Annotated in this window: 102 protein-coding genes and 3 tRNA genes (1 of these 105 running past the window's edge); 51 read left to right on the forward strand and 54 right to left on the reverse strand. The window is 64.0% G+C overall.

Annotation, left to right across the window (positions count from 1 at the left end; genetic code table 11):
- From AX756_RS15850 to AX756_RS15870, 5 genes are all read right to left on the reverse strand, one after another.
- Window positions 1-1,698, reverse strand: a 1,698-nt coding sequence (locus AX756_RS15850; protein ID WP_197431085.1) for a PriCT-2 domain-containing protein, incomplete at its 3' end; no start/stop codon positions are given.
- 264 nt (window positions 1,699-1,962) lie between these two features.
- Entirely contained in the window at window positions 1,963-2,244 is a 282-nt protein-coding gene (locus tag AX756_RS15855) for a hypothetical protein (protein ID WP_068313635.1), read from the reverse strand.
- Window positions 2,245-2,326: 82 nt separating this feature from the next.
- The gene (locus AX756_RS15860; RefSeq protein ID WP_068313638.1) at window positions 2,327-2,683 is read right to left on the reverse strand and encodes a hypothetical protein; all 357 of its coding nucleotides are present in this window, start codon (window positions 2,681-2,683) and stop codon (window positions 2,327-2,329) included.
- Window positions 2,684-2,773: 90 nt separating this feature from the next.
- Entirely contained in the window at window positions 2,774-3,151 is a 378-nt protein-coding gene (locus AX756_RS15865) for a hypothetical protein (RefSeq protein ID WP_068313641.1), read from the reverse strand.
- Window positions 3,148-4,173: a tyrosine-type recombinase/integrase gene (locus tag AX756_RS15870; protein ID WP_082739141.1), complete on the reverse strand. Its 1,026-nt coding sequence runs from the start codon at window positions 4,171-4,173 to the stop codon at window positions 3,148-3,150. Before AX756_RS15870 ends, AX756_RS15865 begins: the two co-directional genes overlap by 4 nt.
- Before the next feature lie 96 nt (window positions 4,174-4,269).
- Here AX756_RS15870 and dusA point away from each other — a divergent pair, with 96 nt between their 5' ends.
- On the forward strand, window positions 4,270-5,277 hold the full coding sequence (gene dusA, locus AX756_RS15875) for a tRNA dihydrouridine(20/20a) synthase DusA (protein WP_082739142.1): 1,008 nt from the start codon (window positions 4,270-4,272) through the stop codon (window positions 5,275-5,277).
- Window positions 5,278-5,406: 129 nt separating this feature from the next.
- Here dusA and AX756_RS15880 read toward each other — a convergent pair whose 3' ends face one another.
- The 3 genes from AX756_RS15880 to ccmI are packed head-to-tail and all read right to left on the reverse strand — an operon-like array spanning window position 5,407 to window position 7,635.
- Complete coding sequence (locus AX756_RS15880) at window positions 5,407-5,640, reverse strand: DUF1289 domain-containing protein (protein ID WP_068313650.1); 234 nt, start codon at window positions 5,638-5,640, stop codon at window positions 5,407-5,409.
- A complete protein-coding gene (gene ruvX / locus AX756_RS15885; protein WP_068313653.1) occupies window positions 5,637-6,113 on the reverse strand; it encodes a Holliday junction resolvase RuvX in 477 nt (158 codons plus the stop codon). Before ruvX ends, AX756_RS15880 begins: the two co-directional genes overlap by 4 nt.
- 4 nt (window positions 6,114-6,117) lie before the next feature.
- Entirely contained in the window at window positions 6,118-7,635 is a 1,518-nt protein-coding gene (gene ccmI, locus AX756_RS15890; protein ID WP_068313655.1) for a c-type cytochrome biogenesis protein CcmI, read from the reverse strand.
- 225 nt (window positions 7,636-7,860) lie between these two features.
- On the opposite strand from ccmI, the gene AX756_RS15895 reads away from it, so the two are divergent.
- The 10 genes from AX756_RS15895 (at window position 7,861) to rarD (ending at window position 18,443) form a co-directional block, all read left to right on the forward strand.
- Entirely contained in the window at window positions 7,861-9,108 is a 1,248-nt protein-coding gene (locus AX756_RS15895; protein ID WP_068313657.1) for a sarcosine oxidase subunit beta family protein, read from the forward strand.
- On the forward strand, window positions 9,108-9,398 hold the full coding sequence (locus AX756_RS26095; RefSeq protein ID WP_068313660.1) for a hypothetical protein: 291 nt from the start codon (window positions 9,108-9,110) through the stop codon (window positions 9,396-9,398). Before AX756_RS15895 ends, AX756_RS26095 begins: the two co-directional genes overlap by 1 nt.
- 57 nt (window positions 9,399-9,455) lie before the next feature.
- On the forward strand, window positions 9,456-9,785 hold the full coding sequence (locus AX756_RS15905) for a TfoX/Sxy family protein (protein ID WP_068313662.1): 330 nt from the start codon (window positions 9,456-9,458) through the stop codon (window positions 9,783-9,785).
- A 4-nt stretch (window positions 9,786-9,789) separates the two neighbouring features.
- Window positions 9,790-10,113 carry a sarcosine oxidase subunit delta gene (locus AX756_RS15910; protein WP_068313965.1) on the forward strand — a complete coding sequence of 108 codons (324 nt, stop codon included), beginning with the start codon at window positions 9,790-9,792 and terminating at the stop codon, window positions 10,111-10,113.
- Window positions 10,110-13,118: a sarcosine oxidase subunit alpha family protein gene (locus AX756_RS15915; RefSeq protein ID WP_068313665.1), complete on the forward strand. Its 3,009-nt coding sequence runs from the start codon at window positions 10,110-10,112 to the stop codon at window positions 13,116-13,118. Before AX756_RS15910 ends, AX756_RS15915 begins: the two co-directional genes overlap by 4 nt.
- The gene (locus AX756_RS15920; RefSeq protein WP_068313667.1) at window positions 13,111-13,686 is read left to right on the forward strand and encodes a sarcosine oxidase subunit gamma; all 576 of its coding nucleotides are present in this window, start codon (window positions 13,111-13,113) and stop codon (window positions 13,684-13,686) included. Before AX756_RS15915 ends, AX756_RS15920 begins: the two co-directional genes overlap by 8 nt.
- A 136-nt stretch (window positions 13,687-13,822) precedes the next feature.
- Complete coding sequence (locus tag AX756_RS15925; RefSeq protein ID WP_156461521.1) at window positions 13,823-15,013, forward strand: hypothetical protein; 1,191 nt, start codon at window positions 13,823-13,825, stop codon at window positions 15,011-15,013.
- A 50-nt stretch (window positions 15,014-15,063) separates the two neighbouring features.
- On the forward strand, window positions 15,064-16,425 hold the full coding sequence (locus AX756_RS15930) for a GSCFA domain-containing protein (RefSeq protein WP_068313673.1): 1,362 nt from the start codon (window positions 15,064-15,066) through the stop codon (window positions 16,423-16,425).
- A 129-nt stretch (window positions 16,426-16,554) separates the two neighbouring features.
- Complete coding sequence (locus AX756_RS15935) at window positions 16,555-17,154, forward strand: superoxide dismutase (RefSeq protein ID WP_068313676.1); 600 nt, start codon at window positions 16,555-16,557, stop codon at window positions 17,152-17,154.
- 377 nt (window positions 17,155-17,531) lie between these two features.
- Window positions 17,532-18,443, forward strand: coding sequence for an EamA family transporter RarD (gene rarD, locus AX756_RS15940; protein ID WP_068313679.1), 912 nt, complete (start codon window positions 17,532-17,534; stop codon window positions 18,441-18,443).
- Here the strand turns inward: rarD and AX756_RS15945 are convergent.
- A complete protein-coding gene (locus tag AX756_RS15945; protein ID WP_068313682.1) occupies window positions 18,374-18,940 on the reverse strand; it encodes an LOG family protein in 567 nt (188 codons plus the stop codon). The two genes, rarD and AX756_RS15945, sit on opposite strands and share 70 nt — an antisense overlap.
- Before the next feature lie 107 nt (window positions 18,941-19,047).
- Between AX756_RS15945 and AX756_RS15950 the strand changes: the two genes are divergently transcribed.
- On the forward strand, window positions 19,048-20,649 hold the full coding sequence (locus AX756_RS15950) for a LysM peptidoglycan-binding domain-containing protein (RefSeq protein WP_082739143.1): 1,602 nt from the start codon (window positions 19,048-19,050) through the stop codon (window positions 20,647-20,649).
- Window positions 20,650-20,656: 7 nt separating this feature from the next.
- Here the strand turns inward: AX756_RS15950 and AX756_RS15955 are convergent, their stop codons facing one another.
- The 3 genes from AX756_RS15955 to alr are packed head-to-tail and all read right to left on the reverse strand — an operon-like array spanning window position 20,657 to window position 23,237.
- Complete coding sequence (locus AX756_RS15955) at window positions 20,657-21,403, reverse strand: ABC transporter ATP-binding protein (protein WP_068313689.1); 747 nt, start codon at window positions 21,401-21,403, stop codon at window positions 20,657-20,659.
- Complete coding sequence (locus tag AX756_RS15960) at window positions 21,400-22,176, reverse strand: MlaE family ABC transporter permease (protein WP_438938411.1); 777 nt, start codon at window positions 22,174-22,176, stop codon at window positions 21,400-21,402. Before AX756_RS15960 ends, AX756_RS15955 begins: the two co-directional genes overlap by 4 nt.
- A gap of 11 nt (window positions 22,177-22,187) precedes the next feature.
- Window positions 22,188-23,237, reverse strand: coding sequence for an alanine racemase (gene alr / locus AX756_RS15965; RefSeq protein WP_068313695.1), 1,050 nt, complete (start codon window positions 23,235-23,237; stop codon window positions 22,188-22,190).
- Window positions 23,238-23,666: 429 nt separating this feature from the next.
- On the opposite strand from alr, the gene AX756_RS15970 reads away from it, so the two are divergent.
- The gene (locus AX756_RS15970) at window positions 23,667-24,086 is read left to right on the forward strand and encodes a putative quinol monooxygenase (protein WP_231701081.1); all 420 of its coding nucleotides are present in this window, start codon (window positions 23,667-23,669) and stop codon (window positions 24,084-24,086) included.
- Between the two features lie 508 nt (window positions 24,087-24,594).
- Here the strand turns inward: AX756_RS15970 and AX756_RS15975 are convergent.
- The 3 genes from AX756_RS15975 to pyrC form a co-directional block, all read right to left on the reverse strand.
- Entirely contained in the window at window positions 24,595-26,043 is a 1,449-nt protein-coding gene (locus AX756_RS15975; RefSeq protein ID WP_156461532.1) for a replicative DNA helicase, read from the reverse strand.
- Window positions 26,044-26,330: 287 nt separating this feature from the next.
- Window positions 26,331-27,005, reverse strand: coding sequence for an orotate phosphoribosyltransferase (locus AX756_RS15980; RefSeq protein ID WP_068313700.1), 675 nt, complete (start codon window positions 27,003-27,005; stop codon window positions 26,331-26,333).
- 113 nt (window positions 27,006-27,118) lie between these two features.
- Window positions 27,119-28,162 (reverse strand): dihydroorotase, encoded by a 1,044-nt coding sequence (gene pyrC, locus AX756_RS15985; protein ID WP_068313703.1) that lies wholly within the window; start codon window positions 28,160-28,162, stop codon window positions 27,119-27,121.
- Window positions 28,163-28,349: 187 nt separating this feature from the next.
- On the opposite strand from pyrC, the gene AX756_RS15990 reads away from it, so the two are divergent.
- The 11 genes from AX756_RS15990 (at window position 28,350) to ureG (ending at window position 36,255) form a co-directional block, all read left to right on the forward strand.
- Entirely contained in the window at window positions 28,350-29,174 is an 825-nt protein-coding gene (locus tag AX756_RS15990; protein ID WP_068313706.1) for an urease accessory protein UreD, read from the forward strand.
- A gap of 8 nt (window positions 29,175-29,182) precedes the next feature.
- A complete protein-coding gene (locus AX756_RS15995; protein ID WP_068313709.1) occupies window positions 29,183-29,485 on the forward strand; it encodes an urease subunit gamma in 303 nt (100 codons plus the stop codon).
- Window positions 29,486-29,492: 7 nt separating this feature from the next.
- Entirely contained in the window at window positions 29,493-29,927 is a 435-nt protein-coding gene (locus AX756_RS16000; protein WP_068313711.1) for a hypothetical protein, read from the forward strand.
- Window positions 29,924-30,229: an urease subunit beta gene (locus AX756_RS16005; protein ID WP_068313714.1), complete on the forward strand. Its 306-nt coding sequence runs from the start codon at window positions 29,924-29,926 to the stop codon at window positions 30,227-30,229. The genes AX756_RS16000 and AX756_RS16005 overlap by 4 nt, the downstream gene beginning before the upstream one ends.
- 57 nt (window positions 30,230-30,286) lie before the next feature.
- A complete protein-coding gene (locus tag AX756_RS16010; protein WP_068313717.1) occupies window positions 30,287-30,928 on the forward strand; it encodes a hypothetical protein in 642 nt (213 codons plus the stop codon).
- 656 nt (window positions 30,929-31,584) lie between these two features.
- Window positions 31,585-33,294 (forward strand): urease subunit alpha, encoded by a 1,710-nt coding sequence (gene ureC, locus AX756_RS16015; RefSeq protein ID WP_068313719.1) that lies wholly within the window; start codon window positions 31,585-31,587, stop codon window positions 33,292-33,294.
- A 189-nt stretch (window positions 33,295-33,483) separates the two neighbouring features.
- Window positions 33,484-33,750, forward strand: coding sequence for a DUF1127 domain-containing protein (locus tag AX756_RS16020; RefSeq protein WP_068313722.1), 267 nt, complete (start codon window positions 33,484-33,486; stop codon window positions 33,748-33,750).
- A gap of 70 nt (window positions 33,751-33,820) precedes the next feature.
- Window positions 33,821-34,435 (forward strand): hypothetical protein, encoded by a 615-nt coding sequence (locus AX756_RS16025; RefSeq protein ID WP_156461523.1) that lies wholly within the window; start codon window positions 33,821-33,823, stop codon window positions 34,433-34,435.
- Window positions 34,436-34,502: 67 nt separating this feature from the next.
- Window positions 34,503-34,982: an urease accessory protein UreE gene (locus AX756_RS16030; protein WP_068313727.1), complete on the forward strand. Its 480-nt coding sequence runs from the start codon at window positions 34,503-34,505 to the stop codon at window positions 34,980-34,982.
- The gene (locus AX756_RS16035) at window positions 34,972-35,610 is read left to right on the forward strand and encodes an urease accessory protein UreF (protein ID WP_068313730.1); all 639 of its coding nucleotides are present in this window, start codon (window positions 34,972-34,974) and stop codon (window positions 35,608-35,610) included. Before AX756_RS16030 ends, AX756_RS16035 begins: the two co-directional genes overlap by 11 nt.
- Window positions 35,611-35,643: 33 nt before the next feature.
- Entirely contained in the window at window positions 35,644-36,255 is a 612-nt protein-coding gene (gene ureG, locus AX756_RS16040; protein ID WP_068313733.1) for an urease accessory protein UreG, read from the forward strand.
- 24 nt (window positions 36,256-36,279) lie between these two features.
- Here the strand turns inward: ureG and AX756_RS16045 are convergent, their stop codons facing one another.
- Both AX756_RS16045 and AX756_RS16050 read right to left on the reverse strand, forming a co-directional pair.
- Window positions 36,280-37,200 carry a hypothetical protein gene (locus AX756_RS16045; protein WP_068313736.1) on the reverse strand — a complete coding sequence of 307 codons (921 nt, stop codon included), beginning with the start codon at window positions 37,198-37,200 and terminating at the stop codon, window positions 36,280-36,282.
- A gap of 85 nt (window positions 37,201-37,285) precedes the next feature.
- Window positions 37,286-37,837 carry a hypothetical protein gene (locus tag AX756_RS16050; protein WP_068313739.1) on the reverse strand — a complete coding sequence of 184 codons (552 nt, stop codon included), beginning with the start codon at window positions 37,835-37,837 and terminating at the stop codon, window positions 37,286-37,288.
- Window positions 37,838-38,301: 464 nt separating this feature from the next.
- Here AX756_RS16050 and AX756_RS16055 point away from each other — a divergent pair, with 464 nt between their 5' ends.
- The gene (locus tag AX756_RS16055) at window positions 38,302-38,727 is read left to right on the forward strand and encodes a hypothetical protein (protein ID WP_231701082.1); all 426 of its coding nucleotides are present in this window, start codon (window positions 38,302-38,304) and stop codon (window positions 38,725-38,727) included.
- A 434-nt stretch (window positions 38,728-39,161) separates the two neighbouring features.
- Window positions 39,162-40,091, forward strand: coding sequence for an arginase (rocF, locus tag AX756_RS16060; RefSeq protein ID WP_068313742.1), 930 nt, complete (start codon window positions 39,162-39,164; stop codon window positions 40,089-40,091).
- 3 nt (window positions 40,092-40,094) lie between these two features.
- On the opposite strand, the gene AX756_RS16065 is transcribed toward rocF, so the two are convergent.
- Together AX756_RS16065 and infC are read right to left on the reverse strand one after the other, a co-directional pair.
- The gene (locus AX756_RS16065; RefSeq protein WP_068313744.1) at window positions 40,095-40,781 is read right to left on the reverse strand and encodes a DUF938 domain-containing protein; all 687 of its coding nucleotides are present in this window, start codon (window positions 40,779-40,781) and stop codon (window positions 40,095-40,097) included.
- Window positions 40,782-40,913: 132 nt separating this feature from the next.
- Window positions 40,914-41,459 carry a translation initiation factor IF-3 gene (infC, locus tag AX756_RS16070; RefSeq protein WP_068313747.1) on the reverse strand — a complete coding sequence of 182 codons (546 nt, stop codon included), beginning with the start codon at window positions 41,457-41,459 and terminating at the stop codon, window positions 40,914-40,916.
- Window positions 41,460-41,714: 255 nt separating this feature from the next.
- Between infC and AX756_RS16075 the strand changes: the two genes are divergently transcribed.
- Complete coding sequence (locus tag AX756_RS16075) at window positions 41,715-42,260, forward strand: hypothetical protein (protein ID WP_156461524.1); 546 nt, start codon at window positions 41,715-41,717, stop codon at window positions 42,258-42,260.
- Window positions 42,261-42,311: 51 nt separating this feature from the next.
- On the opposite strand, the gene AX756_RS16080 is transcribed toward AX756_RS16075, so the two are convergent.
- Window positions 42,312-44,222 (reverse strand): alpha-amylase family glycosyl hydrolase, encoded by a 1,911-nt coding sequence (locus tag AX756_RS16080; RefSeq protein ID WP_068313752.1) that lies wholly within the window; start codon window positions 44,220-44,222, stop codon window positions 42,312-42,314.
- Window positions 44,223-44,456: 234 nt separating this feature from the next.
- On the opposite strand from AX756_RS16080, the gene AX756_RS25685 reads away from it, so the two are divergent.
- Window positions 44,457-44,600 (forward strand): hypothetical protein, encoded by a 144-nt coding sequence (locus tag AX756_RS25685; RefSeq protein WP_156461525.1) that lies wholly within the window; start codon window positions 44,457-44,459, stop codon window positions 44,598-44,600.
- A gap of 66 nt (window positions 44,601-44,666) precedes the next feature.
- Here AX756_RS25685 and AX756_RS16085 read toward each other — a convergent pair whose 3' ends face one another.
- The 6 genes from AX756_RS16085 to cysG form a co-directional block, all read right to left on the reverse strand.
- Entirely contained in the window at window positions 44,667-45,527 is an 861-nt protein-coding gene (locus AX756_RS16085) for a ferredoxin--NADP reductase (RefSeq protein WP_156461526.1), read from the reverse strand.
- 67 nt (window positions 45,528-45,594) lie between these two features.
- The gene (locus AX756_RS16090; RefSeq protein WP_068313755.1) at window positions 45,595-46,008 is read right to left on the reverse strand and encodes a DUF934 domain-containing protein; all 414 of its coding nucleotides are present in this window, start codon (window positions 46,006-46,008) and stop codon (window positions 45,595-45,597) included.
- A 1-nt stretch (window position 46,009) separates the two neighbouring features.
- Window positions 46,010-46,765 (reverse strand): phosphoadenylyl-sulfate reductase, encoded by a 756-nt coding sequence (locus AX756_RS16095; RefSeq protein ID WP_068313758.1) that lies wholly within the window; start codon window positions 46,763-46,765, stop codon window positions 46,010-46,012.
- Complete coding sequence (locus AX756_RS16100) at window positions 46,755-48,419, reverse strand: nitrite/sulfite reductase (RefSeq protein WP_068313761.1); 1,665 nt, start codon at window positions 48,417-48,419, stop codon at window positions 46,755-46,757. The genes AX756_RS16095 and AX756_RS16100 overlap by 11 nt, the downstream gene beginning before the upstream one ends.
- A gap of 66 nt (window positions 48,420-48,485) precedes the next feature.
- Window positions 48,486-48,815 (reverse strand): DUF2849 domain-containing protein, encoded by a 330-nt coding sequence (locus AX756_RS16105; RefSeq protein ID WP_068313764.1) that lies wholly within the window; start codon window positions 48,813-48,815, stop codon window positions 48,486-48,488.
- Window positions 48,815-50,215, reverse strand: coding sequence for a siroheme synthase CysG (gene cysG, locus AX756_RS16110; RefSeq protein ID WP_068313767.1), 1,401 nt, complete (start codon window positions 50,213-50,215; stop codon window positions 48,815-48,817). Before cysG ends, AX756_RS16105 begins: the two co-directional genes overlap by 1 nt.
- Window positions 50,216-50,361: 146 nt before the next feature.
- On the opposite strand from cysG, the gene AX756_RS16115 reads away from it, so the two are divergent.
- Window positions 50,362-50,829 carry an Lrp/AsnC family transcriptional regulator gene (locus AX756_RS16115; RefSeq protein WP_068313770.1) on the forward strand — a complete coding sequence of 156 codons (468 nt, stop codon included), beginning with the start codon at window positions 50,362-50,364 and terminating at the stop codon, window positions 50,827-50,829.
- A gap of 107 nt (window positions 50,830-50,936) precedes the next feature.
- On the opposite strand, the gene AX756_RS16120 is transcribed toward AX756_RS16115, so the two are convergent.
- On the reverse strand, window positions 50,937-52,118 hold the full coding sequence (locus tag AX756_RS16120; protein WP_068313773.1) for a cytochrome P450: 1,182 nt from the start codon (window positions 52,116-52,118) through the stop codon (window positions 50,937-50,939).
- A 103-nt stretch (window positions 52,119-52,221) separates the two neighbouring features.
- Here AX756_RS16120 and AX756_RS16125 point away from each other — a divergent pair, with 103 nt between their 5' ends.
- From AX756_RS16125 to AX756_RS16150, 6 genes are all read left to right on the forward strand, one after another.
- Complete coding sequence (locus AX756_RS16125; RefSeq protein WP_068313776.1) at window positions 52,222-54,000, forward strand: sensor histidine kinase; 1,779 nt, start codon at window positions 52,222-52,224, stop codon at window positions 53,998-54,000.
- Window positions 53,997-55,226 carry a sigma-54-dependent transcriptional regulator gene (locus tag AX756_RS16130; protein WP_068313779.1) on the forward strand — a complete coding sequence of 410 codons (1,230 nt, stop codon included), beginning with the start codon at window positions 53,997-53,999 and terminating at the stop codon, window positions 55,224-55,226. Before AX756_RS16125 ends, AX756_RS16130 begins: the two co-directional genes overlap by 4 nt.
- 264 nt (window positions 55,227-55,490) lie before the next feature.
- Window positions 55,491-56,492: a TRAP transporter substrate-binding protein gene (locus AX756_RS16135; RefSeq protein ID WP_068313782.1), complete on the forward strand. Its 1,002-nt coding sequence runs from the start codon at window positions 55,491-55,493 to the stop codon at window positions 56,490-56,492.
- A 75-nt stretch (window positions 56,493-56,567) separates the two neighbouring features.
- Complete coding sequence (locus AX756_RS16140) at window positions 56,568-57,248, forward strand: TRAP transporter small permease (RefSeq protein WP_068313786.1); 681 nt, start codon at window positions 56,568-56,570, stop codon at window positions 57,246-57,248.
- 6 nt (window positions 57,249-57,254) lie between these two features.
- The gene (locus AX756_RS16145; RefSeq protein WP_068313788.1) at window positions 57,255-58,652 is read left to right on the forward strand and encodes a TRAP transporter large permease; all 1,398 of its coding nucleotides are present in this window, start codon (window positions 57,255-57,257) and stop codon (window positions 58,650-58,652) included.
- A 237-nt stretch (window positions 58,653-58,889) separates the two neighbouring features.
- Window positions 58,890-59,852 (forward strand): extracellular solute-binding protein, encoded by a 963-nt coding sequence (locus AX756_RS16150; protein WP_438938412.1) that lies wholly within the window; start codon window positions 58,890-58,892, stop codon window positions 59,850-59,852.
- Window positions 59,853-59,981: 129 nt separating this feature from the next.
- On the opposite strand, the gene AX756_RS16155 is transcribed toward AX756_RS16150, so the two are convergent.
- Both AX756_RS16155 and AX756_RS16160 read right to left on the reverse strand, forming a co-directional pair.
- Window positions 59,982-60,902: a sulfotransferase family protein gene (locus AX756_RS16155; RefSeq protein WP_269432959.1), complete on the reverse strand. Its 921-nt coding sequence runs from the start codon at window positions 60,900-60,902 to the stop codon at window positions 59,982-59,984.
- A gap of 242 nt (window positions 60,903-61,144) precedes the next feature.
- A complete protein-coding gene (locus tag AX756_RS16160) occupies window positions 61,145-62,833 on the reverse strand; it encodes an ABC transporter permease (RefSeq protein ID WP_082739153.1) in 1,689 nt (562 codons plus the stop codon).
- Between the two features lie 622 nt (window positions 62,834-63,455).
- Between AX756_RS16160 and AX756_RS16165 the strand changes: the two genes are divergently transcribed.
- Window positions 63,456-65,414, forward strand: coding sequence for an ankyrin repeat domain-containing protein (locus AX756_RS16165; RefSeq protein ID WP_197431086.1), 1,959 nt, complete (start codon window positions 63,456-63,458; stop codon window positions 65,412-65,414).
- A 449-nt stretch (window positions 65,415-65,863) separates the two neighbouring features.
- On the opposite strand, the gene tpiA is transcribed toward AX756_RS16165, so the two are convergent.
- From tpiA to AX756_RS16185, 4 genes are all read right to left on the reverse strand, one after another.
- Complete coding sequence (gene tpiA, locus AX756_RS16170; protein WP_068313800.1) at window positions 65,864-66,613, reverse strand: triose-phosphate isomerase; 750 nt, start codon at window positions 66,611-66,613, stop codon at window positions 65,864-65,866.
- A 104-nt stretch (window positions 66,614-66,717) separates the two neighbouring features.
- Window positions 66,718-67,566 (reverse strand): LysR family transcriptional regulator, encoded by an 849-nt coding sequence (locus AX756_RS16175; RefSeq protein WP_068313803.1) that lies wholly within the window; start codon window positions 67,564-67,566, stop codon window positions 66,718-66,720.
- A gap of 321 nt (window positions 67,567-67,887) precedes the next feature.
- Window positions 67,888-68,256, reverse strand: coding sequence for a HesB/IscA family protein (locus AX756_RS16180; protein WP_068313805.1), 369 nt, complete (start codon window positions 68,254-68,256; stop codon window positions 67,888-67,890).
- A 54-nt stretch (window positions 68,257-68,310) separates the two neighbouring features.
- Window positions 68,311-68,652, reverse strand: coding sequence for an SUF system Fe-S cluster assembly protein (locus tag AX756_RS16185; protein WP_438938409.1), 342 nt, complete (start codon window positions 68,650-68,652; stop codon window positions 68,311-68,313).
- Window positions 68,653-68,840: 188 nt separating this feature from the next.
- Here AX756_RS16185 and AX756_RS16190 point away from each other — a divergent pair, with 188 nt between their 5' ends.
- The 4 genes from AX756_RS16190 (at window position 68,841) to AX756_RS16205 (ending at window position 74,803) form a co-directional block, all read left to right on the forward strand.
- On the forward strand, window positions 68,841-70,424 hold the full coding sequence (locus AX756_RS16190; protein WP_068313808.1) for a putative bifunctional diguanylate cyclase/phosphodiesterase: 1,584 nt from the start codon (window positions 68,841-68,843) through the stop codon (window positions 70,422-70,424).
- A gap of 259 nt (window positions 70,425-70,683) precedes the next feature.
- Complete coding sequence (gene tgt, locus AX756_RS16195; RefSeq protein WP_068313810.1) at window positions 70,684-71,814, forward strand: tRNA guanosine(34) transglycosylase Tgt; 1,131 nt, start codon at window positions 70,684-70,686, stop codon at window positions 71,812-71,814.
- 353 nt (window positions 71,815-72,167) lie between these two features.
- Entirely contained in the window at window positions 72,168-74,582 is a 2,415-nt protein-coding gene (gene lon, locus AX756_RS16200) for an endopeptidase La (protein WP_068313814.1), read from the forward strand.
- A 146-nt stretch (window positions 74,583-74,728) separates the two neighbouring features.
- Window positions 74,729-74,803: transfer RNA gene (locus AX756_RS16205), tRNA-Val, on the forward strand.
- A 240-nt stretch (window positions 74,804-75,043) separates the two neighbouring features.
- Here AX756_RS16205 and AX756_RS16210 read toward each other — a convergent pair.
- The 3 genes from AX756_RS16210 to AX756_RS16225 form a co-directional block, all read right to left on the reverse strand.
- Window positions 75,044-75,895, reverse strand: a complete 852-nt coding sequence (locus AX756_RS16210) for a hypothetical protein (RefSeq protein ID WP_068313817.1) — start codon at window positions 75,893-75,895, stop codon at window positions 75,044-75,046.
- Between the two features lie 1,166 nt (window positions 75,896-77,061).
- Window positions 77,062-77,958: an RNA polymerase sigma factor RpoH gene (gene rpoH, locus AX756_RS16220; RefSeq protein ID WP_068313822.1), complete on the reverse strand. Its 897-nt coding sequence runs from the start codon at window positions 77,956-77,958 to the stop codon at window positions 77,062-77,064.
- Between the two features lie 198 nt (window positions 77,959-78,156).
- Window positions 78,157-79,224 (reverse strand): RluA family pseudouridine synthase, encoded by a 1,068-nt coding sequence (locus AX756_RS16225; protein ID WP_438938410.1) that lies wholly within the window; start codon window positions 79,222-79,224, stop codon window positions 78,157-78,159.
- Between the two features lie 107 nt (window positions 79,225-79,331).
- On the opposite strand from AX756_RS16225, the gene AX756_RS16230 reads away from it, so the two are divergent.
- From AX756_RS16230 to AX756_RS25690, 6 genes are all read left to right on the forward strand, one after another.
- On the forward strand, window positions 79,332-79,655 hold the full coding sequence (locus AX756_RS16230; protein ID WP_068313829.1) for a DUF6476 family protein: 324 nt from the start codon (window positions 79,332-79,334) through the stop codon (window positions 79,653-79,655).
- Window positions 79,656-79,763: 108 nt separating this feature from the next.
- Window positions 79,764-80,693: a polyphosphate kinase 2 gene (gene ppk2 / locus AX756_RS16235; RefSeq protein WP_082739146.1), complete on the forward strand. Its 930-nt coding sequence runs from the start codon at window positions 79,764-79,766 to the stop codon at window positions 80,691-80,693.
- An 84-nt stretch (window positions 80,694-80,777) separates the two neighbouring features.
- Window positions 80,778-81,332 (forward strand): histidine phosphatase family protein, encoded by a 555-nt coding sequence (locus tag AX756_RS16240; RefSeq protein WP_163886693.1) that lies wholly within the window; start codon window positions 80,778-80,780, stop codon window positions 81,330-81,332.
- A gap of 198 nt (window positions 81,333-81,530) precedes the next feature.
- Window positions 81,531-82,919 carry a M20/M25/M40 family metallo-hydrolase gene (locus tag AX756_RS16245; RefSeq protein ID WP_068313835.1) on the forward strand — a complete coding sequence of 463 codons (1,389 nt, stop codon included), beginning with the start codon at window positions 81,531-81,533 and terminating at the stop codon, window positions 82,917-82,919.
- Between the two features lie 114 nt (window positions 82,920-83,033).
- The gene (locus tag AX756_RS16250; protein WP_156461528.1) at window positions 83,034-83,462 is read left to right on the forward strand and encodes a hypothetical protein; all 429 of its coding nucleotides are present in this window, start codon (window positions 83,034-83,036) and stop codon (window positions 83,460-83,462) included.
- The gene (locus AX756_RS25690; protein ID WP_156461529.1) at window positions 83,459-83,824 is read left to right on the forward strand and encodes a hypothetical protein; all 366 of its coding nucleotides are present in this window, start codon (window positions 83,459-83,461) and stop codon (window positions 83,822-83,824) included. Before AX756_RS16250 ends, AX756_RS25690 begins: the two co-directional genes overlap by 4 nt.
- Here AX756_RS25690 and AX756_RS16260 read toward each other — a convergent pair.
- The 5 genes from AX756_RS16260 to ptsP form a co-directional block, all read right to left on the reverse strand.
- Window positions 83,813-83,889, reverse strand: a tRNA-Asp gene (locus AX756_RS16260). The genes AX756_RS25690 and AX756_RS16260 overlap by 12 nt on opposite strands.
- A gap of 294 nt (window positions 83,890-84,183) precedes the next feature.
- A tRNA-Asp gene (locus tag AX756_RS16265) sits at window positions 84,184-84,260 on the reverse strand.
- 530 nt (window positions 84,261-84,790) lie between these two features.
- Window positions 84,791-86,566, reverse strand: coding sequence for a PTS fructose-like transporter subunit IIB (locus tag AX756_RS16270; protein ID WP_068313845.1), 1,776 nt, complete (start codon window positions 86,564-86,566; stop codon window positions 84,791-84,793).
- Between the two features lie 26 nt (window positions 86,567-86,592).
- The gene (gene pfkB / locus AX756_RS16275) at window positions 86,593-87,549 is read right to left on the reverse strand and encodes a 1-phosphofructokinase (RefSeq protein ID WP_068313848.1); all 957 of its coding nucleotides are present in this window, start codon (window positions 87,547-87,549) and stop codon (window positions 86,593-86,595) included.
- Between the two features lie 11 nt (window positions 87,550-87,560).
- Window positions 87,561-90,035 carry a phosphoenolpyruvate--protein phosphotransferase gene (gene ptsP / locus AX756_RS16280; RefSeq protein WP_068313851.1) on the reverse strand — a complete coding sequence of 825 codons (2,475 nt, stop codon included), beginning with the start codon at window positions 90,033-90,035 and terminating at the stop codon, window positions 87,561-87,563.
- Window positions 90,036-90,114: 79 nt separating this feature from the next.
- Between ptsP and AX756_RS16285 the strand changes: the two genes are divergently transcribed.
- Window positions 90,115-91,560, forward strand: coding sequence for an ABC transporter substrate-binding protein (locus tag AX756_RS16285; RefSeq protein ID WP_231701083.1), 1,446 nt, complete (start codon window positions 90,115-90,117; stop codon window positions 91,558-91,560).
- Window positions 91,557-94,241, forward strand: a complete 2,685-nt coding sequence (locus AX756_RS16290; RefSeq protein ID WP_068313857.1) for an ATP-binding protein — start codon at window positions 91,557-91,559, stop codon at window positions 94,239-94,241. The genes AX756_RS16285 and AX756_RS16290 overlap by 4 nt, the downstream gene beginning before the upstream one ends.
- On the opposite strand, the gene AX756_RS16295 is transcribed toward AX756_RS16290, so the two are convergent.
- The 11 genes from AX756_RS16295 to purU all read right to left on the reverse strand — a co-directional run bounded on the left by AX756_RS16295 (window position 94,208) and on the right by purU (window position 105,979).
- A complete protein-coding gene (locus tag AX756_RS16295; RefSeq protein WP_068313860.1) occupies window positions 94,208-94,927 on the reverse strand; it encodes a response regulator in 720 nt (239 codons plus the stop codon). The two genes, AX756_RS16290 and AX756_RS16295, sit on opposite strands and share 34 nt — an antisense overlap.
- Window positions 94,928-95,055: 128 nt before the next feature.
- Complete coding sequence (locus AX756_RS16300) at window positions 95,056-96,054, reverse strand: hypothetical protein (protein WP_068313863.1); 999 nt, start codon at window positions 96,052-96,054, stop codon at window positions 95,056-95,058.
- Complete coding sequence (locus tag AX756_RS16305) at window positions 96,051-96,731, reverse strand: ABC transporter ATP-binding protein (protein ID WP_068313866.1); 681 nt, start codon at window positions 96,729-96,731, stop codon at window positions 96,051-96,053. Before AX756_RS16305 ends, AX756_RS16300 begins: the two co-directional genes overlap by 4 nt.
- 9 nt (window positions 96,732-96,740) lie before the next feature.
- The gene (locus AX756_RS16310; protein ID WP_068313869.1) at window positions 96,741-97,883 is read right to left on the reverse strand and encodes an ABC transporter permease; all 1,143 of its coding nucleotides are present in this window, start codon (window positions 97,881-97,883) and stop codon (window positions 96,741-96,743) included.
- Entirely contained in the window at window positions 97,880-98,209 is a 330-nt protein-coding gene (locus AX756_RS16315; RefSeq protein ID WP_068313872.1) for a hypothetical protein, read from the reverse strand. Before AX756_RS16315 ends, AX756_RS16310 begins: the two co-directional genes overlap by 4 nt.
- Window positions 98,209-98,745, reverse strand: coding sequence for a nitrous oxide reductase accessory protein NosL (locus AX756_RS16320; RefSeq protein ID WP_082739147.1), 537 nt, complete (start codon window positions 98,743-98,745; stop codon window positions 98,209-98,211). The genes AX756_RS16315 and AX756_RS16320 overlap by 1 nt, the downstream gene beginning before the upstream one ends.
- A 63-nt stretch (window positions 98,746-98,808) precedes the next feature.
- Window positions 98,809-99,411, reverse strand: a complete 603-nt coding sequence (locus AX756_RS16325; protein WP_068313875.1) for a nitrous oxide reductase accessory protein NosL — start codon at window positions 99,409-99,411, stop codon at window positions 98,809-98,811.
- 156 nt (window positions 99,412-99,567) lie between these two features.
- Window positions 99,568-99,924: a hypothetical protein gene (locus tag AX756_RS16330; protein ID WP_068313878.1), complete on the reverse strand. Its 357-nt coding sequence runs from the start codon at window positions 99,922-99,924 to the stop codon at window positions 99,568-99,570.
- Window positions 99,925-100,058: 134 nt separating this feature from the next.
- Window positions 100,059-103,427: an efflux RND transporter permease subunit gene (locus AX756_RS16335; protein WP_068313880.1), complete on the reverse strand. Its 3,369-nt coding sequence runs from the start codon at window positions 103,425-103,427 to the stop codon at window positions 100,059-100,061.
- On the reverse strand, window positions 103,427-104,917 hold the full coding sequence (locus AX756_RS16340) for an efflux RND transporter periplasmic adaptor subunit (protein ID WP_068313884.1): 1,491 nt from the start codon (window positions 104,915-104,917) through the stop codon (window positions 103,427-103,429). Before AX756_RS16340 ends, AX756_RS16335 begins: the two co-directional genes overlap by 1 nt.
- Before the next feature lie 177 nt (window positions 104,918-105,094).
- Window positions 105,095-105,979, reverse strand: coding sequence for a formyltetrahydrofolate deformylase (gene purU / locus AX756_RS16345; RefSeq protein ID WP_068313887.1), 885 nt, complete (start codon window positions 105,977-105,979; stop codon window positions 105,095-105,097).
- A 329-nt stretch (window positions 105,980-106,308) separates the two neighbouring features.
- Between purU and AX756_RS16350 the strand changes: the two genes are divergently transcribed.
- The 3 genes from AX756_RS16350 to AX756_RS16360 are packed head-to-tail and all read left to right on the forward strand — an operon-like array spanning window position 106,309 to window position 112,939.
- Window positions 106,309-109,656: a transglutaminase family protein gene (locus AX756_RS16350; protein ID WP_068313986.1), complete on the forward strand. Its 3,348-nt coding sequence runs from the start codon at window positions 106,309-106,311 to the stop codon at window positions 109,654-109,656.
- 14 nt (window positions 109,657-109,670) lie between these two features.
- A complete protein-coding gene (locus tag AX756_RS16355) occupies window positions 109,671-112,043 on the forward strand; it encodes a circularly permuted type 2 ATP-grasp protein (protein WP_068313890.1) in 2,373 nt (790 codons plus the stop codon).
- A gap of 11 nt (window positions 112,044-112,054) precedes the next feature.
- Window positions 112,055-112,939, forward strand: a complete 885-nt coding sequence (locus AX756_RS16360) for a transglutaminase family protein (RefSeq protein ID WP_068313893.1) — start codon at window positions 112,055-112,057, stop codon at window positions 112,937-112,939.
- A 152-nt stretch (window positions 112,940-113,091) separates the two neighbouring features.
- Here AX756_RS16360 and AX756_RS16365 read toward each other — a convergent pair whose 3' ends face one another.
- Both AX756_RS16365 and AX756_RS16370 read right to left on the reverse strand, forming a co-directional pair.
- Window positions 113,092-114,090, reverse strand: coding sequence for an ABC transporter ATP-binding protein (locus tag AX756_RS16365; protein WP_068313896.1), 999 nt, complete (start codon window positions 114,088-114,090; stop codon window positions 113,092-113,094).
- An 11-nt stretch (window positions 114,091-114,101) separates the two neighbouring features.
- Window positions 114,102-114,269, reverse strand: the final stretch of a protein-coding gene (locus AX756_RS16370; protein WP_170307696.1) for a Gfo/Idh/MocA family protein. Its footprint extends 852 nt past the window's final position; 168 of the gene's 1,020 nt are visible here — the last part of the coding sequence; its start codon lies off the right edge, out of view — the gene reads right to left on this strand; it ends in the stop codon at window positions 114,102-114,104.

Genomic DNA, 114,269 nt, shown 5'->3' on the forward strand with positions numbered 1-114,269 from the left:
ATGATCACCTGCGAGCGATGCGACGGTCTCTGCCGAAGTGAAGATCTTTGCGAAGAGCTGCACCGTCGATGACATCCCGAATTTCGGAGCCAGCGTTATATCGTTCTGTAGCTGCTTCAGCTCCGATTTTACCGTTTTGAACTCGTCAACCCAGAGCACCAGTGCGCGACGGAAATCTTCCGGTCCCTTGGCAAGCGGTTTGCCTTCGAATGCGGCCTCGACCTCCTTGATCGACATTTCAACAACGGCACCCAGATCCTTCATCAGCGTGAAGATCAATCCTTTGCCGAAGTCGCTACTCGCCCTCATCCAGAGATACGATTTCTTCCGATCGTCGGCGAAGCGGCACGCAACAATCCATTCCAGCAATTTGTCGAACTCGGGGAAGTGTTCGCGAAAGTCGTCGATGACCTTGTCGTCGATCGGGCCGGTCGGGAACTTCTTGTGTGTCAAAATAAACCGGGCCGTCACATCGCCCAGCTCGACCCTGCTCTCGGTCGCAAACGGGTCCACGCGCCATTCCAACCGCTCGCGTTGGTTCAGGTGTAGCAAGTCGCTCTCGATCGTGCCGCGCACGGCCTCCTTGACCGCTTTCAGCAGGATCTTGGCCTCTGCGGCAGGCAAGGCGAATTTGTCGATCGCCCCCTCCAACCCGGCCACATCAAGCGGGTTGCCGTACCTCCGACAGATGTGGGACCAGCCGTCCGACCGACCGAAGACAATCAAACTGCCTTCATTGTTCAGTATGTTCCATTTCGCCTTGTTTCCCGACCAAACGACACCGTTGATCATGGCGTCAATACGGCGGGCGTCGATGGGCGGTGTGTCGGGCACAAGGCCCGCAATCCTGACGTCCAGGAACTCGGCCATCTCGCGAGCGCGATCGGAAGGCTGCGTCAGCAGTTTGTCATCAGTGAGCGGCACAGCACCTGGCGGCAGTTGATCCCCCGAGGGAGGTGGAGGCATCATGGCGACCAGCTGACGCTGCCGGTTGCTGCGGAGCTTCTCATCGATCGCCGGTGGCAGCGTGCCTCCGTTGCCCTGCTTGCAGAGTTCGACCAGCGTTCCGAAACCCAGCTCGCCGGTTGGCCGATCGAACCCGCGATCCCATTTCTGTTCCGGCGGGACATCCGTCGCCTTCTCCGGGAACTGTTTCGCCCACCAGATGAACAACTCACGAGCATCGTCCCCGGCGATCGTCTTCAATGCCAGACCGAGACGGACATAATCATCATATCTGATCCGCCCGTCATTCGGCGTGCTGCGGACGACTTCCCATACGAGCTCCTGCGGCACCTCTCCCCAATCCGTGCTCGTCTGGCCCTCGCTCTGGCGCTGACTGCCCTTACGGGCGAGCAGGGCGTCCACGAGCGGCCGTGCCGTGGTCACCTCGACGCTGGTGTCGCCCGTGAGCTGCAGCACGGCCCCGCGGCCCCCGTTTTCGAAGAGGCCGACACCGTTGCGCTCTCCGCTGCTCTCGACGGGCCGATCGGGATCCCGCGCCATGACGAGGCGCAGCCCCGTGCCGCTGACCGAGTATTCCCAGTAGCAGCCCTCGTGCCGAAGGATCTCCGAGGCCCAGTCGCTCGCGATTCCCGTTTCCGGATCGACGCAGCCGTCCAGGTCGCCGATAACGATCGCGCTTCCGGGCCGGGCCAAGTATCCCGTGACATAAAACGTATCGGGCGCGGGCTGCATGCCCGATATGGCGTTCAGAGCATCCTGCCAGGTCATGCCGGCGCAGACCTCGACGGAGGCGACCGTACCGTCGGTCATCACGGGCCGTTTGGACCGTTTTCCTGTTTCCGGATCGATCGGGCCGACCTCGAAGATCAGCCAGTTCCGTTCCAACTTGGCATGCTGGATGGGCTTGCAGTTTTCGGGCAGATTGGTATTATATGTCACAGGTACAGACCTTTCTTAGCGCCGTCTCCCGTCTGCTCTCGGGGGCGGCGTTTCTTTTTAGTTGAACGATGCTTCTCGCAGAACTTTCGCGATCCACCTGATGTGATCCTGCGCCCGGCGATACTCCTCCGGGTGATCTCGGAGCAGATCGACCATCGCCTGGATACTCGCGTTGCGGAGCCGTTCGGCGATTTCCCTTTTCGCCTGTTTTTCGCTGATCCACTGGAGACGCTGGAGCGCCGCGATACCGCTTAGGACGGACAGCATCACATCGTGGTTGAGCGTGCCGCTGCCCGCCGACACGGCATTGAGGTTCGCGGTAGCGGTCTTTCTGGACATAGGGATCTCCTTTGTTGTCCGTGGACGCAGGTATCCAGTCACCCGGAATGGGAGTTGCTGCAGTCCTGCGATCTTGGGGTGGTTAGGTGGTGGGCTGGCCTAACAGGTCAGCATTCGAAGCCTTGCGCCGCTTGTAGGCAGCATTCTCGATGCGCTCACCCGTGATCAGGGCGGCGATGTCATCGGTGCGGTAACAGATCAGCGATCCCCATTTGAAATAGGGCGGCATTTGTCCGCGCGCACGATAGGCTTGAATTGTGGAAAGGCTGTCGCCGCGAAATTCTGCCAGCTCGTCCTCGGTGACGAGCCCGTGATCCAGCAGCATCTGGCGAACGGTGTCGGAGTAGCGAGGGCGGGGAATCGCAAGGATCAGCTTGGTAATCTGAGCCTGCAAATCAGGCGGCAGCGTAAGCTGCCTGGGCACTTGGTCGTCGGTCATATGGCAACCTCCATTCGTTGAAGTTGCCCTCCATTAATACCGTTTTTTCGAGCTTGTCACCTGAGCGAGTAACTCCGCGCAGGTGATTTCTCAAACCGAGCTGAGACGCCTTCTGACCGATGAGGAGTTGACGTTCACGCCGAGTGTCTGCTCCATGTGGTCGACCGCGTGCCGGGCTGCGGCCGACTTTGACATCTGCGGATCGTCCTCCATCAGGCTCTGCGCATACCGGACCGCAACCGCGATATACCTGTCGGCTCCGCCGCCCCGCTTTCGATCCGCCAGGGTCTTCTTGCGGGCGACAGCGGACATCCGCAGGGCGTAGCGGGCCACGTTGAGCTCATCACCTTCCCGACCGTTCGCCACGATGTTCCCCGCGTCCTGCGCGATGAGCTGTTCCTCCCAACTGCTGAAACCGAGCTTGATAGCGTGAGCTTCAAGATGGAAGCGCATAGTCTTGTCGATCATTGCAGACGCTCCAGAGCGGCATGCACATCGCCTGCGTTGAGCTGTGTGTAACGCTTGAGATGCTTCCAGTCCCGGTGGCCGCTGACGACGGCCACGAGCTGGATGGGCAGACCGGCGCGAAATAGTTCTGTAATCGCGAGATGGCGCAAGTCGTGCATATGCAGGTCATCGATCCCGAGCTCCCTGCAGGCGCGGGTAAAGACGGCGCCGACGCTGTCGGCCTTGTATGGGAACAGTCGGCCTTCACGTCGATCGCCGGCCACCTCTCGGGCGATCCGGTAGGCATCCCCCACCAGCGGCACCGTCTGGTCATTGCGTGCCTTGCGTTTCGGGTCTTTCCGCTCGCGGACGATGACGGATTTCTCATTCCATGAAATGTCCTCGATCCTGATGCGGCAGATCTCGCCCAATCTCATGGCGGATGCAGCAGCGAACCGGATGATGGTTGCGGCCGGGATCTTCTGCCGGGGGTTGGATTCGATATGTTCGATGATCCGGCGAAGCTCATCCTCGGTGGGGACACGGGTACGCTCCTGCGACCGCGTCTCGATACGGGCTGCTGTCAGGCCGCGGCGGGCCGCGGCGGCAAGATCTTCGTTCACGTCGATCTGCCGAACACGTCTTGCCCATCTGAGCACGCTGGATGCAGTAGAGAGATCACCGGCGATGGTCGCCCCGGTCACACCCTCATTCATTCGCGAGTCGATGAACTGCTGCATGACCAGGGCCGACAGGTTCCGCACCTTGGTTGCGCCGATCCGACTCTTGAGTCGCTCAAGGTTGACCCGGGTCGTGCGGCGCGTTTCCACCTGCGTCATGTAGGCGTCGATGACGTCGGAGAATGTCATGGATTTCGGGGCGGTGATCGCCCCGGCATTCGCACCGCCCGATATCGCACGCTCGACATCAACACCCCATGCCCGGGCGTCGGTCTTGCGGTCAAAGGTCTTGGCGCGGTACACCCCGTCCTTGCGGACTTGTACTCGGAACTTACCGCTGGGGAGCTTTTGAATGGATGCCATGTGCGCCTCCTGTGCGAACTATCATCAATCTTTTTTCAAGGTTGATGTAATCCGTGTGCAAAGTATGTGCAAGTTTCATGCACATTGTGCAAAATGATGAGTGCTGAAGCATTGAAATATAACGCTAAATTATCTGTCGCGCCGATGCTCGACTGGACGGATCGGCATTGCCGGTATTTTCACCGGCTGATGTCGTCCCGGGCGCTGCTCTATACCGAGATGGTCACCGCGCCGGCGCTGGTCCGGGGCGGGGCGCGGCATCTGCTGGAATACAACACGTCCGAGCATCCCGTCGCGGTGCAACTGGGCGGGTCGGATCCGACCGAACTGGCGCAGGCGGCGCGGATGGCCGAGGACGCGGGATATGACGAGGTGAATCTCAACGTCGGGTGCCCGTCTGACCGGGTTCAGTCCGGTTTCTTCGGGGCGGTGCTGATGGAGCGCCCGGGGCTGGTGGCCGATTGCGTGGCCGAGATGGCGGCAATGGTGCGGGTGCCGGTGACGGTGAAATGCCGGATCGGGGTCGATGAACAGGAGCCGCGCGATGTGCTTCCGGATTTCCTCGAACAGATCCGGGCCGCCGGTGTGCGGCGGGTCACGATCCATGCGCGCAAGGCCTGGCTGCAAGGACTGAGCCCGAAGGAGAACCGGGATATTCCGCCGCTGGATTATCCGCTTGTGCACGAGATGAAACGCGCCTTTCCGGATCTGCATATTTCGATCAATGGCGGCATTGCCTCGCTGGAGGCTGCGCAGGCGCAGCTGGCCGAGGGGCTGGATGGCGTGATGATCGGGCGCGCGGCCTATCATCAGCCGGCGGATATTCTGCTGGAGTCGGATGAACAGGTTTTTGGCGAGGCGGCGCGGGTTTCAAGCGCGGTGGAGGTGGCCGAGCGGATGCGCCCCTATATCGCCCGGCATCTTGAGGCAGGTGGACGGTTGCACCAGGTAACGCGCCATATGCTGGGGCTGTTCGCGGGCAAGCCCGGGGCGCGCGGCTGGCGGCGGACCTTGAGTGAGGGCGCGAGCCGCAGCGGGGCCGGGCTCGAGGTGCTGGATGCGGCGCTGGACTGCGTTACCACCGTTCAGGTGGAAGAGGGCTGAGGGGGCTTCCCTCCCGTCGAGCGCGCATCGCAGATGCGCTCTTCCTGTCGGGCGTGGCCGCGCGCTGCGCGCGCGGCGGTCGGGATCGTCAGTTCGGCAGGAAGACCATTGGCACGGTGAGGGGAGAGGTCAGGATTTCTGGCGTGCAGCCCTGCCGCCACGCCGCTTTTTCAGAAGGCCAGCGCGGGAAGGAAGCTCTTCCATCAATGCGCGCCGGGCCTCGGGGGACAGCCGGCTCCAGCCGGATATCTCGTCGATGCTGCGGTAGCAGCCGGCGCAGATCCTGACCTCGGGGTGGATCACGCAGATCTTGTTGCAGGGCGACTCGATCTCGTCGCGTGTCCAGATATCGTCGTCCTTCATGCTTCGCTCTCCAGGTGCCCGAGCCTGTCCAGCACGCCTTGCAGGATAAACCCGGCGGCGACATGGTCGATCACCTCTGCGCGACGTTTGCGGGACGTATCCGCCTCCAGCAGCGCACGTTCGGCGGCCACGGTAGAAAGCCGCTCGTCCCAAAAGGTGATGGGAAGGTCCGTCAACCGCTCGAGGTTGCGGGCGAAGGCGCGGGTGGACTGACAGCGGGGGCCTTCGCTTCCGTCCATGTTGCGCGGCAGGCCGAGCACGATCCCGCAGGCCTCGCGAGAGGCAATGAGTTTCAGCATTTTCTCGGCATCGACGCCGAATTTCTTGCGCCGGATCGTCTCGACCGGCGTGGCCGTGCTGAGCAGACGGTCGGAAATGGCGACGCCGATGGTCGCCGTTCCAAGGTCCAGCCCGGCGATAGGCCGGCCCCGTTTGAGCGTGGCGGCAAAGTCTTCGATCTCTTCGCAGATCATGGTGCTATTCTTCCAGCCCGATGGCGATAGCGGCTTCGCGCACGATGGCCAGGTGTTCAGGGTCCTCAAAGCGCTCTTGCGCCTCGCCCCAGATCGCGGCGGCCCAGTCGCGTTCGCCCAGCACGCCCAGCGAGGAAATCATGCGCGCCCAGTCCTGCGGCGGGCCACCTTCGGTCGCCAGACGGTCGCCGAGCTGTTCGACCATGCCGCGGATCATTTCCCGGCGATCCTCGGAGGTCATCTCGGCGGCGGCGGCCACGTCTTCGGCGGAGGGGCCGCGTTCCTCCGGGGCGCCATCGGCCACGCCGGCGGAGACCGCCGCTTCGCGGATCGGGACGAGGTCTTCGGAGGCGGAGAAGGTCTGCTGCGCCTCGGCCCAGATCGCGGCGGCCTGATTGCGGTTGCCGAGCACGCCGTGGGCGCGGATCAGCTTGGCCCAGTCGGAGGGGGGGCCACCTTCCTCGGCCATGCGCGCGCCGAGTTGCTCGACCATGGACTGGATCATTTCCTGACGTTCCTGCGGCGACATGTCGGCGGCGGCGGCCATGTCCTCGGCGGTCGGTCCGCCCGAAAGTCCGGCCATGGGTGCTGTCGGCGGCAGCGTGTAGTGGATGCCGGCCAGCGCGGCCACGCCTTCCAGACGGGCACGGATGATCGGGATCCAGGGCGCATCCGCCGGCCCTTGCCGGAGCAGCGGCTCCCAGAAGGCGAACGCCTGGTCCGGGCGGCCGGTCTGCAGCTGCATCAGGCCCACGTAATAGCGCGCAATCGGGTTGTTCGGGTCGAGCGAGAGAGCGCCGTTCAGCGCCCCGTCGGCTTCCTTCGAGACATTGCCGCCCGCCGCCTGGATCAGCATCGAGGCATAGGCGGTATAATCCTGCGTGGTCGCGTCCTTGCCCTTCAGCTCGATCACCTGTTTCTGCGCGGCATGCGCCTCGGGCAGGTTGCCAAGGCGCGCTTCGTTGCGGGCCAGCAAAACCCAGCCCTGAAGCTCCTCGGGGCGCTCCTGCACGGCCTTGCGCAATTGCTCGACCAGCTCCGCGTATTTCGGGTCGATATCCGCGATCTGACCAACCGGGATCTTGGCTTCGTATTCGGCCTGGCTGGGGCGGGCAGCCCGCATGCGCTCGGCATCGGCCACGCGTTTGGAGAGCGGTTGGTCTTCATAACCCGGCGCGCCGAGCCTGTCATAAATCAGGAAGCTTCCGCCGATCACGAAGAGCCCGGCTATCGCGGCGGCGGCGAAGCTTGCACTGCGCGGCGCGGCCTGTGTTTCGGACTGATCGGAACGGTCCGCATCAAGGATGCGCCGCTTGATCTCGGTGCGCAGGCGGCCGGCTTCCTCCTCGGTCACAACACCGCGCGCGAGGTCCTTTTCCACCGCCCGAAGTTGGTCTTTGTAGATCCGGATATCGAGCTTGTCCGCGTCGCTCGATTCCTGCGCGCGTGGCCGCAGAAGCGCCCAACCGATCAGCAGCGCCGAAACCAGCGTCAATACGCTCGAAATTACCCAGAATGTCATGCGCCCTCCCGGCGGGATGTCCTCGTTCCGCAAAAGGTCTATATGGGAATGGGCTCAGGGCAAAGCCCCTGTGGGCCGCCGGGATGCGGCCTCTGTTCACAAGGTCGTTTCCCGGCATCAAGATGCCGCAGGCAGGCTGTTGATCTTTCTGAAACGATCCCAAAAGGATTACCGTGTTCCGGTGTTCGCCGCGAGCACCCGGACCGCCCCAGGATGAGGACCGCCATGCGCCGCTATTCCGCCTTTGCCATCGCCCGAGAGGCTCTTCGCTATCACACCGGCTGGGAGCGCGCGTGGCGTTCGCCGGAGCCCAAGAAGCGCTACAGGGTGATCGTGATCGGTGCCGGTGGGCACGGGCTGGCGACGGCTTATTACCTGGGCAAGAATTACGGCATCCGCGATATCGCGGTACTGGAGAAGGGCTGGCTGGGCGGCGGCAATACGGGGCGCAACACGACGATCATCCGCTCCAACTACCTGCAGGACCCGTCCGCTGCGATCTACGAGAAATCACGCAGCCTTTACGAGACCTTCAGCCAAGACCTGAACTACAACGCCATGTTCTCCCCGCGCGGCGTGATGATGCTCGCTCAGACACATCACGAGATCCGCGGGTATCAGCGCACCGCGCATGCCAATGTGCTGCAAGGTGTACAGACAGAGTTCATCTCGCCGGAACGGGTGAAGGAGATCGTGCCGATCATCAACATCGAAGGCCCGCGCTACCCGGTGCTCGGTGCGCTTTGGCAGCCGCGCGCGGGTTCGGCGCGGCACGATGCCATCGCCTGGGGTTATGCGCGGGCCTGTTCGGCCATGGGCATGGACATCATCCAGAAATGCGAAGTGACCGGCGTGCGCTCCGAAGGTGGCACGGTCACGGGCGTGAGCACCTCCAAGGGCGAGATCGATTGCGACAAGCTTGCCATCGTCGTCGCCGGCCATTCGGGACAGCTCGCTGGTATGGCGGGTTTCCGACTACCCATCGAATCGGTGGCGCTGCAGGCGCTGGTCTCCGAGCCGATCAAGCCCTGCATGGATTGTGTCGTCATGGCCAACACGGTGCATGGCTACATGAGCCAGTCCGACAAGGGCGAGATGGTGATCGGTGGCGGCGCGGACGGCTACAACAACTACACGCAACGCGGCAGCTTCCACCATATCGAGGAGACGGTGCGGGCCCTGGTCGAGACCTTCCCGATGATCTCGCGGCTAAAGATGATGCGGATGTGGGGCGGCATCGTCGACATGACGGGCGACCGCTCACCTATCATCTCGAAAACGCCGCTGGGCAACACTTTCATCAATTGCGGCTGGGGCACCGGCGGATTCAAGTCGATCCCGGGTTCCGGCTGGGCGATGGCGGAGCTGGTGGCCAAGGGCGAGCCGGGACCGCTTGCCGCCGAATTCGGGCTGGACCGTTTCAAGGAAGGGCGTTTCATCGACGAGAGCGTGGCGGCGGGGGTGGCGCATTGATGGGAAAGTACCTCCCAGATGTTGTTTTTTCCTTCTTGTTCGGTGTCAGTGTCGCACTGTTCTTGCAAGGATCATTCGAGCACTTCCAGCGTGTTGGAGCGTTGATTGTGGGATATGCGATTCTATACTTTCATTACAGCCCGTATGCTCAGAAAGACGATGCGTGGAATAGCTTTGGCAGGATCCCGAAGACGTGGGAGCCGGTCATCCTTTTCTGGGGAACAATTCAAGCGGCATACGGGGATGTCCTCGTGAAGAAGTTTTGCGCTTTGGGGATCTTGTCATGCTGATTGTCCTTTACCGCTATTGCGCAGTTTTTCGCGCTCCATTCAAACTGGGGAAGTCAGATGGCCTTCTCTGAAAAACGGGCCGAAATCATGCGCGAGGACCTCGGCTTTCAGCCGGGGCTTTCGGAAAAGCGGATGTTCGGTGGCATCGCCTTCATGCTGAACGGCAACATGGCCTGCGGTGTCATTGGCAATGGTGCCATGTTCCGCGTTGGCAAGGACCGCGAGGCAGCGGCGCTGGAGCTTGGCGCCGAACCGCTTTCGTTTACGGGACAGAAGATGGGCGGGATGGTCGAGTTGGACGAAGGCGCCTTTCTTGACGACGACCTCCGCCGCTCCCTTGTGGAGATGTCCCTTTTCAATGCTGCCAGCCTGCCGCCGAAAGGATGATGACATGCTGATCCTCCAATGCCCCTATTGCGGCATAAAATGTGATGAAACCGAACTTGCCCCCGGCGGAGAGGCGCATCTGAAACGTTATGGCCCCGGCTCCACGGATGAAGAGTTCGAGGCCTATCTCTTCGAGCGCAAGAACCCGCTGGGCGTGCATTTCGAGCGCTGGCGCCATGCCAATGGCTGCGGCAAGTGGTTCCTCGCCGCCCGCTCCACCACCACGCTTGAGGTTTTCGGTACCTACAAGGCGCAGACAACCGAGCCGCCCGCCGAGATCGTTGCCGCGATCAAGGCCAAACTGCCTGACTGGGAGGGCCGTCAATGAGCATGCGTCTGGAACAGGGCGGCCGTCTGATCGACCGCGAGAAGACGCTGGGTTTCGTCTTCGACAGCAACCGGCTTTCGGGCTTTGCCGGCGATACGCTCGCCTCGGCGCTGCTGGGCGCGGGCAAGATGCTGGTCAACCGCTCCTACAAGTATCACCGCCCGCGCGGCATCGTGGCCAGCGGGCCGGAGGAGCCCAACGCGCTGGTGGGTCTGGGGCAGGGCGCGCGGTTCGAGCCGGACCAGCGGGCGACAACGACCGAGCTTTTCGACGGGCTGACGGCGATGCCGCAGAACGCCTGGCCATCGCTCGGCTTCGACGCGATGGCGGTGAATGGGTGGCTGTCGAAATTCATGCCGGCGGGGTTCTATTACAAGACCTTCATCTGGCCGCGCCCCTTCTGGAAACATGTCTACGAGCCGTTCATCCGAGAAGCTGCGGCCTCGGGCCGCCCGCCGCAGGAGCCCGATGCCGACAAATACGAGCATTTCTATGCCTTCGTGGACGTTCTGATCGTCGGTGGTGGCATCGCGGGTCTGCAAGCCGCGCTGACGGCGGGAAAATCCGGCGCGCGTGTGCTGCTCATGGAACAGACGGCCCATTGGGGCGGCCGCGCGCCGGTTGATGGCGCCGAGATCGAGGGCAAGCCCGCCGACAGCTGGATCGCCGAGACGCTGGCTGCGCTGGAGGCAATGGAGAATGTCACCCTGCGGACCCGTACCATGGGCGCGGGTGTCTTCGATCATGGCTATGCACTGGGATATGAGCGCGTGGCCGATCACACGCCCGGCGACGGCCGTGTCCGCCACCGGCTCTGGCGCATCCGCGCCAAGCAGATTCTCACCGCTACTGGCGCTATCGAGCGCCCGCTCAGCTTCGCCGGAAACGACGTTCCGGGGGTGATGCTCGCCTCGGCGGTGCGCGATTACGTGGTCAATTACGGCGTCGCGCCGGGCAGGAAAGTGGTCGTCGTCACCAATAACGACGATGCCTATCGTACCGCTCTGGCACTCATCGATGCCGGGCTGGAAGTGCCGGTTGTCGTCGATGCCCGCGAGCGCAGTGACGGCCCGCTCGCCCGCGAGGCGATGCGCCGGGGCGTCGCGGTGGAATGCGGCGCGGCGATCATGAAGGTGAAGGGCAAGAAGCGGGTGGAAGGCGTCATGCTTTGCCGGGGCAATGGCACGGGCGGCGCGGGCGCGACGGTCGAATGCGATGCCGTGGCCATGTCCGGCGGCTGGTCGCCGGTGGTGCACCTCTGGTCCCATTGCGGCGGCAAGCTCCTCTGGTCGGAAGAGAACGCGCATTTCTACCCCAATTTCTCCCGTGCGCCGACGGGCGCGCAAGGCGAAGCCTTTGTCCGCACGGCGGGCATTGCGTCCGGCGCGATGGGTACCGGCTCCGTGCTGAAGGATGCGGCCGCCGCGGCGGCGGATGCCTGTGGCGCGGCGGGTTTCGCTATTCAGGCCGAGGCGGCGCAGGCCGTGGATGCAGAGGAGCGGCCGATGAAGCCGGTCTGGGTCATGCCGGAACAGGCGCTGCCGGAACTCAGGTCCAAGATGTTCCTCGATTTCCAGAACGACGTGAAGGTGGCCGATATCCAGCTTGCCGCGCAGGAAGGCTATGAGAGCGTCGAGCTGACCAAGCGCTACACCACGCTCGGCATGGCGAACGATCAGGGCAAGCTTTCCAATATCAACGGCCTGGCGATCCTTGCCAATAGCCTTGGCGCGAAGATCCCGCAAGTCGGCACCACGACCTTTCGCCCGCCCTACCAGCCGATCTCCTTCGGCTCCATCGCGGGCGAGGCGCGCGGGGCAACCTTCCAGCCGCTGCGGCGCACGCCGATGCATGACTGGCACGAACGCAACGGCGCCTATTGGGAGCCGGTCGGCCATTGGCGGCGGCCCTATTGCTATCCGAAACCGGGCGAGGACCATGATGCGGCGGTGGCACGCGAAGTGCTGGCCACGCGCAATTCGCTGGGGCTGCTGGACGCCTCGACGCTGGGCAAACTCGTTGTGAAGGGGCCGGACGCGGGCCGCTTCCTCGACATGCTCTACACCAACAAGATGTCGACGCTGAAACCGGGCAAGTGCCGCTACGGGCTGATGTGCAACGAAAACGGCTTCCTCTCCGATGACGGTGTCGTGGCGCGGATCGACGAGGATACCTTCCTCTGCCACACCACCTCGGGCGGTGCGGATCGCATCCATGGCTGGATGGAAGACTGGCTGCAGACGGAATGGTGGGACTGGAAGGTATATGTCGCCAACGTGACCGAGCAATGGGGACAGATCGCCGTGGTCGGCCCAAATGCCCGCAAGCTTTTGGAGAAGCTCGGCGGCATGGACGTGTCGAAAGAGGCGCTGCCTTTCATGGGTTGGGCCGAGGGCGAATTGGACGGGATCAAGGCGCGCATCTTCCGCATCTCCTTTTCGGGCGAACTCAGCTACGAGATTGCCGTTCCGGCGGGCGAGGCGATGACGCTCTGGGGCAAGCTGCTTGCTGCCGGTCGGGAATGGTCCATCACGCCCTATGGCACCGAAGCGCTGCATATCATGCGGGCCGAGAAGGGCTTCATCATGATCGGCGACGAGACGGACGGGACGGTGATCCCGCAGGATCTCGGGCTCGGCTGGGCGATCTCCAAGAAGAAGGACGATTACCTCGGCAAGAGGGCGCAGGAACGCTCCCACATGGTCAGCCCGGATCGCTGGAAGCTCGTCGGACTGGAGACGCTGGACGGCTCCGTGCTGCCAGATGGCGCCTATGCGGTGGGCGAGGGCGTCAATGGCAACGGCCAGCGCAACACGATTGGCCGGGTGACCTCCACTTACCGCTCGCCGACTTTGGGCAAGGGGATCGCCATGGGACTTGTCCATCACGGGCCGGACCGCATGGGCGAGGTGATCAAGTTCGTGGCCACCGATGAGAGCGTGATCGAGGCGAAGATCGTGAGCCCGGTCTTCTATGATCCGGACGGGGAGAAGCAGGATGTCTGATGCCGTAACCGCCCTGAACGGGGCCAGTTCAGTTGGGCCGGTGGCCCAGGTCGAGGAACGCGGGCTGCAGGGCATGGTGACCCTGCGCGCGGACCTGTCCGACCCGGCGCTTGCCGGTGCGGTGGAGGCTGCGACGGGCTGCGCGCTGCCCGAATCTCGGCAGATCCTCACCAACGGAGATCGGGCGGTGGCCTGGATGTCGCCGGATGAGCTGCTGCTGCTGGTGCCCTATGCGGACACCGCCGCGGTTGTCGCCGCGTTGGAGGCGGCGCTTTCGGGCGTGCACCATCTTGCCGTCGATGTGTCGGATGCGCGGGCGAGCTTTTCCATCAGCGGGCCCGGTGCGCGCGAGGTTCTCGCCCGGCTTTGCCCGGCGGACCTCTCTCCCGCCGGTTTCGGTCCCGGCGAAATCCGTCGCACCTGGCTGGCACAGGTGCCGGCGGCGTTCTGGACGGACGAGGCGGGGCGCTTCACCCTGGTCTGTTTCCGCTCCGTTGCCCGCTACGCTTTCGACGCCCTCGCGGGGGCGGCGCGTGGCGACAAGGTGGGTTTCTTCTCCCAAGGGTGAACGCAGGGCCGGAGACAGTCCGGCCCAATTGGGCGCGTTCCCGCAACAATCCCACAAGCTGTCACAGAATGACCGTATTTCCGGGGGAAAGTGATCTCCAGGGCCGCATTCCGCGGCAAATTCGGGAGTTCGTAACGTGACCGAGGACAATCGGGAGACCGGTGGGACGGGACGAGTGGATCAGGCAGCGCGGCCAACGGTACCGCCGGGCTGCCTTGTCGATGGTACGTATATTCGCCTCATGCACCATTCGGGCGAAAGTGAGCCGGTTCTCGTCGTGTTTGGAGATGAGGTCACCGGCCCGCGCGGGCAGGTGGCGCGCCCGCTTGGGCTCAAAGTGCAAGAAGATACGGACCTCTACGAGGTGATCCCCAAGGGACGGCACTGGTATCCGGTCACCGAGACCGGGCCGATGTCGGAATCGCTGGCGCGCGCCAAGGATGGCAAGCGGGCCGTGGCCCTGGGGGCTTCCATGGGCGGCTATGGCGCGCTGCGTTACGGCGCGCGGGCGGGCTGCGGAACGGTACTGGCCTTCTCGCCTCAGGCGCGGCTGGAGCCGGGCATGACCACCGTCGGCGCCCGTCACGCGCGAAATTACCGTGAGGAATTGCATTCGGACATGGATGTGGAGCCCGCGCACCTGCCCGAGCGCGCCTATGTGGTGATCGACCCGGCCGATGCGCATGACCTGTTGCATGCCGAATTGCTCCGCCACGAAGCCGGGGTGGAGGTGATCGCGCTTGCCCATATGGGCCATCGCTGCGAGCGCGCGCTATCCTCCCCCGAGGTTGTCGACAGGGCGCTGGAAGCGGCCACGGCGGGCAACCGTGAGGGGCTGGCACGCGCTCTGCGGCGTGGCCGGCGCAATGTGCCGGGCTACCTGGCGCGTCTGTCGCTGGCCTGTTCTGAGCGCGGGCATCCGCAATGGGGGGCCGATATCGCGCGCCTTCCGGAGCGGGAGGGCAAGCCGCTCTCGCTCGATCTGCGGTTGGCGCTAGCAGTGGCGCGGGCCGGCATGGGCCAGCCTTTCGAAGCGCTTGAACAGATCGAGTCGCTGATCGTCTCCGCGCCGCGCAATGCCGGCTACTGGCGGGCGCTGGCCGAGCAATACGAGGCGATGGGCGAGGAAGAGGCCGCCTCCGACGTTATGCAACTCGCGCTGGAAGAAACGGAAAATTTCCTTTTCTGCTGGAAACTGATCCGCAATCGGATGGATACGGGCGCCAAAGAGGAGGCGCTTCTGCTGGCCGAGATGGCATTGGAACACTGGCCTGAACGGGCCGCGCAGGTAGAAAAGATAAAAGAGCGCATCGCCTCGGCCGCTTGATGGACCCGCAACGGAGCGGGCAGGGGCATCGCGCAGTGAGGAAAAGCAGAATGTCTGGGAGCAACCTGGAGGCAAGGCCTGCGCTGGAGGCCTACAAAACCGCCGCGCGCAACGATCTGAGGCGCTACCCCTCGCCGGAAAAGGACGGCGAGCGGCTCTACCCGTTGGCCAGCCCAAGTGTGCGGCCCGGCTTCTCCATGAGCCGCAGCGATACCGTCTTCACCATCGGCTCCTGTTTTGCACGCAACGTCGAGTCCGCCCTGGCCAGTAACGGCCTCGTCGTCCTCAGCCGGGAGTTCGAGCTTGGCCATATTGGCGAAGGGCTTGGGTTTGCGGGGAATTTCTTCAACAAATACTCCATCCACTCCATCATCAACGAGTTTCGCTGGGCGATGGATCGTTCCACCTTTCCCGGCCGCGACCTGCTCTATTCCGCGAAGGAGGGCAGCGAGAGCTACCTCGATCTGCAACTCGGATCCTCAAGGCTCGATTACCCCGTCACCGAGATCCTCGAATTCCGTCACCGTTTTCTTGATGTGATGGCACAGGCCGCGGAGGCGGATGTGTTGGTGGTCACGCTGGGCTATGTCGAGGTCTGGTTCGACCGCAAGCTCGACATCTATTTGAACGTCGCGCCCCCGCCCGTGTTGGCCAAGCGGGAGCCGGAGCGTTTCGAGTTCCGTGTTTTGAGCTACGAGGATGTGCTCGCCGGCCTGCGCGAGATGCGGGAATTGCTGCTCAAATACCGTCGCAAACCGCTGCGGATGCTGCTCACGGTCTCTCCGGTGCCGCTTTTGTCGACTTTCCGCGACATGGATGTGCTTGTCGCCAATTCCTATTCCAAATCGGTGCAGCGCGCCGCCATCGACGCCTTCGTGGCCGAGACAGAGGGGGTGGATTACTTCCCCTCCTATGAATTCGTCACGTTGAGTGATCCGCGCGTGGCCTGGTCGCGTGGGGACTACCGGCACGTCTCCGCCGATCTCGTGGCGCGTATCATGGCAACCGTCCTGCAGCGTTACGTCGAGGGTGAGAGTGGACTGGCCAGCCCGGAAGCTGTTGGCGCGCAATCTCTGGAAGCTTCCGTGCGCATGGTAATGAAGCTCGGCGAGTTTTCCGAAGCGGTGGCCTTGATGGAGCGCAATGCCAAGCTGGTTGCGGGAAATGGTGGCCTGGAACTGCAATTCGGAACGGCGCTGTTAGAAACCGGGCGCTTTGAGGAGGCCTTCGACGCATTGGCGCGGGCCGGAGAGCTTTTGCCGAACAATCCCGATCCGCTGGAAGCCCAGATCCAGTGTTGCCGCAAGCTCGGACGCGGCCCGCAGGCCGAGATTCTGTTGGCCGAACACTCCGGGCGTTTCCCCGGACGATCCGAGTTCCGGGAGGAGCAGGGCTGGAAGGGCGTGCTCTGACGGTAATTTGATTGTTTCCGTAGGATTTAGGGCCGAAGCTGCAAGCTTCTCGCGACGGATGGCTTGACGCGGGGCCGGGTGAGTATCAGAAACTTGCGAGGAAATGTTGCACCGGAAGGAACTCGCAAAATGTCATTTGATCTCCCCAACCTGCCCTATGCTCACGACGCCCTCGCCGATCTCGGCATGAGCAAGGAGACGCTTGAGTATCACCACGACCTGCACCACAAGGCCTATGTCGACAATGGCAACAAGCTGATCGCGGGAACCGAATGGGAAAACCGCAGCCTCGAAGACATAGTCAAGGGCACCTATGATGCCGGCGCAGTCGCGCAGAACGGCATCTTCAACAATGCGTCCCAGCATTGGAACCACATGCAGTTCTGGGAGATGATGGGTCCGGGCGGCAATGCCATGCCCGGCGAGCTTGAAAAAGCGATCGTCGAGAGCTTCGGTTCCGTGGACGAGTTCAAGTCCCAGTTCGCCGCCGCCGGCGCGGGCCAGTTCGGCTCTGGCTGGTGCTGGCTGGTCAAGGATACCGACGGTTCCTTGAAGGTTACCAAGACCGAGAACGGCGTGAACCCGCTTTGCTTCGGCCAGACGGCGCTACTGGGCTGCGATGTGTGGGAACATTCCTACTATATCGACTTCCGCAACAAGCGCCCGGCCTACCTGTCCAACTTCCTCGACAAACTGGTGAACTGGGAAAACGTCGCCTCGCGCATGTAACAGCGCAGATAGCGAGACTTCGCACCCCTCGGGTTTTCCCGGGGGGTGTTTCGTTTTTGAATGCCAGTGGTTTGGGACGTCAGGCAGATAGCTGACGTTGAAAGGGGGCTTGGCCCCCTCGCGCTCTTTCGAACGCTCCCCTCGGGATACTTCCGGAAAGAGGAAATGGGCGTTGAGTTTGTTCATCTTTCCTGAAAATATCGCCGCTGGAGGCACGATCCGCAGGATCGTTCACGCGCGCGAAGCGCGCGCCCTCGAACGGAAACTTTGTCCGATATGCATGATGACACGTTGTGAACTCATGGCATGAAACTGTCCCAACCTGCCTTGCGCCCGTGGTTCTTGCGTGATCGACAGAGCGGGAAAGGGAGAGCGGCATGAGTGACACGCAGCGCGGCGTTCTGGCAATGATCGGAGCCTGCACAATCTGGGGGCTGTCGCCGCTCTTCTACAAGCTGCTGGCCCATGTGCCGCCGCTGGAGGTTCTGAGCTATCTCACGCTCTGGTCGCTTGGCCTGTTCGGCGCGATCCTTGCCATTCAGGGACAGCTTGGCCGACTTCGCGGTTTTCTCGGCCGCCGCTGGGCGATTGTCGCCCTTGCCGCAATCATGATCTCGATAAACTGGGGCTTCTATATCTGGTCGATCCAGGTCGGGCGGGCGATGGAGGCCTCGCTCGGCTATTACACCTTCCCACTGGTCGCGGTGCTGATGGGGGCGGTGGTCTTCGGCGAGCGTCCGGCACTTCTGCAATGGCTGGCGGTCGGAATGGCAACGGCAGGCGTGCTGGTGTTGACCTTCGGCCTTGGCCTCGTTCCCGTTGTCGCACTGATCCTTGCGGTGACCTTCGGCTTCTATGGTCTGATCAAGAAACGTCTGCAAAGCGGGGCGATGATCTCGGTCACGGCTGAAGTGTTGCTGCTCTCGCCCTTGGCCACGGGCTGGCTGATCTGGCTGGCCAGCGGTGGCAGTGGCGGGCCGCATGCGACGGGCTGGGAGACGCAGCTTCTGCTCGCGCTCTCCGGCCCGATGACGGCGGGGCCGTTGATCCTGTTCTCCTATGCCACCCACCGGGTGAATCTGGCAACGGTCGGGCTCCTGCAATACCTGAACCCGACGCTGCAATTCCTCTGCGCGGCGCTGGTCTTTGGCGAGCCGTTCACCCGCTGGCACGGCCTCACCTTTGCCCTGATCTGGGCGGCGCTAGCCCTCTATTCCGCTCAGGCGTTGCGGGCCGATCGCGCGGCGCGCAGGCGTGCCATCAATGCCTCCAGATCCGAGACGGTCTGAACGAAATCGAGAATGCCGGCCTCGGCAAAGCCCTGATCCACGACATGGCGCATCAGCGCGTTGAGCGGCGCCCAGTAGCCGGCGGTATCGAAGAGCAGGATCGGCTTGTCGTGCAGCCCGAGCTGGGCCCATGTCAGGACCTCGAAAAACTCGTCGAGCGAGCCTGCGCCACCGGGAAGCACGACAATGGCATCGGCATTCATGAACATGACCTTCTTGCGTTCGTGCATCGTCTCGGTGACGATGAAGGAGGTAAGATCACGTTTGCCGACCTCGCGGTCGAACAGATGCACGGGAATGACCCCGAATGTCTCGGCGCCACCGATCTGCGCCGACCGGGCGACGCGCCCCATCAGGCCGATATCGCCCGCGCCATAGACCAGCCGCCAGCCTTCGGCGGCAATGGCTGTGCCGAGCGCTTCGGCGGCCTCCGCATAGGCCGGGTCGGTCCCGTCGCGGGAGCCGCAATAGACGCAAATGGAAAAGTTTTGTGACATAGCTGCAAGCCCCTGAGGTTACATCCTTTCGTTTCGTGATAGCGGGCTTGCTATTGGCACTCAACCCGCGCAGGGGAGGAGGTAGGGCTGCCTTGGGGAAGGAAGAAATGTCTGTAAAGGAAACGCTTGGGAGTACAGGCGGCATTGCGGCTATGGCCGCCGCAGTCGCTGCTGTGGGCCTGGCCTATTTCCTCTATTTTGGACAAACGCCCGAAAACACCGCACCCGGGCCGCAAATGCCAATGGATGCGGCGCAACGTGAAGGGCAATCGGGATCCGGGCAACCGTCCGTGCAGTCCGAAAGCAGCGCTTCTCCACCCGCGACCGCGTCAACCGACGAGACATCTTCCGTTCCTGAGGATGCTTCTGCCACCGTGGCAGAAGCTGTTCCCGAACAGGTGAACGCTGAAGAGAGTCCGGACTCCAAAGAGGATACAGCTACGGATGCCCCCGCAATCGCGTTGCCGCGTTTTAGCGATATGCGGCTCGATGCCGAGGGGACGGCGGTGATCGCAGGGACGGCTCCGGCGGATTTCGAAGTTCAGGTCCGGGAAGGGGAGGCCGCGCTGGCCTCCGCAAAGGCAAATGCGTCGGGCGATTTTGCCATGGTTTTCGATTTGCCGCCGTCGGGCGCTCAGACCGGAGGTGCCCGCGTTCTGTATCTTGTGGCGCTTGATGGGGCAGGGCGGGAATACCGCTCGGAGCAAAGCGCCATCCTGACCCCGCCCGTGGCACCCGCCCCGGTTCCCGAGGAGGTCGAGGTGGCCGCGGCCGACGTGATCGCTCCCGATCCGGCGTCGTTTCCGGGGGCGGCGCAGGACGTGCCGGAGGACGAAACGCCGTCCGAAACGGCCGTGCGCGGCACCGAACCGGCGGAGGTCGAAACCGCCGAGCTGCCTGAGACTGATGGTGTGGCGGAAGCGCCGGACGAAGCTCAGACCAGTCCAGATGTGTCGGAGCCACAAATGGCCGATGGCGGCAAGGCGGTTGCGGAGAGACCGAGCGAAGAAGACGCCGGAACCGCCGCACATGAGCCCGACGTACCGGCGACCGAGCTTGCGGAAGAGACGCTGGTTGCGGAACAGCCCGAACCGGTAGGATCGGCGAGCGAGGCCCCGTCTGACGCGGTGCCGACGGTCCTTTTGGCCGGTCACGAAGGTGTGGAACTGCTGCAACCGGCGAATGCCAGCATCGAACGGCTGCGGGACCGGGTGGTCATCGACGTTATCAGCTATTCCGACGATGGCAGCGTGTCGCTTTCCGGGCGGGCCGCGATGTCGATGCCGAGGGCGGACCGGGTGCAGGTCTACCTGAACAACAAGCCGGTCCAGACCACGGACATTGCGTGGGATGGCAGCTGGAAGATGCGCCTGCCGCCGGTGAAGCCGGGCATATACACCCTGCGTGTCGATCAGGTGGACGCGGCCGGCAAGGTTGTCGCGCGCTTCGAGACCCCCTTCAAGCGCGAGGATCCGACGGACCTGGCGCGGATGACACCGACCGATCTCGTGCCGGGCGGTCTGGCCGCTTCGGTGATCACCGTGCAGCCGGGCTACACGCTGTGGGGCATAGCCTCGGATCGCTATGGCAGCGGTTTCGACTATGTCCAGATCTTCGAGGCCAACCGGAACCAGATCCGCGATCCGGACCTGATCTATCCGGGGCAGGTGTTCGATTTGCCTGACAAGGAAGAAGATCCGGCGGAGTGAGAGGTGCCTAGCGCACCGCCTCGATCGGCCCTTCAGCACGGCCGTGGATGAATTGCTGCACGTAAGGGTCGGCGCAGCTGTCCATTTCCGCCACCGTCCCGGTCCACTTGATCACCCCGTCATGCAGCATGGCGACATCGTCGGCGATGGCGCGCACGGAGGTCATGTCATGGGTGATGGTCATGGCGGTGGCACCCATCTCGACCACGATTTCGCGGATAAGCTCGTTGATGACGCCGGCCATGATCGGATCCAGCCCAGTGGTGGGTTCGTCGAAGAAGATCACTTCCGGATCGGTCGCGATGGCGCGGGCGAGGCCCACGCGCTTCTGCATGCCGCCCGAAAGCTCGGCGGGATACAGGTCGGCGGTTTCCGGTGTCAGCCCAACGCGGCGGAGCTTCTCGATGGCAATTTCGCGCGCCTGCGTCTTGGGCAGCTTCTGGTTGCCGCGCAGCAGGCGGAAGGCCACGTTTTGCCAGACTGTGAGGCTGTCAAAGAGCGCAGCGCCTTGGAAGAGCATTCCGAAACGGGCAAGGAAATCGTCCCTGTCGCCGCTTTCGACCGGCTGGCCATCCAGCGTGATCGTGCCGCTATCGGGGCGCACGAGGCCGAGGATGCATTTCAGCGCGACCGACTTTCCGGTGCCGGAGCCGCCGATGATGACCATGCTCTCGCCGCGCGGCACCTCCAGGGTCACGCCGCGCAGGACGCGCTTTTCGCCAAAGGCCTTGTGAACATTTTCGAGCTGTATCATGCCGAGAAAAACAGCTCCGTCAGAAGGTAGTTGGAGCCGAGGATGAGCACGGAGGCCGAGACGACGGCGAGCTTGGTGGCCTTGCCCACGCCCTGGGCGCCGCGGCCCGAGTTCATGCCGTAGAAACAGCCCATGAGCGCGACGAGGAAGCCGAAGACGGCGCCCTTGGCCACGCCGGAGGCGACGTCGGCGGCCTCCAGGAAGTCGATGGTGTTTCTCAGATATGCGGCGGAGTTGAAGTCCAGCCGGTTCACGCCCACAAGCCACCCGCCCATGATGCCGATGGAATCGCCCACGGCGACCAGAACGGGCACCGTCACCGTGGCGGCGAGCACGCGTGGCACAGCGAGATACTTGATCGGGTTGGTCGAGAGCGTGACCAGCGCGTCGATCTGCTCGGTGACCTTCATCGTACCGATCTCGGCAGCGATGGAGGAGGCGACGCGGGCGGCGACCATGAGGCCGCCGAGCACGGGGCCAAGCTCGCGCGCCATGCCGATGGCGACGATGGAGGGCACGGCGGCCTCGGCGGAGAAGCGGGAGGAGCCGTCATAGATCTGGAGCGCCAGTGCGCCGCCGGTGAAGAGCGCGGTCAGGCCGACAACGGGCAGCGAGTACCAGCCGATGGTCATCACCGCATGGGCAAATTCGCGCCAGTACCAGGGCGGGCGGAACAGGTGGCTGATGACCGCCAGGCCAAAGAGCACCATGCGGCCGACGCTGGTCAGCCCCGCCAGCACCGGCCGGCCGATCGCGGCAAGCGGGCGGGTCAGGAGGGCCGCGCTCACGCGAAGCCGCCGATCGTCTTGCGTTCGTAGCGCGCGCCAAGCGAGGTCAGGATCTCGTAGCCAATTGTGCCGGCGGCGTTTGCCAGATCGTCAACGCCCTGTTCCGTGCACAGTATGTCGAGCGCGGGCGGGATTTCGCCCAAGGCCGAGATATCGACAGTGATGAGGTCCATCGAAACCCTGCCGACGATGGGACAGGGAGTGCCGTTGAAATAGAGGTCGGCCTTGTTTGAAATCGGCCGAAGAATCCCGTCCGCATAGCCAGCGGCGACCGTCGCAACAAGTTTCTCTTCCTGAGCGGTCCAGGTTGCGTTGTACCCCACGCTTTCGCCGGGTGCGACGAGGCGGGCCTGGATGACGGGCAGGGACAGCCGGACGACCGGTTTCGCGTCTGCAAAGGGCAGGCCGCCATAGAGGCCGATGCCGGGGCGGGTGACGTCGAAATGATAGTCCGGGCCAAGCAGCGTGCCGCCGGTGGCCGAGAGCGAGCGTGGCACGCCCGTTCCGTCGGTCATCTCGCGGAACTGTCGCAGCTGGTCTGCATTCTGGGGCGATGTGGGCTCGTCGGCACTGGCCAGGTGGCTCATGATGAGCTTGGGACACTGGCTGAGGGCCAGTTCCGATACCGCGGCCCATTCCGCCGGCTCCAGCCCAAGCCGGTTCATGCCGCTGTCGAGCTGGATGCCGAAAGCGGCGCCGGGCAGGGCCTCGAAATGGCGGGTGAGCTGGTCGATGGAGTTGAGCATTGGCACCAGATCCAGATCGTGGATCATGTCCGTGTCGCCGGCCATGTGACCGCCGAATATGAAGATCTCCGGGCCACGCCCGAGCGCTTCGCGGACTGCGGCGCCTTCCTCGGCCGCAGCCACGAAGAATTTCTGCGCGCCCGCGCGTGCGAGCGTTCGCGCGGCACGGGCCGCACCCAGCCCATAGCCATCTGCCTTGACCACGGCGCCGGTTTCAACCGTATCGCCGGAGAGGGAATTCAGCGCTTGCCAGTTCGCGGCAATCGCGTCGAGATCGATCGTGAGAGTACCAGTCGCCATGGGGTCGGTTCTGCCATTCCGGTGCGGGAGGTCAAGGGGAAACGCTCGGGTTAGGGGGATGAGATGCGTCCGGAGGACTGCGCTGGTCACAAGGACTCGTTTTGCTCGGGTGGCGGACTTCTACGAAAATGCTCCATTGAGGGGAGTGTGCGATAGTCCGCTTCAAAGGCTCGACGGCTAGTCCGATTGGTTCGCTGCTCGATACCTTGGTCCCATTGGTGGGTTGGTACTGATTTCCGAAGGAAACTCTCGTCACAGACGTTGTCGCCATCCGGCCGAACCCCAAATCTGTGTGGCGTTTTCGGGATTGTTGGACCTGTGCACGGCGCTGGATGCCGACAGGTGTATTTGATTGGCCCAGACTACCGAAGGTTGATTTACGGCGGTGTGTACTCCACCCTTGCTGGATCTATTCATAAGGACCATACCATGAAACTTTTTCCAACAGTCGCCATAGCTGCCCTTGCTGCGGGAGCTGCTTTTGCCGAGGGCCAAAGTGCGGATGACGTGCATTGGCACATCACGATGACGGTCAATGCCGGCCAGGCAGACGCGGTGAAGCCGCTTCTGGATCGGATGGTTGCCGCGACGCAGGCGAACGAGCCAGGTGCTCTCGTCTACGACTACATGGGCGATGGCGACCAGGTGCACATCTCGGAACGCTACGCCGACAATGCGGCCGCGATGACGCATATGGGCAATTTCGGTGCCAACTTCGCCGAAGAGTTCATGCAAACCTTCTCGATCACCTCCGTCGCGGTATATGGGCCGGCGGGCGACGACCTGAAGGAAGTGCTTGCGCCATTTTCGCCGATATTCATGCCGCAGATCAGCGGATTCGCTCGCTGAAATCAATGGTTCTTGCGCGACCGTTGCGAGGTGCCGCCTGAACGTTACAGCTCCTGCGTCGGGGTGAATTGCGTGACGGATTTGTTGAAGTGGCTTGCCTCCTGACGCGTGTGCATTCACGTCGTACGGCCAATACCGATCCGATCCATGTTGGCGGCCGGCGGGGCTGTTCCCCGTTTTGCATTTGACTCTTTCTCGTGCCGGATGACCGAGCAGCGGCTCCGGCACAGATACGCATCGCTTTCAATTCGCAGAAGGGGAGCACGGATCCCCCTCGGGTTCGCTGGTCGGACTTCAAACGCATCGTTGGAATTCTACAAGCGTTTCGGATTGCCGGAGCAGAAAGGACAGCGAACGGGCGCTTTCCTTTCAAACCACCGAACATCTGATCGATAGCCTCAGGTGACTGTCGGGTCGCAAATGCTGACCCTGGCCGGGGTGCGGTACCATCCTTCGTGCCGTGCCCGGCTTCGGGGACGCGCCGTGGCCCATACACCATCTGTTCGGGTTACTGATACCCGTCGCCATCCTGCTGCCAGGGCTGCACAAGGTCGCTGAACTTGGTGAACTCGCCCTCGAAGGCCAGCGAGACGTCGCCGATGGGGCCGTGACGCTGCTTGCCGATGATCACATCGGCCTTGCCGTGCAACGACTCCATCTCTTCCATCCAGGCGGCCATGCGTTCGGTGTCGTTCTCGGGCGGCTTTTCGCGTTCTTTGTAATACTCGCCCCGGTAGACGAACATCACCACGTCGGCGTCCTGCTCGATCGAGCCCGATTCCCGCAGGTCCGAAAGCTGGGGGCGCTTGTCGTCCCGGTTTTCCACCTGGCGCGAGAGCTGTGAGAGCGCGATGACGGGAATATCCAGTTCCTTGGCGATGGCTTTCAGGCCTTGGGTGATTTCCGAGACCTCGTTCACCCGGCTGTCCTTGGCCGTGGCGGGGCGGACGAGCTGCAGGTAGTCGATGAAGAGCGCGTCGAGCCCGTGGGTCCGCTTCAGGCGGCGGGCGCGCGCGGCTAGCTGCGAGATCGGCAGGGCGGGCGTGTCGTCGATGAAGAGCGGACAGGCCTCAAGATCCTTGGCGGCGGAGACGAAGCGGCGGAATTCCTCCTCCGTCATGTCGCCGCGGCGGATCTTGTGAGAGGGAATGCGCGAGGCCTCCGACAGGATCCGCGAGGCAAGCTGTTCGGCCGACATTTCGAGCGAATAGAAGCCCACAACGCCGCCATTCACCGCGCCTTCGCGCCCGTCGGGGCGCAGCCCGCGCTTGTAGACCTTGGCGATGTTGAAGGCGATGTTACAGGCCAGCGACGTCTTGCCCATGGAGGGGCGGCCGGCGAGGATAAGCAGGTCCGACGGGTGCAGCCCGCCCAGCTTCTTGTCGAGATCGGTCAGGCCCGTGGAAATGCCCGCGAGCCCGCCTTCGCGCTGGTACGCGGCATGGGCCATCTGTACGGCATCGGTCACGGCCTTGAGGAAGCTTTGGAAGCCGGTATCGCTCTTGCCGGCTTCGCCGAGCTTGTAGAGCGCCTGTTCGGCCTGCACGATCTGTTCGCGCGGCTCGGATTCGACATCCACATTGGCGGCCTGGGCGGCGATATTCTTTCCCAGAGACATCAACTCGCGGCGGATGGCGAGGTCATAGATGATATGGGCGTAGTCGCCGGCGGCAAAGCTGGCGATGGCGTTGCCTGCCAATTTCGCAAGGTACGCCGGCCCGCCCAGCTCTTTAAGTCCGGGGTGTTCCTCGAGAAAGGCTTTCAGCGTGACCGGCGTTGCCTGCAGGTTCTTGGCGATGCGCGCCTTGGCGACCTCGTAGATCTTCGCATGCACCGGGTCATAGAAATGTTCCTCGGTGATAATGGACGCGACCCTGTCGAAGACATCGTTATTTGTCAGGATCGCGCCCAGCAGCTGCTGCTCGGCCTCGATATTATGGGGAGCGATCTGCTCCATTACACTGCCCGTGTTTGCCCGCGCTGCCAATTCCGGGACGGTCTCTGCCACCGTCGTCAGTTCATTCATCGCCGCACTGCCCGTTTTTTCGTATCCCAGTGTCATACAGATCCGCCAGTGGCCCGGTCAAAATGTATAAACTTGTGGACAAATTGTGGGTGGACGGAGCTTACCCCATAGTGCGGTGGCAGCGCCCCGTCCGTCAACATCTTGTGGCGGCTTGCCGAAAGGACAGGAGATTTTCCTTCGGCAAGTTCCCGCCGCGCGTGACGACGCGCCGCGCTCGTTCAGCTCCTGGCGGCCTGCCATGCCCTCGGATCGTTCAGGAAGGCCTCGACTTCGCCCAAGGTGTGCGAATCGAATGCCGCCTGCCGCCGGGCCTCGGCCAACACGTCATGCCAGGTGCACAGGCTGTGCAGGCTGACGCCGTGATCGCCGAGCGTTTTGGTCGTCTCGGGGAAGATGCCGTAATAGAAGATGACGGCGGTATGCGCACAGGACGCGCCGGTGTGGCGGATTGCGTCGACGAAGCTCAGCTTGGAGCCACCATCGGTCGTCAGGTCCTCGACCAGAAGCACCCTGTCCTGCTCGCCCATGACACCCTCGATACGGGCATTGCGGCCATAGCCCTTGGGCTTCTTGCGGACATAGGTCATCGGCAGGCCCATCCGCTCGGCGACCAGCGCGGCGAAGGGGATGCCGGCAGTTTCGCCACCGGCGATATTGGTAAAGGACTCGAAGCCGGCGTCGCGCATCACCTTGGCGGTCAGGAAATCCATCAGCGTCGAACGGATGCGCGGATAGGAGATCAGCTTGCGGCAGTCGATATAGGTGGGCGAGGGCAGGCCGGAGGCGAGGGTGAAAGGCTCGGAGGCATTGAAATGCACCGCGCCGATCTCCAGCAGCATGCCGGCCGAGATCCGGGCCATGGTCGCGTCATCAAGGTGGGTCGTCGGGATCATTTCGGGCCCTTTCTTCTTCTTTCTACGAGTATCCCCACCGGAGGCATGAAATCTTCTGGCGGGACGTGAGTCTTCTTGCCTCCGGCGGGGATATTTCCGGTCAGAAGAAAAGACTAGTCCCTTTGCACCCGCCAGAGCACGGGTTTGCCCGGATCGAAGACCACGATGGGGCCGTCGCCGGTTTGCAGCGGGGACGGGATATCCAGTGCAGCACCCTTTTCGAGCGTCATCGTCGTTTCGTTCGGGGGCATGCCGTAGAAGGCCGGGCCGTTCAGCGAGGCGAAGGCTTCGAGCTTGTCCAGGGCGCCCGCCTCGTCGAAGACCTGCGCCAAGCAGGGTATGGTGACCGGGGCGGAGTAGACACCGGCGCAACCGCAGGCGCTTTCCTTGTTGGCCTGCGTGTGCGGGGCCGAGTCCGTGCCGAGGAAAACATGTTCGAAGCCGGACGTGGCGAGTTCCACCAGCGCCTCGCGGTGGCTTTCGCGCTTGGCGACGGGCAGGCAGTAGTAATGGGGTTTGATACCGCCCACGAGGATGTGGTTGCGGTTGATCATCAGGTGGTGGGTCGTGATCGTGGCGCCCAGCGTGCCGTCGCTTGAGCGGACGTAGTCGCAGGCATCCGACGTGGTGACATGTTCCATGACCACGCGCAGGCCCGGCGTGCGGCGACGGATCGGGTCGAGCACTTCTTCGATGAACACGGCTTCGCGGTCGAAGATGTCGATCTCGGCGCGGGTGACCTCGCCATGCACGCAGAGCGGCACGCCGGCTTCGGCCATGGCCTCGAAGACATTCTGAACCTTGTCCATATCGCGAACACCGGAAGCGGAATTCGTGGTGGCGCCGGCCGGGTAGAGCTTGACCGCCGAGATCAGGCCGGACGCGTGGGCGGCGATCACGTCAGCCGGGTCGGTCGTTTCGGTCAGGTAGAGCGTCATCAGCGGCGTGAAATCCGCCCCTTCCGGCAACGCGGCAAGGATGCGGTCGCGATAGGCGGCCGCGTCGGCGGAGGTGACGACGGGCGGCACCAGGTTCGGCATGATGATCGCGCGGGCGAAATCGCGCGCGGTGTCGGGGAGGACAGCCTGCAGGACCGCGCCATCGCGCAGGTGCAGGTGCCAGTCGTCGGGGCGGCGGAGCGTCAGGGTCTGGGTCATGATACGGCAGGCTTAGCCCAGCGATCTGGCTGTTACCAGAGCGCGACGTGCTGCAATTGGACGGATTGCTTGCCTGAAATTCGAGCAGTGAGCGGAAAATTGAGCATTGGAGGGGCTGATTTGCGCCATGCTGCATTGCAGCATTCGACGCTTCGCGCTAGGGTCCTGCGAGTTTGAAAGGCGTCCAATGTTCGACCTAGAACCGGCAGATCGGAAACTTCAGCGTGCTCGCGGCCGTGCCCGGGCCGGCTTTGCGTTCCGTGGTGGTCGGACACGGCTGAAGGACCTGCATCAATCGGGCTGTGCGAAGGCGATGTTGCCGCAGGTGCCGGGCATGCCGGAGGTGGTGTTCCTGAACACCGCCGGTGGCCTGACCGGGGGCGACCAGCTGGAATTTCGCCTGGATCTTGCCGCTGGCGGGCAGGTGACGGGGACGACCCAGACCGCCGAGCGGGCCTATGAATCCTCGGGCGGCGCGGCTTTGGTGCGCTGTCATCTCTCGGCCGGCGCGGGCGCATCGCTCGACTGGCTGCCGCAGGAGACGATCCTGTTCGACCGTTCGGCGGTGGACCGCCGGACACGGATCGAGCTTGAGGGGGATGCCCGCCTGCTGTTTTGCGAGACGCTGGTCTTTGGCCGGGCGGCCATGGGCGAGACGGTTGGGAAGCTGTGGTTGTCGGATCGCCGGGAGGTCTTGCGCGACGGGCGGCCGGTGCTGGTGGATAGCGTGCGGCTTGATAGCGCGGGGCTTGCCATGGCCGGCAATCCGGCAATGTTGGGCGACGCACGTGCGGTTGCGCTTCTGGCGCTGGTGGCGCCGGGGGCTGAAGACGCGCTCGGGCCGGTTCGGGAGTTGCTCGACGAGCCGGGTGTTTCGGCCGAAGCCTCCGGTTGGGACGGGCGCTGCCTGGTGCGCCTGATGGCGCGCGATGCCTGGCCGCTGCGGCGACAGATGGTCAAGCTGTTGACACATATCAGGGGCACGGTTCCGCCGCGCGTCTGGCAAATCTGAGGAATGACATGAACCTGACACCCCGTGAAAAGGACAAGCTTCTGGTCAGTCTCGCCGCTATGGTGGCGCGTGGACGGCTGGAGCGCGGCGTGAAACTCAATCACCCCGAGGCGATCGCGCTGATCACGGATTTCGTGGTCGAAGGCGCGCGGGACGGACGCCCGGTGTCCGAGTTGATGGAAGCGGGCGCCCATGTCGTGACGGCGGCGCAATGCATGGACGGGATCGCCGACATGATCCACGAGGTGCAGGTCGAGGCGACGTTCCCGGACGGCACGAAGCTCGTGACCGTGCATCACCCGATCCGCTGAGGCCGCGATGATTGCCAGTTTCGTCTTCTCCCTGTTGGCCGGGTTCCTGACATTGCATGTCCAGGGGCCACTGGCGGCGTGGCTGGAGAAAACCGACCTTTTCGATCTGCGGCTTGATGCGATGGAACTTCGTATTCTCAGTTTCGGACTCATGCTTCTGCTGGCGGCGATTGCAACGGCGCTCGTGGGGGCGGACAGTTCCGCCTATCTCGCGGTGTCGGGCGGCCTGCTCGGCTATTTCGCGGGCGACCTCTATGCCTATATGCGCGACCCCGATGGCGCGCAGGGCGAGGAGACCGACGATTGGGACGGGGATGTCGTAGAGACGGGCCCCCGCCGCCGCCTGGCCGACCACCTGGAGGCGGAAAACGAGGAAACCCTGCGCGCGGTACAGGCCGCGATCCAGGACGAGACACGCCCCGAAGAGGAGAAAGACCGATGATCCCTGGCGAAATCATGACCGCCCCCGGCGACATCACCCTGAACGAGGGCCGCGATGTGACCGTTCTCATGGTGGCCAATACCGGCGACCGGCCGGTGCAGGTGGGCAGCCATTACCATTTTGCCGAGACCAACTCGGCGCTGGAATTCGACCGCGCGGCTGCAAAAGGCCAGCGGCTCGACATCGCCGCGGGCACCGCGGTGCGTTTCGAACCCGGCCAGAGTCGGGAAGTATCCCTCGTGCCGCTCTCGGGCGCGCGCAGGGTGTTCGGTTTCAATCAGGCCGTGATGGGAGAGCTGTAAAAGCGCGCGGCCGCCCGTCCTGTCTTATGGACGAACAGGAATTCAAGGAGTTTAGAGATGTTCCAATACATGATGCCCGTCGACTACATGCGAACGAGCATGGCCATGTGGAGCCGTACGGCCGAGCTTCAGCTTGAGGTGGTGCGGATGTCCATGGGGCTTGCCGATAGCTGGACCGGTGGCCTGATGAAGCCCGACCCGGCGGTGATGAAGTATTTTACGCCGACGGGCATGTCGAGCAAGAAGCAGAAAGAAGCGAAGCCTGTCGCCGAGAAGGCTACGCCCTCGCCGGAAGCCAAGACGGCTCCGGAAGCGAAAGCCGCGGCACCCGAGCTGGTCGAGGCCTCTGCGAAGGTCGTGCCGCTGGAAACGCCCAAGGCCGAAGTGGCGCCCGCCGTATCCGAGCCCGTCGTCGCCAAGCCTGTCGCCACCAAGCCGGCGGAGGCCAAGCCGGCGACCGCGCGCCGCCGTGCGCCGTCCAAGCCAAAGACGCCCGAGGGAGTGACCGTGGCCGTTGCGCCGGTCGAGACCGCCAAGCCGGCCGCCAAGCCGCGTCGTCGTGCTGCCCCCAAGGCAAAGCCTGTCGCGGCTGCTACGCCCGTGGCCGAAACCGCCGCAGCCAAGCCCGCCCCGCGCCGCCGTGCACCGGCGAAAAAGGCAAGCTCGACGCCCGCAGCGCCAAAAACGGACGGCGCGTGATAGCGCATTACATGAATTCGGCCCTTGCGCTTTGCGGCGCAAGGACTACGTTACTGCTTAGTCAGAAATTGCCGGACAAGGGCCCCAATGCCTCTGCTCAACCTGATCGACCGCCTTCTTGGACTGCTAGCTCCTGTGCCGCAGCCTATTCCGATCCCCGTGCGGGATCCCAAGGGTCCGCGTCGCTGAGCGAAATAACGGGGCGCGCATGACGCGACCTGTCCTCGCCACTTCCCGTGAAACAGCCTGCCGCCTCTCTTCTGGGAGGCATTCTTCGTGCGCATCCGGTCCGAATCGCGCGGGTACGGGGCGAGGCGATTCGATCTTGTCTCTTGCCAAAGGTGGGCAATGACTGGGCGCCTTTTGCCTAGCAATTGTGCAGATGGCGATTCCGCGGTCTTTGATCTGCGCATGAACGTCCCTGCCTTCCCCTCTGGATTTGACGTAAATAGCCTGCCGGTAGAGGAATGTGGCACGGCTTTTTTCACCGGCTGCGCATTGTTCCCGGGCAGAGAGATTTTGCCTGGATACCGCGGGGACAAGCGGTTCGATGCAATGAAAGGCGCGGGCCGGACGCGCCCGCTGCGTAGTTCGGACCGCTGCCCGACAAATGACTGAAGCCACCCCTGCGGTGGTCCCGACAGGAGAGTTGATATATGCCCGCCACGATTTCCCGCGCTGCCTATGCCGCGATGTTCGGCCCCACGACAGGAGACCGCGTCCGGCTGGCCGATACCGATCTTGTCATAGAGGTTGAGAAAGACCTCACAAGTTACGGAGAAGAAGTGAAATTCGGCGGCGGAAAAGTGATCCGCGACGGCATGGGCCAGAGCCAGGCGACCCGCGCGGAGGGTGCCGTGGACACGGTGATCACCAACGCGCTGATCCTGGACGTGACCGGCATCTACAAGGCGGATGTGGGGCTCAAGGACGGGCGCATTGCCAAGATCGGCAAGGCGGGCAACCCCGACACCCAGCCCGGTGTGGACATCATCGTCGGCCCCGGAACGGAGGCGATCGCGGGCGAAGGCAAGATCCTGACCGCGGGCGGTTTCGACAGCCATATCCACTTCATCTGTCCGCAGCAGATCGACGACGCGCTGCATTCCGGCGTGACCACCATGCTGGGCGGCGGTACCGGCCCGGCGCACGGGACGCTGGCCACGACCTGCACGCCGGGGCCTTGGCATATCGGGCGGATGCTGCAATCGCTTGACGCTTTCCCGATGAATTTCGGCCTTTCCGGCAAAGGCAATGCCAGCCAGCCCGCAGCGCTGGTGGAAATGGTCTCGTCAGGCGCCTGTGCGCTGAAACTGCATGAAGACTGGGGTACGACGCCTGGCGCCATCGATTGCTGCCTGAGCGTGGCCGACGACATGGACGTTCAGGTGATGATCCACACGGATACGCTGAACGAGTCGGGCTTCGTGGAAAACACGGTCAAGGCGATGAAGGGCCGGACGATCCATGCCTTCCACACCGAAGGGGCGGGCGGCGGGCACGCGCCGGATATCATCAAGGTCTGTGGCGAAGCCCATGTTATTCCCTCCTCGACCAACCCGACACGGCCCTACACGGTGAACACGCTGGAGGAGCATCTCGACATGCTCATGGTCTGTCACCATCTCGACAAGGCGATCCCCGAGGATGTCGCCTTTGCCGAGAGCCGGATCCGCAAGGAGACGATCGCCGCCGAGGATATCCTGCACGACATGGGGGCCTTCTCGATCATCGCGTCGGACAGCCAGGCGATGGGCCGGGTGGGCGAGGTGATCATCCGCACCTGGCAGACGGCGCACAAGATGAAGGTGCAGCGCGGGCGGCTGGCCGAGGAAGCCGGCAACAACGACAACGTGCGCGTGAAGCGCTACGTGGCGAAATACACCATCAATCCGGCGATTACGCATGGCATGTCGGCCCATATCGGTTCCATTGAAGAGGGCAAACGGGCCGATCTCGTGCTCTGGTCACAGGCCTTCTTTGGCGTGAAGCCGGAGATGGTACTGCTCGGCGGCACGATTGTCGTGGCGCAGATGGGCGATCCCAATGCTTCCATCCCGACGCCGCAGCCGGTCTACACCCGCCCGATGTTCGGTGCCTTTGGCCGTTCGGTCGAGCGCTCCGCCGTCACTTTCGTGTCCGAAGCGGCCAAGGCGGGCGGGATAGAGAATACACTAGGGCTCGCCAAGGACACGCTGGCGGTCGAGAACACCCGCAATATCGGCAAGGCCGACATGGTGATGAACGACGCGATGCCCGTGATCGAGGTCAACCCGGAGACCTACGAGGTGCGGGCCAATGGCGAGTTGCTGACCTGCGAGCCGGCCAGCGAATTGCCGATGGCGCAGCGTTACTTCCTGTTCTGAGCGGCGCGAAGGGGGGGAGTTCCCGCCCGTCGGTGGCGCATCAAGGATGCGCGCCTTCCGTTGGGCGTGGCGCGCGCTGCGCGCGCGGTTTCGGGACGAGTCCGTATGGCAAAAGCTCTGGTGTTCTTGCCGTGATCGGATTAAGAAATGCTGCAATGCAGAAATTTCGCCGCTAGAGGAGTGCCGAACATGGTGGAGAAAGCAAACGCCCGCAAATCGATCCCCGTGTACCAAGTGCTTCTCGCGCCGCTGCGCGGCCTGTGGGAGATGATGGTTGCGGCGCGCCGGCACGAGGCACGCCTGCACGCTATCGGGGCCTTGTCGCGCCTGTCCGACGAGGAGCTTGCCGCGCGCGGCATGACCCGTGCCGACATTCTGCCCCATGTCTATCGCGACCATTTCAAGTGGAGCGTAGAGGGGCGCGACAGCACGCAGCGAGAAATCCCGGCCGGCTGAACTCGCATCCCGGAACGCGGCGTGATAGCGTCGCGGGACGGGGCCGGTTTACGGCCCGATGGGGCTTTGGATGCGGTCACTGGCGATTATCGGATGTGTTGCGCTTGCCGGCGCGGCGTCGGCCTCGGCGCAATGTCCGACACGGGCGGATCTCGAAGGCGGCGCGACGGTCTATGTCGCCTATCCGGACGAGGGAACGGTGGAATTGCGCTGGCTCGGCGCCGGCATGGTGCAGGAGACGACGCGCTATCCCGATGGCGAAGGCGAGTTCCGCATGATTTCCATGGGCGGTGTCTTCATCATCGACGAGGTGGACCTGGACGGCGACAGCGAAATCGAGGACAGCCGGATCACTAGCCGCTTCCCTCCGGGACTCTACGACCGGCTTCCGGTTCAGCCTGGGACCGAGATGTCGCTCACGGCCGTGAATACCTTTGCCGACGACACCGCGCCGGAAGAAGAGCATATCGAGCTGCGCGCGGGCGGAATCGATACTATCGACATTGCCGGTTGCCGCTATTCGGGTTTTCCGATGCTGATCACCTATAGCTGGGACGAAGAATACTTCACCTCGATGATGATCCACCTGCCGGATCTGGGCCTTTCGGTCGAGGTCGCGCGGATGGACCCGGATTCCGGTGCGATCCCCTTTGCCCCGCAGGCCTTCAGCCTCGAGCGCCCCTGATCGGGCCTTCACATGCTGCAAGGCGGCGGCTAGACATGACCGGTCATGCACAAGGCAGGAGTGGGCGATGAGCAAGCCGGAACGCGCGTTTGAAATCCGCCGCGGCGCAGGGAGGCAGGCGACCGATCACGTCCGGCTGGACTACGAAGCGCGCTTTTTGCGGCGCAAGCGGCTGGAGACGGCGACGGGGCGGGTGGTGCTGGTCGATCTGCCCGAGACGGTGTCGTTCGAAGATGGAGATGCGCTTGTTCTGGAGGGCGGCGGGCTTGTCGGTGTATTCGCCGAAGACGAGCCGCTACTGGCCATTTCCGGGCCCGATCTCGCCCGCCTGGCCTGGCATATCGGCAATCGACACACGCCCTGCCGGATCGAGGAAGACCGCCTTCTGATCCGTGACGATCATGTCCTGGCGGCGATGCTGAAGGGGTTGGGCGCCCAGGTGAGGCATGTCACCGAGCCCTTCTCGCCCGAGGGCGGCGCCTATGGGCACGGCCGCACGCTTGGCCATTCGCATGGGGATGACGGGCACCACCACCATGAGCACTGAGGCAATCCTTGAGCTGATGCAATGGCTGTCCCCCGCCTTTCCGCTGGGGGCGTTTGCCTATTCGCACGGGCTCGAGGCGGCGATCGATGCCGGGCAGGTATCCGATGCCCAGACGCTGGAAGCCTGGCTGGGATCGGTTCTTCAGCACGGCGCCGGGCGCAGCGACGCGATCCTGCTGTGCCATGCAATGCGGGGCGCGCCGCCGGCCAGCGACCTCGCGGCGCTGGTAGAGGCGCTGTCCGCCTCGCGCGAACGCTGGATGGAGACGCGCGAGCAGGGCGCGGCCTTCGTGCGCACGGTGAATGCGCTCAAGGGGACGGATCAACCTGCACAGCCGCTGCCGGTGGCTGTCGGCGTGGCCGCGGCCGATCTGGGGCTTGAGCCCGCGCAGGTGGCCGCACTCTATCTGCATGCCTTCATGTCCAACCTGGTCTCGGTCGGGATCCGCTTTGTCCCGCTTGGCCAGACAGACGGGCAGGGCGTGTTGGCGCGGCTGAAGCCTGCGATCGTGGAACTGGCCGAGGTTGCTGCCAAGGCGTCCCTGGACGAGATCGGGGGCGCTGCTTTCGGCGCGGATTTGGCGGCGATGCGCCATGAGGAAATGGAGGTCCGGCTCTTCAAGAGCTGACCTTGGAAGACAAAGATCAGGACGGAGAACCACATGCCCAGCCCCAACGGACCTCTTCGCGTCGGCATTGGCGGGCCGGTCGGCGCCGGCAAGACGACCCTGACCGAGCAACTCTGCCGCGCGCTGGCGGGGGAACTGTCGATGGCCGTGGTGACCAACGATATCTACACCCGCGAGGACGCCGATTACCTGATGCGGGCGCAGGTGTTGCCCTCCGAACGGGTGCGCGGGGTCGAGACCGGCGGTTGCCCGCATACGGCGATCCGGGAGGATGCCTCGATCAACCTGGCCGCCATCGACGCGCTGGTGAAGGATTTCCCCGATCTCGATCTCGTGCTGATCGAATCCGGCGGAGACAACCTCGCCGCGACCTTCAGCCCGGAACTGGCCGACGTGACGCTCTACGTGATCGACACCGCCGCCGGGCAGGATATTCCGCGCAAGAAAGGGCCGGGGCTGACGCGCTCGGACCTGTTGATCGTCAACAAGACCGACCTTGCCCCGCATGTCGGCGTGGACCGGGCTCAGTTGGAGGCCGACACGCGGGCTGCGCGCAACGGGCGTCCCTACGTGATGGCCGCGCTGCGCACTGGGCAGGGTGTCGCGGAGATTGCATCTTTCATCCGCGAGCAGGGCGGGTTCTGAGCGGCGAGCCCATCGGGGTGTTCGTCAGCCCCGGCCTGAAGCGGCCTTTTTCGGCGCTTCGGGCGCGAGTTGCGCCCGGATGCCATTGGCCCAAAGGCGACACAAGCCGGCGCGCTTTTCGGACCTCAGGTGATTCAGCACGCGGTGCAGATAGGGCCGATAGTCCCGCCGCTTGCGGAAAAGGCGGTGGAACGCCGCCGCGTCGAGCTTTACGCGGCCAGCCGCCAGAATCAGCGGGTCCAGAATGCCCATCTTTGCCAGGTCGCCTTCCAGCGCGGGTCCAAAATGGCGGCATTGGAACAGGTTCTCGGGCGGCAGGTTGAAGAGCGAGGCATGGATCGCGTCGGCGGGCATTTCCGGGTCGTACAGGATGAACGCGGCGCCGGCCGCTTCCAGCATTTCCGGCGCGTAGCCGTAGCGGCGCGTGAAATCTGTCCGCCGCAAGGCCGGGTAGCGATGATCCCAGCCTGCGCGGGCCGAATCGAGAGTCGCCAGCGGGCGGATCAGCACCACGCTCGCGCCGGGGGCGGTGACGGAGTAGCTGGCGGCGGCGTAACCGCAAGGGCCGGCACCGGTAAATACCACGTGCTCGAACTGGTCGAAAAATCCGGTATCGACCAGCTCGTCGAAGAACTCGAAAACGGCCTCGGCGCGAAAGAAGCTGTCGCCCTCGCAATAGAGGCAAAGCTGCGACCAGCCGGCGCGACCGGCGACACCGAGCGCCGCAGGCAAGCCGGTCGGTCCGGCGCGCATCTGTTCGGCGGGCTCGAAACTGACCAGCAGGATGTCGTCATCCTCGGTAAAGAGGGCGCCGTGGCGGGAGTCCAGAATCCTGTGATAGCCGTGAATGTCGCCATGTGCATCCAACCGCTCCCGCCATTGTGCGAGGTCGGTGTCCAGTCTCTGCGGGCCGGGTGGCGTGCTTGGCGGGCGAGCCATTTCCATCTGTCGGTTCCGTTTCCTGCGCGAGCAACTCGGAGCGCTCGGCGGTGTTACCTACCCCGATATTGCGCCTGCGAGCAAACCGAAATCAATTCCATTTCTGCAGCAAGCATATCACATCCGCGCAGGATTGCCGGGGATAGTAATGCAGGCCCGTCGCAAGCAGCATTGGCAGAACGGTCGATGCGCAGTCGAACTGGTCCGAAAGCCGCACAAGCGCGCCGCGCAATCCATCGGACAGGGCTTCTTCGAGCTGGTCGGCCGTCTCCCTTGTGCGGTCTGAAAGGTCGCAGACCAGCAGGCTCGGTACGAAAGGCGCGGGCAGATCCGCCGAAAACGTCATCCGAAATAACCCGTTGAGCTCGCAGACTCGCCGCAGATGGTTCAGTCGCGCCGTGTCAGCCTCGACCACGTGAACATGACGCAGGCCGATATGGCCGGCCAATGACGCCGCCAGCAAACCGAAGCCACTTCCCAGAACAACTGCGCGGTCTGTTGGCTTGGCGAGGCTCTGCAACCGGCGCAGGATCCCCTCGTTCCGCGCTGCATTCTCAATATCGGCCCGGACGATTTCCGTCAGAAACCGGCGGTCCTCGGGAAACCTCAAGCCGCGAATTTCGATCATGTCCTGTTGCTGCATGTCTTGCCGTCCTGCCTTTGTCCTTGCTTGGATACGGGCAAGCGCAGGCCGTAGCAATCCGCGAGAAAAGACCGAGAACAAGGTCGCTCGAACCAGTCAGGTCATATTCCGAAGGCGCGGTGGACAGCAGGAGGTTGAGAGTGGTGCTCATGGGAAGCCTCGAGGGGGCCTCCCGGGTCAGGTGTTGGGTCACGTGATGTCCGGCAGGGTGCAGACGGCGCCTTCGGGATATATCCTTGCCGCCGGCGCCCTCCTGGACGTCGTGCCCGCCGCGATGTTGCTTTGTCTACAGGAGGGAGAAGAGATGGGAATCCTTCTCGCACTTTCGACTGGCGCGGGTTTCGGCGCCGTACCGGACAGGATCGGCGCTTCTGACCCGAAAATACTCGGAAAGATGCTGAATCTAACGATTTTTCACCCGATGAAGACGTTTTTTGCTGGCAATTGGCACCGGATCGGTGTTGATGTTTCTCGGACAGATGGCGGGCCTTGTCGATGTGGGCCACATGTCGGGAATAACTGCCTATGTCGTTGTGTTTATTGGTGGGGTGTTGCTCGGGATCGACTGGGCGCTTGCGGGGTGCTTCCCCGGCACTGGTCTATCCACAGCGGCTACGGGCCGCCGGGACGCGCTGGCATTCACTGCTGGCGAACTGCTTGGCGCCGCAGCCCATATGGCAACTTACCCTTCAGTGAAGTCCACTGGCGAGCTCGACGCATTCGCCGATGGCAGTAATACGCTGGGTGCAATGCCCGGTGCGAAATACGAAGGCCTGACCGGCCTTCCTGGCGATATCCCGGGGATTGCCCTGGGCGCGGTGTTCATTGTGGTAGCCTTTCTGCTGCCCGAGCGTATCACCGGCGCGCCGGATCCGGTCGCGGCCGAGTAGCGAGGTCCAGGGAGGGGACACCCGGCCGGAGAGACGATCCGAGGATTGTTTGTCCGGCCGGTACGCGTTTTGGGAGGGCAAATGCGGCTCTCCGGCAAAACCGTGAACGAACCTTCGGATCGTACCTCCGGCGTAGGTGTTTACAGGAAAAATGAAGGACGGCGACACTTTAGCCTCTCATCGTTCCGACAAATACCGCAGGTGGAGAGCTCTCGGGAACGCGGGGGCAGCGCCCCTTCCAACCTCGGAAACGGCTCGGGCCCGCTAGGTGCACAGGATTGCCGAGCCTTTAAGGCAAGGTGATCGGTCTCCCGCCGGCTTTCCCCACCCTCGCTTGTCACGGGATTTCCCCTTCGCTAGAACCCCCATCAAAGCGAACGCCCCCGTAGCCACGCTGGTTGGATCCGGCGAGGAGGGGCAGACAGGATCAAGACATGGAAAGGATCGTCCTGCTGGGGGCTCCGGTAGAAGAAGGTAGCGGCCGTCGAGGCTGCCTTATGGGGCCAGATGCCTATCGCACGGCGGGTATCGTCGAAGAGCTGGAAGCGCTCGGCTTGGAGGTTGACGACCGTGGCAACGCGGTCCGGGCGGCGGCGCTGGACGCGGTATCTGATATCGGTCGGCTGAAGAACCTGCAAACGGTGGCGGGTTGGACCCGTTCGCTATTTGCCGCCTCGCGCGAGCTTGCACGTGGCCCTGCTTTCCCGATCTATCTTGGTGGCGACCACTCGCTCTCGCTTGGCACGGTGGCGGGCCAAGCCGCGGTGGCCGACGAGAAGGGACGTCCGCTTTTCGTCCTCTGGCTCGACGCGCATGCCGATTTCAACACGTTCGAGACCACCGAAAGCGGCAACCTGCATGGCACACCGCTTGCCTTTGCCTGCGGCCTGCCGGGCTTCGAGGCCTATCTCGGCCGGCCTTTGCCGGCGGTATTGGATCCGGGCAACGTGTGTATCCTCGGTCTGCGTTCGGTTGATCCGCGCGAGCGCGAGCTGGTGCGCGCGGCCGGTGTCGAGGCGCATGACATGCGCGCGATCGACGAGGTCGGGATCTCGCGCCTGCTCGAACCTTTTCTGGACCGGGTTGCGGCCGCGAATGGCCTGCTGCATGTGAGCCTCGACGTCGATTTCCTCGACCCGGCCATTGCGCCTGCGGTGGGCACGACGGTACCGGGCGGGGCCACCTTCCGCGAGGCGCATCTGGTCATGGAGATGCTGCATGACAGCGGGTTGGTCAGTTCGCTGGACCTGGTCGAGCTCAACCCGTTCCTCGACGACAAAGGAAGGACAGCGCGGCTCATGGTCGACCTGACGGCGAGCCTCTTTGGCCGGAAGGTGCTCGACCGGCCGACCCGCAGCTTCTGAGGGCTAGGGCAGGCGGGTCAACACCATCAGGTGGTTGTTTGCCGGCATGGCATGGCGCGCCACCGGGCGCAGCCCGTGGGCGCGTGCAAACGCCTCGATATGGTCCATGTCGCGCAGGCCCCAATCGGCGTTGTCGGCCCGCAGAGCGGCATCGAAGCGCCGATTGCCTTCGCCGAAATACTCGGATCCCTCCCGGAACGGCCCGTAGAGGAAGAGTTTCCCCTCCGGCGCGAGGCAACGGCCCGCCCCGACCAGGACGCCTTCGGTCACGGCCCAGGGAGCGATATGGGTGACATTCCCGGCATAGATGCCGGACAAGGGGCCGAGTGCGCGGACCGGTGCAAGGCGCGCCCAATCCTCGGCCGCGTCCAGCTCGATCGCCTTTCCGTCGTGCCGGTGCAACTCACGCCGCCATGCGCGGATCGAGGCCAGGTGATCGGGAAACGGGTCGGACGGCACCCAGTCCAGCGTCGGGAATGCGAGCGCGAAGGCGGCCGCATGTTGCCCGGTGCCCGCGCCGATCTCCAACACGGTGCCAGTGCGGCCCAACAGGTACTGGCTCAGCATGGCGATGATCGGCGGAGCGTTTCGGTGAAACACGCGCGAGTCCAGCCGTTCATCCGCCCCGGAGCCGTGCATTTCGCGAGTGTAACGCGCCGTGTGGCGCTTGCCGTCACTGTCAGAGGTCATCGCATCACCGGTTTGAAACAAAAAACGGCAGGGCCTCCGTTGCCGGGGTCCTGCCGCTCCGCCAAATGCCGTGGCATCCGGCGAGAAATATTCAGGCGCCAGCGGTCGACCCGCCGGCTCGCCGGAATAGCCCTATTTGACGATCGGTCCGATCATCATGACCATCTGCCGGCCTTCCATCTTGGGCATGTTCTCGACCTTGCCCAGTTCCTTGATATCTTCGGCAACCCGTTCCAGCAGCTCGCGGCCGAGATTCTGGTGCGCCATCTCGCGGCCACGGAAACGCAGGGTGACCTTCACCTTGTCGCCGTTCTCCAGGAAGCGGATGACATTGCGCATCTTGACGTCGTAATCATGCGTGTCGGTGTTGGGGCGGAATTTCACCTCCTTCACCTCGATCGTCTTCTGCTTCTTGCGCGCTTCGGATTCGCGCTTCTGGGTTTCGTATTTGTATTTGCCGAAATCCATGATCTTGCAGACCGGAGGATTGGCATTCGGCGAGATCTCGACGAGATCCAGGCCCACCTGTTCGGCCAGTTCCATGGCTCGAGCGGGGGAAACCACGCCAACATTCTGACCCTCGGGGCCAATGAGGCGGATTTCATTGGCCCGGATGCGTCCGTTGACGCGGGGGCCGGTGTCACGCTGGGGCGGCGCGTTATGAGGTCTGCGGGCTATGACGTAGGTCCTTCTGTCATTGCGAGAAAAGTTGGCGGAAAGTAGCTGTCAAAGCCGGATCATTCAAGCGATCTCGACGGAAATTCGCGGATTCGAACGGTTTCTGGCCACTATCCTTGCCCTGTCACCTGAAGGTGTCATGCTTTGCCCGGTATCACCGCGTTGGTGATTCTTTTTGGGAAGGATAATTTTATGCAGAAGAAAAATACCTCCGGATGCGCCATGTTTGCATTTCTTGCTGGAAGTGCGGTCCTGATGCCGACGACAATTGTGTCGGCGGCGACTGGCACGGAAGCGCTGGCCCCCCCCAAGGCGGCTGTCGAGGCGACGGAGAGCTACCAGATTGCACAGGTTTCCGTAGGAGACGTCGTGAACGCGGCGACCGAAGAGGTGAACAAAGCCACAGAAGCAGCGACAGCCGAGGCCACGGGAGCCACCGAGGCCGCCGAAGCCGAGGCGACGGAGGCTGCGGAAGCCGAAACGACCGAAGCGGCGGAAGCCGAAACGACTGAGGCCGCCGAGACCGAGGCTGCGGAAGCTGAGACCACCGAGGCCGCCGAAACCGAGGCTGCGGAATCCGAGACCGCCGAGGCGACAGAGACCGCCGAAACCGAGGCCAGCGATTCCGATGCGCTGACCACCGAAGGGTTCGACATGTCCACCGCCAGCAGTCTCATCGACTCCTCCAGCCTGTCCGAGATGGAGAAGATGACGCTCAAGACCGCTCTGGAGCAGGCGCAGTCCAACCCGGCACTGCTTGACGCAGCGCTTCAGCAGGCGCGGGGTGCGCTTGGCATGTAAATGCCTTCGGCATCGCCCTTCCGGGCGATGCCTTACTGTACCATCTGCGCGCTAGGCCGATTGCAGGTGGAACCAATGCAGCGCGTAGGGCTCAAGTTCCTGCAGGGACCCCAGTCCGGTCGTGTCGGACGACAGCAAGTCCCGCGCAGCATCGATGCCGGGAATGGCCGCCAGATCGAGCCCGGTGCGTGCCGGGTGCTCGCTGAAATTCGCAATGACCAGAAGGGTTTCCGGCCCAGTCCGGCGCAGGAATGCGAAGATGTGCGGGTTTTCGGAGCGAAGGAGTTCAAACGCCTGCGCGGCGAAAACCTCATGCGATTTGCGCAGCTGGATCATCGCGGCCATGTCTGCGGCGATCCGGTGCTGTGGCGTGCCCTTCGTTGCCGCCGCCGTGAAATCCGCCTCGGTCAGCGCCTTGCGATGCACCCAGCGGGAATCCTCCGCCTTGCCGGGATCCTGAAGGTAGCTGTGGTCGTTGAGCGCGCCGAGATCGTCGCCCTGGTAGAGCAGCGGCAGGCCCGGCATCGACAGCACGATCCCGTTGAGCAGCTTCACCCGGCGCAGCGCATGTTCCAGAAGCTCGGGGTCGCCGGATGCCTCGGCCTGTTCGACCCCTGCGAGCGACGCCAGCGTGCCGCAGACCCGGCAGTCGCCATTGCTCGGGTTTTCCTGGAAGGGAACGCCATTGGCGAAGCTGCCCGAAAAACGGCCGGTGTAGAACTGGTTGAGGAAATAGCGGTGATCCTGCCCGTTGATCCCCAGCCGGCCGGAAATCGCGTCGTCCCAGGTCCAGCCGATATCGTCATGGCAGCGGATATAGTTGACCCAGGTCGTCCCCTCGGGGATGGCAAAGCTCTTCTCCAGCGAGGCGTTGAGCAGTTCGGTGCGTCGCGTGGCGAGGCTCTCCCACATCAGCGCCATCATCAGCGGATTGTAGGATAATTCACACTCGTCCAGTCCGATATACTCGTTCACCTGGTCTGGATGGACGATGGCTTCGGATTTGAAATGCACATGCGGCGCCGCGATCCGAAGGCACAGATTGAAGGTCTGGATCAAGCTATGCGCCTTTGGCAGGCTCTCGCAGACGGTTCCGAGCTCTTTCCAGACAAAAGCCAGCGCGTCGAGCCGCAGCACATCGGCGCCCATCGCCACGAGGTGCAGCATTTCGTCCACGACCGAGACGAAGACGTCGGGGTTCGAATAGTTCAAGTCCCACTGGAAGGAGTTGAACGTGGTCCAGACCCATTTGCCGACGGTTTCGTTATAGGTGAAGGAGCCGCGACGCACGGTTGGGAAAATCTCTCGCAGAGTGGCGTCATAGGCGCGGGCCTCCGGCTCGTCGAGCAGGTAGTAGAAGTCCTGATACCGGCGATCCCCGGTCAACGCGGCCTTGGCCCAGGCATGTTCGTCGGAGGTGTGGTTGAAAACGAAATCCAGAACCATCCGGATGCCGCGCTTGTGCAGCGCGTCCGCCAGCGCCTTCAACTGCTTGTTGGTGCCGAGCTTTGGGTCCACCTTGCGGTAATCCGAGACGGCATAGCCGCCATCGCTGTTTTCCTTCGGCGCGTCATAGAGCGGCATCAAGTGCAGATAGGTGATGCCGAGGCTTTCCAGATAGGGAATGCGTTCGATCAGCCCTTTCAGGTCGCCGCCGAACAGGTCCACATAAACCGCCATGCCAACCTGGTCTTCGCCAAGATACCAGGGGGCATCGCCGCTGTGCAGTCCGGCATGGTGTTTCTTCACCTGGTGTCGGGCGAGGGTTTCGACCAGCCGGCGCATGTGCAGCCAGGCATCGTAGTGGTTGCCATAGAGCGTCAGCAGCTGGTTGAAAAGTGCCGGGAAATGCTGTTCCAGCCGCTTTTCGAACGCCTTTCGGCGGCGGGCCGGGATCTCCGAGAAATCCAGCTCATTCAGGATCGCATCAAGCGTCTTGCGAGATTCATAGGCGATATCCATGGGGCGACTCATCTGCTTGGAATTGAATTCAGGCGTTTGCCCGCTTCATAGGGGTATCCAAAGCGGTTTGGAAGGCCGCATCTTTCGCGCGTTTGAGCCGTTCAGCCCAAAACAGGCGATCTGCCGCCGACGACACCGCCATTATGCCATGGCTGTCAAAAGTACCGCAATCCGGTGGCATAGTGGAAACGTCGCCAGAACTTGCGGCGTCATTTAGTCAGAAGGATATCGAAAATGGGCAAGTGGATCGGAATCGCTGTCGTCGTCGTCCTCATTGTTGTCGGCTACTCCTATTTCACCGGGGGAACGGACGAGGAGGCCGAAATGGCGCCCGCCGCCACCGAAAGCGCTACGGATGGCGCCGCCTCCAACAATTGACCTGATATGAAACAACGACGCCGCGCTCCATCGGGCGCGGCGTCGGGCATTTGGTCAAGGGCTGGCTCAGTCCACGAAGGCCTTTTCGACCACATATTCGCGCGGCTCGGAATTGGCACCCTCGTGCAGCCCGTATTCCTCAAGCATCTCCTTGAGTTCGAGGTTGAAGGCGAGATTGCCGCAAACCATCGCCCGGTCCGTCTCCGGTGCGATCGGTTCGATGCCGAGATCGCGGAATACTTCACCCGAGCGCATCAGGTCGGTGATGCGGCCCATCTTGGGGCTCTCCTCGCGGGTCGTGGTCGGGTAGTAGCGCAGCTTCTTGTGGAAATCCTCGCCCATCAGCTCGGCCAGAAGCTCGTCCTTGCGCAGGTTATCGATCAGTTCCGCGCCATAGGCCAGCTCGCCCACTTCACGGCAGGTATGGGTGATGATGACCTCGTCGTAATCCTCGTAGGTCTGCGGCTCGCGCAAGAGCGAGGCGAAGGGCGCGAACCCGGTGCCGGTGGCGAAGAACCACAGCCGCTTGCCCGGCAACAGCGCGTCATGCACCAACGTGCCGACCGGTTTGGGCCGCAGGATGATCTGGTCGCCCACCTTGATCTTTTGCAGGCGCGAGGTCAGCGGGCCGTCCGGTACCTTGATCGAATAGAATTCCAGCTCCTCGTCCCAGTTGGGCGAGGCGATGGAATAGGCGCGCAGGATCGGCTTCTGCTTGCCCGTCTTCGGGTCCGGATCGCCCATCAGGCCGATCATCACGAACTCGCCCGAACGGAAGCGGAGCGTTTGCGGCCGCGTGCAGCGGAAATGGAACAGCCGATCCGTCCAATGCTTGACGAATGTCACGGTCTGCGCATCGGGCAGGGTGGGTACGGCCTTGATCGGGTTTGCGTCTGTCACGGGTTTCAGCTCGGTCATGTCATCCATTTCGGCGCCCGGAGGCTCCGATCCTGTTCGTGTATGCGGAACGTTGAATTTATGTAAAGGGGGCAGGTCAGCTTGCGAGGCGCGACCGATAGTCATGCTCCTGCCAATCGGCGCGGGCAAGCCACTGGTCCTCGGGTTGGCGCGCAGCCAGGCTTTCGTCGATTTCCACCTCGTCGAATCCAGAGCGCCGCGCCATGGCATATTGGTCTGCCAGCACGTGGCCCTTTGCCCGCAGGCGACCGGTATAGCCCATGCGGCGCAGGGCGCGCGCGATGGAGAAACCGCGACCATCGGCGAAGCTGGGGAAGTCGATCCGGATCAGCCCCACGGCGCCGATCAGCGCCGCGAGTGCCTGTGTTTTGGTGTCAGGGGCAAGATCCACCGCGTGGGCTTCGCCCGAAGGCGGCAGCGCGTCCAACGCGGTAAAGACGCCGTCGAAGGTTTCGGGGCCGAAACCCTGGTCGGTCACGATGACAGCCATGTCAGGCTCCTTGCTCTGTAGTGGCAGGTCCAACGCGGACCATCTTGCCATTGACGAAATGAATGCCGCATTCGACTTTTTCCTGGCCGCGCCAACGGCCCGAGCGCGGGTCTTCGCCCTCGGCTACGGGCGAGGTGCAGGGGGCGCAGCCGATGGAGGGGTACCCCTTGGACACCAACGGATGGCGGGGCAGTTTATGAGCCCGGATATAGTCGGCGATTTGCTCGGAGGACCAGTCCGCCATCGGGTTCAGCTTCAGCTTGCCGGCCTCTTCCTCGACGAGCGGCAGCCGGGCGCGGGTGCCGGACTGGAAACGCTTGCGCCCGGAGATCCAGCTATCGAAAGGCTGCAGTGCCTTCTCCAGCGGCCGCGTCTTGCGCAGATCGCAGCACGCATCGGTATCGGACAGGTGCAGCGCATTGGCGGGGTCTTCCACGGCCAGGTGCATGGCTCGCGCGCGGATGACGCGAATGCCGGTCAGCCCGAGAGCGTTGGCAACCTCGCGCTGGTAGTCCAGCGTTTCGGGGAACAGCATCTGCGTATCGATGAAGAGCACCGGCGTTTCGGGTGCCACGAGCGAAAGCTGATGCAGAAGGACGACCGAGTCCGCTCCGAAGGAAGAGACCATCGCCAACTCGCCCATCAGCGGATGTGCAATGGCCGCCGCCAGCCGCTCGGCGCCTTGCAGCGTCTCGAGGGCGTCGGTAACGATTTCCGCCCGGTTGGCGGGGACTGTCTGGATTGCGTCAGGCTGCATCGCGTTGTTTCTCCGGCCCGTAGAGCGCTTCCTTGAAGGGGGCAACGCCAAGGCGGCGATAGGCTTCGAGGAAGGTTTCGGTCTCGTCTTCGCGCACTTCCAGATAGGCCAGCATCAGCCGCTCGATGGCCGGCACGATCTCTTCGTAGGAGAAGCCCGGGCCGGTGCGCTGGCCGATCTCGGCGGTCTCGGTGGCGTCGCCGCCAAGCGTGATCTGGTAGGTCTCCACGCCGCCCCGGTCGAGGCCGAGAATGCCGATATGGCCGACATGGTGATGCCCGCAGGCATTGATGCAGCCCGAGATCTTGATCTGCAGCGGGCCGACCTCGTGCTCGATGCGCAGGTCCTCGACCCGCTGTGCGAGCTGCTGAGCGACCGGGATCGAGCGCGCGGTGGCCAGCGCGCAGTAATCCATGCCGGGGCAGGCGATGATATCCGAGGCGAGCCCGACATTGGCCGTGGCCAGCCCTGCTGCTTTCAGCTCCTCGAACACCGCCGGCAGGTCCGATTTGCGGACATGGGGCAGGATCACGTTCTGCTGGTGGCTGATGCGCAACTCGTCATACCCATATTGTTCGGCAAGCTCCGCCATTACCCGCATCTGGCCGGCGGTGGCATCCCCCGGCGTTGCCCCATGCGCCTTGAGCGAAATGGTCACGATGGCGTGGTCCGGGTCCTTGTGCTCGGCGAGGTTAGTGTCCGCCCAGGAACGGAAGGCAGGGTTCAGGCGCGCATCCTCGTAAGCCTGCGTTTCGCCGCCCACAAGGTCCGGTGTGCGGAAGCGGGCGCGGATGCGGGCGATGACGCGATCGTCCACGCCCTCGAATTCGGCGCGGGTGCGCTCGAAGGCGGCTTCAACCTGCTCGCGGATCGTGTCGAGCCCGTTCTCGTGCACCGTGATCTTGATGCGGGCCTTGTACTTGTTATCGCGGCGGCCGTGCTGGTTGTAGACATGCACGACGGCTTCCAGATAGGGCAGCAGCTCGTTTTCCGGCACGAAATCGCGGATCACCTTGCCCACCATCGGCGTGCGGCCAAGCCCGCCGCCCACGATCACCTCGAAGCCTGTCTGGCCTTCGCGCTCCAGCATCCGCAGGCCGATATCATGGGCGCGGGTCACGGCGCGGTCATTGGGCGAGCCGGTGATGGCGATCTTGAACTTGCGCGGCAGGAACTGGAATTCCGGGTGGTCGGTGGACCACTGGCGGATGAGTTCCGCATAGGGGCGCGGGTCGGCGATCTCGTCTGCGGCGGCCCCGGCGAAATGGTCCGCGGTCACGTTGCGGATCGTGTTGCCGGAGGTCTGAATTGCGTGCATGCCAACCTCGGCCAGCGCGTCCAGCATATCCGGCACGTCGCGCAGCTTGGGCCAGTTGTACTGGATATTCTGCCGCGTGGTGAAATGGCCGTAGCCCTTGTCCCACCGTTCCGCGAGTTCCGCCAGCTTGCGCATCTTCTGTGCGTCGAGCGAGCCATAAGGGATGGCGACCCGCAGCATGTAGGCGTGCAGTTGCAGGTAGAGCCCGTTCATCAGGCGCAACGGCTTGAACTCGTCCTCGGTCAGCGAGCCGTCGATGCGGCGCTCCACTTGGGCACGGAACTGAGCATTGCGCTTGGCAAGGAAGGCGGTGTCGAATTCGTCGTAGCGATACATCTTTAATCTCCGATCACGACTTTCGTTTATCCTGAAGGAGCAATTCAGGAAAGCTGAAAGACGTATTCAGTAATTGTCATTCGAACGGGCGTCGGACCGGGCGTCGGCCTGCTTGCCATGGAGGTAGTTGGACGGGCCGCGGGCGCGGAAGCTTTCGCGAAAATGCACCGGCTCGGGCCCCTTGGGGCCAGGCTTCGCATCGGCCAGATAGGCGCCGACGATGATATGCCCTTGCTGTTCGGCGTCGATCAGCCGGATCGTGGCATGGGCCTCGTCTTCGAGCAGCTCCGCCTCGCTCATCTGGCGCGTCCAGCTTCCGTCTTCCGTGAAATAGACGACGTCGCCTTCGAGCAGGGCGTTGGCGGTGACAATTTTCGGCGTGAAGGGGCGGGGCATCAGGCGTGTTCCTTTGCGGGGATGGCGATCCGGGCGGCGGCTGTGGCGGCGTCGCGGGGAGAGAGGCCGAGGAGCATGACGGCGGGTCCGGAGAGATCTGCGTCGACCATGTCCTCGGCCAGGGAGCAGAGCCGGCTGGGGAGCGACCGGCCCTGGGGTCGTGAGGCGTTCTCGACGATGCTGATGGGCGTGTCGGCGGCGGCGCCATGCATGAGCAAACGGCCCTGCACGAAACGCGCGGCGCGCTTGCCCATGTAGATAGCGGCGACGGCGCCGGGGCGGGCCAGCGCCTGCCAGTCCTGTTCGGCCAGCCCGTCGATGTCGTGGCCGGTCAGCAGGCGCAGTTCCGAATTGCGGCCCCGCGCGGTGAGCGAACGGCCGATCTGGGCGCTCGCGGCGGAGGCGGCGGTGATGCCGGGGACGATGCTGTAGCCGATCCCGGCGGATTCGACGGCGTCGAGTTCCTCTTCCAGCCGGCCGAATATGGCGGCGTCGCCGGATTTCAGCCGGACGATCTGCGCGCCGGTCCGGCCGTGCTCGATGAGCAGGCCGTTGATGCGCTCCTGCGGGGTGGAGGGGCCAAAGCCCTCCTTGCCGACGGAGAGGATCACCGCCTCGCGGCGGGCCAGTTCGAGAATTTCCGAGGGCACCAGCCGGTCATGGATCACGATATCGGCCTCGTCCAGCGCACGGCGGGCCTTGAGCGTGAGCAGCTCGGGATCGCCCGGGCCTGCGCCGACAAAGGTGATGTGGCCAGGGCGCGTCTCGGCGGCGAGGTGCGCGGCAAGCTCCGCCTCAAGTGTCGCCTCGATGGCGGATTGGCCTTGCGCAGCTGCGCGCGGGCCAGAGGTGAAATAGAAGGCCGACCAGAAATCGCGGCGGATGCGTCCCATGGGCAGCGCGTCGGCATGCGCCCGGAAGGCCTTGCCGAGACGGGCCAGCAGGCCGAGGGACTGCGGCAGGCGCTCCTCGATGTCACGCTTGATGGCGCGGGCGAGCACGGGGGCGGCGCCCTCGGTTCCGATCGCGACGGTCACCGGGTCCCGGTCGACGATGGCCGGGGTGATGAAGGCCGAGGCTTCCAGGTTGTCCACGACATTCACGAAGATGCCCGCGTCCCTGGCCATGCAGGCAACCCGCGAGTCTTCGGCGGTGTCCTCATTGGCGGCATAGACCAGGGTGGCCGCGGCGAGATCGTCGGCAGCCAGCGGGCGGCGGGTCAGCACAAGGCGCCCGTCCGTGTTCCATGTCTCGATTTCCGGCGCCGGATCGGAGGCGAAGACATGCAGGTGTGCTTCGGTCTTGAGCAGCAGGCGCAGCTTGGCCAACGCCGCCTCGCTTCCGCCCGACAGGACGATCGCCTTGCCGGCGACATCCAGGAAGATCGGGAAATGCTGCATGATACATGGCTCCGTGGCGGGTGTTTCTGCAGTGCAATATAGAATTTTGTTCCGTTATTCCGCTAGGTATTGACGAAAAGAAGGATATTTGTTCTGCCTGTGGCTGGTGAAGGGACATGGGTTCCTGTCAGTGGGAGATTGCTGGAATGGAAGTCCGTCTCGATGCGCTGGATCGGAAGATCCTTTCGGAATTGCAGCGCGATGCCGACCAGTCGCTGGACGAGATCGCGCGCGCGGTCGGCTCGTCGAAGACGCCTGTCTGGAATCGGGTGCGCAAGATGCGGGAGGCGGGTGTGATCCGTCAGACCACCGCCTTGCTCGATGCCGATGCGCTCGGGCTGGAGGCCTGTTTCTTTGTCCTGATCCGCACCAGCGAGCATGAAGAGGAGTGGCAGCGGCGTTTCCTCGAGGCGCTGAACGCCCGCCCGGAAGTGCTGGAGGCGCATCGGCTCGCGGGAGATATCGACTATATCCTCAAGGTGTTGGTGCCCAATGCGCGCGCCTATGACCGGTTCTACCAGGCGCTGATCTCGGAAGTGCGCATTCACAACGTGACGGCGCTTTTGTCGATGGAGCAGATCAAGTCGACGACGGCCCTGCCGCTGGAATTCTGATCCATTCGGGGATCTGTCCGAGGGGTGGAGCCTTCTGGTAGCCCGCGCGCTGCCGCGCGCGGGTCCGAACGATCTTTGCAAAGATCGTGCCCCTGACCGGGGCCAACTCAGAGCCGCAGGAACAGGCTTTCGAGGCCGTGGAAGTGGTAGATGTCGGCGTAGCGCGGCGGTTGGGCCAGGGTAAGGCCCGGGTGGGCCGCGAAAAGCGCAGGCAGGGCGCGGGACATCTCGAGGCGGGCGAGCGGGGCGCCGATGCAGAAATGCAGCCCGGCGCCGAAGCTGGCATTCGTCACGACCGATCGGTGCGGGTCGAAGCGCTCGGGGTCGCGCCAGATGCGCGCGTCCCGGTTGGCGGAGGCCAGCAGGCAGGCGACCTGATCTCCGCGCCGGAAGTCATGCCCGAAGAGCGACATGTTCTCATAGGCGTAGCGGGTGAAGAGATGCAGGGGGGGATCGAAGCGGAGCGTTTCCTCGATCACGCTGGCGCGGCTTTCGGGATCGGCCAGCAGATCCTGTCCGCCATGCTCAAGCAGCGCCTTCACACCATTGCCGAGGCTGTGCACGGTGGCCTCGTGACCGGCATTGAGCAGCAGGATCACGGTGGAGATCAACTCGTCGGCGCTGAGATGCGATCCGTCCTCCTCGGCGGCGATCAACTGGCTGAGCAGGTCGCTCCCCGGTTGCTGGCGGCGGGCCGCAATGACCTCGTCCAGATAGGCGCGGAAGGCCAGCGTCGCGGCGACGGCGGCGTCTTCCATCGCGCGCGAGCGGCCGGCCTGGTACATGCCGACCATGGCGTTGGACCAACGGAGAAGATCTTCGGTCCGGTCCTCGGGCACGCCGAGCAGGCGGGCAATCACGGTGACGGGCAGGGGGCGGGCGAAGGCGTCCAGAAAATCGAAGGGCCCGGCGGGCAAGGCGCGCAGGAGGTCCTGCACCAGCTCGTCGATATCGCCGCGCAGGGCCTCGATCCGGGCGGTGGTGAAGGCGCGGGTGACCAGCCTGCGCAGGCGGGTGTGGCGGGGCGGCTCCAGCTCCAGCATGGAATGCGCCTCGATGGCATAGAAGGGCGCCAGCCGCTCCGGCACCGGCTGTGCCAGCTCGGGTGGCACTTCGCGGCCGAAACGGCGGTCGCGCAGGATCGTGTTCACGGCGGCGTGGCTGGTGGCGGCGACCATGGCGTAGTCTTCCCAGAAAACGAGATCGCCGGCGGCGCGGGCACGCGCGTAGAACGGGTAGGGGTTCTGGACGAATTCCGGATCGGTGGGAGATTGGCTCACGCTTTGCATTCGCTGTTGGTGCCGGCAATTGCCGGCCCGGGCAAGGGCTTCGCGGCGGCACTCTCTTTTCTTCACTCCCTGCCGCCTCTAGGTTGGGCCAGGGAGGCGCGATTTGAGACGTATTTGGGCCATTCTGGCGTATCTGGCTGTCGTGGCCGGGTTCACGGGCGGCGTGTGGTGGTTTTCGCTGTCGTCGGACCTGGAGGCATTGGCCGAGCGTGGCGAGGCGGATCTGTCGGTCGCCTCTGACCGGCTCGTCGGGCAGTTGCAGCGTTTTCGCGAACTTGCCGTGCTGTTGTCGGACCATCCCGACCTGGAAGCGCTTCTGAATGGGCGTGGCAATGCTCAAACGGCGAGCGAGTTGCTGCGGGAGACCGCGGACAAGACCGGCTCTCTCGAAATCCTTGCGGTGGCGCCGGGCGGGCAGGTGCTGGCAACATCGGAGGAAGCCTGGAAGCCGCTTTCGACCGCGCCCTACCTGAAACGGGCGATCGAGGATGGTGCGCTTGGGGCCTATCATTCTGTCGAGCCGAATAGCGGATTGCGGGTGTCGACCTTTGCCGCGCCAGTCTTTTCGCTCAGCGGGCCGGTTGCGGGGGCCGTGGTCGTGCGGGCCAATATCGGCGCTATCGAAGCGGAGTGGCGCGGTGACGCGATGACCGTCGCCTTCACCGATTCAAATGGTGTGATCCTGTCCTCCAACCGCTCGGAGCTGCTTTTCCGGACTCGCACCCTGCCTTTGCCGGCAGCAGCGGGTGGGCGTTATGGTGGCGCGCCGCTGGCACCTTTTCCCGAGGTGCGGGAAATCGTGATCTCGGGCTACGAGCTCTGGCGGCTAGATGCCGGGCGCTACGTGCCGGGGGCGTCGATCCACCTGACCCGGCCGCTGCCGGTGATCGGCATGCAAGGGGAAGCGCTGGTCGATATCGCGCCGGCGGTGACGCTCGCGGGCTGGCAGGCGCTTGTGACGGCGACTCTTGGCCTCGTGATCGGGGCGTTCATCCTGTCGCTTCTGGACCGGAGGCAGCGGCTATCAGTGCAATTGAGCGCGGAAGCGGCGGCCAATGCGCGGCTGGAGCAGCGCGTGCGGGAGCGCACGGCAGCGCTCTCTGCGGCCAACAAGGCGCTCCGGCGCGAGGTGGACGAGCGTATCGCCGCCGAGCAGGCGCTGAAACGGGCGCAGGGCGAGTTGATCCAGGCGGGCAAGCTCTCGGCTCTGGGCCAGATGTCGGCCGGGATCAGCCACGAGTTGAACCAGCCGCTGATGGCGATCTCGTCCTTTGCCGAGAATGGAACCGCCTTTCTGGAGCGGGGCAAGCCGGAGCGGGCGGCGGAAAATCTCGGGCGGATCTCCGAGATGGCGCGGCGGATGGGGCGGATCATCCGCAACCTGCGGGCTTTCGCCCGGCAGGAGGTGCAACCGGTGCGTCCGGTGGATCTTGGGGCGGTTGTCGAGGCGGTGCTGCTTCTGAGTGAAGGGCGGATCAAGCGCGAACGGGTGGTGCTGGACTGGCAGCCGCCCGCAGCACAGGTCATCGTGCGGGGCGGCGAGGTGCGGTTGCAACAGGTGGTCATGAACCTGGTCTCGAACGCGCTCGACGCGATGGAAGGCCGGGACGACAAGCGGCTGGGTGTCTCCATCGAGCTTGGAGACAGGGTGCGGCTCTGCGTGTCGGATACCGGTTGCGGCATCGCGTCGAGCGACCGCATCTTCGACCCGTTCTACACCACCAAGGAGGTCGGCCGCTCCGAGGGGATGGGACTGGGATTGTCGATCTCCTATGGCATCGTGCAGAGCTTTGGCGGGGCGATTCGGGGGACGAACCGGCCCGAGGGCGGGGCGGTGTTCACGGTGGAGCTTGAGCCGGCGGAAATGGAGGCGGTGGCGTGACCGACAGGGTGCTTCTGGTAGATGACGATGCGGCGGTGCGCGAGGCACTCGGCCAGACGCTGGAACTGGCCGATCTGCGGCCGATCCTGGCGGGCAGCTATATCGAGGCCAAGGACCACGTCTCGACGGACTTCGCTGGCGTGGTCGTGACCGATATACGGATGCCGGGCAAGGACGGCTTCGCGCTGCTGGATTACGTCCGGCAGGCGGATCCGGAATTGCCCATAATCCTGCTGACCGGCGAGGGCGATGTGCCGATGGCGGTGCGGGCGATCTCGGGCGGGGCGTTCGATTTTCTCGAAAAACCCTGCGAGTCGAGCGCCTTGCTGACCGTTGTTCACAAGGCGCTGGCGGCACGTGAGCTGGTGATGGAGAACCGGCGGTTGAAGCGTGAACTGGCCTCCGGCGATGCGGCGGCGCGCATGCTGCGTGGAACCTCCCCGAAATCGGAGGAGTTGCGCGCGCGGGTGCGTCTCGTTGCGCGGGCCGGGGCCGAGGTGCTGGTGACGGGCCCGATGGGATCGGGCATGGCCAAGGTGGCGGAGGTGATCCACCTCGTCTCGCCCGCCGCGCCGCACCCATTCGCCAAACGCTCCGCCGCCGCACTCGGGCCCGAAAGCCTGCTGGAGGCCTGCGAGGCGGCCGGTGCGGGCACGCTCTTTCTCGACGAGGTCTCCGCGCTCGGCCCCGCGGCGCAACTCGCGCTGCTGGACCGGCTGGATTCCGGCGGTGATGCCCGCGTAATCGCCGGCACTTACAAGGATTTGCAACGCGAAGTGGAGGCCGGGAGTTTCTCGGCCGATCTGGCGATGCGGCTCGACGTTCTGCGGGTAAGGATCCCGCCGCTGGACGAACGCAAGGAGGATATCGGCCCGCTCTTTCGTCACTATGTATCGATGGCCTGCGAGCAGGCGGCCTTGCCGGAGCCCGACATCTCGCCCGACGTGATTGCGCGCCTGATGGCGCAGGACTGGCCCGGCAATGCCCGCTCGCTCATGAACGCCGCGATGCGCTTTGCCATGGGGCTGAGCGATCCGGCGCCGGCGGAGGATGTGGGGCTGGCTGAACAGATGGCGCAGGTGGAGCGCACGCTTCTGATCGCGGCGCTGGAAAAGGCGGGCGGGCGGGCGGCTCAGGCCGCCGAGGCGCTCAAACTGCCGCGCAAGACCTTCTATGACAAGCTCGCCCGGCATGGGCTGCGGGCAGAGGATTACCGCACTGGTTGAGTCTGAACATGGTTCCCCATGCTGTGCGGGTTTTCGCACAATCCGGTTTGGTGTTTGTGTGAAGGACCGCACGAGCTGGGTCGAAAGCGGCACTCCATAGCGTAATGATCGCCTCTTAATGATATGAATTAAAAACACAAATTATGTATTTCGTGATGATCCCGTTTTTCCTCTTGGACGGATCGCCCGTCCTCTGTTTTCTGTGCACCAAGCTCTGCAGCAAGGCAGGGCGTGACAGACCAAATGTCTTGGGAGGACAACCGAATGAAATATGTGACTGCCGCCGCGACGGCCGTGGCGCTTGTGATGGGCGCGGGTTCCGCGCTGGCCACTTGTGACGAGGGCGAGATCGTCATCAAGTTCAGCCATGTGACCAATACCGACAAGCACCCCAAGGGAATCGCCGCCAGCCTGCTCCAGCAGCGCGTGAACGACGAGATGAACGGCAAGGCCTGCATGGAGGTCTACCCGAACTCGACGCTCTATAATGACGATCAGGTGCTGGAGGCGATGCTGCAGGGCGACGTGCAACTGGCCGCGCCGTCGCTGTCGAAATTCGAGAAGTTCACCAAGAAATTCCGTATCTTCGACCTGCCGTTCATGTTCAAGAACATGGAAGCCGTCGATGCGTTCCAAAGCTCCGAAAACGGGCAGGAAATGCTGGGCTCGATGGAGCGCCGCGGCCTCAAGGGGATGGGCTTCTGGCATAACGGTCTGAAGCAGTTCTCGGCCAACAAGCCGTTGCTGACGCCGGCCGACGCGGCGGGCCTGAAGTTCCGCGTGCAGCCCTCCGACGTGCTGGTTGCCCAGATGGAAGCGCTCGGCGCTTCGCCGCAGCCGATGGCTTTCTCCGAAGTCTATGGCGCGCTTCAGACCGGCGTTGTGGACGGGCAGGAAAACACCTGGTCCAACGTCTATGGCCAGAAATTCTTCGAAGTGCAGGATGGCATCACCGAGACCAACCACGGGCTGCTCGACTACATGGTCGTCACCTCCGTGGACTGGTGGGATAGTCTGGACGAGGATGTCCGCACCCAGCTGGCCACGATCTTTGAGGAAGTGACCGCCGAACGCAACGCCGCCATCGCCGAGGTGGATGCCGCGAACCGTCAGGCCATCCTCGATGCCGGTGGCGTCATCCGCGAACTCAACGCCGAGCAGCGCGCGGCCTGGGTCGAGGCGATGAAGCCGGTCTGGGAGCAGTTCGAGGGCGACGTGGGCACCGAGAACATCGAGGCGGCCCAGTCCATCAACGCCAGCATGTAAGGCCACGCAAGGATACGGGCCGCCGGTGCAACGACACTCGGCGGCCCTTTTCAACATTCCTGCGGGAGGAGGGACATGAGCGTACATTCGAAACACCAACCGAAAACGGCCTTCGGGGCGGCCGTGGCGCGGACCGAGGAAGTCGTAATCGCGCTACTTCTCGGGACGATGGTCGTGCTGACCTTCGTCAACGTGCTCCTGCGCTACGTCTTCAATGACAGCTTGATCTGGGGCCTTGAGGTCGTGCTCGTGCTCTTTGCCTGGCTGGTTCTCTTCGGGATGTCGCATTGCTTCCGGATCACAGCGCATCTGGGCGTGGATGCGCTCGTCAACACCCTCAACCCCGACGGGCGCAGGATCGCTGCAATCATCTCCGCGCTCTGCTGCGTCGTTTACGCAGCGTTGCTGATGAAGGGTGCGTGGGATTATTACGCGCCGTTCGCGGGGCTCGACGCGACGACGGGGCGCTGGTTCCCGACCGGTCTGGCCGAAACGCGCGATCAGGCCTGGTACGAGACCGACCAGATCCCGATGCTCGACTGGCTACGCTGGCTCGAACCGCTGTTCAACCAGGGCGAGAGCTACGAGAAGGTGCCGCGGCTCGTCGTGTATCTCATCCTCCCGGTCGGGGCCTTGCTGCTGCTGGTCCGGGTGATCGAGGCCGCCATCGGCGTTATCGCCGGTCATCGCGAAAGCCTGATCGTCAGCCACGAGCTCGAGGACGATCTCGACTCCGGCGCACTTCACAAGGACTGACATCAGATGGAAATTGTTGTTCTCTTCGCCATGGTGGTGGCGCTCCTTCTGGTGGGCGTTCCCATCGCCGTCAGCCTCGGCCTCAGCTCCATTATCTTCCTGCTGGTCAATTCGGACAGCTCGCTGGCCTCGGTCGCGCAGTCGCTCTACCAGGCGATGGCGGGGCACTACACACTGCTGGCGATCCCCTTTTTCATCCTGGCCTCCAGTTTCATGTCCACCGGTGGCGTGGCCAAGCGGATCATCCGCTTCGCCATTGCCTGCGTCGGGCATTTGCCGGGCGGGCTGGCAATTGCCGGTGTCTTTGCCTGCATGATCTTCGCCGCGCTGTCGGGCTCCTCGCCCGCGACCGTCGTCGCCATTGGCTCGATCGTCATCACGGCGATGCAGAAGGTCGGCTATTCCAAGGATTTCGCCGCCGGCGTCATTGCCAATGCCGGGACGCTCGGCATCCTGATCCCGCCCTCGATCGTGATGGTCGTCTACGCCTCGGCGACCGATGTCTCCGTGGGCCGGATGTTCCTTGCGGGTGTCATTCCCGGGCTGATGGCCGGCTCGATGCTGATGCTCACCATCTATCTCATTGCCAAGGTCAAGAACCTGCCCAAGGGCGACTGGCTCGGCTGGCACGAGATCGGCGCCTCGTTCCGCGACGCCTTCTGGGGACTGATGCTGATCGTCATCATCATGGTCGGCATCTACGGTGTGCCGGGCGTGACCGGCGCGATCTTCACCCCCACCGAAGCCGCCGCCGTCGCCTCGGTCTATGCTTTCATCGTTGCCTGTTTCGTCTATCGGGACATGGGGCCGCTCGCGGCGCATGACGAAAGCCAGCGCAACAAGACGCTTCTGGAACGTCCCTACGCCCTTGTCACGGCCTTCTTCCACCGGGACACGATCAACACGCTCTACGAGGCGGGCAAGCTGACCATCACGCTGATGTTCATCATCGCCAACGCGCTGATTCTGAAGCATGTTTTGACCGATGAGCAAGTGCCGCAACAGATCGCCGAGGCGATGCTCTCGGCCGGCTTCGGCAAGGTGATGTTCCTGGTCGTCGTCAACGTGATCCTGCTGATCGGTGGCCAGTTCATGGAGCCCTCGGGCCTGCTGGTGATCGTCGCGCCGCTGGTCTTTCCGATCGCCATCGAGTTGGGCGTGGACCCGATCCATCTCGGCATCATCATGGTGGTCAACATGGAGATCGGCATGATCACGCCGCCTGTGGGGCTCAACCTCTTCGTGACCTCCGGTGTCGCGGGGATGCCTATGATGCGGGTCGTGCGCGCCGCGCTGCCTTTCCTGGCCGTGCTCTTCGTCTTCCTGATCATGGTCACCTATATCCCGTGGCTATCCACCTACCTGCCCACCACCTTGATGGGGCCGGAGATCATCACGAATTGATCCGAAGGGTTTGAAGCAATGCAAACGGGCGTCCCGACGGGGCGCCCGTTTCGCTTCCGGGTGCGACACACGTTCCCAAGTAAAACAATAAGGAATAACTTGCGTCCGAAAATTATTCCGATAGTAACACTCAGACAAACAGGACGCAGACCAGGACCGGAGACACGCATGACCCTATTTCGATCGACCCGACTCGTCAGTGCAGCCCTCGCGGGGTTGCTGGCCGGAACCGCCAGCATGGCCTTTGCCGAGGGGGAACTGAACCTCTATTCCTCGCGCCATTACGACACCGACGAGCGGCTTTACTCGGATTTTGAAGAGGCAACCGGTATCCGGATCAACCGGATCGAGGGCAATGCCGACGAGATGATCGCCCGCATGTCTTCCGAGGGCGCCAACAGCCCGGCCGACATCCTGCTGACGGTCGACACCTCCCGGCTCAAGCGGGCCAAGGATGCCGGCGTGCTGCAGGCGATCGACAGCGCGGTGCTGGAAGAGCGCATTCCCGCCAACCTGCAAGACAGTGACAACCAGTGGTTCGGCTTTTCGCAGCGCGGGCGGATCTTCTTCTATGACAAGAACGAGTTGTCCGACCCGCCCATGACCTATGCCGACCTGGCCGACCCGAAATACAAGGGACTGGTTTGCATCCGCTCCTCGGGCAACACCTATAACCAGACCCTTCTGGCCTCCATCGTCGTCCATGAGGGCGAGGTCGCGGCGCGGGACTGGGCGCAGGGCGTGGTCGACAACATGGCGCGCCCGCCGCAGGGCGGTGATACCGACCAGATCCGGGGCGTCGTCTCGGGCGAGTGTGACATCGCTGTTTCGAACACCTACTATTTCGCACGCGCCCTTCGCACCGATGTGAAAGGTGTCTCGGACGCGATCGACATGATCGGTTGGGTGTATCCCGATCAGGACGGCCGCGGCGCGCATATGAACCTGTCGGGCGGCGGCGTGGCGGCCCATGCACCGAACAGGGAGAACGCGATCAAGTTCCTCGAATATCTCGCCTCCGATCAGGCACAGGTCTATTTCTCGGCTGGCAACGACGAGTTCCCGGCGGTGGAAGGGGTCGCGCTGGCCGAGTCCGTGGAGAAACTTGGAAGCTTCAAGGCCGACGAGATCGACCTCTCGGTCGTGGCGGAGAATATCGGCACTGCCCAGAAGATCTTTAACGAGGTCGGCTGGAAGTAAGACCTTCCCCAATCGCGAACCGACAAGGCGGCGTCTTCCCACCGGGAAGGGGCCGTCTTTTTTGATCGGGCTGGTCCGGCGTGCGTTCCGTTGATCCACTCCGATCATGGCCGCAGGGGCAGGCTGAACTCAGCGCAGGTAGCGTTTGGTTATGACATCCATGCGGCGTTGCGCACTTGTTTGCAGTGACTTAATGTTCAGGCGCCGTCCAAAACCGCGTTGGACGGGAAGAAGGCCATATCTTCCGATCAGGTGGCGCCAGCGGCCGACAAAATCGTTAAGGTTCAGGTAAATATCTTGGGTCTTGGTAACCTCGAGGGGCGGCTCGCCACTCGACGAATACCCCCGGGCCGCCAAAAGGTCGCCGAGGCGGGCTTCGACGAGGCGAAGGTCCTGCAGGGGCATTTTCCTCCGCCATTGCTCGGCAAGGCTGGGATCTGGCGCGTGATAGGTAGAGGATGCATCATACGAGAGCATGGACTGTTCGTAGTCGATGCCGAGCAAGGCGCAACAGCGGCCAAGCTCGCCTTCGGGATCCGCAAGCAGCCTCTCATAGCGAAGATCGACGGGCGCCTCTCGGAGATCTCTTGCGACCGTGCTCCAAAGCTGCTCGGTCGCTATCCAGCCTTCGACGGCACAATAGGGATTCCCGTGCCACCCCATGGCGACCCAACTTCGCGCCACGTCTCTTGGATCTCTGAGAAGATGGATGATTGGCGCGTCCGGCATGAGCGCCACGGCTTTGTCGAGCCCACGGTGTAGCATGAGCACCGAGCAGGTCTTCTGGCCTTTAGCCAAAATCTGCGAGAGGAGTTGGGCCAGAGCGGCCGCACCGTCGGTAACATCGGGCAGATCGAGATCCTGCGCCAGGAAGATCCTGTCGCTTCGAAGGCCGTCGAGATCGTATTCCCAATCCGGGCCCCGGCGATGCAGGTGATCGAACAAGAAGTCATGTTCGCCAGAGCAGCTTAGCGCACTGTGTCCGTCCAACATGAGACGCAGCATTGTCGATCCCGAACGCAGCGCACCGTAAACAATTGCATGGCTCAAAGGTCTGTCCCCTTCTGACTATGTCGAACACAGGTTCCTTGGCGCTTCCCTTGGGGGGGTACATACTTGAAACCAAACCGTTATCGAAGCGGAAACTGTCGCATCCAAAGTGGCCATGCACGGCAATTTCATGCGCAGCGGGGGGCGAAGCCAGTCCGACCTCCGCTTCCCGATAGGGCGCGATATGCCTCCGGGGCCTCGCGGCCCAAAACGACAAAGGATAGCCCCAAGCGATCCGCGGATCATTCCGCCGCTACAGGCGCCGGGCCATAGACCCGCGATTTGCGTTCGCCCAGGTTTCGGCAAACGATGATCACCGGCAGCAACCCGACCGCGACCAGCACCAGGCTCGGCACCGCCGCGCCGTCGAGGCGTTCGTCGGCGGCAAGTCGGTGGGCCTGCACGGCGAGCGTGTCGAAGTTGAAGGGGCGCATGATGAGCGTTGCCGGCAACTCCTTCATCGTATCGACGAAGACGATGAGCAGCCCCGTCAGCACCGAGGGCCGCAGGATCGGCACATGCACCCGGCGCAACATCTCCAGCGGTGGTTTGCCGAGGGTGCGGGTGACGGAGTCCACATTTGGGTGGATCGTGCCGAGGCCGCTGTCATAGGCATTCAGCGCGGCGGCCATGAAACGGACCATGTAGGCGATCACCAGCAGCCAGATCGAGCCGGTGAAGAGCAGGCCCGTGGAGAGCCCGAATGTCGCCCGCATCCAGGCGTCGAGCGTGTTGTCGAGCGCGGCGAAGGGCACCAGCAGGCCCACGGCGATGACCCCGCCGGGCACGGCGTATCCGACGCGCGAGACATGCCCGGCAAGGCTCGACACCCGCCCGGGCCAGAGCCGTTGCCGGAAGCCGATCAGGATCGCTCCCAGCACAGTCAGCAGGGCCGCTGTCGTGGCAAGGATCACCGTGTTGCGGGTAAAACGCAGGTACCGCTCGGAGAAGAGCGACTGCTCCGAGTCCATCCCCATCAGCAAGAGCAGCACCAGCGGCAACGCGAAGCCGAAAAGCACCGGCAGGCCACAAAGCGCCATGGCGCCCCATTTCTGCAGGCCGGTCAGTTGGGTTGGCGGCAGGCGTTCAAAGCGTTTGCCGGCCCCGTGATGGCGCGCGGCGCCGCGTTGGATGCGCTCCAGGATCGCCAGCAGCAGGGCAAAGGCCAGAAGGCAGAGCGCGAGTTGCGCCGCCGCGGCCCGGTCGGCCATGGTGAACCAGGAGGTGTAGATGCCGGTGGCGAAGGTCTGGACGGAGAAATAGGAGACGGTGCCGTAATCGGCGATGGTTTCCATCACGGCCAGCAGCACGCCGCCGGCAATGGCAGGCCGCGCCATGGGCAGAGAGACACGCAGGAAGGCGTACCAGGGCCCGCGACCGAGCGCGCGGGCGGCGAGGAAGGCCGTGGCGCTTTGCTGCAGGAAAGCCGCGCGGGCGAGCAGGTAGACGTAAGGATAAAGTACCAGAATCAACATGATAGCCGCGCCCTCGACCGAACGGATCTCGGGGAACCAGTAGTCGCGCGGTCCCAAGCCCGTGACGTCGCGCAGTAGGCTTTGCACCGCGCCGGGATGGTCGAGGAAATCGGTATAGGCATAGCCCATCACGTAGGCCGGGAAAGCCATCGGAAGGGCGAGGCCGATCTCGAAGAAGCGCGCGCCGGGAAAGCGTGTCATCGTCACCAGCCAGGCCGCGCCGGTGCCGATGGCGGCAGTGCCCAGGGCGACAATTACCACCAGTTTCAACGTGGTAGCGGAATAGGTCCAGAGCACGGTGTCGGCGAGATGCCGGAAGGTGTCGGTCGAGCCGAAGGCCGCGGCAACAGCCACGGCCAGCATCGGCAGAAAACATAAGGCCGCAACGAAAAGCGCCCCTCCGCGCAGGAGGCCGGTCGCAAGTCGCTCGGGCAGGGTAAAGGGGCGCAAGCTCATGGTGAGCGTTTTTATCGGATTTTGATCGGGGCGGAAATCGGAAATCGTGCGGCGGTTCTGCGAGAGGTCGGAACGGTGTGGGCTGGTTGTGAGCGGACAGGCGTTCGGCCCCATTTTCGACCGCAGAACCGGTCGGATTTGTACAAATCCCGGTCAGGAGTGACCGAAATTCCGGTCGTTCTTGTACCTGGGGGAGCGGTTTGGGCGCTGTTGACGGTCGAAACGGCTGGAAACGGGCGGTCGAGTCGCTTTTTCGGTCGTTTCAGTACGGGGTTTCGACCGAAAGAACGACCAATTTGCTTGCGGGCCGACCAGACCGGGAGACCAGTTTGCAAATCGGCCAGTCGATTCTGCGGAGGTGGACCGGACATTCGGCGAAGGGAGGGCGCGGTCCGGTCAGCGGACGTTCCCGCCGTTCATGGCAAGCGGCCGCGCGTCGGCTTCCTGCGCATTCCGGACACTTAGCCGATTTCGGCAATGGCAGCTTTAGAGACAAAGCAAGGCGGAGGCAAAGGACTACCCGAAATTTCGTTCTGTTTGATCGGAATCATGGACAGCTTTGCCAAATCTGTCAGTCTAACTTGAGGCTTTGGCTCTTCCTGCAATAATCGGATTGCGGATGATGTTCCGGCACCTAACCCCACACTTGCGCATCGCTGTCGCTGCTTTCTTTGTAATCCTGACCGGCATCCCGGCTCTTTCGCAGCGTAGCCCTATCGAATTGGCCATACTGGACCGAGATCTTGAGGCGGTCGAACGACTCCTCGAAGAAGGTGCACCTCCCAAGGCGATTTACGATGCGATCTATGTCGGAAGCAGTGAGATTGTCGAACTGCTCCTGGATGCAGGCATTGATCCCAATTTCGCTGATGGTGCGCCGCTCCGAGAGGCTGCCAGAGAGGGCAAACTCGAGATTGTGCGCCTGCTTCTCGAGCGAGGCGCTGATCCTGACGCCCCCAATCCCGGCGGGTTGACTGCGCTCTATCTGGCGATCTCTCGTGGGCATATCGAAGTTGCCGAACATCTGATCGGGATTGGCGCCAGCGTTGATACTGAAACGCTGATCAGGGCTGCGCGCAACGGCGACACCGGTGTTCTGCAACTGCTCGTCAATGCTGGCCTCGACATCAATGAGGGCGATGGGTCGACGGCGCTCATGCAAGCGGCAGGAATGGGACACGCAGAGGCTGTCAAATTCCTGATCGAGAATGGTGCCGAGGTTTCCACTAGGGACGAAACCGGCAGAACGGCCTTTTTCTGGGCGCTACAGAACAATCATTTGGACATTGTGGACATCCTGAACTCCGCCGGAGCAGAGTTCTTCACCGATCAGGTGTCCATCAACCTAACCTTGCTGGATGCGACAAAGAGCAAGAATACCTTTCTGATGCGGAAGGCTCTCGAGGTCGGTGCCGATATCGATGTCCTCGGCCAGAACAAGCGCAGCCCCCTTATCGTTGCGGCCGTTCAGCGGGACACGGAACGGGCGAATTTTCTCATCGAACGCGGTGCAAATGTCTCAATACAGGACGTAATTGGACGGCCGGCATTGCACTACGCCACAGCCGGCAATACCCGAACCGGCTTTAACGGTTTTTATTTCCATTATTGGTCGCCACCAATGCTGGAACTTGTAAGGGCTTTGCTCGACGCCGGAGCGGAAGTGAATGTTCAAGACCAGTTCGGTGGTACTCCGCTTCACCTTGCGGCAGCCCTGGGGCATATTGAAGTTATTGAATTGCTGCTCGAGGCAGGCGCGGACACAAACGCGCAGGATAGCGACGGTAGAACGCCTTTCCAGTTGGCGGTCATGCAGGAACCTATCGCGGCACAGTTACTCGAAGAGCGCGGTGCGAACACGTTCTCCAGAGATGCAACGAAGGCCGCTCTCGCTGGCCTTGCTGTAAGCTTTGCATTACTCTTGGTTTATGCTGTTCGTCAGGCATCTCGAGGAGTTCCCGGGCTTCCTGGGCTGGCAAGGCACCCTTGGATAAACAACATTATCACAGTCTTTCTTCTTGCCGTGATATTCGGCGCAACTCTGAACCTTTTGAGCCGCGCGGACTATTGGTATTCGAAAAACAGCTGGAATCTGACTGTCGTTTATGAATTCATTCCCGGTGGTCCGGGGATTGCGGACACAAGAAATCTTGCCTATCCGGTCATTGGGACGTTCTCAAGCGCATCCGCCTGCGAGGCAACAAAAGCCGACATGGTCACACCCCCACCTCCACCAGAGCGCCTCCAGGCCGCAATCAGATCAACCGGATTCTTATGCAAGACAGTCTTTCGGCCGACAATAGCCCCGGACCTTTTCATGCCCTCCAGTATTGTGGTCGCGTTTTTGGCATCCTTCCTCACTGTTGGCCCGCGTTGGCTGGGATTTCTGGTACTCAATTGCGCGGTAGTTTGCATGTTTCAGATGAGCGACCAGTTCGGAGGTCTCCTCTGGAAACCCTATGAGTTTAAATCCGGTGTTGTTTTGGCAGAGGGTTTCCCAGTGTTGTTTCTGCAAGGCCTAATAGTGATCGCTTCAAACTTCGCGATGTTCGTGGCGATCTCCTTCCGGCCGCGCTGCTGATTTCGCCGTTCAGCCGGTTTTTTCGAAGAAACGAGACATTGCACTGTTGGGAGAAGCAAAATGTAGTGGGTCAAATTCCTTGCCTTGCACCAGATTGTCTTGCATCACACTCAGTGACGCCGTGTGGTGGGTCACCGAGTTCGGGCATGTAACTCGAAGCGGACATCCGAGCGATTCCATAAGATGTCGGCAACGTCGGCAAACTACCCGCTCATGCTAACTGCAGCATCCGTAACTATGGGCTCTTCGCCGCCAATCGCCGCGCCAATGACGAATGGCGGCTTCCGGGGAAGGGAAAGGGTGGGGGTCGGCAAAGGGCTTGTAACCTGCCCGGAGGGCTTGGGTCGGGAGCCGGCGCCCTGTCGGCCGGGGGAAGCGGCAGCGGGTACTGCCGCTCGGGTGGTTTGTTGGGCGGCTTCGAGGCTTGTTGTCCCGAAGCCGCGCCTTGATCAGCTGTTTTGCAGCGCGTCGATGATGGCGCCGAAATCGGCGGCCTTGAGGGAGGCGCCGCCGACCAGCGCGCCATCGACATTCTCGACACCGAAGATCTCGGCCGCGTTGGAGGGCTTCACCGAGCCGCCGTAGAGCAGGGAAATCGACTTGCCGATCTCGGCGCCGAAGCGCTCGACGAGGCGGGCGCGCATGAAGTCATGCACTTCGATGATCTGCTCCATCGTCGGGATGCGGCCGGTGCCGATGGCCCAGACGGGTTCGTAGGCGACGACGAGGTTCTCGCCGGTGGCGCCGTCGGGGATCGAGCCGGCAAGCTGGCTGCCCACGAGGTCCAGCGTCTCGCCGGCATCGCGCTGCTCCAGCGTCTCGCCGATGCAGACAACGGCCACGAGGCCCGCGCCGATGGCGGCTTGCGCCTTGGCGTTGACGATCTCGTTGGTCTCGCCGTGATCGGTGCGGCGCTCGGAATGGCCGACAATCGCGTAGGCGCCGCCCGCATCCTTGATCATCTCGGCCGAGATGTCGCCGGTATGGGCGCCGCTGGCATTCATGTGGCAATCCTGCGCGCCGGTGGCGATCTTGCCACGGCCGATGCGCTTGCTCATCCGCTCGAGCAGCGTGGCGGGCGGGCAGATCAGCACGCCGCAGCCCGGATCGGGGTAGGCGGCGAGCATCGCGTCGATCTCGGCCAGGGCGGCCTCGGTGCCATTCATCTTCCAGTTGCCGGCAGCAAGTTTCTGCGCCATGGGGAATCCCTCCGTTTGGGCGTTCTGGTTGGCGCTTGATTGACGCCGGGGGGCGGGCGCGTCAAGGGTTCCGGGTTGCGGCCGATTGATGCCTTTCAGGCGGGTCAGACGCTGTCCGCGCGCAGAGAACTGTCCGTCAGCAGCTCCGTCAGGGCATCGAGCGCGGCGCGGACCGGTGGGTCGTGCCGGGCGTCGTGATGGGCCACGAGCCATTGATCGTGCCCGAGACCTTCGATCGGGGGCGACAGGCGCTTGAGGCGCGGTTCGGCATCGCCGGCGAAACAGGGCAGCACCACCCGGCCGATGCCTTCTAGGGCCAGGTCGATGGCCAACCGCGAGTCGCTGGCGATCATCACGATGCGGTCGGCCCTGTTCTCCCGGAGCCAGCGGGCCGTCGGCGTCAGCGGGCCATCCTGTGGCATGGCGATGAACCCCGTGACCTCGTCCGAGACGCCATATTCGGCATTCTCGATGCGGCTGGTGCGGCGACCAGCGAGCCATTCGTGGTCGGGGCGCTTGTTGCGAACGCCGATATCGGCCTGGCGTCGGGCGAGGTCCACCGGAAGGTTGGAGGCCAGCAGGTCCGGCACCCAGTTCGCGTCCTCCGACCAGATCCGGCGGATGTTGCGGGCGATGAACCGGGAGGTCCACACCCCCGCCGTGATCCGGACGCGAGCCAGGCGCTGTCCTTCATCGCGCCAGCGGCTGATCCGAATGGCCGCGGATTTCAATGGCAAGGCCTGCTCGGCAAGCTCGCGCCCTTCGCTTGTCAACCCGTAGCCGCCCGGCCCCCGCAAGAAGAGCCGATGCCCCAGCGTGGTCTCCAGGCGGGTCATCTTGCGGCCCATGGTCGGCACGCTCACCCCGCTTTGTGCCGCCGCGGCCGAAAGCGAGCCGGTCTCGGCGACTTTCAGGAACAGGGCGAGGTCGTCCAGGGGTAGGGTGTCTTGCATTTTTGAAAACCCTATTGCGGAAATTGGGGCTGAAATGGCCCGAACTGCCTTGGTAGATTAGGTTTGTCTACCAAAATTGAAAAGGTGTCCCATGGCGCATGCGTCTTTGCATAATTGCGACGACACTCTTCGGGTGTTGGTCTGCGGCGACCAGATGCGGCTCAGGTCGCTCAGCGCGCTCGATGAAAACCTGGATTATCTGGCGAACCAGAACCGCAGTGAAGCCGAGTTGATCCGGGCGCGGGTTCGCAGCCGCCAGAAATGGGCGCGTCGCCGCTTCCGGCTGCGGTTGCGCGCTGTCCTGTTCGGACGTCGAAAGGGTCAGGCCTTGGGGGCGCCCAGGCTCTCGTCGAACTTGATCGACTCGCCGCAACCACAGGCTTCGGTGACATTGGGGTTGCGGAACTTGAACCCGGCTTCCAGCAGCGAGACCTCATAGTCGATCTCGGTGCCGAACAGGAACATCTGGGCCATCGGCGCAATCATGACGCGAGCGCCATCCTGCTCGACCACCTCGTCATTGGGGTCGATGCTGTCGGAAAACTCGAGCGTGTATTCCATGCCCGCACAGCCGCCCTTCTTCACGCCGAGCCGGAGGCCCTGATGGCCATCCTTGTCCATCAGCTTGATGATCTGGGCCGCTGCGCGCGGCGTCAGGGTGACGGCCTGCTTGCCGGGAATGGAAAACATTGCTCGGTCCTTGTCTCTGGTCCGGCCGCGAAACGGGCCGGGCAGTTTCGTTTCCTACATGAAGCCCAGCTCGAGCCGCGCTTCGTCCGACATCATTTCCATGCCCCAGGGCGGATCCCAGGTCAGATCGACCTCGACATGCTTGACGCCCGGCACCGGCTCGATCGCCTCGGCGACCCAGCCCGGCATCTCGCCGGCCACGGGACAACCCGGTGCCGTCAGCGTCATGGTCACCTTGACCTCGGACTCGGCATTGATCTTGATCGTGTAAATCAGTCCAAGATCATAGATGTTTACCGGGATTTCCGGATCGAAAACGGTGCGGCACGCTTCCACGATCGAATCGTGCAGCGGGTGTTCTGTATCGGAGGGCCGAATAAGGGGTTCGCCTTCCATGGGTGTCGCGTCAGAGTTCATCATAGGCCCAGGGTTGGGGGAATGTTGAGGGATTATATAAGAAATGCCTGCCCAAGCGTCCAGAGGCGTTACGCTACGCCTGAAGTAGAAAGATATTTCAGCCGTTAGGCATTTCTACAGGAATTAAGGCTCTTTTCGTGGCGATGTGTTCGGTTGGAGGCATTGCCATGGGCATGCGGAAAACACGGTTTGCGATTTGGGTCGTTTTGTTGGTTGCCGGCTGGTTCGTGGCCGGACAGATCGAAATGTTCGAGATGGTATACGATTTCAGCCGGGCGCACGAGGCGTGGGATATCGACGAGATCTTCAGCTTCATGATCCTGCTGGGCTTGGCTCTGCCGGTGATCCTGACTGTCTCCAATTCCAAGCTGCGCAAGAGCCTTCTGGCGCGACAGAAGGCCGAAGAGCGTGCCCAGCACATTGCGCGGCACGATCCCTTGACGGGGCTGCACAATCGTCGGGCCATGTCGGAAATCATGCGGGAACGGATCAGGGAGGCCGAGAGCGGCGGCAATGCGCTGTCAATTCTCCTGATGGATCTGGACCGTTTCAAACCGATCAACGATTTGCGCGGGCACGATGTCGGGGACCAGATCCTGCAGGAAGTGTCCACGCGGCTCAAGAGTGTCTGCCAGTGGGGGCAGGTGCCGGTCCGTCTCGGGGGCGACGAGTTCGCCGTCGCGATTCCGGAAAACGAGAATTTCGACGCCGCGACCGGGCTTGCCCGGCGGATCTTGTCGGCCCTGAGGACGAAGTTCCAGGTCGGCGAGGGCGAAATCACGCTCGGGACGTCCATAGGCATAGCCGTCTGGAGCCCCGGTCTCGACGAGGATCAACTGTTCCGCCACGCCGATCAGGCAATGTACCGGGCAAAGCGCGAGGGGCGCGGCCGGTTGAATTTCTTCGATGACGATCTCGGCGAAAGGCTCCGCGAGGAGGCCGAACTGGAGGTCGAACTGACCCTGGCCATCGAGGCCGAGGAGATCGTGCCGTATTTTCAACCCATCGTCGATATTTCGGACCGAAGGCTTGTCGGTTTCGAGGTGCTTGCACGATGGAGCCACCCCCGTCTTGGGCAAGTGCCACCATCGCGTTTCATCGCCCTCGCCGAGGATACCGGGCAAATCAACGCAATCAGTTGGCTGATCCTTCGTCAGGCCTGCAACACGGCGCGCGATTGGCCCGAAGAGTTGAGCATTTCCTTCAATCTCTCGCCGCGCCAGTTCCGCGACACGGAACTGGCCGAGACGATCTCGTCCGTGTTGCGCAGCACCTCTTTCCCAGCGGAGCGGCTTGAGATCGAGATCACGGAATCCGCCGTGATCGAGGATCTGGGCTATGCGCGGGAGACGATCGAACGTCTTCGCTGGCTCGGGATCCGAATTTCGCTGGACGATTTCGGCACTGGTTTCTCGAGCCTTGCGACGCTGTCCCGTCTGCCATTCGACAAGTTGAAGATCGACCGCAGTTTCGTGACCCAGGTGACGAAGGATGCACAAAAGGCCAAGATCGTCGCCGGGATCATTTCGCTGGCGGACTCGCTGGAGCTGAGCGTGACGGCCGAGGGGATCGAGACCGAGGAAACCTACGAATTGCTGGCCGATCTCAATTGCAAACTCGGCCAGGGTTTCCTGTTCGAACGCCCGCTGCCCGGCGCGGAAATCTCGGAGCTTCTCAAGACGGGGCAACTGGGAGGGGAGCTGGGCGCGAGCGGTTGCACGGCGCTGAGTTCCTTGTCTGTCGCAAGTTGAACCGAAAACCCGGGCGCCAGGGTTGGTCCTTGTTCTGCGTTCTTCCTGTTCGTTGCTGTCTGGGCTTCCGGTGTGAAAACGGGCGGCTGGTGGACGCGGCAGGATAGCCGCTCGGGAGCTGGGGCAAGCCAGAGACGAGCTTGGCCATATGAACCCGGCCATACGAACCCGGCCTGCCGGGTGCTGAACACTGCGCATTTGACGAGAAAGGCGGATCGCCGAGATTGAACTCCTGTCGTGCTTCTGAGATGGGAACGGGATGACACAGAGATTCTCCTTTGAGCTGCAAGCGACAGATGGCCGGGCACGGTCTGGTGTAATCCGCACGACGCGGGGCGACATTCGGACACCGGCTTTCATGCCGGTGGGAACCGCGGCGACCGTAAAGGCCATGTTGCCGGAGAGCGTTCGCGCGACCGGCGCCGATATCTTGCTGGGGAACACCTATCACCTGATGCTGCGTCCGACGGCGGAGCGGATCGACCGTCTTGGCGGGTTGCATCGTTTCATGAACTGGGAACGACCGATCCTGACGGACTCGGGCGGCTTCCAGGTGATGAGCCTGACCGATCTGCGCAAGCTGACGGAGGAGGGGGTCGAGTTCCGGTCCCATATCGACGGCAGCAAACATATGCTGACGCCCGAGCGGTCCATGGAAATCCAGCGTTTGCTGGGGTCCGACATCGTGATGTGTTTCGACGAATGTCCGGCCCTTCCGGCGGACCGGCCGCGGATCGAAGAGAGCATGCGGCTCTCCATGCGTTGGGCGGAGCGCTCGCGCGATGCATTCGGCGATCGCCCCGGTCACGCGCTTTTTGGCATCCAGCAAGGCGGATTGGAGCAGGATCTGCGCGCCGAAAGCGCCGAGGCGCTGCGGGCGATCGGCTTCGATGGATACGCCATCGGCGGGCTCGCGGTTGGCGAAGGCCAGGAAGCGATGTTCGGCGTGCTCGATTTCGCGCCCGATATGCTGCCACAGGACAGGCCGCGCTACCTCATGGGGGTCGGCAAGCCAGATGATATTGTGGGTGCGGTCAAGCGCGGCGTCGACATGATGGATTGTGTGCTGCCGTCGCGTTCGGGGCGTACCGGGCAGGTCTTCACCCGCCGCGGCGTGGTGAATATCAAGAATGCCCGCCATCAGGACGACCCGCGCCCGCTCGACGAGCATTGCACATGCCCGGCCTGCCAGAACTATTCGCGTGCCTATCTGCACCACGTGTTCCGGGCGCATGAAATCATCTCCTCGATGCTGATGACATGGCACAACCTGCATTATTATCAGGAGCTTATGCAGGGCATGCGCGACGCTATTTCCGCTGGGTGCTTTGCGGATTGGGAAGCCGGTTTCCACGCGGAACGGGCGCAGGGCGATATCGAGCCGCTCTGATTCCGGTTCGGATCCGGGACGGGCGCGCCGACATTCGTCGCGAGAAATCCTGCACGGATCGCGGCGACCCGGGGTTTGTCGCGAGGCCGTGTTGTTGCGTGCGGGGCCGTTTCAGCGCACGCAGATTGAATGCAGCCTTTCCAGTGGTTTGCCGGACCCGCGCGACATTCGCCGCACCCGCATTCGGTTGTCGGCTTGCCCATGCCCGCAGGGACGGGCACATTGGGCCGGATTGAAAGGTCTGCTTGAAACGTGGCGAGTCAGAACCCACTTTTAGCAATCAGGACCGGAGGGGGTCGAGTGTTGCCGAGAAACGGGGCCGGAACCCTCTTGCCAAGAACAGGAAAACGAGCATGCAAGAGCCACTGAGCCAATCTTATCCCGTGCTGCCGCTGCGCGACATCGTGGTGTTCCCGCACATGATCGTGCCGCTCTTTGTCGGGCGGGACAAGTCGGTGCGCGCCCTCGAAGAGGTGATGCAGGACGACAAGCAGATCCTTCTGGCCAGCCAGATCGACCCGGCCGAGGACGATCCCGATACCGATGGCATCTACCAGGCCGGCGTGCTGGCCAATGTGCTGCAACTGCTGAAACTGCCCGATGGCACCGTCAAGGTGCTGGTGGAAGGTATCCGCCGGGTGCAGATCCTCGAATATCTCGAAAACGAAGATTTCTTCGAAGCGCGGGCGGAGTTCCTGACCGAAGTGCCGGGCGATGCGGATACCATCGCCGCCCTGGTGCGCTCGGTCGGTGAGGAATTCGAGCGCTATTCCAAGGTGAAGAAGAACATCCCCGAGGAGGCGCTGGCCGCCGTTGCCGAGACGCGGGAGGCCGCCAAGCTGGCCGACCTGGTGTCCGGCCATCTCGGGCTGGAAGTGGCGCAGAAGCAGGAGCTTCTGGAGACGCTCTCGGTCGCGGAGCGGCTGGAGAAGGTCTATGGCCTGATGCAGGGGGAGATGTCCGTCCTGCAGGTCGAGAAGAAGATCAAGACCCGCGTGAAGAGCCAGATGGAACGCACGCAGCGGGAGTATTATCTCAACGAGCAGATGAAGGCGATCCAGCGCGAGCTGGGCGATGGCGACGAGGGCCAGAACGAGATTGCCGAGCTCGAAGAGAAGATTGCCGCGACCAAGCTGTCCAAGGAAGCGCTGGAGAAGGCCGAGGGCGAGCTGAAGAAGCTCAAGAATATGTCGCCGATGTCGGCCGAGGCGACGGTGGTGCGCAACTATCTCGACTGGATGCTGTCGATCCCGTGGGGCAAGAAGTCCCGGGTGAAGAAGGATCTGGGCCGGGCGCAGACCGTTCTGGACAACGACCATTACGGGCTGGAGAAGGTCAAGGAACGCATCGTCGAGTATCTCGCCGTGCAGCAGCGTTCGGCCAAGCTGAAGGGGCCGATCCTCTGTCTTGTCGGGCCTCCGGGTGTGGGCAAGACGTCGCTTGGAAAGTCGGTCGCCAATGCCACGGGGCGCGAGTTCATTCGCATCTCGCTTGGCGGGGTGCGCGATGAATCCGAGATCCGCGGCCACCGCCGGACCTATATCGGCTCCATGCCGGGCAAGATCATCCAGGCGCTGAAAAAGGCGAAAACCACGAACCCGCTCATCCTGCTCGATGAAATCGACAAGATGGGGCAGGATTTCCGTGGTGACCCGGCCTCGGCGATGCTGGAAGTGCTCGATCCGGAGCAGAACGCGACCTTCACGGACCATTACATGGAGGTGGAATACGACCTCTCCAACGTGATGTTCCTGACCACGGCCAACAGCTACAACATGCCGGGGCCGCTGCTCGACCGGATGGAGATCATCACGCTCGCGGGCTACACCGAGGACGAGAAGCACGAGATCGCGCGGCGTCACCTGATCGAGAAGCAGATGAAAAATCATGGGCTTCGCGAGAAGGAGTTCGAGCTGACGGACGAGGCGCTGACCGAGATCATCCGCACCTATACCCGCGAGGCGGGCGTGCGGAACCTTGAGCGCGAGATCGCCAAGCTGGCCCGGAAGTCGATCACGAAGATCATCAAGAAGGAGACCGAGACAGTCTCCGTGAAGCCGGAAGACCTCGAAGGTTTCCTTGGCGTGAAGCGGTTCCGCTATGGCCTGGCCGAACAGGAGGATCAGGTGGGCGTGGTGACCGGGCTTGCCTGGACCAGCGTTGGCGGTGATCTGCTCTCCATCGAGGCGCTGAAACTGCCCGGCAAGGGGCGGATGAAGACGACCGGCAAGCTGGGCGACGTGATGAAGGAGAGCATCGACGCGGCCAACAGCTTCGTGCGCTCCATCGCGCCGGAGATCGGGGTGAAACCGCCGAAATTCGATGCGATCGACATTCACGTCCACGTTCCCGAGGGGGCGACCCCCAAGGATGGACCGTCGGCCGGTGTGGCGATGGTGACCTCCATCGTGTCGGTGCTGACGCGGATTCCGGTGCGCAAGGACATCGCCATGACGGGCGAGGTCACGTTGCGCGGCAATGTGCTGGCCATTGGCGGGCTCAAGGAGAAACTTCTTGCGGCACTGCGCGGCGGCATCAAGACGGTGCTGATTCCGCAGGAAAACGAGAAGGACCTTTCGGAGATCCCGGACAATGTAAAGGAAGGGCTCGACATCATCCCGGTTGCCCATGTGCGCGACGTGCTGAAACTCGCGCTGATCGATACGCCGGTGCCCGTCGAATGGGACGAGGCGGCCGAGGAGGAGGCAGCCGCGGCACGTGCCGCAAGCCTGTCCGAAGGCAGCCAGGCGGGCAAGACCGCGCATTGAGCGCTGGTCTGCAATCTGACAACCTGCAAAGGGCGCGCTCGGTCGCGCCCTTTGTTTTTTTGTCGGGCAGGCGGGAAAAAATGCGCGTGCGAGTGCCCGCTTCCCCCTTGCAGCCGGCGGTTCAGGGCGCTAAGACGCGCGGCACCGGGTGATTAGCTCAGTGGTAGAGCGCTTCGTTCACATCGAAGATGTCGGGGGTTCAAATCCCTCATCACCCACCATTTCCTTCCAGAACAATCTCACCGGATCGACCGGGTTGTGGTCTTGTGGCTGCATCGGGATGATGCCGCTCTCCGGGGGACATTGAGCCGCCGGATCCGGCGAGAGCGGCGGCAGGCGCTGTGGCGCGTGCGATCTGCCGGCCGGAATCGAAAAGGGCGCCTTGCGGCGCCCCTTGGAGCTTGTTGGAAGCTGTGACCGTTATGGAGCGGTGGAATGCAGCGCCCGCATTCGGGTGACGCCTATTTCTTTTCCTCGGTCGCGCCTTCATCCTTCAGATCGGAGGCGGAGGCGCACAGAACGTTCATTTCGTGGCGGCCCAGATTCGCATCCTGGGTTTCGGGCAATGAACCGCAGCGGGTCACGTTGTTGATGACGCGCGGAAGCCGCACGCGCATCTGGCCCTCGCGGTCGCGCGCCATGAGCGACGAGTAACGCTGGCTGCCGAAGGCGTATCGAATGCCCAGATAGGCGGACTGGTTGTCATCCTCACCCGCCTCGGCCTCGCCAAAGACGCTCCATCCGTTCAACGACGAGGGGGCGATCTCGAACCCGACATTGCCGACGTTTCCGCGCGCACTGTAGCGGTGACCGACCGAGGCCTTGATGTTCTCGTTGAAATAGTAGGTGATGTCGATCTCGTCGAAAGCCTCGACATAGACATTGGTTCCGCCGCGAACGCCCACGAGCGCTTCCAGCGTGACATTGTCGAGATAGAGCGCGCCCTCCACGCCGAACTGTCCGTTATGTTCCGGGTTGACGTAGCCATAGTCGATATAGAAGCCGACCGCGCCGCGTTCCGGGTTGCGGTGGAAGAAGTGCAGGGCGGTGCCGAAGCTCATGTAGTCTTCACGGTAGTTGCCGACCGCTCCGTCCAGTTGCACGCCGTACCATGCGTTCAGCGGAAACGCGACGCTGCCGGCGACCATCGAGTTGGTGTAACCGCCCAAGTCACCGGACAGCCCTGAAACCGTGAAGTTCAGCTGGTCGACGGAGGGGAGCGATGGCGCCATTTCCTGAGCGTTGGGGGCATTGACCGTTCCAACCGCAAGCAGAAGGCCAAGGAGTAGGGAATCTAGAGCGGGACGATACATGTCGGCTTTGCCATTTTAGGAGCGTTGTCGAGCTTGTTACCACAGCTACACGCAGCCGCAAAACGTGATCCGTCAGAATCGCCGGCATGCACCTTGGTTGTGCACGGTGTTGTGGAGGGAACACAGTTTGCGGCGGTAGTTGCCCGATTCTCGGTCAATTCGGGACACCCGCCCTTTGAGAGTCCGGATGCCGGACAGGTGGCTCACGGGCGGTTGCGCGGTATTCCCCCCTAATCTTCCCTTTTTCGCCCCTTTGGGGGCAATGGTGAAAGGGTGTTTCAGGAGGCCGTGCCGCCGTCGAACCGCAACGTTCCGGGGCGCGTCGTCGGACCGGCTTTCGTTGCGCGGCGTGAAATGGGCCCTGAGCGTGAATGGAGACCGGTTTGGGGTGGAAAATGCAACCAATGTCATCAATTGACGCTGTCTGGTGCATCCTGGTTGCGGTAACGTCGCGCTATTGTCGATTTTTTGAATGAGGTTTTCCGATGAAGTTCCGCCTGATCTCGGCTGCGGCCGTTGTTTTCTCCTTTCCTGCGATTGCCTTTGCATCCGTGCCGACAGGTGTCATGCCCGACGGGCTGGGCCTGAAAGCGCCCGTGGCGAGCCAGGTCGAGCTGGTCCAGAACCAACCCAAACCGCAGCCGGGACAGGGACCAAAGAAACAGCGGTCCTCCAACTGCAAGCCGGGGACAGAGGGCTGTCCCGCTCAGGGTGGTCCGAAGAGCAACGGCCCGAACAAGAATGGCCCAAACAAGAACGGCCCAAACAAGAACGGCCCGAATAGCGACGGCCCGCAGAAGAACGGACAGCAGGGCAACGGTCCGCAGCAGGGAAAGCAAGGGAAGCCGGGCCCGAAGAAATGCCCTCCGAATCAGGCGAACTGCAAACCGGGCGGTGACCAGCCCGCGAGCAACTAGCGGATCGACCTGTTACGCGTCCGTCCGTCCATTGGGGGCAGGGGGAGCGTGCGCCCGATCTATGGCCGACGATCGTCATGATCGGCGGCTTTCTTGAGCGGAAAGGTCTGGTCAGGCCGAGCTTTGTTCTCGACGTAGCGCAATCGCGCGGTCCGAGCGGAGACGACGCCCCCGCGAGCATTGCTTGCAAAGGCTCCCGAAGGCTTCGCCCGGCATTCAGAATGCCGGGGATCGGCCACCCGGTGCGGATCAGGACGCGTTGAGTATGCCCTTTTCGCGTGCCAGTTCCTTCATGCGCTTCTGAAGCTTCTCGAAGGCGCGCACCTCGATCTGGCGAATGCGTTCGCGGCTGACGTCGTACTGACCGGAGAGTTCCTCCAGCGTGACCGGCGGCTCGGCGAGCCGACGCTGCGTGAGGATATCCTTCTCGCGGTCGTTGAGCGCATCCATCGCCTCCAGCAGCAGGTCGCGGCGCACGGCCATCTCGTTGCTCTCGGCATATTGCTCGGCCTGGTCGGCGGTCTCGTCCTCCAGCCAGTCCTGCCACTGCGTGGTGGTGTCGCCGTCCGAGCCGACGGTGGCGTTCAGGGAAGCGTCGCCACCAGAGAGGCGACGGTTCATCGAGACCACTTCAGCCTCCGTCACGCCCAGATCGGTTGCGATCCTTGTGACGTTTTCCGGACGCATGTCGCCCTCTTCCAGCGCGCCGATACGCGACTTGGCCTTGCGCAGGTTGAAGAACAGTTTCTTCTGCGCCGAGGTCGTGCCCAGCTTCACCAGCGACCAGGACCGCAGGATATATTCCTGGATCGAGGCGCGGATCCACCACATGGCATAAGTGGCCAGCCGGAAGCCCTTTTCGGGGTCGAAGCGCTTGACCGCCTGCATCAGGCCGACATTGGCCTCCGAAATGACCTCGGCCTGCGGCAGGCCGTAGCCGCGATAGCCCATGGCGATCTTGGCGGCCAGACGCAGGTGGGAGGTGACCATCTTGTGTGCGGCGGCGCTGTCCTGATGGTCGACCCATCGCTTGGCCAGCATGTATTCCTCTTCGGGCTCCAGCATCGGGAACTTGCGGATTTCCTGAAGATACCGGTTAAGCCCCTGCTCCGGTGAGGGGGCGGGAAGACCCGTGTAATTGCTCATGACTATCCCTCCGTGCCGATTGGACGAGCCTGCGCTCATGGGGTGGCGCAAGATCTTTACATAATATCTAGGAACTGAACCGTTCGGTTCAAGTGTTGATGTTTGCGGTACCGTTACCTTGCTTCAACGCAGGTGGGTGCCTTTTCTGTCGAGTTTAAGCCTGCTGAAACAAAAGTCACAGCCAATTCGGGAAATGTTTCAGCCCGCGCGCAAGGCTGTGACGAGCGCATCCATATCCGCAGGCAGGGGGCTTTCGAAGCTGAGCGCCTCGCCCGTGATCGGGTGTTTGAAGCCGAGCGAGGCCGCATGGAGGGCCTGACGGGGGAAGGTGTTGGCCAGCGTCGCGGCGTCCTCGCCCAAGGCACGCGCCGAGAGCTTGCGTCGCCCGCCATAGATCGGGTCGCCAATCAGACCGTGGCCGACATGGGCCATGTGTACGCGGATCTGGTGGGTGCGCCCGGTTTCCAGCCGGCACTGGACGAGTGCCGCTACGGGCGGCGTGCCGAACGGCTCCAGCAGCCGCGCCCGCGTCACCGCGTGGCGCCCACCGTTCCAGACGACGGCCTGCCGTTGCCGGTCGTGCTTGTGGCGGGCAAGCTGGGTGGTGATCCGCAAGACTTCGCCGCTCTCCCAATGCGTGCCCTTCACGCCGCGCAGGCGTGGATCGGCCGGATCGGGGCAGCCATTGACGACGGCGAGGTAATGCCGCTGGGCGCTATGGGCTTCGAACTGTGCGGCCAGCCCGTGATGGGCGGCGTCCGACTTGGCCACGACCAGCAGGCCCGAGGTGTCCTTGTCGATCCGGTGCACGATGCCCGGGCGCTTCTCGCCACCGATCCCTGAGAGCGTGTCGCCACAATGGTAGAGCAGCGCATTGACCAGCGTGCCAGAGGGCGAGCCGGGGGCCGGGTGAACCACCATGCCGGCGGGCTTGTCGATGACGATCAGCGCGTCATCCTCGTAGGCAATGGAAAGTGGGATGTCCTCCGGCACGGTCTCGACCTCGGCGGCCGCGGGCAGGGTGATCTCGATCACGTCGCCTTCGGCCACTTTCGCCTTGGCGTTGGTCAGAACGGTGCCACCACGCGCAACCTGTCCCTCCTCGATCAGCCGGGCGAGGCGCGAGCGGCTCAGCGCTTCGCTCTCCGGCACGTCGCGCGCCAGCGCCTTGTCGAGGCGGGCGGGCGGATCGGGGGCGATCTCGACATGGATCAGGCGGGTTCCGGCGGTCATGGTTTTCCTTCGAAAGCGGGGAAAGACAGCCATAGGCCCGAACCCCGGTCGCGTGCAAGAGGGCAGGGGCCAATCCCGCGACCGGCTGGACCACGCTGCCCGGCTGGCCTATCACCTGTCGCAGCAAGGGGAGCCCGATCATGGAACCGACAGACGAGCAGCCGCTCAGCGAAGCCGATGCGCGCAACCTGCGGTTCCTGCGCGTTCTGGTGCTGGTTCTGACGGGGACGATGATCGCCGGCATGGTGCTGCTGGTCGCGCTGTTCTATGCGCGGCTCGGTGGCGATGCGCCGGCGCCCGAGGCGCTGGTCGTGCCGGAGCGGTTCGAGATCCCGGCCGGTTCGGAGATCGCCGCCGTCACCCAGGCGAAGGCTTTCTGGGTGCTGGTGACCACGCAAGGCGAGGTCCTTTTCTTCGCGCCCACGGGCGGCGCGCCCACCCGGACGATCCCGGCGCCGGATTGAGCCAACTGCGCGGTTGCTGCGCTTGACTTGTGGCTAACAGGTGGTACGGCCTCGATTATGCCCCGTTTTTGGGGTTTCGAAGCCCGTATTTCAGATGGAAGGACGAAGATGGCCGACCAGGAAGACACCCCGCTTGACGACATGCACAAGGATTGGCTGGAAGCCGAGCTGGAGGAGACTCTGGACGAGACGTTCGAGTTGGAATTTTCCGAGCCGATGCTGAGCCGCGAGATCCGCAAGATCTATCGCAAGGCGCATCCCGACCTGCTGGACCGGCATACCTATTTCCGCAACCTGCTGCGGCTTCAGGCCGAGATGATCAGGGTGCAGGATTGGGTCGAGGCGACCGGCGCGAAGGTGTGCATCCTATTCGAAGGGCGCGACTCGGCCGGCAAGGGCGGCGTGATCAAGCGCATCACCCAACGTCTGAACCCGCGGGTTTGCCGCGTCGTGGCGCTGCCGGCCCCCAACCGTCGCCAGCAGACGCAGTGGTATTTCCAGCGCTACGTGGAGCATCTGCCGGCCGGGGGCGAGATCGTTCTGTTCGACCGGTCCTGGTACAACCGCGCCGGTGTCGAGCGGGTGATGGGGTTCGCCAGCGAGGACGACGTCGAGATGTTCTTCCGCGATGTGCCGGAATTCGAACGGATGTTGGTCCGCAACGGGATCATCCTGTTGAAATACTGGTTCTCGATCACCGATGCCGAGCAGCAGTTGCGGTTCCAGGTGCGGATCCACGACCCGATGAAGCAGTGGAAGCTGAGCCCGATGGACCTGCAATCCCGCGTCCGCTGGGAGCAGTATACCAAGGCCAAGGAAGATATGTTCGCCCGTACGAACATCCCCGAGGCGCCCTGGTATATCGTCGAGGGGAACGACAAGAAGCGCGAGCGGCTCAACTGCATGGAGCACATCCTGACCAAGATCCCCTACGAGCCGGTGGATCACGAGAAGGTCGAGCTGCCGGAGCGGGAATACAATCCCGATTACGAGCGGCGCGTGCTGCCCGATGAGCTCTACGTGCCGAAAATCTACTGATCCGGCCCCTTTGGGGGCGTGACAGTCCGGCAAAATCCATGTTGAAAACCCGCCTCGGGCGGGTTTTTGCAATCGGGAGGGATGATGTTCATTCTGCGCCACGGCGAGACGCTCTGGAATGTCGAGGGGCGGATGCAGGGCGGGCTGGATTCTCCGCTGACCGACCGTGGCCGCGCGCAGGCGCTCCGGCAGGGAGAAATCCTGCGCCGGGCCGGTGCGGGCGGGTTCCCGGTCTATTCCAGCCCGCAGGGCCGGGCGCTGGAGACAGCCCGCCTCGCCATGCCCGGCGTTCCCGTAATCGAGGACGCACGTCTGGCCGAGGTCGACATGGGCGCCTGGCAGGGGCTGACCTATGGCGAAATCGTCCGTCTTTCTCCCGAGATGCCCGCGACCCCAAACAGCTATCTGTGGAAGTTCGCCGCTCCGGGGGGGGAGCGTCTGGAGGAGATGCTGGTGCGTTTGCGCGATTTCCTTTCGGATGTCCCTGCAGAGGCCGTCGTCGTCACCCATGGCGTTGCATCGCAACTCCTGCGCGGCTGCATGATGCAGCTCGACCTCGCCGCCATGGCCGCCCTCGACGATCCGCAGGGCGTGGTTCATTCCGTGACGGCACAGGGAGAGGTTCTGCTTTCCTCGTAGGAACGGCGGAGACCGGCGTCGTCTCTCGAATTTCCCGCATCGGATCCAGAGCGAACGTGGAATTGGGGGCTTTGCCCCCCGCGCTCTTGCGAGCGCCCCCCCAGGATATTTTTGCACAGATGATTTGGAGGCTGTTTGCGATTCAATCTCCCGACAAAAGGTTCTAGGGTCGGGCCAAATTTCAAACCGGAGTCCGCAATGACCGACACCCGCCTCGCTCCCGTTCTCGACCGTATCGACGCCGAACTGCCTGCCGCCCTTGATCGCCTGATGGAGCTTCTGCGCATCCAGTCGATCTCCACCGATCCCGCCTTCAAGGCCGATTGTGACAAGGCCGCGGAGTGGCTGGTGTCGGACCTGGCCTTGATCGGCTTCGACGCGGCAAAACGTGCAACGCCGGGCCACCCGATGGTTGTCGGCCATGGCGAGGGCGCGGGGCCGCATGTGCTCTTTTACGGCCACTACGACGTGCAGCCGGTCGATCCGCTCTCCGAATGGAATACGGCGCCCTTCGAGCCGGTGTTGCAGGATACTCCGGAGCACGGGCTGGTGATCCGCGGGCGCGGTGCCTCCGATGACAAGGGGCAGCTGATGACCTTTGTCGAGGCTTGCCGGGCGTGGAAAGCCGTGCATGGCTCGTTGCCTGCGAAGATCTCCTTCTTCTTCGAAGGCGAGGAGGAGAGCGGCTCGCCCTCGCTCATCCCCTTCATGCAGGAGAATGCCGAGGAGCTGAAAGCCGATATCGCGCTGATCTGCGATACCGGGATGGTGGCGCCGGGGGTGCCGTCGATCGCCAGCCAGCTGCGCGGCATGCTGAAGGACGAGTTCACCATTATCGGCCCCCGGATCGACCTGCATTCGGGCCATTACGGCGGCCCCGGCCTCAACCCGCTCAAGGAAATCTCGCGCATCATCACGTCCTTCCATGACAAGACCGGCCGCGTCGCGGTCGAGGGGTTCTACGAGGGCGTTCACGAGATATCGGGCGAGATGAAGCGGCAATGGGACAATTGCGGCTTCGACGAGAAGACCTACCTGGAGTCGGTCGGCTACACACGGCCGCATGGCGAGGCCGGCTATTCGACACTGGAGCAGCAATGGGCGCGGCCGACCCTGGAGGTGAACGGGATCTGGGGCGGCTATAACGGTGCCGGCTCCAAGACGGTGATCCCCTCCAAGGCGCATTGCAAGATCACCTGTCGCCTGGTGGGGGACATGGATCCGGACGCGCTGCGTGAAAAGGTCCGGGCGCATGTGGCCGCCCAGCTTTCGCCGGACGCGAAGGTTGTCTGGGATGGCGATCTCGACGGCTCGCCGGCTGCGGTCATGAATACCGAACGGCCTGAATTCGAGGCCGCGCGCGGCGCGCTCACGGACGAATGGGACCGCGAAGCGGTGCTGGTCGGCATGGGCGGCTCGATCCCGATCGCGGGCTTCTTCAAGGAGGTGCTCGGCATGGATGCCATGCTGATCGGGTTTGCCAATGATGACGACGCGATCCACTCGCCGAACGAGAAATACAACGTGGAGAGTTTTCACAAGGGCATCCGTAGCTGGGCGCGCATCCTTGCGGCGCTCTCGGAGTAAACCGCGCGCAACGGCAGGGTGATCCGGGGTTCTTCTATGGAAAGCTCGGAGTAACCTTTTTCGGCCATCCTCCGATGCAGGAATCGATTCCCGCGTCGGATGGATGAGCCGCCCATGAACCACATAATCGCCGTCGAAGAAGATATCGACCGCCAGATCCGCCATATCCGGGACATGATGAACCTGGCCGGGCAGGATGTTACCGCCTTGCCCGGACGGCAGATCCTGCAGATCCGGAATGCGCGTTACCACACGTCGGGATATCTGCCGAACCGGGCGGGTACGCCCACATCGCAAGCCTATGTCGTTTTCCAGGGGGAACCGACGCCAAGCTCACAGGCAACGGGCGGTATCCTGCGGTTCGTGCCGGACGAGGAGATGCGGGTTCCGGTCTATGACGCGACGCGCGGGACGATCCAGCTCTGGGTGGATTGGGTCTATGTTTCCATGGTGATGGAGCAGCTCAAGCACCGCCGCCACTACCTCTGGATCGGCTTCTTCGACAATGGACATGCTTTCGCGGATCTCTATTCGGATCCGTGATCGTCGCTGCGGCGCATGCGGAGGAGCTTTGCCCCAAGCAGAACCATGGGAAGGCCATGCAGGGCGAGGTCGAAAATGTCGATCGGCCGCTGGAGGGTGCCGGCGAAAAGCATGCGGAGTTTCTCGACCAGGTGCGGTTCCGGTCGAAAGGGCGCCAGCCCGAGCAGCAGGGCGACAACCAGCAATGTCGTCAAGTTTATCCTATCGAGAAGCCGCATTTCCTTTTCCCCCTCGGTCTGATTTCAGACCTGCGCCCAAAGCCACCAATTCGTCCGCAGGCTCGCCGCAGCTTTGCCGCGATGACGCGCCCTTGCAAGATGGGTGACGGCTCGATTTGGGAAAGGAAGAAGTGGCGCGGTTGACGGGGCTCGAACCCGCGACCTCCGGCGTGACAGGCCGGCACTCTAACCAACTGAGCTACAACCGCGCGGTCCGCCGGGGGTAGTCCGTCCGCACCGGCCCGTCAAGCAGAAAATGTTCGATTGTCCGGTGTGCGCCGCTCCGTGGCCCGTTGCGGAATGTGGTCAAGCGAGGAGGGGGCGAGACGGGGTACCGGAATGCGGGCAGATACCGCTAAAGGGTGGCGTCAGAGACGGGCAGGCAGGAAAGTCGAACAGGGAATCTATCGCCGGGAATGCCTGTCACCCTCTCGGGCGAACCCCTTCAACCTCAAAAAAACAAAGGCCCCCGCCGAGGCGAGGGCCCTTCATTGAAGCAGCGATGGCGCGGTTGACGGGGCTCGAACCCGCGACCTCCGGCGTGACAGGCCGGCACTCTAACCAACTGAGCTACAACCGCCCGCTGCCGCCTGCGATGGTATCCATCGCTTGACGTGAGCGGCGTTCTAGGCCGGGGCGCAGGCGGCGTCAAGCGACCTTTTTGCAGTTTTTTGCAGACAGGCAATTTCCTGTAATCGCCTCGGTTCCGGTACGAGCGAACTTGCGGGCTGGCGCCCCGGTTGCGTCCGGCCCGGGGTGGTGCTGGTAGACGGAAGATCGCATTTTGCTCCTGTTTCGGTCGAACACGGGTGATTTGCGTTGAAAATGGGTGCGAACGAGACGGTGAAATCGAATGCCGACATTCGCTCGTTTTCGTGGTGGGACAGGCGGAGGGGACGTTGCCTCCCGCGCTCGTATGAGCGTTCGCCCCGCGATATTTCCGGTCAGAAGAAATGGTTTTGGCGGTGTGTGTCTGGAAATGCCGGTAGCGGTGTCTCGATCGGGCGGTGGTTCCACCGGTTCCGGTCGGGAGGGGCCGTGAGTGCGTTCGGACGCAAAAAAACCGGCGGTCTTTCGGCCGCCGGTTCAGGTTTTGGAAGGGGGCGTTGCTTACTCGGCCGGGACAGCCTTGGCGACCTTTTGGGCCGGGAGCGCATCGGCCTTCGCCACCAGCGGTTTTTTCAGGGCAACCAGCAGGCCGGTGGTGATCAGCGTACCGATCACGATGGCAACGGCGTAGGCACCGAGATTGGTGACCGCGTTCGGGATAGCCAGCACGAAGATGCCACCATGCGGCGCCACCAGTTCGCAGCCCAGGAACATCACGAGCGCGCCGGTGATGGCGGAGCCGACGATGATGGCGGGGATGACGCGGGCCGGGTCCTTGGCGGCGAAGGGGATGGCACCTTCGGTGATGAAGGACAGGCCCAGCACCGCGGCGGCGCCGCCGGCTTCGCGTTCTTCCTCGGTGAAGCGGTTCTTGGCGATCAGGGTGGCCAGTGCGAGGCCCAGCGGCGGGGTCATGCCGGCGGCCATGACGGCGGCCATGGGGGCGTAGGTGTCGGAGGTCAGCAGGCCGACGGCGAAGGTATAGGCGGCCTTGTTGATCGGTCCGCCCATGTCCACGGCCATCATGCCGCCGAGGACCAGGCCGAGCACGACGGCATTGGCGGTGCCGAGGCTCTGCAGGAAGGCGGTCATCGCGGCCAGGATCGCGGCCACCGGTTCACCGATGACGTAGACCATGACGAGGCCGGTGACGAGCGTGGAGAGCAGCGGCAGGATGAGGACCGGCTTCAGCCCTTCGAGGTTCTGCGGCAGGTGGATATTGTCGCGCAGCCAGCGGGCGGTATAGCCGGCCAGGAAGCCCGCGACGATGCCGCCGAGAAAGCCCGAGCCGAGATTGACCGCGAGCATGCCGCCGATGAGGCCGGGGGTGAGGCCCGGACGGTCGGCGATGGAGAAGGCGATGAAGCCCGCCAGCACCGGCACCATGAGCTTGAAGGCGGCCCCGCCACCGATGGCCATGAGGGCTGCGGCGAGCGTGCCTTCTTCTTCGAAAGCCTTGATGCCGAAGACGAAGGAGAGCGCGATCAGCAGGCCACCGGCAACCACCAACGGCAGCATGTAGGAGACGCCGGTCAGCAGGTGCTTGTAGGGGCCGGAGCGTTGCGAGGAGCGGGCGGCCTTGGCCTTCTTGACCTCGTCGGCGAGGTTGCGGCCAGCGGGGGCGGCCCCGCCGAGGATTTCGCCCTCGGCGACGGCGGCGTCCAGCACGGCATTCGCGCCTTTCACGGCGGCGCCGACGGAGGTCGAGTAGAATTTCTTGCCCGTGAAGCGGCTGTCATCGACATGGGTGTCGGCGGCGATCACCACGAGGTCGGCGGCGGCGATCTGTTCTTCGGTCAAGGCGTTCTGCGAGCCGACCGAGCCTTGCGTTTCCACGGCGATTTCCCAGCCGCGGGCGCCTGCGGCCTTCTGGAGCGCGGCTGCGGCCATGAAGGTGTGGGCAATCCCTGTCGGGCAGGAGGTGATTGCCACCACCTTCAGTTTGTCTCCTGACATGTTTTCTGTCTCCTCTTGGATTAGGGCGAGGGCGGCGTCGAGCACGCCCTCTGTCTTGCGGAGCGCTTCGCTCGTGCTCGTCTCGAAGACGGGCTTGCCGGCGAAACGGTCCTTGTCGGACCCGATATCGGTGGCCAACAACACGAGGTCGGCGGCGGCGATCTCCTCGGCGGTCAGGGGATTTGTAACCCCCTGCGCGCTCTGGCGTTCGATACGGATGGTGTGGCCCTTGAGCGTGGCGATTTCGCTGAGCGCTTCGGCGGCCATGTGGGTATGGGCAATGCCGGTTGGGCAGGCAGTGACGGCGACGATATTCGACATGGGGTCCTCCCGGTTCTTCTCGTCGTTCAATTGCAGTCGAGCGCGGTCACCTGGACCGTGCGGGCGAAGGTTTGGAGCTTGTCGATGGCGGGCAGGCGCGGGCCGATCTCGCCGAGCGCGCCAAGCGAGAAGGCGGTCGCGAGCGCGGCGGTCTGGGAGAGCGGCAGCCCTTGCATGGCCGAGTGGATGAGCCCTGCGACCATCGCGTCGCCCGCGCCGACCGTGCTGGCGATCTCGGGGCTCGGGGCGACGGCGTGGACGGCCTCGGATGCGGTCACGAACATCGCGCCATCGGCACCCATGGACACGACGACCAGGCCTGTGCCGCGGGCGACGATCTCGCGCGCGGCCGCCACCACCTGCCCATAGCCGTTGAGCGGACGGCCCAGCAGCTCGGACAGCTCGGCGATATTGGGCTTGATGATGTCGGGTTGGGCGGCCAGCGCCAGTTCCAGCGGCGTGCCGGAGGTATCGAGCGCGACTTTCGCGCCGCCGGCCCGGGCGATCCGGGTCAGTTCGGCATAGGCGTCGGCCTCGATCCCGGCGGGCAGGCTTCCGCAGAGCGCCACCCAGTCGAGTCCGCACTGAAGCGCGGTCTGCAACCGACCGGCAACGGCGGCGAGATCGCCGGCCACGGCGTGAATGCCGGGGAAGTTGAGATCGGTCACCGTGTCGCCCTGCGGGTCCACGATCTTGACATTGGTGCGCGTGGCGCCTTCGAGCCGCAGGCAAGCATCGTGCAGCCCGCTGGCCTTGAATTGCTCGGCAAAGAGCGCCTCGTTCTCGCGGCCGAGCAGGCCGGTGACGGTGACCGCATGGCCGAAATGGGCGAGGAAGGAGGCGACGTTGACGCCCTTGCCGCCCGCGTCGGAGCGCACCGTCTCCACCCGGTTCACCGCGTCGATGGCGAAGCGGGGGACGGTGACGGTCTGGTCCACGGCGGAGTTGAGCGAGACGGTCGCGATGCGGGGAAAGCTCTCCATAACGGCCTCCCTCAGCGCAGCGCGCGCACGGCGGCGGCATCGGGTGCGGCGAGGGCTTTTTGGGCCAGCGCGCGGTTATCCGCCATCGACTGCTGGCGCAGTTGCGCCTTGACCGCCGCGATGGAGGGGATGGAGACCGAAAGCTCCTTGAGACCCAGCCCGCTGAGGATGGACACGCCGAGCGGATCGGCCGCGATCCCGCCGCAGGCGCCGACCCAGATACCCGCCGCGTCGGCGGCCTTTACCGTCTGGTCGATCAGCCGCAGCACGGCGGGGTGCAGCCCGTCGGCCTGCCGTGCGAGCGTCGGGTGCATCCGGTCCATCGCCAGCGCGTATTGCGTCAGGTCATTGGTGCCGATGGAGAAGAAATCGACCTTCGCGGCGAGTTCCGGTGCCATCATCACCGCCGAGGGGATCTCGATCATGATGCCCATCTCGACCGGTTCCGCGCCGATCTCGGCCCGGACCTCCTCGGCGATGCGCAACGCCGCGTCGAGTTCGGAGGTCATGGCGACCATCGGGAACATGATCCGCAGCGGTCCGTGAGTGGAGGCGCGGTAGATCGCGCGAAGCTGGGTGCGGAACACGTCCTCATGGGCGAGGCAGAAGCGGATGCCGCGCTCGCCGAGAAACGGGTTCTCCTCGACCGGCATCTTCAGATAGGGGATCTCCTTGTCGCCGCCGACATCCAGTGTGCGGATGATGATCGGCAGCCCGTTCATCGCGTCGAGCATGGCCGAGTAGATGCCGACCTGTTCGTCTTCCGAAGGGGCTTCGTCGCGGTTGACGAAGAGGAACTCGGTCCGCAGTAGGCCCACGCCTTCGCCGCCGGCCTCGACCGCGGCAATCGCTTCGGACACGTCGGAGATATTGGCGACGACCTCGATCCGGGCGCCATCGGTGGTCAGCGCGGGCTTGTAGCAGTCGCGCTTCTCGGCCTCGCGGCGCGCATTCAGATCGACCAGCGCAGCACGGGCGAAGGCCTCGTCGGCCGCGCTTGGGTTGCGCACCAGCAGACCGCTTTGGCCGTCGAGAAGGGCAGGCGTGCCAGAGGCGATGTCGAGCACCTGCGCGCCGGCGCCGACAACGGCGGGAATGTCCAGCGAACGGGCGATGATCGAGGTATGCGAGGTCGGCCCGCCCGAGGCGGTGCACAGGCCCTTGACCAGTGCGGGGTCGAGCTGCGCGGTGTCGGACGGGGTGAGGTCGTCGGCGACGAGAATGCAGGGTGCCGAGGGCAGAGCGGTCGCGTCGGAGTCTACCTCTGCCAGTTGGCGCAGCACCCGCAGGCCGACATCGCGCAGGTCCACCGCGCGGCCCGACAGGACCGGGTCCTTCATCCCGGCCAGGATATCGGCGCGCTCGTTGAAGGCGGCGTGCCAGGCATGGGCGGCGCTGCGGCCTTGCTTGATGCTGTCCCAAGCGGCCTCGACCATTTCCGGGTCGTCGAGGAATTCCTGATGCGCGCGGAAGATGCCGGCCTTGGCAGGCCCGGTTTTCTTCCAGACCTCTTCGTAGAGTGCGTCGAGCTGCCGCCAGGCGGTCTGGAGTGCGCCGTCGAGGCGGGAAATTTCGGCATCCGGGTCGGCGGCATCGGGGGCAAAGGTGATGTGCTCGCGGGCGAACTGGAACACCGGGGCAATGGCGAGGCCGGGGGAGGAGGATATCCCCTGGATCGTGGTTCCGTCATAGGTGGCAGTTGCGGTCGTGGCGGCGGCTTGACCAACGTGGACCGGCGCTTCGTCCGCCCCGTCTTCGTCTTCGAGACCGGCCTCGAACGCGCCCTGCAGGGCCTTCAGCGCGGCGGCGGCATCGGGTCCGTCTGCGCTGATACGCAGCTCGGCGCCCTGTTTCGCGCCAAGCTTCAAAAGCGAAATCAAGCTCTTGGCGTTTCCAGCGGTTTCGCCGCAGCGAATGCGGATCTCGGCCTGGTATGTCTTGGCAAGCTCGACCAGCGCCGTCGCCGGGCGGGCGTGCAGGCCGTGAGGACCCTCCACGATGGCGGTGAAACCGTCCGCGAAATCCTCCAGCGTCACGCTGGGGGCGGCCGGGGCAGGCTCGGAGCCGGTCAGACGCGCGACGATGGTGGCCGGATCCAGTGTCGTGGCCAGACGGTCGGCCTCCTCGGCGTTGCTCAACACGTCCGTCAGGTTGGAGAGCACTTCGAGATGCTCGTCCGAGCGTGCGGCAATGGCCACGACAAGGCGCGCGGTATCGCCCGGCGCCCATTCCACGCCGCCGGGAAGCTGGAGCACGGCAATCGCGGTTTCGTGGATAAGGTCGCGGTCCTTCGCCAGTCCATGCGGGATCGCGATGCCGTTGCCGAGGAACGTGTTCGCCACCTTCTCGCGCCCCAACATCGAGGCGCCGTAGCGCGGGTCGATCTTGCCGGCCGCCGAGAGCAGGTCCACCGCCTGCGCGATGGCATCGGCCTTGTCGGAGGCCGTCTTGCCAATTGCCACGAGTTCGTTCGAAAGGGTAAGCACGGTTATCCTCCGCATCCTGCATCCGTTGTGTCAGGACGGGCAAAGACAGCCGCCAGATGAATGGAGTATGTCTCGGAACATGCGCTGGCTCGTAACATTTGTAATTGTCCTGGCGATGCTGGGACCCGCCGCAGCCGCGCCACTGCAGGTACTCACGCGCGATGGCGGACCGATCGCCGGCCCGGCCATTCGCCATGGCGAAAGCTTCGCGCAAGCGCGCGGAACGGGTGTTTCGGTGATCCAGCGCCCATTCAGCGGCCTGTATGGCGAGATCATGATCGGCTTCGTTACCGGGCGGGAGACTGCGGATGTGCTGATCTTTCCCGCCGCGTGGCTGCCAGATTTCGCGCCCTACCTGTCGCCCGTCCCGCAGGCGCTGATCGACAGCCCGCTGGTGCAGGGCATTCACCCCGCCTATCGCGACACGCTGATGCGCTGGCAGGGGCAGTGGAAGGCGGTGACGCTGGATGGCGACCTGCATATGGGGGCCTATCGGCGGGACCTGTTCGAGATGCCGGAGGCGCAGGCGGCATTCGAGCGCGCCTATGGCCGGCCGCTCGCGCCGCCGCGCAGCTGGACGGAATATGGCGAGCTGGCCGCGTTCTTCCGCGACTGGCCGGAGCCGGCAGGCGGTGCGCTGGCGGGAAGCTTCGAAGCCTCGGCCGAGGGCGGGCAGCGGCTGTGGTACCTGTTCAGCCACGCCGCCGCCTATACCGCGCATCCCGACCATCCCGGGCATTTCTTTTTCGACCCCGACACCATGGCGCCCGAGATCGACAACCCGGCATGGCGGCGCGCGCTGCGGGAATATCTCGCCGCCGTCGCGACCGCCGAGGCGAAGACAGAGGGCGGTTCGGGGCTGGACAGCCACGGGGTGCGTTCTGCATTCGCGCTGGGCGGAGCGGCCATGGCCATCGACTGGACCGATATCGGACTGGTGGCGACCGATCCCGACCGATCTGCCATCACCAGCGATGTCGGATTCTTCGTCTTGCCGGGGAGCCAGGAGGTCTGGAACCCGGAGGCGAAACGCTGGGACAGCCTGGGCGCCCCGCGCCCGGTGCCTTTCCTCGCCTTCGGAGGCTGGATCGCCGCCGTGCCGCTGGGCTCCCGAAATACCGACGCGGCCTGGGATTTCATCGCCTGGATGGCCGCGCCCGAACGCGCCAATGAGGACGTCACCGACGGCGCCTCGGGCTTCAACCCCTATCGGCTGAGCCAGATCGAGGATTTCGAGCGCTGGGCGGGACTGATGGGGGAACGGCAGGCGCGGGAATATCTCGGTGTGCTGCGCGAGAGCCTGTCCTCGCCGCAAACGGCGCGGGATCTGCGTATTCCGGGCTATCCCGCCTACATGGCGGCACTGGACCGCTGGATCGGTCGCGTGATCGCCGGTGAGTTGCCGCCCGCCGAGGCGCTGGCCGGCGCTGCCGTGGAGTGGGACCAGATCACCGACCGGCTCGGCCGCGCCAGCCAGCGCCGCCATTACCGCGAGGCCATGGGGCTGGAGGCACAGGCGCCATGAGGTTGCGGGGAATTCAGGGGCGCCTGCTGCTCATTCTGGCGCTGTCGTCGCTGGCGATGGTGGTGGCGAGTTTTGCCGCGTTTCGCGCACTGGACGAGATCGGCGCCGTCACCGAAACCATGACCGGGCGGGATGTTCCGGCCGTGACCTCGGCGTTGCGGCTTGCCCAGGTCGGCGAGCGGTTGCAGCAGCGCGGCGCAAGCCTCATGGCGGCGGGAACGCCCGAGGCGCTGGCTCGCGCGGAACAGGCCATTACGGCGGACCTGGAGGCCTTCGCCCACGAGGCGGCGGCGTTGCAATCCGTTCAGGCGCTGTCCGGCGAGGTCTCGACCCTGTCGGTCGAACTGGCCGAGCGGCTGCATGATCTGCGTCGCGCCCTGGCCGCGCGCAGCGTTCATGCCGAAAATCTCGAAATCAGCCGGCTTGCCATGCGCGGGCAGGCGGAAAATGTCCGGCAGCTGATCGGCCCCTCGATCCTTGCCATCGAGGCGATCACCAGCGGGCGGATGGGGACGGACATGGCGACGTTCCGCATCGCCATCCGCTCGCAGGCGCCGCTGCTTGCGGCGGAGCGATTGACCGATCAGGTCACGGCGCTGCTGTTTCAGGCTCAGATCGCGGAGGACCCGCGGTCGCTGGTGGAATCGCAGGCAAGCTACAGTCGGACCGTCGCCCAGCTCCAGGCGCTGACGCGGGATCTTCCGGCCGGGCTACGGAGTGGGTTCGCGGAGGCGGTCGCGGCCTTTGCCGAGCAATCCGGATCGGACGGCATCATGGCGCTGCGGCTGCAGGAACTGGCGGCGCTGACAGAGGCCGAGGCGGCGCTGGAAGACAGCGGCAAACGGGCCGAGGCGCTCAAGCAGCTCGTCGACAGCCGGGTGATTGCCGCCAGCCGGAGCATGGCCGAGGCGACCGAAGACCTGCGCCAGACCATCCTGTCGCGCAACTCGCAATTCGCGCTGATCGGGCTGGCGGTGATCCTCGGCGCGGCGGGGCTTTCCTACCTGTTCGTGATCCGGCCCCTGAGCCGCAACCTTGCCGCCGTGACCGAATCCATGACGCGGCTGGCCGCGGGCGAACGGGAGCTGCAGGTTCCCGGTGCCAAACGGCGTGACGAGATCGGCGATCTGGCCCGCGCCTTCACGGTGTTCAAGGACAACGCCTTCCAGATGGAGCAGCTCGACCGCGAGCTTGCCGAGCGCTCGAACCTGCTTCTGGCCACGTTCGAGACGATGAAGGACGGCTTTTCCGTTTTCGACAGCGAACGTCGGCTCGTGGCCTGGAACCCGCAATACCTGACCCATTACCAGCTTGAGGAGGCGGATATTTCGGACCGCCCCGATATCGAGGAGGTCAACCGGCGGCTGGCCGCGCGCGGCGTGCGGGCCTTCCTTCCCAATGGGGAGGAAACCGACATGGTGTCGCTGTCGCATCGGCGCCTTTTGCACCCGCAGCGCCACGAGCTGCGGTTTGCCGACGGGCAGGTGCTGGAGTTGCGGTCCAACCCGATCCCGCAGGGCGGGTTTGCCACGATCCACATGGACGTGACCGAGCAGCGCGGTACCGAGAGCCAGCTTCTGCAGGCGCAGAAGATGGAGACGGTCGGCCAGTTGACCGGCGGGATCGCGCATGATTTCAACAATATTCTCGCGGTGATCATCGGCAATCTGAACATCCTCGAACGGGAGACGGCCGACGTGCCGGAGCTGCAGGCCCGCGCGGAGCGGGCCCTGGGCGCCGCGGATCGGGCGGCGGGGCTTGTGAACCGGCTGCTGGCCTTCTCGCGCCGGCAGCGGCTGGCGCCGGAGAATATCGACATCAACGCGCTTGTGCAGGGCATGCACGAACTTTTGGAAACCAGCGTCGGCTCGGCGGTGATGCTGCGGTTGACGTTGGCGGAGGACCTGCCGCAGGTACGTGTCGACCCCGGCCAGCTTGAGAATGCGTTGATGAACCTTGCCATCAATGCGCGCGACGCGATGGAGGGCACGGGCGAAATCGCGATCTCGACCCGTGCGGCCAGCGGCGATTTCATCGAGCTCTGCGTCTCCGATTCCGGCAGCGGCATTGCGCCGGAGCTTCTGGAACAGGTCTTCGAGCCGTTCTTCACCACCAAGCCCGTTGGCAAGGGCAGCGGGCTGGGGCTCAGCATGGTCTACGGTTTCGCGCAGCAATCGGGCGGCAGCGTGCAGGTCGAGAGCACCCTCGGAATCGGAACGAAAGTGACCCTGAGCCTGCCGGTGACCGTGGAGGCCGCCGCGCCGGAGGCGGTACCGGAGCAGGTGGGCGGCGAGGGCACGGGCGATGCCTGTATCCTGGTTGTCGATGACGATGCGGACCTGCTGGAAATTACGGCCGATCAGTTGCGCGCGCATGGCTATGCCGTTGTCACCGCGCTCGACGGCGCCACGGCACTGGAGCTGCTGGCGGAAATCCCGGAAATCGACCTGCTTTATACCGACCTTGCCATGCCGGGAGAGATCGACGGTTTCGCCCTGGCGCGGGAAGCGGAGAAGACGCGGCCCGATCTGCCGGTGCTGTTCACCTCCGGCGCGCCGGGCGAGGCGGGGGCCGGGCTGCCGAACCTGCTGCGCAAGCCGGTCCCGGAAGAAGCACTGCTGATGGCCGTGCGCCTGCGGCTGGAAACCTACAGCCGGCGGACATCCGTATCGAGCACGTAACCCGCGCCGCGTTCAGTGCGGATGAGCTGCGGTGCCTTCGGGTTCGGCTCGATCTTGCGTCGCAGGCGCAGGATGAGCACGTCGATCGTGCGGTCGAAAACTTCGCCGCCGTCGGAACGTGTCCGCTCCAGCAACTGGTCGCGGCTGAGGATATGGCGCGGCGCCTTCACGAAGGCTTCGAGCAACAGGAACTCTGCATTGGTGAGCGGCACGGGCTGTCCTGTCGGGCTTTCGAGCACCCGCGCGGTCAGGTCGATCATCCAGCCGCCGAAGCTGCGGCAATCGTGGTCGAGCGCGTCGGGCGGTGGTGCCTGCGTCTCGGCGGTGCCGGTGCGGCGCAGCACGGCCTTGATCCGCGCCACCAACTCGCGCGGGTTGAACGGCTTGACCACGTAATCATCCGCGCCCATCTCGAGGCCGATGATCCGGTCCACGTCGCCGCCGAGACCGGTGAGCATGATGATCGGGATTGTGGATGTTGCGCGAAGCCGCTGGGCAATGATCAGCCCGTCCTGATCGGGCAGGCGCAGATCGAGCAGGATCAGGTCTGGCGGCATGCGTCTGATTGCATCGCCGATTTCGGCGCCGCTCCCGGCCTCCTCGACCCCCCATCCCTGAGCTTCCAGTTCGTATCGGACGATTTCCCGGATGTCGGAATCATCGTCCACGATGAGAACATTGACCATTTGTATCCCTACTGCCCGTCGAAACGCGGCATTTCAAGCCTGATTACAGGGTTTTCGCGTCAAGGCCTATCGGGTTGCTTACGGGGGAAGAAAAGGGGCCGCTCCTTCGGTCTGTCGCATGTTGCCACCTAGCCGAAGAGAATGAGCTGGGAGGTGGTGATGGACCTCAGAACGGCAATGCCGAACAGCGCGAAACCCGCGAGGGAAAGGCGCGTCAGGTGCCGGATCGCCTTCGGTTGGACCCCGGCGAGGCTGTCGCTGTTTGCAACGGTTTTCAGCAGCCCCGTGGCCAACGCCAACGCGGTGCCTGCGAAGAGCGGGACATAGAGCGCATAGCCGAAATAGCCGTATTCGCGCTTCAGCAGGCAAAAGGGGCAATGGTGGTTCGGGTGATCGTAGACATAGAGCGAGATCACCGAGACGATCGCCGTGAGGGCGGCGAAGAAGAAAACGGCGCCAGCAATGGCAAAAAGCGTCTCGCCGCGTTTGCGTAGCAGGATGGCAGCCCCCGAGACCAGCACCGCGCCCCCCGCCGCGGCCAGCAGCCAAAGCGCGCGCGCGGGGGGCAGCCCGGTCATCTCCGCCGCAAGCCCCTCGTTGGAGGGCGTGAAGAGTTTCGAGCAGCAGGAGGTGATCACATCCGTCTTCATGTTGAGGAAATAGGCCAGTTCGGTTGCAAAACCGGCGAGCACGAGCGGCGCGATGCCGAGGATGGCGGCGAATTTGAGCCGGGTCAGCGGGAAATCCCGCCCCAGCCGGTCCACCCGGTCGAGGATCAGCCAGAGTGCTGCGGCGAAGAACAGCGTGATCTTGAGGTAGAGCGCGGGGAAACCCCAGCCATTCACGTTGAACGTGCCCACCGCGCACATCGCACCGACGAAGAGCGCCGCCATGCGGTCGGCATTGAAGACGAGCAGGAACAGCGCCGTGATCTCGACCAGCATGACGAAGCCGAACAGCGTGGAGACGAGCTCTGTGCGCCGCTCCAGGTCGAGCTGGGTCTGACTACCGCTCGCCAGGTCCCAATGCCGCAGCAGGCGGATGCCGAACCACGCCGCCCAGAGGGCGACGGCGCTGGCGAGCGCGGAGGCCAGCAGCAGGGCGAGGATCGGGGTCTGAAGGATCATGCCGCGTTCTCCTCCAGCCGGCCGTCGCGCATCGACACCACGCGGTCGACCTGTTCGGCGGCCCAGATCCGCGGGTCATGGCTCGTCATGATCACCGTCCGCCCCTCCGCGCGCAGCCCGGCCACGATGTCGAGAAAGCGGTGGGCCAACTCGGTGTCGAGATTGGCCGTCGGCTCGTCGGCGATGAGCACGGGCGGGTCGTTGATGAGCGCACGCGCGATGGCCGCGCGCTGCGCCTCGCCGCCGGAGAGAAACTCGACCCGTTCCCCGGCCTTCCCGGCGATGCCGAGCATCTCCAGCCGGGCCAGCGCCCGTTTGGCATCGGCGCGGGGCTCGCCGCCGAGCGGGGCGGCGGGCAGAAGCACGTTCTCCAACACGGTCAGCCCACGGATCAGGTTGAAACGCTGGAACACGAAGCCGAAGGTACGGCGCCGTTCGAGGGTCAGGAAGCGTTCGGGCAGGCCGGAGACCATCCGCCCGTCGATCAGCACCCGCCCGGAGGTGGGCCGCGCCATGCAGCTGATGATCGACAGCAGCGTCGTCTTGCCGGAGCCGGAGGGCCCCTTGAACACGGTCAGCGCGTTGCGCGCGATTTCCAGGTCGATCCCATCGAGCGCGGTCAATGCGCTGGGACGGCCTTCGTTATATGTCTTGCAGACGGATTGAACCGAAATCATCGCCGCCTCCTATCGCATGACCTGGTCGGGGTCGGCTGTCGCCGCCCGCCAGATCGGAACGATCGTGGCCGCCACGTAGGGCAGCACGGTCAGGAAAAAGAGCGCCGTGAGCTGTAGGCCGTCGATCCCCGGTGTCAGCGCGAAATCGGGGTAGATGACGGACCAGCCCTTGAGGACGGAGGCAAAGAGGCCTGCGTCGAAGGCGAAGACGTGGAGATAGGCGAGCACCGTCCCGAGCAGGAAGGCACTGAACGAGATCAACCCGCCCTCCCAGAGCTTCATGGCGATCACGTCGCCCGTGTCCCAGCCAATGGCCTTGAGAATGCCGATCTCGCGCGTCTCCTCCGCCGAGAGGCCCGAGGCCTTTTCGGAGGCGAAGATCACGAAGGCCAGCACGGAAGCGCCGGCCAGCAGCACCATGATCCCTTCGCGCCAGGAGAACAGCTTCTGATAGGTACGGGCAATCTCGTCGCGCGTGACCAGCCGTGCATTCGGCAGCAGGCGGCCGATCTTTTCGACGATGGTGTCGATCTCGCGCGGGTTGCGGATGGAGAGCGCGATGTCGGTATAGACATTCTCCGGAAGCTCGAAGAAGGCGCGGAAATCGGCCTCGTTCAGCAGGATCAGGTCGGTCGAGACCAGCGCGCTTTCGGAGGAAAGCCGCTCGGCAATGTCGAAGCGGACGAGATCGCCGGGATAGCGGCTGAGAAAGAGCGGCGCGGTCTCCCAAGGCAATTCGCGCACACGCGGCAGGCTTTCGCCAATGATGGCCTGCCCCTCGGGCGGGGCCATGTCGGGATCGAGCGGCACCATCAGCGTGTAATTGGCGCCGTTCAGCCGGTCATAGAAATAGCCCCAGAGCCGCCCCTTGATGCCGGCCACGCCGCGAATACCGTCGATCTCGGCGATAACCTCGCCCGAGATCATGTCATGCCGCCCCATCACGAGGTTCTGGACGATCAGTTCCGGTGCTCCCGCTAGTACCACCTCCGCCTCCTTGCGCAGCGCTGTGGCAAAGAGCGTGGCGGAGGCGACGACGAAGATCACCACCGCGTAGATCAGCAGCAACCCGGTGTTCTTGATCCGCCGTCGGGCGAGGGCGGCGAGGGTGTATTCTGCCAGCGCGCGCTGGCGGCGCAGCCAGGATGTCATCGTGCCACCTCCTCGGGGCCAAAGCGCAATTCTCCCCGCCCGAAACCGGCCGCGGGGCGCGGGGCGAAGGTGCCGGAGGGGAAATGCTCAAAGGACATGGGCGCGTCCTGAAACGCGGTCTGCAGATCCGCCAGCGCCGGGTTGCGGGTGAAGCGGGCCTCCGTGAACAGCGCCAGGTCGGTCAGTCCGACGGCGCGGACCAGCGCGGCCGAGCGCGCCATTCGCGCCCGTTCCGGGGCGGCGGCGATCCGGGCATGCAGGGCCGCGAGCGCCAGCATGGCGGTGCCGGCGGCGAGAAACCCGAAGACGATGCTCGTGCGTCGCATCACTCGAATGTCCCGGCATCGAGGGCGGCGAGAATCTCGTCTGTCACCGCGTCAAAGGTAACCCGCGCCTTGCCCTTGTGATCCTTCATAAAATCCGCCGCGTCGGCGTCGGTGGCCAGCGGCACCAGCTCGTGCCCCATCGGCCCGTACACATCCGAGCCGATCACGTATTCGGCGGCCCGCGCATCGACCAGCGCAAGCCCGTAATACTCCGTCACCCCCATGCCCGCGATCTGCGCGGTGGCGCGTCCGGGGGCGTATTTGTCCAGATTGACGAGATACTTGAAGAAATCCTTCGCGCCGTCGAAATGGACGGCTATGCCGTCATCCCACAGGATCGTGGCCACCCATTCGGGATATTGGGCCACGAACATGCCGCAGACGGGGCAGGTGTCGCGCGGGCCGGGGGCGGGCAGCTCGACCTTTGGCGCATCGGCGCGGGCAGGGCGCAGGCCGAGACCGGCCAGAAGGGCAGCAGCGGGCAGGCTGGCGAGCAGGCGCCGGCGATGGGCGCAGGGGGAGCCGTGATGGCACATGGCGGGATCCGTCTTGCTGGAAGGGCAGTCTGCCCGACGCCGGGCCGGGCAGACCGGAACGCGTCAGTTGGCGGCGCGGGCGCGGCGTTCTGCCCGGCGCTTGCGGATGGCGATCGTGTCTTCGGCCATGGAGGCGAAGGCGGCGCGCAACGCATCGTCGAAACCGACGATGGAGGTGCCCTCCGCCTCGGCTGCGGCGGCTTCGGCGGCGGCCTTGTCCGCATAGGCCCATTTCGAGACCTTGGTCATTGTGCCCATCTTGGCGGGGTTGATGACATAGGCCATCTCCGCCGTGTCCGCGAGCGGCTTCACCTCGCCCCCGGCGCCTGCATCGCCGGCATAGATCACGCGCGGGCCGCGATCCATGTTGAGCGACAGGCTGATCGCGGCGCAATGGATGGAACAGGTCGCATCCACCGTCTCGTCCTCATAATGGATCAGGTGGCGCGTATGGCTCCACTGCTGGCGCATCATTCCGCAATAGGGGCAACGGGGGTATTTCTCGAACTCGTTTTCCAGCGGGTTCGGATCTTCCTTGAGGAAACGGGCGAGCCCGTTCTCGTCGGTCCAGTCCCATGGGGTCTTCATTTTGGCCTGGGCCGAAGCCGTGCCGGCGGCGAGAACCGCACCGGAGGCGGTTGTGAGGATGAAATCACGACGTTTCATGTCTGTCTGTCCTGTTGGTTTTCTATCTGAATGCTCGCGCAGGTCGGTGGGATGCCGAAATGCCATGCCGAGCGTTTTGACCGCGGCTTGACCGGACGAACCGTCGCCACAGGAAGCGGCGAGCGGCCAATGTGGCAAGCTTGCGATGCGATGGTGTCAGATGGACAGGACTGGGGGCGCGCGGATCGAGATGGCACGCCCGGGACGCCGCGCGGGCACGTCGTCCCGGGCCGGGATGTGAAGCGACAGGGCGAGCGGCACGATGGCGAAATCGGGTGCGGTCGCGTTGGTGCTGTCGCCGAAATCCGCGACGGCGGCGCTTACGCAAACCGGGCAATCCTGCCCGTCACCGCCGAGATTGATGAGCGCAACGCCGTCCCCGCTGCAGATCTCCATGATCCCGAGGCCGGTGCCGGGGGGCGCCGTGCCAAGAGCCCGCGCCGCCGAGGCGCCGAGGTGATCGGCCGTAACGACCACCTGAAAGACCATCGTCACCAGCGCCAGAACACGCAAGAGCGTGTTTCCGGCGGGTCTGGTTCTCGGTCTTGTGGTCTCTTTGGTCACTTAAGCGGGCTTTTCGTCAGGTGGTGGCAGCAGGGCATGCCGCGGTTCGCGGATCAATGGGACACGTGGTCCGTTAACAGGGTCTAGGGCTTCGGCTTGCGGGTCGCGAGCCGAAGGATCAGCATGTAGCTCGCCGCGATGACGAAAGCTGCGAGGACAGAGAGGCTCAGCGCGGCCATCCCGGCGGGCAGGGCAGCGCCGCTCGTGGCAAGTAGCCGCGCGGCCAGCTCCTGCCCGGGCCAGAACAGCGCCAGGTTGACCGCCACGATCGTCGCGAGCGCGCCGAGCGTCAACGCCCGGATCGCGCCGGGGCCGTGCGGGGCGGAGAGCATCCGTCTCAGCGAACGCAGGGAGCGGGCCAGGTCGGACTGGATGACCATGAGCGCCGGCACCATCAGCAGCACGATGAAGAAGCCAACCGAGAGGCCGTAGACCAGCGTGACCACCGTTGGCTTGAGGAACAAGGACTGGCGGCTCTGCTCGAACATCAGCGGCGCGAGGCCTAGCACGGTGGTCAGCGTGGTCAACAGGATCGGGCGCAGCCGGTCCTTCGCCCCGGCAATCGCCGCCGCGCCGACACCCATCCGGCGGGCATAGTCCTGCACCGTTGTCACCAGCACGATGGCATCGTTGATGATGATCCCCGACATGCCGATCAGCCCGATGATGGTGAAAAGCGACATGGCCAGGCCGAATTGCGCATGCCCCCAGATCGTCCCGATCAGCCCGAAGGGGATGACGGCGAGCACGATCAGCGGCTGGAACCAGCTTCCGAACACCCAGCCCAGCACGAGGTAGATCCCGAGGATGCAGAGCATGAACCCCATCATCGCCTCGCCGAGGAAATCCTGCTCCTGCATCGAGAGCCCGCCAAGTTCCCAGTCGAGGTCATGCCGCGCCGCGATCTCCGGCAGGATGCTGTCGCGGAGCGCGGCGCCGATCTCGGCGGCGCGTTCGGGGCTGTCTTCGGCCAGGCTGCCAGTGATGGTCACCAGCCGGCGTCCGTTCTCCCGGTTCACGGTGGAGAAAGCGGGCGCGCTGGTGGTGGTGACGATCGCGCTCAGCGGCACCCATTCGCCGCTCGGCGTCCGCATGCGCGTGGAGAGCAGAAAGTCGCCCGTCTGTTCCGCCTCGGGCAGGCGCACGGTGATCTCGGTGGTGCGGGTGCCGGCCGGGAATTCGGCCGCCGTCACGCCGTTCAGCCGGGCGAACAGCTCGGCCCCGATGGCGTCGGTGGTGAAGCCGAGCATTTCGCCCAGCGGCGTCAGCTTGAGCACCATGTCTTCCTTGCCGAGCGGCAGGCTGTCCTGCAGGCCGGTGACCTCCGGGTACTCCCCGAGCGCGGCGAAAAGCGCCTCGGCGGCGGTTTTCAGGGCAAAGGAGTCGGTCCCGTAGAAATTCACGGCCAGCGAGTCGCCGCCCGGCCCTGCCCCCTGGCTGCGGAAGGAGAGCAGGGCCAGCCCGGCAGGGCGCGCGACCTCCTGTTGCAGCGCGCGGACGAATTCCTGGGCCGAGAAGTCGCGCCGGTCAGCACCGACAAGGCCGATATCGATGGAGCCGAGCGTGTCGGGATCCATCGTCGACTCGCCCGGGATGCCCTTGGCGGCCGTACCGCCGACCTGCGTCAGCGAATGCACGACAGGCGAGCTGCCATCCACGGCGGTCAGCTCTTCGGCCACGGCGGCAACAGCCCGGTCCAGCTCGCGGGCCATGGCGCGGGCATCCTCGCGGGTGGCGCCCGGCAGGAAGGCAAAGTTGCCGGTGACCGAGCCGCGCTCCGGGGCGGTGAAAAAGGCCCATGGCACGTCGCCGCGCAGAACCGAGGAGAAGGACACGGCGAGAAGCAGCAACATGGCCGACACCACGAGGTAGCGCAGGCGGATGACCCATTGCATGAGGGGCGCGAAGAGGGTTTCGGTCATCCAGTTGAAACCGCGGTTGAACTGTGTCGACGGCCAGTCATACCAGCGCCGCCTCGAGCCAGCCTCCAGCGCGTGGCGCATGTGGTTGGGCAGGATGACGAAGCTCTCGACCAGCGACGCGATCAGAACCGCCGCCACCACGAAGGGGATGTCCGCGATCAGCCGGCCGAAGCCACCGCCGACGAAGAGCAGCCCGACAAAGGCCAGTACGGTGGTGATGGTGGAACTGAAGACCGGCCCGAGCATCCGCCGGACGGCGTTGACCGGGGCGAGGGCAGGGCTCTCGCCCAGTCTGCGGTGGCGGTAGTCGGCATGTTCGGCCACGACGATGGCGTCATCGACCACGATGCCGAGCGTGATGATCAGCGCGAAGAGCGACATCATGTTGATGGTCAGCCCCGCAGCATACATCACGGCGATGGCCGCGAGCATGGAGACGGGGATGCCCATCGCCACCCAGAAGGCCGTGCGGGCCGACAGGAACAGAAACAGCGTTATCAGCACCAGCGCGAGGCCCGACAGGCCGTTCTCGATCAGGATGTCGAGCCGATCCGTGATGTCCTGCGCGCGGGTGTTGATCAGGTGGATCTGCACGCCCTCGGGCAGCTCTTCGCGCATCTCGTCGGCAAGCGCGCGTACGGTGGCCTCCATCTTGATCGCGTCGCCCTCGGGGGAGCGGTCCACCCGGACCAGCACCGCCGGGTCTTCACCGATGAAATAGGCGCGCCCGGCATCCGCGCCGGTCACGCTCACCCGACCGACATTGCGCAGGTAGAGCTTGGAGCCATCGGGGTTCACCCGCACGACAAGGTTGCGGATCGCATCGGCATCGCGGGTCTCGTCGCCGGCACGCAGGCGCACCGAGCCGCCTGACACCTCGCCGGCCGGACGGGTATCGACCTCGCCCGCGATCGCCTCGGCTATTTCCTGCATCGAGATATCATGGCGGATGCGCGACACTTCCGGCACGTCGACCTCGATCTGCGGCGCTGCGACGCCGGAAATGTCGGCGCGCGTGATCCCCTCGCGGTAGAGGCGCGAGACGAACTCATCGCCAATCCGCCCGAGCTGGTCCGGCGCGATCGGCCCCCAGAGGACAACCTCCGTCACCTTGTCCCGCCATGTGCCACGGCGCACGACCGGCTCCTCGGCGCTCTCGGGGAGCGTCTTGATGCCATCCACGGCGGCCTTCGCCTCTTCGGTGGCGCGCGCCATGTCCCAGCCGGGTTCCAGCAGCAGCGTGACCGTGGTCGAGCCGTCCTTGGAAACGGCGGTGGATTCGGACACCCCCTCGACACCCTGCAGGGCCGGCTCCAGCAGCGCCACGACGGAACGGTCCAGCTCCTCCGGGCCCGCGCCGTCCCAATCGACCGTTACCGTGACCGTGTCGATCACCACGTCGGGAAAGAACTGCGAGCGGATCTTGGTGGTGGCCACGAGGCCGAGGACCAGCATCACCACCATGACGAAACTCGCCGCCGTGTTGTGGCGGGTGAAATAGCCCAAGGGGCCGTTCGATTGCCCGACCATCACTGGCTCTCCGCGATCTTGGCTTCGAATCTCTCGACCGTGGCACGGGGCACTTCGGGCTGCGCCAGTTCGGCCAGCCATTGTTCCCGCTTCTCGGGCTTCATCTGGTCGCTTGCCTCGATGAAGGCGACGATCGCGGCGCGGCGTGTGTCATCCAGCGCGATCATGTCGGGCTCGGGCGCGGGGGGCGGGGCACTGGCGGCGGCTGCGCCCTCGGGTTTCGGCTCCACCGGCGTGACCATGATGCCCGGGCCAAGCTGCAGCGCGCGGATCGTGACGAATTGCCGTCCGAAGGGAACATCGCCGACGATGACCGTGTCGCCCTGGTGACGGAGCAGTTGCGCCTGGTGGTCCTCCAGCCGGTTGCTCTCGCCGATCAGCAGGATCTTTCCATCCGTGGTCACGGCCGTGGCCGGGATGCGCGCCACGCCATCGAGCGGGCGTTCCGGGATGCGCAGGGTCACGAAATCGCCCTGTTGGACAAAATTCGGGTCCGGATCGACCAGCCGCGCATAGACAAGGCGGCCAATCTGCCCTTCGTCACGTTCAGCCCCCGCCCGGTCCAGTTTCGCGGGTAGCACGGTGGTGGCGCGCCCGCGTGGGACCAGCACCTCGACATCGGCCTTGCGCAACTGTCCCTGGTCGTTCAGCAGGCGGGCATACTGGTTGTTCGTCACCCGGAAGGCCACTTCGAGTTCTCCGGTGTCGATCAGCGCCCCCAGCTGTTCGTTCGCGGAAACGAGCCGGCCCTCGATCGCCGTGACATCGCTCACCACGCCGGCAAAGGGCGCGCGGTGCACCGCTTCCGCGAGGTCGCGCCGCGCCTCGTCGAGCGCGATGGTCTTGCGGCGCAGGGTGATCGCGGCCTGTGCCAGCCGCGCCTCGTCTCCGGCCACGACCTGTTGGCGGTTCAGCAAGGTCTGGTTCGCAGCCGCCCTGGCCAGAGTCGCGGCCTCCAGGTCGGCTTCCGTCGCCACGCCGCGCTCGCGCAGCCCTTCCTGGCGCGTGGCGGCCTGCTGACGGAGGTCCAGTTGTTCCTTCGAAGCCTCCGCTTCGAGCCGCGCAAGCTCCAGCGCCGAGGCCGCTTCGGCCAGCGTCGCCTCGGCTTCGGCGACATCGGTTTCGGCCAGCGCCACGGCGGTTTCGAGCCGTGCGGGATCGATGGCGAACAGCACGTCGCCCGCTGCGACCACGCCGCCATCGCGGAAATTCTCCGACAGCGACACGAGTTTTCCGCCAACGGCCGCCCTCAACTCCAGGGTCCGTCCGCTCTCAAGGTGCCCATATGCGGTTATGATAGGGGAGACCGTCTCGGGCTGAAGCGTTGCCACGGTGACGGAATAGGCGCGTTCCCGGGGTTGCTTCGTCTTGCTGGCGGCGCCGACACGGTCCTGCCAGGCCTCGTTGAGAATTCCGGCTGCCGAAAACAGAAGCGCCAGTGAGACGCCGCCAATAGCCATGCCAAAGCCGGCGCGGGCAAGTGTTCCCATAACATACGTCCATGCGAATATGTTTATTTGTTCGCGCGGATCCGATCATAAAGCGTCTCACCGGTCAATGATGATGCTGTTTCCACCCCATACTGGGCGCATTTGCCGCCAGAGGCAGACGCCGCGAAGCGGCGCCATCGCCGCTCGGCCTCCGGCCGGCGGCGAGCGCCCTTCGGGTCAACCCATCCGCTCGGATTTGTAGCTGCCGGGCGAGGCCGGGAAGACCACCGTCTTGTTGCCGTTGAGGAAAACCCGGTGGTGGATATGGGCGTGGACCGCGCGACTGAGAACGAGGCTCTCCACGTCGCGGCCGAGCGAGACATAATCCCCGGCCGACTGTGCATGGGTGACCCGCACGATATCCTGCTCGATGATCGGGCCTTCATCGAGATCGGCGGTCACGTAATGCGAGGTCGCCCCGATGAATTTCACGCCACGCTCATAGGCCTGCTTGTAGGGGTTCGCCCCTTTGAAGGAGGGCAGGAAGGAGTGGTGGATATTGATGATCCGGCCAGACATCTGCTGGCACATCCGGTCTGACAACACCTGCATGTAGCGCGCCAGCACGATCAACTCGGCGCCCGACTCCTCGACTATCGCCATCTGCTGCGCCTCGGCCTGCGGCTTGTTCTCCTTCGTCACCTTGATGCAGTGGAAGGGGATGTCATGGTTCACCACGACCTTCTGGTAGTCCATGTGGTTCGAGATCACGCCGACAATGTCGATCGGCAGCGCGCCGATCCGCCAGCGGTAGAGCAGGTCGTTCAGGCAATGGCCGAATCGCGAGACCATGATGATGACCTTCATCTTCTCGCTGGCATCATGGAAGGCATGTTCCATGCCGAACCGCTCGATCACGGGCAGGAAGGCCGCCTGCAGCTCTTCCATGGTGGCGCCCTTCTCGCTGTCGAACGACACCCGCATGAAGAAATTCTCCGTCTGCATGTCGTCGAACTGATGCGCATCGAGGATGTTGCACCCGTTCTCGGCCAGGAAGGTCGAGATGGCGGCGACGATCCCGCGGGCGGACGGGCATTTTACGGTCAGTGCGAAACGCGACATGGGAAGGCTCTCCGGGAAAGGACTGCTCGGTTGCGCTATCAATGCCGCGATGCAGAAAGGCCCGAAAGCGAAAATGCGCTGTCTTTCGCACGAAAAGCGACGCAAGCATGTCTCAGCCCGGAACGGCTGTTTCCGATCCGCGCCCGCAGGGCACGTTTTGGGGCGGATCGCCGGTGGGGCGGGTCTGTTTTAATTTTGCCACAAAAATGGGCGACCCATTCCGGGTGCCTCCGGAAAGGCCGCGAAAATCACCGATTTCGGCGAATCCCGCTCGCATGGCCGGCGCGGCTGTGTTTGCACTGGACCAAAGTCGACCGCATGGAGCGAAAATGAGCATCAAGGCCGCAATTCACCACCTGACACATTACAAGTACGACCGGCCCGTCACGCTGGGTCCCCAGATTATCCGCCTGCGCCCTGCGCCGCATTCCCGCACCCGGGTAATTTCCCACTCGCTCAAGGTCTCGCCCAGCGAGCATTTCGTGAACCACCAGCAGGACCCCTACGGCAACTGGATGGCGCGCTTTGTCTTCCCCGAGCCCGTCCGGGAGTTGAAGATCGAGGTCGACCTGGTTGCCGACATGACGGTCTACAACCCGTTCGACTTCTTCGTCGAGGAACGGGCCGAGCATCTGCCCTTCGACTATCCCGAGGAGCTGACCGAAGACCTCACGATCTATCTCAAGCCGGAAAAGGCGGGGCCGCGCCTGCGCCGTCTGCTCTCCAGCATTGAGTTCAACCCCGAGGAGACCACGGTCGATTTCCTCGTCGGACTGAACATGCGGCTGGAGAAGATGATCGACTACGTCATCCGCATGGAGCCGGGCGTGCAGACGCCGGAGGAAACGCTGGCCTTCGCCAAGGGCTCCTGCCGCGACACTTCCTGGCTGCTGGTCAATGTCCTGCGTCACCTGGGCATCGCGGCGCGTTTCGTCTCCGGCTACCTGATCCAGCTTGAGCCGGACCTGAAGGCGCTCGACGGCCCCTCGGGCACCGATCACGACTTCACCGACCTTCACGCCTGGTGCGAGGCCTATATCCCCGGCGCGGGCTGGATCGGGCTGGACCCGACGAGCGGTTTGCTGACGGGCGAGAGCCACATTCCGCTGGCCGCCACACCGCATTACCGTAACGCGGCCCCGATCACGGGCCTGGCCAGCGATGCCAAGGTCGAGTTCGATTTCGACATGACCGTGACCCGCGTGGCCGAGCATCCGCGCATCACCAAGCCGTTCCCGCAGGATAGCTGGGAGAAGCTGGACAAGCTCGGCAAGGAGGTGGACCGCCAGTTGGAAGAGGGCGACGTGCGGCTCACCATGGGCGGCGAGCCGACCTTTGTGTCCATCGACGATTACGAGAGCGACGAGTGGAACACCGCTGCCGTCGGCCCGATGAAGCGCGGGCTGGCCGATGACCTGATCCGGCGGCTGCGCAAGCGGTTCGCGCCCGGCGGCTTCCTGCATTACGGGCAGGGCAAGTGGTATCCGGGCGAGACGTTGCCGCGCTGGACTTTCTCGCTCTACTGGCGCCGTGACGGGCAACCGATCTGGCGCAACCCGGAGCTGATCGCCAAGGAAAAGCAGGATACCAAGGTCGGACCGGAACAGGCCGAGGCCGTGCTGCGCCATATCGCCGAGAGCATCGAGGTCGATCCCGATCACGTGCAGCCGGCCTATGAGGACCCGGCGGAGTGGATCCTGCGGGAGGCCAACCTTCCCGACAACGTGAGTCCGGACAATTCCAAGCTGAAGGATGCCGAGGCGCGCCATCGCATCGCGCGCGTCTTCGAGCGCGGGCTGACGAAACCTTCGGGCATGGTGCTGCCGGTGCAACGCTGGCAGACCAAGGCCCATGGCGGATGGATCTCCGAGCTTTGGCGTACAAGGCGCGGGAAACTTTACCTTATTCCCGGCGATAGCCCGGTCGGCTACCGCCTGCCGCTGGAGGCCTTGCCGCATATTTCCGCGGGCAGCTACCCGTTCCATTTCCCGCCCGATCCGGCCAATCAGGAGGGCGACCTGCCGGTCTACGAGATCGAAGGCCGCGAGCGCGAGCCGGGAGAGCCGGACGTGACGCCGGGGCACCGGCAGCAGGGCACCTTCACCGCCGGCGCACCCGCCCAGGAGCGCAACGCGATGGATGCTCTCTCGGGCGGTGTCGTGCGCACCGCGATGGCGATCGAGCCGCGCGACGGGCGGCTTTGCATCTTCATGCCGCCCACCGAGCGGATCGAGGATTACCTCGAACTGGTCGCGGCGGCCGAGCAGGCGGCGGAGGATCTTCAGATCCCGGTCCATATCGAGGGCTACGCGCCGCCCAACGATCCGCGTATCAACGTGATCCGCGTCGCTCCCGATCCGGGCGTTGTCGAGGTCAATATCCACCCCGCCCATAGCTGGGAGGATTGCAAGGCGATCACCGAGGCCGTCTATGACGAGGCGCGCCAGTGTCGCCTCGGCGCCGACAAGTTCATGATCGACGGGCGCCATTGCGGTACCGGTGGCGGCAACCACGTGGTCGTCGGCGGCTCCACGCCGCTGGACAGCCCCTTCCTGCGCCGTCCGGATCTGCTCAAGAGCCTGCTGCTGCATTGGCAGCGGCATCCCTCGCTGTCCTACCTTTTCGCGGGCATGTTCATCGGCCCGACTAGTCAGGCGCCGCGCATCGACGAGGCCCGCCATGACAGCCTCTACGAGCTGGAAATCGCGCTGGACCAGATCCACCCGCCGGGTCATGGCGATGTGCCGATGCCGTGGCTCACCGACCGGCTGCTGCGCAATATCCTGATCGATGTGACGGGCAACACGCACCGCGCCGAGATCTGCATCGACAAGCTCTATTCGCCCGACGGCCCCACCGGCCGGCTTGGCCTGATCGAGTTCCGCGGCTTCGAGATGCCGCCCGATCCGCGCATGTCGCTGGCCCAGCAATTGCTGATCCGCGCACTGATCGCACGGATGTGGCAGAACCCGGTGCACGGGGCGCCGATCCGGTGGGGCACGCGCCTGCATGACCGGTTCATGCTGCCGCATTTCATCTGGGAAGACTTCCTCGACGTCCTGCGCGACCTGAAGGATCACGGCTTCGAGATGGATCCCGGCTGGTTCAAGGCGCAGGCCGAGTTCCGTTTCCCCTTCTGTGGCGAGGTCGAGGCCGAAGGCGTGCATCTGGAGCTGCGTCAGGCGCTGGAGCCGTGGCATGTGCTGGGCGAGACCGGCGCCATCGGCGGCACGGTGCGCTACACCGACAGCTCGGTGGAGCGGCTGCAGGCGCAGCTGACCACGACCGATCCGGAGCGCTACGCGGTGACCTGCAACGGGCGTCGCCTGCCGCTTCAGGCCACCGGCACCAGCGGGGTCTCCGTGGCCGGTCTTCGGTTCAAGGCATGGCAGCCGCCCGAGGCGCTGCACCCGGTCCTGCCGGTCAATGCGCCTCTCACCTTCGACATCTTCGATACTTGGACGGGCAGGGCGCTTGCGGGCTGTACCTATCACGTGGCCCATCCCGGCGGGCGCAATTACGAGACCTTCCCGGTGAATGGCAACGAGGCCCAGGCACGCCGCCTGGCGCGGTTCGAGCCGCATGGGCACAAGGGCGGTGCCTACTTGCCCCCGGCCGAATTGCCCCATAGGGAATTCCCGATGACGCTCGATCTGAGGAGAGCGCCGGGAATCTAGGGACCAGGGGGCGGATGCAGTCACAGTCACAGGGCGAGGGTCCGCTCGATGAATTCCTGTCTGGCTACGTGCCGCAGGAGGGGGTGCCGGACGAGCTTCTGGGGCCGGATGGCGAGGTGCGCCCTGTCTGGGCGGGCTTCGTCAAGCGGCTGGCCGCGATGCCCGAAGGGCGGCTCGCCGAGCGCATCGCGCATGGCGACCGCTACCTGCGCGATGCGGGGGTCTATTTCCGACGTTACGGTCCGGAGGATCCGACGAACCGCGACTGGCCGCTGAGCCATGTGCCGCTGCTGATCGCCGAGGATGAGTGGGACGAAATCGCCGCCGGCCTGATCGAGCGGGCCGAGCTTCTGGAGAAGCTCGCGGCCGATCTTTACGGCGAGAACCGGCTGGTGGCGGAAGGTCACCTGCCGGCCTCGTTGATCGCGGAGAGCCCGGAATGGCTGCACCCGCTCGTCGGTGTGAAACCGCGCGAAGGGCATTTCCTCGACTTCATCGCCTTTGACATCGGGCGCGGGCCGAACGGCAAGTGGTGGGTGTTGTGCGACCGCACGCAGGCGCCCTCGGGCGCGGGCTTCGCACTGGAAAACCGGATTGCCACGACACGCGTCTATTCGGACATTTTCGTCGGCGCCAACGTGACACGTCTCTCCGGTTTTTTTCGCAAGTTCCGCGATCGTCTGATGGATCTGCGACCCGGCCACCAGGGGCGGGTCGGTATCCTGACGCCGGGACCGATGAACGCGACCTATTTCGAACACGCCTATATCGCGCGCTATCTCGGCTTCACGCTGCTGGAAGGCGACGATCTGACGGTTCAGAATGGCGAGCTGATGATCCGGACGATCGACGGGTTGCAGCCGATCTCGGTCCTTTGGCGGCGGCTGGACGCGCAATGGTCCGACCCGCTGGAGCTGAACGAGGGCTCGCAGCTGGGCACGCCGGGGCTGCTGGGGGCGATCCGGTCGGGCAATGTCTCCATGGTCAACGCGCTTGGCACGGGCGTTCTGGAGACGCGCGCGTTGATGGCCTTCCTGCCGCGCCTGAGCGAGTTGCTCGACGGACGTCCGCTGCGGATGCCGAATGTCGCCACATGGTGGTGCGGCCAGGAGAGCGAGCGGGCGCATGTGCGCGCGAACTCAAGCGGGATGCTCTTCAGTTCGTCCTGGGCGACGGGGCTGGCCCACGAAACGGACGGGGTGACACCGCCGCCCTCGGCACTGGATGCCTGGATCGAACGGCGAGGCGCGTCGCTGGTGGCGCAGGAGCAGGTGCATCTCTCCACCGCGCCGGCGCTGATCGACGGCAAGCTCGTGCCGCGCCCGATGACGTTGCGCGTCTTCCTCGCACGCACCGAGAAGGGTTGGACCGCCATGCCGGGCGGGTTCGCGCGGATCGGAAGTTCGGAAGACAGCTCGGCCATTGCCATGCAGGAAGGCGGGCAGGTGGCCGATGTCTGGGTGATCAGCCGGCAAACGGAGCTTTCCGACACGCTGGCCGATACGGTTGGAAAGTTCGAGCGCACTCCGCCCGGCGCCTTGCCAAGCCGCGCGGCCGATAACCTTTTCTGGCTCGGGCGCTATGTCGAGCGGTCCGAACATATTGTCCGGGTGCTCAGGGCGCATCATGCGCGGCTGGCCGAGAGCGAGATGCCGGATGCGCCGCTTCCACTCTTCGCGGCGCGCTATCTCGAAAACCTCGGCTGCTCCAGCGTGGAAGCGGTGCCCAGCGAGCTGGTCGATTCCGTATCGGCGGCGCTGAATTCGGCCGGGAAGGTGGCCGACCGGTTCTCGGTCGACGGAACCCTGGCGCTGGTGGACCTGACGCGGACGGTGTGCGAGTTCGCCGAACGCGTGCAGCCGGGCGACGATGCCGCGAGCGCGATGAGCGTGCTGATCCGAAAGCTCAACGGCTTCTCGGGCCTTGTGCATGACAACATGTACCGTTTTGCCGGATGGCGCTTCCTGTCGATCGGGCGCGCGGTGGAGCGGGCGGTGACCATGACGAAATGTCTTGCGGATTTCGCCGACCCGTCGGCGCCCGCCGGCGCGCTGGACATGGCGGTGGAGATCGCCGACAGCGTGATGACCCACCACCGGCGCTACACGGTGGCCACGAGCCGGGCCACGGTGATCGACCTTCTGGCGCTGGACGAGCTGAACCCGCGCTCGATCCTGTGCCAGCTCGGCGATATCGAGGAGCACCTGTCGCACCTGCCGGGCACGGGGCAGCACCGGCAGATGACGCCGCTGACCCGGGCGGTTCTGCGTGCGCGCACGGATCTGGCGCTGCAATTGCCGGAGACGGTCGGCAGGAATGATCTTGAGCGGTTGGTGGACGACCTGTCCGGCATTTCCGACCAGCTCACGCTGGCCTATCTGAGCTGAGGGGGGGGGACATGCAATACGATATCCGCATGAGCGTGACCTATCATTACCCGGTGGCGGCGACTGCGGGGCGGCACCTGTTGCGCCTGATGCCGTCGTCGATCCCCGGCGAACAGCGGCTGGACTCCAGTCGCCTCCTCGTGGAGCCGGACCCGGTGGAGTGGCGCCAGAGCGTCGACTTTTTCGGAAACCGGACGGATGAAGTGGCGCTGGACAGCCCGCATACCGAAAGCCGGTTCGAGATGTCCTGCCGGGTCGAACGGATGGTGGGGGGACAGAAGATCGACATCTCCCCGCGCCCCGAGGACCTGCCGCGGGAAATCGCGGCGCAAGCCACGCTCGCTTCGGAAGCGCCGCATCATTTTCTCGGCAACAGCCCGCGCATCACGCTCCATCCAGCCATGACCACCTATGGGCAGAAGGCCGCGCGCGGAGCGGAATCGGTGCTGGAAATGTTCCACAGCCTCGGCCGCGCCATCAATGCGGACTTCACCTTTGATCCGACGGCGACCGAGGTTGACACGCCGGCCATCGACGCGTTCGAGCGGCGCGAGGGGGTGTGCCAGGATTTCACCCATGTGATGATCTCCTGCCTGCGCGGGATGGGCATTCCGGCCGGCTATGTCAGCGGCTTCCTGCGAACCGTTCCGCCCGAGGGGCAGCCGCGTCTCGAAGGGGCCGATGCCATGCATGCCTGGGTGCGCGCCTGGTGCGGGGAGCGGATCGGCTGGGTCGAATACGACCCGACCAACGCGCTCGACGTCGCCAATGACCACGTGGTGATCGCCCGTGGACGGGACTATTCCGACGTGGCGCCGGTCAAGGGCGTGATGCGCATTGCCGGTGGGCAGCAGACGACGCAATCGGTGGATGTGATCCCGCTGGGCGATAGCTGAGCGCGAAGCGAAAGCGTCCTGCGCCGGCCGTCATGACGGCTGAAGCGCTTGGTGCAGCCTAGACCGGTTCCCTGCGTTCTTGCTTCCGGCATGAGCCTTAACATCGGTTAAGGTTAATGCCCTGAAATGTTGTCTTTGCTTTCGTGCTTCGCTCAGGAGATCCGGGCACCGTTGGCATCGAAGCTGAAGCTGTCGGTGTCGTCGAAATCGATCCCCACCACCGTATCGGCTTCTACGTCATGCTGCCGGAAGAGGCGGACCGTCACGACGTGGCCATCGCCCAGGTCGACCAGAACATTGGTATCGCCCCCGAGCTTTTCGACATGGGTAACCTTGCCGGAGGCGCGCCCCGCGCCGTCGAGCTGGATATGTTCGGGTCGAATGCCGATGGTGAGGCCCGCCGCGCCGCCAATCCGTTCCGCCGGCAGGAAATTCATCGACGGCGCCCCGAGAAAACCGGCGACGAACTGGTTTGCAGGGTTGTTGTAGAGCTCCATCGGCGAGCCGACCTGCTCCACGCGGCCATCGCGCAGCACAACGATCTTGTCTGCCAGCGTCATCGCCTCGGTCTGGTCATGAGTGACATAGACCATCGAGGCGTGGAGCTGCCGGTGCAGACGGGCGATCTCGATCCGCGTGTTCATCCGGAGCGCGGCATCGAGGTTGGAGAGCGGCTCGTCGAACAGGAACAGCTTGGGTTCACGCACGATGGCACGGCCGATGGCGACCCGTTGCCGCTGGCCGCCCGACAACTCCGACGGGCGGCGGGCAAGGTAGTCCTCCAGCGAGAGCATCCGGCTGGCGATTGCAACCCGTTCCGCGATCAGCGCCTTGGATTGCCCCTCCTGTTTCAGCGCCAGCGCCATGTTCCCCTCGACCGTCAGGTGCGGGTAGAGCGCATAGGACTGGAAGACCATGGCGATGCCGCGCTTTGCCGGCGGCACCTGGTTGACGATCTCGCCGCCGATCTCGACCGTCCCTTGCGTGGCATCTTCCAGCCCGGCGATCACTCGCAGAAGCGTGGACTTGCCGCAGCCAGACGGGCCGACAAAGACGACGAACTCGCCTTCCTCGACTTCGAGGTCGATATTGCGGAGCACCTCGGTCTTGCCAAAGGACTTGCAGACATTGGTGAGTTTCAGGGCGGTCATCGGCGTTTCCTTCAGAGGTCGATGGCGCGGCCGGAGCGGATGCTTTCGTCGGCGGCAAGGCAGATGCGGAGCGATTGCACCGCGTCCTGGGCGTGTCGGGCGAGGTCGATATCTTGTGCGATGGCGCGGAGCACGAAAGCCTGTTCGGCGTCGCACAGCTCCTGGTGGCCCGGCTCGCC

It is taken from the genome of Aliiruegeria sabulilitoris, from assembly GCF_001558155.1.
Taxonomy (GTDB): domain Bacteria; phylum Pseudomonadota; class Alphaproteobacteria; order Rhodobacterales; family Rhodobacteraceae; genus Tropicimonas; species Tropicimonas sabulilitoris.

Bases quoted from the DNA above. Each gene is read 5' to 3' on its own strand.
- AX756_RS15930 (WP_068313673.1), top strand. From the start codon at position 15,064: ATGTCTGGGAGCAACCTGGAGGCAAGGCCTGCGCTGGAGGCCTACAAA.
- AX756_RS16240 (WP_163886693.1), top strand. From the start codon at position 80,778: ATGTTCATTCTGCGCCACGGCGAGACGCTCTGGAATGTCGAGGGGCGG.
- ureG (WP_068313733.1), top strand. From the start codon at position 35,644: ATGCCCAGCCCCAACGGACCTCTTCGCGTCGGCATTGGCGGGCCGGTC.
- AX756_RS16105 (WP_068313764.1), bottom strand. From the start codon at position 48,815: ATGCCCCGCCCCTTCACGCCGAAAATTGTCACCGCCAACGCCCTGCTC.
- ureC (WP_068313719.1), top strand. From the start codon at position 31,585: ATGCCCGCCACGATTTCCCGCGCTGCCTATGCCGCGATGTTCGGCCCC.
- AX756_RS15995 (WP_068313709.1), top strand. From the start codon at position 29,183: ATGAACCTGACACCCCGTGAAAAGGACAAGCTTCTGGTCAGTCTCGCC.
- AX756_RS16270 (WP_068313845.1), bottom strand. From the start codon at position 86,566: ATGTCGAATATCGTCGCCGTCACTGCCTGCCCAACCGGCATTGCCCAT.
- AX756_RS16150 (WP_438938412.1), top strand. From the start codon at position 58,890: ATGGCCTTTGCCGAGGGGGAACTGAACCTCTATTCCTCGCGCCATTAC.
- AX756_RS15870 (WP_082739141.1), bottom strand. From the start codon at position 4,173: ATGGCATCCATTCAAAAGCTCCCCAGCGGTAAGTTCCGAGTACAAGTC.
- AX756_RS16035 (WP_068313730.1), top strand. From the start codon at position 34,972: ATGAGCACTGAGGCAATCCTTGAGCTGATGCAATGGCTGTCCCCCGCC.
- AX756_RS16365 (WP_068313896.1), bottom strand. From the start codon at position 114,090: ATGACCGCCCTGAAACTCACCAATGTCTGCAAGTCCTTTGGCAAGACC.
- AX756_RS16010 (WP_068313717.1), top strand. From the start codon at position 30,287: ATGTTCCAATACATGATGCCCGTCGACTACATGCGAACGAGCATGGCC.
- AX756_RS16025 (WP_156461523.1), top strand. From the start codon at position 33,821: ATGCGGTCACTGGCGATTATCGGATGTGTTGCGCTTGCCGGCGCGGCG.
- AX756_RS16325 (WP_068313875.1), bottom strand. From the start codon at position 99,411: ATGAAACGTCGTGATTTCATCCTCACAACCGCCTCCGGTGCGGTTCTC.
- AX756_RS15915 (WP_068313665.1), top strand. From the start codon at position 10,110: ATGAGCATGCGTCTGGAACAGGGCGGCCGTCTGATCGACCGCGAGAAG.
- AX756_RS16310 (WP_068313869.1), bottom strand. From the start codon at position 97,883: ATGACATCCTGGCTGCGCCGCCAGCGCGCGCTGGCAGAATACACCCTC.
- AX756_RS15980 (WP_068313700.1), bottom strand. From the start codon at position 27,005: ATGATCCCGACGACCCACCTTGATGACGCGACCATGGCCCGGATCTCG.
- AX756_RS16095 (WP_068313758.1), bottom strand. From the start codon at position 46,765: ATGCAGCCTGACGCAATCCAGACAGTCCCCGCCAACCGGGCGGAAATC.
- AX756_RS16145 (WP_068313788.1), top strand. From the start codon at position 57,255: ATGGAAATTGTTGTTCTCTTCGCCATGGTGGTGGCGCTCCTTCTGGTG.
- AX756_RS16030 (WP_068313727.1), top strand. From the start codon at position 34,503: ATGAGCAAGCCGGAACGCGCGTTTGAAATCCGCCGCGGCGCAGGGAGG.
- AX756_RS16340 (WP_068313884.1), bottom strand. From the start codon at position 104,917: ATGGGAACACTTGCCCGCGCCGGCTTTGGCATGGCTATTGGCGGCGTC.
- AX756_RS16045 (WP_068313736.1), bottom strand. From the start codon at position 37,200: ATGGAAATGGCTCGCCCGCCAAGCACGCCACCCGGCCCGCAGAGACTG.
- AX756_RS16055 (WP_231701082.1), top strand. From the start codon at position 38,302: ATGTTTCTCGGACAGATGGCGGGCCTTGTCGATGTGGGCCACATGTCG.
- rarD (WP_068313679.1), top strand. From the start codon at position 17,532: ATGAGTGACACGCAGCGCGGCGTTCTGGCAATGATCGGAGCCTGCACA.
- AX756_RS16085 (WP_156461526.1), bottom strand. From the start codon at position 45,527: ATGGATGACATGACCGAGCTGAAACCCGTGACAGACGCAAACCCGATC.
- AX756_RS16295 (WP_068313860.1), bottom strand. From the start codon at position 94,927: ATGGTCAATGTTCTCATCGTGGACGATGATTCCGACATCCGGGAAATC.
- AX756_RS16000 (WP_068313711.1), top strand. From the start codon at position 29,493: ATGATTGCCAGTTTCGTCTTCTCCCTGTTGGCCGGGTTCCTGACATTG.
- AX756_RS16210 (WP_068313817.1), bottom strand. From the start codon at position 75,895: ATGTATCGTCCCGCTCTAGATTCCCTACTCCTTGGCCTTCTGCTTGCG.
- AX756_RS16250 (WP_156461528.1), top strand. From the start codon at position 83,034: ATGAACCACATAATCGCCGTCGAAGAAGATATCGACCGCCAGATCCGC.
- AX756_RS16285 (WP_231701083.1), top strand. From the start codon at position 90,115: ATGCGCTGGCTCGTAACATTTGTAATTGTCCTGGCGATGCTGGGACCC.
- cysG (WP_068313767.1), bottom strand. From the start codon at position 50,215: ATGCAGCATTTCCCGATCTTCCTGGATGTCGCCGGCAAGGCGATCGTC.
- rocF (WP_068313742.1), top strand. From the start codon at position 39,162: ATGGAAAGGATCGTCCTGCTGGGGGCTCCGGTAGAAGAAGGTAGCGGC.
- AX756_RS15955 (WP_068313689.1), bottom strand. From the start codon at position 21,403: ATGATACAGCTCGAAAATGTTCACAAGGCCTTTGGCGAAAAGCGCGTC.
- AX756_RS15880 (WP_068313650.1), bottom strand. From the start codon at position 5,640: ATGAAGGACGACGATATCTGGACACGCGACGAGATCGAGTCGCCCTGC.
- AX756_RS15935 (WP_068313676.1), top strand. From the start codon at position 16,555: ATGTCATTTGATCTCCCCAACCTGCCCTATGCTCACGACGCCCTCGCC.
- AX756_RS16245 (WP_068313835.1), top strand. From the start codon at position 81,531: ATGACCGACACCCGCCTCGCTCCCGTTCTCGACCGTATCGACGCCGAA.
- AX756_RS15990 (WP_068313706.1), top strand. From the start codon at position 28,350: ATGTTCGACCTAGAACCGGCAGATCGGAAACTTCAGCGTGCTCGCGGC.
- AX756_RS26095 (WP_068313660.1), top strand. From the start codon at position 9,108: ATGGGAAAGTACCTCCCAGATGTTGTTTTTTCCTTCTTGTTCGGTGTC.
- AX756_RS15945 (WP_068313682.1), bottom strand. From the start codon at position 18,940: ATGTCACAAAACTTTTCCATTTGCGTCTATTGCGGCTCCCGCGACGGG.
- tgt (WP_068313810.1), top strand. From the start codon at position 70,684: ATGACACAGAGATTCTCCTTTGAGCTGCAAGCGACAGATGGCCGGGCA.
- AX756_RS16185 (WP_438938409.1), bottom strand. From the start codon at position 68,652: ATGGAAGGCGAACCCCTTATTCGGCCCTCCGATACAGAACACCCGCTG.
- AX756_RS16080 (WP_068313752.1), bottom strand. From the start codon at position 44,222: ATGGATATCGCCTATGAATCTCGCAAGACGCTTGATGCGATCCTGAAT.
- AX756_RS16360 (WP_068313893.1), top strand. From the start codon at position 112,055: ATGCAATACGATATCCGCATGAGCGTGACCTATCATTACCCGGTGGCG.
- AX756_RS15865 (WP_068313641.1), bottom strand. From the start codon at position 3,151: ATGATCGACAAGACTATGCGCTTCCATCTTGAAGCTCACGCTATCAAG.
- AX756_RS16355 (WP_068313890.1), top strand. From the start codon at position 109,671: ATGCAGTCACAGTCACAGGGCGAGGGTCCGCTCGATGAATTCCTGTCT.
- AX756_RS15970 (WP_231701081.1), top strand. From the start codon at position 23,667: ATGAAACTTTTTCCAACAGTCGCCATAGCTGCCCTTGCTGCGGGAGCT.
- pyrC (WP_068313703.1), bottom strand. From the start codon at position 28,162: ATGACCCAGACCCTGACGCTCCGCCGCCCCGACGACTGGCACCTGCAC.
- AX756_RS15860 (WP_068313638.1), bottom strand. From the start codon at position 2,683: ATGACCGACGACCAAGTGCCCAGGCAGCTTACGCTGCCGCCTGATTTG.
- ppk2 (WP_082739146.1), top strand. From the start codon at position 79,764: ATGGCCGACCAGGAAGACACCCCGCTTGACGACATGCACAAGGATTGG.
- AX756_RS16165 (WP_197431086.1), top strand. From the start codon at position 63,456: ATGTTCCGGCACCTAACCCCACACTTGCGCATCGCTGTCGCTGCTTTC.
- AX756_RS16050 (WP_068313739.1), bottom strand. From the start codon at position 37,837: ATGCAGCAACAGGACATGATCGAAATTCGCGGCTTGAGGTTTCCCGAG.
- AX756_RS16100 (WP_068313761.1), bottom strand. From the start codon at position 48,419: ATGTATCGCTACGACGAATTCGACACCGCCTTCCTTGCCAAGCGCAAT.
- AX756_RS16305 (WP_068313866.1), bottom strand. From the start codon at position 96,731: ATGATTTCGGTTCAATCCGTCTGCAAGACATATAACGAAGGCCGTCCC.
- AX756_RS16020 (WP_068313722.1), top strand. From the start codon at position 33,484: ATGGTGGAGAAAGCAAACGCCCGCAAATCGATCCCCGTGTACCAAGTG.
- AX756_RS16075 (WP_156461524.1), top strand. From the start codon at position 41,715: ATGCCGACGACAATTGTGTCGGCGGCGACTGGCACGGAAGCGCTGGCC.
- AX756_RS15905 (WP_068313662.1), top strand. From the start codon at position 9,456: ATGGCCTTCTCTGAAAAACGGGCCGAAATCATGCGCGAGGACCTCGGC.
- AX756_RS16090 (WP_068313755.1), bottom strand. From the start codon at position 46,008: ATGGCTGTCATCGTGACCGACCAGGGTTTCGGCCCCGAAACCTTCGAC.
- rpoH (WP_068313822.1), bottom strand. From the start codon at position 77,958: ATGAGCAATTACACGGGTCTTCCCGCCCCCTCACCGGAGCAGGGGCTT.
- AX756_RS16230 (WP_068313829.1), top strand. From the start codon at position 79,332: ATGGAACCGACAGACGAGCAGCCGCTCAGCGAAGCCGATGCGCGCAAC.
- AX756_RS16135 (WP_068313782.1), top strand. From the start codon at position 55,491: ATGAAATATGTGACTGCCGCCGCGACGGCCGTGGCGCTTGTGATGGGC.
- AX756_RS15950 (WP_082739143.1), top strand. From the start codon at position 19,048: ATGTCTGTAAAGGAAACGCTTGGGAGTACAGGCGGCATTGCGGCTATG.
- alr (WP_068313695.1), bottom strand. From the start codon at position 23,237: ATGGCGACTGGTACTCTCACGATCGATCTCGACGCGATTGCCGCGAAC.
- AX756_RS15975 (WP_156461532.1), bottom strand. From the start codon at position 26,043: ATGGAGCAGATCGCTCCCCATAATATCGAGGCCGAGCAGCAGCTGCTG.
- ccmI (WP_068313655.1), bottom strand. From the start codon at position 7,635: ATGACATTCTGGGTAATTTCGAGCGTATTGACGCTGGTTTCGGCGCTG.
- AX756_RS16290 (WP_068313857.1), top strand. From the start codon at position 91,557: ATGAGGTTGCGGGGAATTCAGGGGCGCCTGCTGCTCATTCTGGCGCTG.
- AX756_RS16065 (WP_068313744.1), bottom strand. From the start codon at position 40,781: ATGACCTCTGACAGTGACGGCAAGCGCCACACGGCGCGTTACACTCGC.
- AX756_RS25685 (WP_156461525.1), top strand. From the start codon at position 44,457: ATGGGCAAGTGGATCGGAATCGCTGTCGTCGTCGTCCTCATTGTTGTC.
- pfkB (WP_068313848.1), bottom strand. From the start codon at position 87,549: ATGGAGAGCTTTCCCCGCATCGCGACCGTCTCGCTCAACTCCGCCGTG.
- AX756_RS16190 (WP_068313808.1), top strand. From the start codon at position 68,841: ATGGGCATGCGGAAAACACGGTTTGCGATTTGGGTCGTTTTGTTGGTT.
- AX756_RS15910 (WP_068313965.1), top strand. From the start codon at position 9,790: ATGCTGATCCTCCAATGCCCCTATTGCGGCATAAAATGTGATGAAACC.
- AX756_RS16320 (WP_082739147.1), bottom strand. From the start codon at position 98,745: ATGTGCCATCACGGCTCCCCCTGCGCCCATCGCCGGCGCCTGCTCGCC.
- AX756_RS15855 (WP_068313635.1), bottom strand. From the start codon at position 2,244: ATGTCCAGAAAGACCGCTACCGCGAACCTCAATGCCGTGTCGGCGGGC.
- AX756_RS16120 (WP_068313773.1), bottom strand. From the start codon at position 52,118: ATGCAAAGCGTGAGCCAATCTCCCACCGATCCGGAATTCGTCCAGAAC.
- AX756_RS15920 (WP_068313667.1), top strand. From the start codon at position 13,111: ATGTCTGATGCCGTAACCGCCCTGAACGGGGCCAGTTCAGTTGGGCCG.
- AX756_RS16315 (WP_068313872.1), bottom strand. From the start codon at position 98,209: ATGCGACGCACGAGCATCGTCTTCGGGTTTCTCGCCGCCGGCACCGCC.
- AX756_RS16335 (WP_068313880.1), bottom strand. From the start codon at position 103,427: ATGGTCGGGCAATCGAACGGCCCCTTGGGCTATTTCACCCGCCACAAC.
- AX756_RS16175 (WP_068313803.1), bottom strand. From the start codon at position 67,566: ATGCAAGACACCCTACCCCTGGACGACCTCGCCCTGTTCCTGAAAGTC.
- AX756_RS16180 (WP_068313805.1), bottom strand. From the start codon at position 68,256: ATGTTTTCCATTCCCGGCAAGCAGGCCGTCACCCTGACGCCGCGCGCA.
- AX756_RS16350 (WP_068313986.1), top strand. From the start codon at position 106,309: ATGAGCATCAAGGCCGCAATTCACCACCTGACACATTACAAGTACGAC.
- AX756_RS16160 (WP_082739153.1), bottom strand. From the start codon at position 62,833: ATGAGCTTGCGCCCCTTTACCCTGCCCGAGCGACTTGCGACCGGCCTC.
- AX756_RS15895 (WP_068313657.1), top strand. From the start codon at position 7,861: ATGCGCCGCTATTCCGCCTTTGCCATCGCCCGAGAGGCTCTTCGCTAT.
- ruvX (WP_068313653.1), bottom strand. From the start codon at position 6,113: ATGATCTGCGAAGAGATCGAAGACTTTGCCGCCACGCTCAAACGGGGC.
- lon (WP_068313814.1), top strand. From the start codon at position 72,168: ATGCAAGAGCCACTGAGCCAATCTTATCCCGTGCTGCCGCTGCGCGAC.
- AX756_RS16300 (WP_068313863.1), bottom strand. From the start codon at position 96,054: ATGATCCTTCAGACCCCGATCCTCGCCCTGCTGCTGGCCTCCGCGCTC.
- AX756_RS16140 (WP_068313786.1), top strand. From the start codon at position 56,568: ATGAGCGTACATTCGAAACACCAACCGAAAACGGCCTTCGGGGCGGCC.
- AX756_RS16115 (WP_068313770.1), top strand. From the start codon at position 50,362: ATGGAAGTCCGTCTCGATGCGCTGGATCGGAAGATCCTTTCGGAATTG.
- AX756_RS16225 (WP_438938410.1), bottom strand. From the start codon at position 79,224: ATGGCTGTCTTTCCCCGCTTTCGAAGGAAAACCATGACCGCCGGAACC.
- purU (WP_068313887.1), bottom strand. From the start codon at position 105,979: ATGTCGCGTTTCGCACTGACCGTAAAATGCCCGTCCGCCCGCGGGATC.
- tpiA (WP_068313800.1), bottom strand. From the start codon at position 66,613: ATGGCGCAGAAACTTGCTGCCGGCAACTGGAAGATGAATGGCACCGAG.
- dusA (WP_082739142.1), top strand. From the start codon at position 4,270: ATGAGTGCTGAAGCATTGAAATATAACGCTAAATTATCTGTCGCGCCG.
- AX756_RS16005 (WP_068313714.1), top strand. From the start codon at position 29,924: ATGATCCCTGGCGAAATCATGACCGCCCCCGGCGACATCACCCTGAAC.